Consider the following 112,780-nt stretch of genomic DNA (forward strand, 5'->3'; position numbering starts at 1 on the left):
GATCAATTCCTGCAGCGCCTGGTTCATCGGTTCAGCATTGCCGATCCGCGCGAACCGCGCAACGCGCCAGCGCGCACCCTGGTGACGCGCCAGCGCGCGCCTGAGACGCGGAAGCGCGCACCTGAGAGAATTAGGCAAGAGCATGAGAGCTTTCGGCGCGCGAAGCCGGCCGGTTCACGTCATCTCTAGGTCACCGAAAAGGAGACATGGATATGACGACACGGAGGAACGCGCTGGTGACCGGCGCCAACAAGGGCATCGGCCTAGAGACCGCGCGGCGACTGGGGGCGCTTGGGTTCAAAGTCTGGCTCGGCGCCAGGGATGCCAAGCGCGGCCAGGCCGCGGCGGAAGCGTTGCGCGGCGAAGGCTTCGACGTCGAGTGGCTCGAGCTCGACGTCGCCAGCGACGAGAGCGTGGCGGCCGCGGCCAAGACTGTCGCGGCGCAGACAGCCGGCCTCGACGTGCTGGTCAACAATGCCGGCGTCGCCCCCGGCTATGTCGACGCGCTCGGCCCGGACGGACGCTATGAGCGGCCGCCGAGCCGGGAAGGCGTCGCGGACATGAAAGCCACTTATGACGTCAACGTCTTCGGCCCGGTTCGCGTCACCCAGGCGTTCCTGCCGTTGCTCCTGGCATCGCCCGCTGCCCGCATCGTCATGCTGAGCAGCTATCTCGGGTCAATCGCACGCGCGGTTGGTGCTGGACTTGGCGAGAGCCAGTCACCGAATGTCATGGGCTATGGCAGCTCCAAGACGGCGCTCAATGCCATCACTGTGGCTTTCGCCAGGGAACTTGCGCCGCGCGGCATCATGGTGAACGCCGCCGCTCCCGGCTACACCGCGACGGATCTCAACGGGCACAGAGGTCGCCGTACGGTGCAGCAGGCGGCCGAGATCGTCGTGCGCCTCGCAACGCTCGATGCGGGCGGACCGACCGGCGGCTATTTCGATGAGAACGGTCCGCTGCCCTGGTGAATTATTTGGCGAGCTTGCTGGCCTCGCGCGCGAGCGCTTCGATCTCATCCCACTTGCCGGCCTTGATGAGATCGTCCGGAGCCACCCAGGAGCCGCCAACGCAAATGACGTTGGCCAGGCTCAAGTAATCGGCGGCGTTCTTGCCGGTGATGCCGCCGGTCGGGCAGAATTTCACGTCGGCGAGCGGCGAGGCAAAGGCTTTCAGCGAGGCGATGCCGCCGGACTGCTCGGCCGGGAAGAATTTCAGAAAGCGCAGGCCGGCTTCGCGCGCGACCATGATCTCGCCGGGCGTGATGGCGCCGGGCAAAAGCGGCACGGGGCTGTCCTTCGCCGCGTCCAGAAGCTGGCTGGTGATGCCGGGGCTGACGATGAATTTCGAGCCGGCGCGTGCCGCCTCGTCGAACTGCTTGGCATCGAGAATCGTGCCGGCGCCGACGATTGCGTCCTCGACCTCGGCCGCGACGCGGCGGATCGCCTCCAAGGCGTCGGCGGTGCGCAGCGTGATCTCGATCGCCGGCAGGCCGCCGCGCGAAAGCGCGCGGGCAAGCGGCACGGCGTCGGCCACGTTGGCGATCTTGAGCACCGGAATGACTGGCTGGCCGTTGAGGAGCGACAGGAGCTTTTCGGTCTTGCTGGTCATTGGCTTGTCTCTCCGTTCCGATCGATTTCAACCGATTAGCAGAAGGGGTACCCCAAGTCCACGAAGGCAGGCGTGTCGCGATGTCACGCAGTGGATCGCCGCGCCGGCCAGAATTTCCTCTGCCTTGAAACCGCTTTCAGCACGGTCTAGTGGCATGGGCATGACAACAGCCAAGGAAAATCAGCCAATCCGCGTCGCGGCGCTCTACAAATTCGCGCGGCTCGACGGGTACGAGGCCTTGCGCGCGCCACTCGCCGCCTTCTGCCGCGGGCGCGGCATTAAGGGCACGCTGCTTCTGGCGCATGAAGGTATCAACGGTACCGTCGCCGGCAGCGAGGAGGCGATTGCGGCGCTGATCGATCACCTTCAGACGATCGAAGGGCTTGCCGGCATCGAGGTCAAATACAGCGCCGCCGCCGACATGCCGTTCCACCGCATGAAGGTGCGGCTGAAGCGCGAGATCGTCACCATGGGCGTCGACAATCTCGACCCTGCGACCGGCGCCGGCACCTACGTCGCGCCGGCCGATTGGAATGCGCTGATCTCGGATACCGACACATTGGTCATCGACACGCGCAACGCCTACGAGGTGTCGATCGGCACCTTCAAGGGTGCGGTCGATCCGAAAACCGCCAGCTTCCGCGAGTTTCCGGTCTGGATCGAGCAGCACCGCGAGGAGCTCGAAGGCCGCAAGGTCGCGATGTTCTGCACGGGCGGCATACGCTGCGAGAAGGCGACGGCTTACGTGAAGTCGCTGGGCTTCAAGAACGTGTTCCATCTCCAGGGCGGCATCCTGAAATATCTCGAAGAAGTACCGGCCGACGAGAGCCTGTGGCAGGGTGAGTGCTTCGTTTTCGACGAGCGGGTGTCGGTGTCGCATGGGCTTGCCGAAGGCGGAGCCGAGCTCTGCCGCGCCTGCCGGCATCCGCTCACCGCCGAGGACCGGCTGTCGGCCAAATATGCGGTCGGCGTTTCATGCCCGCATTGCTTCGAAGCGCGCTCGGACGAGGACCGCGCCCGCTATGCCGAGCGCCATCGCCAGGTGGAGCTGGCGCAAATGCGGGGCAGCAAACGCCATATCGGAAGCTAAAACGCGACGGAATAACGATCGATCGCCCACAGCCATGTCCCGTCACTCTGCCGGCGGGCGACCTCAGCTGTAATGCTGCCATCGGGCAGTTTCGTCGAGGTGAGCGCCAGATCGCCCTTGACGAGGGCGGGGCGCTGCTCGCCGCGCTGGAATTTGCGACCCGTGGCGAAGCTTTGCTCGAAAAGCTCGCGGATCGCCTCGCGGCCGCGGATCCATTCGCCGGCACCGCTGTCGACCACCGCGTCCGGCTCGAAGAGCGCCAGCATCCCCTCGATATCGCCGGCCCATTGCCGTTCGATCAGCATGCGCTCGAGATCCTGGGGATCGCGCGCCGGTTCGCGGCTGGCTGCATCCGACATTCAAGTTGCTCCTTCGGGAATGCCTGTCGATCTTAGCCGAAGCGCCGGTTGCTTTCGACACATGGCTTCCGTTCCAATGCCGGCATCAGGCCAAAACAGTTCGCCCGTCATTGTAATGTCAGCGCGCGGGGCCTACGTCATGCCGGTCCGAAACCCCCGCCCGGGCGCATTCGGCCGGGCCAATTCTGGAGGCATTGATGATCGACCCCAAGAAGCTGCTCGACGACCTTCTCGGCTCGCAAATTCCTGGCACGGGATCGACCGTTCGCGACAAGGCGGGGCAAGCGGTGCAGATGGCGAAGGACAATCCGCTCGCCGCCGGCGCGCTGGCCGCCGTGCTGCTCGGCACAGGTACCGGGCGGCAGGTGACGGGAGCGGCCATCAAGCTCGGTGGTTTGGCCGCGATCGGCGGCCTCGCCTACAAGGCCTACCAGAACTACAAGAACGGCGCCGAGCCGGCGCAGAAGCCTGCGGCAGGCGAGCCGGAATTGCTGCCGCCGCCGGCCGACACAGCTTTCCATCCCTCGCAAGCGCCGCAGGGCGAGGCCGAATTCACGCTGACGCTTGTGCGGGCGATGATCTCGGCGGCCAAGGCGGACGGCCATGTCGACGATGAGGAGCGGCAGAAGATCGCCGACAAGCTCAAGCTTGCCGGCGTTGGCTCGGAGGCTGAAAAATTCCTGATGGAAGAGCTCGAACGGCCGCTCGACCTCGACACGCTGATCGCGGGCGCCAAGACCGACGCGCAGAAGCTCGAGCTCTACACCGCCTCGCGCCTGACCATCGATCCCGACACCCGCACCGAGCGCGGCTATCTCGACCTGCTCGCCGGCCGGCTCGGGCTGCCCGACGCGCTGGTCGACCATGTCGAGGCGACGGTTTCGGCAGCGAAGGCGCAGGCTGGAGCTTGAACCCGATGACAGCGGGACGAAAAGGCCGCGCCAAGGCGTTAACCTTTCGTTAACCGAGCAAGCGCATGATTCTAATCAGTCGGGCCGGCTTTCCTCCTCCCAAGCGCGGTTCAGATCAGGGCGGTCGCCAATGACCGCCCTTTTTGTCGGCCCCTCCGTTTTGCCGACCCTCCCTTTTTGTTGACAAGAGCTGCTTGCCACGATCTCCATCATTTGCGATGCCTCGTCCTGTTTCAGCAATGACCGGGGAGCGCGTCGATGACCGCCATCACAGAGAGAACCGCGATCGTCACCGGGGCCGGCACCGGCATCGGCAAGAGCGTTGCCACGACGCTGCTCAAGGCAGGCTGGAACACCGTGTTCTGCGGCCGTCGCAAGAAGGTGCTCGAGGAGGCGATCGCCGAGGCTGGCAAGACGGAAGCCAAGGCGCTTGCGGTTGCCTGCGACATCAGCAAAGCCGGCGAGGTCGAGGATATGTTCGAGACCGTAGTGGAGGCGTTCGGGCGCGTCGACCTGCTCTTCAACAATGCCGGCATGGGCTACAAGTCGACGCTGATCGACGAGATCCCGGTCGAGGTGTGGAACGATGTCGTGGGCGTCAACCTCACTGGCTCGTTCCTGTGCGCCCGCGCCGCCTTCGGCGCCATGCGCCGGCAAAAGCCGATGGGCGGCCGCATCATCAACAACGGCTCGGTATCGGCCTATGCACCGCGCCCGGGCTCCGTGCCCTATACGGCGACCAAGCACGCCATCACCGGCCTGACCAAGACGCTCGCGCTCGACGGCCGCCCTTATGACATCGCCTGCGGCCAGATCGACATCGGCAACGCGCTGACCGAGATGGCGCAGCCGATGACGGTCGGCGTGCCGCAGGCCAACGGCTCCATCGCCGCCGAAGCGGTGATGGACGTCCAGCGCGTCGCCGACGCGGTGCTCCACATGGCGAGCCTTCCGCTCGACGCCAATGTGCTGTTCATGACCGTCATGGCGACGAAGATGCCGTTTGTCGGGCGCGGGTGAGGGGCTGAAGCTTTACCTCTTCAAAAACGCCTCGATCCGCTCCAGCGCGCGCAGGATGTTCTCCTCGGAATTCGCGTAGGATAGCCGGATGTAGCCTTCGCCGAGCACGCCGAAGTCGGGACCGCCGATCAGCGCGACGCCGGCATCCTCAAGCAGCGCCGAGGCAAGCTTCTTCGCCTTCCAGCCGGTTTTCGACACATTGGGGAAGGCATAGAAGGCGCCCTTGGGCGTGATGCAGGAAATGCCCGGCAGAGCATTCAGGCCCTCGACCACGATCTTCCTGCGGTTGTCGAAAGCCCGCATCATCTTTTCGACGTCATCCTGCGGGCCGTCTATCGCCGCGATGCCGGCATATTGGCTCGGCGCGTTGACGCAGGACCAGCAGTTGACCGCCAGCTTGCGCACCTTGTCGTAGAGGTGAGCGCCCTTTTCGCCGTTCGGCCAGATCGACCAGCCCATGCGCCAGCCGGTCATCGCCCAGGTCTTCGACCAGCCGTTGAGCAGGATCAGCCGGTCGCGGATTTCCGGAAAATTGAGCAGCGAGCAGTGCGTCTCGCCGTCATAGGTCATGACGTCGTAGATTTCGTCGGACAGGATCGCGACCTCGGGGTGCTTCTCCAGGCCCTTGACGAGCTTTTCGATTTCCGCGCGAGGCGTCACACCGCCGGTCGGATTGGCGGGCGAGTTGAGGATCAGCAGCCTGGTCTTCGGCGTGATCAGCGCCAGCGTCTCTTCCGCCGAGAAGGCAAAGCCGTTCTCCTCGCGGATCGGCACGGGAATGGGCGCCGCGCCGGTGAACTCGATCATCGAGCGATAGATCGGAAAGCCGGGGTCGGGATAAAGGATCTCCGCGCCCGGTTCGCCGAACATCAGGATCGCGGCGAACATGGTCGGCTTGCCGCCGGGCAGGATCATTACGTTTTCGGGCGACACCTCGACGCCGGTGGTGGTCAGCGTGCGGCGCACCACCGCCTCGCGGGTGGCGAGCAGGCCGTTGGCCGGCGTGTAGCCATGATGGCCGTCGCGCAGCGCCTTGATCGCCGCCTCGACGATGTGTTGCGGCGTCTTGAAGTCGGGCTGGCCGATGCCGAGATTGATGATGTCGCGGCCCTGATGGGCAAGCGCGGTGGCTCGCGCGAGCACCGCAAACGCGTTTTCCTCGCCGAGACGGTCGAAGGCCGCGATCGTGTGGAGCATTTTTCCCGTCCCTGTGGTTCTTTCTGTGGGCGAGCGTTTTTGTGAGCGTCTCTTCCAAAATGTCAAACGGATTGGAGTTCCCGGTGTCGGAAAATATTGAGGCGTCGGAAAATCTCAAAGATTGGCGGCCGCGCCCGCGTCCGGAACGCAAGGTGCTCGAAGGCCGCACCGTCAGGCTCGAGCCGTTGAGCGCGGCAAAGCACGGCGGCGGGCTCTACGAGGCGTCCTCGGTGCCGGACGCCGGCGGCCGCTTCGCCTGGCTGCCCGACTACCCGCCGGAAACCCGTGCCGCTTTCCAGCCGTGGCTGGACAAGGTCGAGGCGAGCGAGGATCCGCTGTTCTTCGCCGTCATCGACAAGGCGAGCGGCAAGGTCGCCGGGCGCCAGACGCTGATGCGCATCGATGCCAATAACGGCGTCATCGAGATCGGCAACATCTATTGGGGGCCGCTGATCTCGCGCAAGCCGCAGGCTACCGAAGCGCAGTTCCTGTTCACGAAATATGCCTTCGACGAGCTCGGCTATCGCCGCTACGAATGGAAATGCAACAACCGCAACGAGCCGTCGAAGCGCGCGGCGGAACGTTTCGGCTTCAAGTTCGAAGGCATTTTCCGCCAGCATCTTGTGGTAAAGGGCGAAAACCGCGATACGGCATGGTATTCGATCATCGACAAGGAGTGGCCGGCGCTGCGCAAGGCCTATGAGGCCTGGCTCGATCCGGCGAATTTCGATGGCGAGGGCCGCCAGAAGCGGCGGCTCGAGGATTTCCGCGCCGAGTTCGGCGCGTAAACCATGATCCCGAAAAGGGGGAACCGGTTTTTGCTGCGCTGACCTCCGGTTCGGACAAGATCATGGTCAGTAAACAGGAGTTGCGCAATGGCGCACGATCATGCTTCACATGGGCACGTTCCGCATGGCCATAGCCACGGCGCCGGCCATGTGCACGGCTCGACCGACAAGAAGCGGGTGCTGATCGCGGCCTGCCTGACCGGCGGCTTCATGGTCGCCGAAGCGCTCGGCGGCCTCATCACCGGGTCGCTGGCGCTGCTTGCGGACGCCGGCCACATGCTGGCGGATTCGATCGCGCTCGGGCTCGCCTGGTATGCCTTCCATCTCGCCGGCCGGCCGGCCACGGGTCGTCTCACCTACGGCTTCGGCCGCGTGAAGACGCTGGTCGCCTACACCAACGGCATCGCCATTTTCGTTATCGCGCTGTGGATCGTCTACGAGGCCTGGGGACGGCTGATGCACCCGGCTCCGGTGCTGGGCGGACCGATGCTGGTGGTGGCGGTCACCGGCTTGCTGGTCAACATCGCCGCTTTCTTCGTGCTCAATGGCGGCGATCGCGGAAGCCTGAACATGCGCGGCGCCATACTGCATGTGCTTGGCGATTTGCTTGGCTCGGCGGCGGCAATAGCGGCGGCGGTCGTCATCCTCGCAACCGGCTGGACGCCGATCGATCCAATCCTCTCCGTGCTGGTGGCGCTGCTGATCCTGTCGACGGCGTGGTCGCTGATGCGCGAGGCCGCCCATGTGTTGCTCGAAGGTGTGCCGGCAAGCCTCGACCGCGACCTGATCGCCAAGGATATTGAAGCCACGGTCAAGGGGGTGCGCGAGGTGCATCACATGCATGTCTGGTCGCTGGACGGCACCAGCAACATGGCGACGCTGCACGCCTGCCTTAATGACGGCGTCGACCCGCATATGGCGGTGAGCGCCATCAAGAAGCGGCTTGCCGCCGAGCACGGCATCGACCATGCAACGGTGGAGCCCGAGTTCGGACTGTGCGCCGACAGCCATGACGAGCACGACCATCACCACGATCATGCGCATGACGCGCCTCGCGATCGCCGGCACTATCACTGAGCCGGCAATGAGCTTGAAGAGCCTCGGATCGAGGGACGGCGCCTGATGGATCGCGAGACGCGTAGCGCGGCGATCGCCGCGGCCTGTATACTACTGCTCTTCGGGCTCGCCGCCTATTTCCTGCCAACCATAATGCTGGCTGTCGGCAAGGTTTCGACAGTGCTCGCCGCCATCGTCGCCGCAATCTTCATGCTGGCGTTGTTCGTCGTCTTCTGGTTGCGCGGACGCAGCCAGCGCAAGAAAGGTCGCTGAAATGAGAATTCTGATCACCGGCGCCGCCGGCATGGTTGGCCGCAAACTGACCGCAAGGCTGGCCAAGGACGGTGTGCTGCGCGGGTGTAAAATCACGGCGATCGATTTGCACGATATCGTGGCGCCGCAGGCGCCGGCGCTCGCAGGCGTCGATGTCTCGATCCATACCGGCGACCTTTCCGCGCCCGGCGCGACGGCTAAGCTCGTCGCTTCCCATCCGGATGTGATCTTCCATCTGGCCGGCATCGTGTCCGGCGAGGCGGAAGCCAATTTCGACCTCGGCTACCGCGTCAATCTCGACGGCACGCGCGCGCTGTTCGACGCCGTGCGGCTGGCGGGCTTTGCGCCGCGCCTCGTCTTCACCTCGTCGATCGCCGTGTTCGGCGCGCCGTTCCCCGATGTCATCCCGGACGAGTTCCATCCGACGCCGCTCACTTCCTATGGCACGCAGAAGCTGATCAGCGAGGCACTGCTCGCCGACTACTCGCGGCGCGGCTTCTTCGACGGCATCGGCATCCGGCTGCCCACCATCTGCGTGCGGCCGGGCAAGCCGAACAAGGCGGCTTCGAGCTTCTTCTCCGGGATCATCCGCGAGCCGCTCAGCGGGCAAGAGGCGATCCTGCCGGTGCCGCGCTCGGTGCTGCACACGCATGCCAGCCCACGCTCGGCGGTGAATTTCCTGATCCATACGGCAGAGATCGACGGCGACAAGGTCGGGCCGCGCCGCAACCTCACAATGCCCGGTGTCGCCGTGACCGTCGGCGAGCAGATTGAGGCGCTGGAACGCATCGCCGGACCCGAGGTGGTGAAGCGGATCCGCGAACAGCCAGACGAAACGATCTGGGCGATCGTCAAAGGCTGGCCGACGCGGTTCGAGGCGCGCCGCTCGCGGGAACTGGGTTTTGTCGCCGAGAAGAATTTCGACGAGATCATCCGCGCTCATATCGAGGATGAGCTGGGCGGAAAGGTATATTGATATTCAGGTGATGCCGGCCTGCGAATGGCGGCTTCCTGCGCTTCCGGCCTTCGCCGGCCGAAGCCATTTTTGAGAGTGGCGTGGCAGTTAAGGCTACGGCCGGCGTAGGCCGGTTCTCGGAAACCACCATTCTCGGCTCGGCCTGACCTGAATCTCAACACACCTTGGCGAGCCAGCCTTAAAATCAGGCGCCGCCCGTCAGGCTGGCCGACAAAAGCAGCAGGCCGACCAGGAATATGAAGGCCGCGCCGCCGATCTCGACGATCGAATGGATACGGTTGCCGAGGCGTCCGTCGCCGGCGAAATAGACCGCCCAATTCTTCGCCGTCACCGCGAGCGTCGCGAGCGCCGAGACCGTGATCGCGGTGCCGATCGACATCGCCAGCACCGACAGCAGGCCACCCATCCAGAGCCCGTTGAGGAGCGCAAAGCTCAGCACGATCAGCGCGCCGGAGCAGGGGCGGATGCCAACGGCGGCCACCGCCGACCAGGCGGTCTTCCAGTCGAAGCGGTCGCCCGAAAGCAGCGCCGGGTCCGGAGCATGCGAATGGCCGCAGGTCTCGCAGACTTCTCCCGGACCATGGTCGTGATGATGATGCCCAGCGTGATCATGGTCGTGCGCCGCGTGGTCGTGATGATGGTGATCGTGCGCGCTGTGATCCTGTGTCTCGTGGCTGCGCGCATGCGAATGTGCCGCATGAGTATGCGTCGAATGCGAATGAGTGTGGGAATGGCTCGCGTGGGAATGCGCGCCAGCGTGCGAGTGCCCGCCATGCGAATGGCCGGCGTGCGCCGCCGACAGGCTGTAGGCGGGCGCCCTGCCGAGCCGACGCAGGATCGACGGACCGAGCTTGCGCCACAAAAGCCACGCGCCGAACAACGTGACCAGCACATAGCTCGAGATTTCCAGGAACCATGCAGCATCGGTCATCGACACGGCGGTGCCGCGCAGCACGAAATAGGCAAGCACCATGACGACGACCGCGGTGAAGCCCTGCAGCAGCGCGGAGACGAAGGACAGCATGATGCCGCGCTTCAGCGCCACTTCGTTGGCGACCATGTAGGACGAGATCACCGCCTTGCCGTGGCCGGGGCCGGCGGCGTGGAAGATGCCATAGGCGAAAGAAAGCCCGACCAGCAGCCAGAGCTTGCTGCCGTCCTGGCGCATCGCCTTCATGGCGGCGGCCAGCGAATGGTAGAATTCCTGCTGCCTCAGATTGATCCACATCAGGATATGGGCGAACGGGCCGGAGGTGCTGGGCGCCATGCCGTCATTGGTGCCGATGCCGAGCGAGCTCTGGGCATGGGCGACGCCGGGCAGATGGGTAAGCACCAGGGTGGCGACCAAAAGGCCGAGCGCCAAGCGCAGCGATGGTTTCATCACCGGTTATCCTTCTGGCGGGCAGGTCAGTTCGAGCTTGGTGGCGAAGATCTTGCTCATGTCAGTGCCCGTCGGATCGTTGAAGAACGCGTCCGTCAGGGTCTTCTGGTTTTCCTTGATCGCTTCGTCCGGATCGGGACGGATGACCTTCTTGGTGCAGTTCGAGGGCAGGCCTTCAACGGTGAGGTTGGCGTCGTCGGTGAAGTCGATCGCCGTATAGAAGGTCGGATCGTAAACGCCGATATCGATCTTGCCGGCCAGCTTGATCGGCGCCTTCGGCTGCGATTCGAACAGGATGATCAGCTGGTCGTTGTCGAAGTTGGCCATCAGATGCGGCGGCGGGACCATGGGCACGTCCTTGCCGTCCTGAGTGACGAGCTGGAAGTAGTTGAACTCGGCCAGCGAGGAATGGACGGTGTCGGCCACTTCCTTGAGCTCTTTGTCGTCAAGCTTCAGATCGGAGTTCTTGTCGAACTCCATCATCACAGTACTCGAAAAAAGATCGTCGAAGCGCCAAAGGTGGCGCAGCGCCGTCACACTTTGGTGATCCTCGCTGAGGATGACGTCGAGGCGGGCTTCGGCGAAGACGTGGGGATGCACCTCGGCCGGCTCGACCGCGGCAAATGTCAGCGCTGCGGCCGAAGCCAGCATGGTTGCTTGCCGTTTCAGGTGCATTCCGGGCCGCGATTCCATCAACTTTGGGAGTGGCCCCCGAGAGTTATCAGAAAGGGGGCGAAATTGGGACCGCGAGCCTCCCGGTCGGTCACGCTGCGTCGCGCGTCCTGAACCAGTGCACCAGGAAATCGACGAAGACGCGGACCTTGGCGGGCAGGTAGCGGCGGTGCGGATAGACAGCGAAGATGCCGCTGCCCGAGAGAATACGGTCGTCGAGCACCGTTACCAGCCGGCCGCTGGATAGATCGGGCGCGGCGATGAAATCCGGCAGGATGGTGAAGCCCAGGCCCGAGACGGCTGCGGCTCTCGCCGCCATCGGACTGTTCACCTCGATCGGACCCGAGACGGTGACGCTGACCGAATCCTCGCCGTCGCCCTTGAAGCGCCAGTTGGCTAAAGAGCGGCCATTGGTGTCGACGATGCAGGGCATGTTGGAAAGATCCTGCGGGCGCGTCGGCATGCCATGCTTTGCGATCAGCTCGGGCGACGCGCAAAGCTTGATCGAAAACGGCCCCAGGCGCCTGGCGATCAGCGAGGAGTTCTCCAGCCGCGAAATGCGCACGGCGACATCGAAGCCTTCCTCGACCAGATCGACGAAGCGGTCGTCGAGATGGATGTCGAGCACGATGTCTGGATGCTGCTTGGCGAAGTCGATCAATGACTGGCCGATCGGCGCGTCGGCGAAGGTGCGCGCCGCCGAAAGCTTGATCCGGCCGCGCACGTCGCCGGAGGATTCGCGCACTGCGTCGGCCAGGCTGTCGACCTCGCGCACGATTTCGGAGGCGCGCTGATAATAGGTGTGGCCGGCTTCGGTCAGCGAGAACTGCCTGGTGGTGCGGTTCAACAGCAGCGCGCCGAGCTCGTCCTCCAACTCGCGCACATATTTCGACAGCAGCGCCTTCGAGCGGCCGATCTTGCGCGCGGCGGCCGAGAAGCCTTCCGCCTCGACTACGTCGATGAAGGCGCGCATGCGGGTCAACGTATCCATGATCAGACCTTTCGTGCCGCGTCGAGAATCCTGCGGCCGAGGCGTATCAAAGCGACGTCGCTGCCGGAAGGGCCCAGCAGCGACAGGCCGAAGGGCGCGCCGTCGACAGAACCGAGCGGCAAGGTGATTTGCGGGAAACCCGACAGGCCGGCCAGGCACAACAGATGCAGCGCCCTTTCGCGATAGGCCTGGAACTGTTCCGGTGTGCTTGCGGCGAGCGGCGCTGCGCCTGGAACGGTCGGCAGAACGAGAAACCCGTTGTCGCCGAGCAGGGCGCCCAATTCGGCGCGGAAAGCGGATCGGCGTGCCGTCTCGGCGGCAACCGTGCCGGCATCGATCGTGCGGCCGAAGCCGAAACGCTCGTCGACGCCAGGGCCAAGGCCGTGGTTGCCCGCCGAGATCCAGCCGCCATGAACCTGCCAGGCCTCATAGGCCTGCAGCCGGCGAAAGCACCAGTACAGATCGTCCGGAAGAGAGGCGAAGGCGTATTCGGTCTCGGTCGGCACGCCGACGACGGTGGCGGCCAGTGTCTTCATGCGGTCATATTCGGCGGCCTCGGCCGGGCCGGCGACGAAGGCGTCCAGCCAGCGGATCGACAGCGGGCGGTTGAGCGGATGCTGATGCGGATCGCGTCCGAGCAAAAGTTTGCCGACCGCTTCGTAGGTCTCGATGTCGCCGGCGAACCAGCCGAAGGTGTCGAAGCTCGGCGCGAGCTTCATCGCGCCGTCGAGCGAGATGCGGCCGTGGCTGGTGCGCAGCCCGATCAGGCCGCAGAAGCTCGCCGGCGCGCGGATCGAGCCGCCGGTATCGGAGCCGATGGCGATGTCGGCAAGGCCGCCTGCGACTGCAGATGCCGATCCCGAGGAGGAGCCGCCGGTCACGCGGTTTGGAGCGGCCGCGTTCACCGGGAACGCGAAATGCGAATTCTGGCCGAACAGCGAGAAGGCAAGCTCGTCGGTCTGCGTCTTGCCGACGAATTGCGCGCCGGCATCGAGAATCACCTGCACGGCCTCGGCCGTCTGCGAGGCGGCGTGCGCCTCATCGAACTTGCGCGGGTTGCCGCAACCGGTGCGGTAGCCGGCGATGTCGTAAATGTCCTTGACCGCAAGGCGCAGGCCGGCAAGCGGGCCTATTTCCGCATTTGCCACAGGCATTTGGCGCAGATCGAGGAAGGCGTTGAGAGGGCCGTGAGTGCCTGGCATCGTTCGATTTCCGGATACGGTCCACAAACATTGTTCGATGCCGGAATTTTTACAACCGGCGCTTACGATTTTTATTGATTGTAAAACCCTTCGCTCTTATATCGCGCTTGCCCAAAGTCGCACGTGCCTGTGGGTGTCCGCCGATCCTCGAATGGTGAGGGCAATCGGTAAGGTAACTGGAGCCAACCCCTCCAGTCGGTCAGTGGCCAACCACAAGATCGAGGACACCTTGAAGCAACGACGGTGCGGGCCTTTCTGGTTCTCTTCCGGTCGTCCAAAGACCGGGGTTACTAAAGAGGCACACCTTCATTGCCGGCAGTGCGGATGGTCTCCCATCCAAGCCAAGGCAGACAAAGCGAACCGAGGCCGGGCAAGGCCAAGGTTCATCGCCGCGAGACGGCGGTTCATGGTTCCGGGGTCTCCACCGGCTGGTTCCATGGATTTTCGTCCCGCCTTTGTCCACCGCGTGTTCGCGAGGCCGACGGCCCGTGGCGCGCAGCCTTTGTGCACGCCGCAAGGCGTGATGGAGAGACCGCTATGGCTACTCAGCGCATCCTCGACTTCCTCGCCACCCGACGTCCGAACGGCCCGTGCCTGGTCGTCGACCTCGATGTCGTGCGAGACAATTTCCGCGCCTTCGAGAAGGCGTTGCCCGATTCCAGGATCTACTATGCGGTGAAAGCAAACCCGGCGCCGGAGATCCTGCGCCTGCTTGCTGCGATGGGCTCGTCCTTCGACACCGCATCCGTTGCCGAGGTTGAGATGGCGATGGACGCCGGCGCGCCGGCCGACCGCATTTCCTTCGGCAACACCATCAAGAAGGAGCGCGACATTGCGCGCGCCTATCAGCTCGGCATCCGCCTCTACGCGGTAGACTGCGTCGAAGAGGTCGAGAAGATCGCCCGCGCCGCCCCCGGCTCGCGCGTGTTCTGCCGCGTCCTCACCGACGGCGAGGGCGCCGAATGGCCGCTGTCGCGCAAGTTCGGCTGCGTGCCGGCGATGGCCGTCGACGTGCTGCGCCATGCCAAGGGCCTTGGCCTCGACGCCTATGGCGTGTCGTTCCATGTCGGCTCGCAGCAGACGGACCTCACGGCCTGGGACCGCGCGCTGGGCGACGCCAAGAAGGTGTTCGCGACGCTCGCCGAGGAAGGCATCGTCTTGAAGATGGTCAATATGGGCGGCGGCTTCCCGACCCGTTACCTGAAGGACGTGCCCGCGGCGCAGGCCTATGGCCAGGCCATCTTCTCGGCGCTGCGCAAGCATTTCGGCAACGCGCTGCCCGAGACGATCATCGAGCCGGGCCGCGGCATGGTCGGCAATGCCGGCGTCATCAAGTCGGAAGTCGTGCTGATCTCGAAGAAGGCCGACAACGACAATGTGCGCTGGGTGTTCCTCGACATCGGCAAGTTCGGCGGCCTCGCCGAGACCATGGACGAGGCGATCCGCTACCCGATCGTCACTCGCCATGACGGCTCGGAGAACGCGCCTTGCGTGCTCGCCGGCCCGACCTGCGATTCGGCCGACGTGCTGTACGAGAAGACGCCTTATCCGCTGCCCTTGTCGCTGACCATCGGCGACGAGGTGCTGATCGAAGGCACCGGCGCCTATACGACCACTTACTCGGCGGTCGCCTTCAACGGCTTCGAGCCTCTCCGATCCTACGTGATCTGACCGGTTCGCAAGGACCGCTCAGATCAACCCGAGTGGGTGCCTGTCATCCGCCCGGGCTCGCTTGTGGAACAGATCTCCGCTCGTGAAGGATCGCGGAAATGGACATTGCAGACTTCATCGTTGAGGGCGCCGCGCGCCGGGTAATCTCCCCCCTCGAGGGGGAGATGGCCGCGCAGCGGCCAGAGGGGGTCGGTCCGACCGGGCTCGGCCTGCTGCGGCAGATGGAGATTGGCGCTTCACGCGCGGCGACCCCCTCTGTCGCCTTCGGCGACATCTCCCCCTCGAGGGGGGAGATTGCCCGCGCTTATGTCATCCTCGCCGAAGGCGTGGGCGACGTGGAGGCGCGCGAAGCGTTGCTCGACCGTGCCATGGGGCCGAAGCGCAGGAAGAAGTCGTCCGAGAAGCTGCGGCGCGGCCGCCGGCCCTCGGAAGGCCTGGCCTTCGTCGCGCGCGATCCTTCGGGCGCGGTCGTCGGCACGGTCCGGCTGTGGGATGTGACGCTGGGCGAGAACGGCCCGGCCGCGCTCCTGCTCGGCCCGCTGGCGGTCGAGCCGTCGCTGAAGAGCGGCGGCATCGGCTCGGCGCTGATGCACCACGCGGTCGCCGAGGCCGCGCGGCTTGGCCATGGCGCGATCCTGCTCGTCGGCGATGCGCCCTACTACGGTCGGTTCGGCTTCTCCGCCCGCCGCACCGGCACGCTCGCCATGCCCGGCCCCTATGAGCGGCACCGGCTGCTGGCGCTGGAACTGAAGGATGGCGCGCTCGACGGCGCGAAGGGCACGATCAAGGCCGCCGGCCGCAAGGTCAAGGCGCTCGATTTCGTTTGATCATTGAAAGCCGATGCGGCGCCGTGTCGATGCGGCGCCGCATCGGTCTTGCAAGTGGTGATCTGTCAGCCGAGCAACTGGCTGAGCGCCATGGCGACCGTCATGTCGCCTTCGACCTTCAGCTTGCCGGCCATGAAGGCCATGGTCGGGTTGAGGTCGCCGGCAATCAGCGAGTCGAGGTCGTCGAGCGAAAGCTTGATCGTGCAGTCGGTCGGGGCATCGGCGGTCGAGACGGTCGCGCCGTCGATAACGATGACGCCGTCGCTGCCGGTGTCGAACTTGACCGAGTGCTCGAAGCCCGCGCTTGCCACGCGCGACTTGATCCGGTCGGCAATCTCCTGAACGCCCATGGCTGTTCTCCTCAATCGTTGCGTTTGACGCGCATCGGCTCACGGCCGCTGGGCGGGGCCGCGTCGCGCGGGAGCGCGGTCACGGTCACCAGCGCATATAGCTTCCGGTTGACGTTTACGTCAACGCGGTCGCCATGCGGCATGGTGGCAACCATGCGGCATGGCGGGCCACGTCGGCCCGAGGAAACCGCGGCCAGAAAGCCTCGGGCAGGCGATCAGTGCTGCTTGAAAGCCTTGGTCATTTCCTGGGCCGTCTCGCCGGCATTCTTGCGGCGGCGGATGGCGTTGTCGCGGATTTCGTCCTTGGACAGGAAGTTGACCTGGTCGATCAGCACGTCATGCACCAGCTCGACGCCAACGCGGGCGTTGACGGTGTCGCGGATCGCCTTGCGGAAAGCGTCGAGATCGATCGTCTCCTTCTTGGTGAAATCGATCTGCGGATTGGAATAGAGGTAGGAATAGACCTGGTCGGTGATCAGTGCCGGCGCCGGGATCGACAGTTTCTTTATCTGATCCGGTTCCACCGTGTAGACGAGCTTGGTGAGGAAATAGCCATCGATCCTGGCACCGCGGATGAGCGGCACCGAAATGATATCGGTCTTGACATAGTCGAGGCCGCCCAGCATCGGCTTCGGCGGCTCGCCGACGCCGCGCTCGCCCGCAGCCTGGAAGGAATAGAACACCGCACTGAGTGTGGCGGCGCAGATCCAAAGCGCTGCGGCGATGAACTTGATCACCGGATCCTTCCTTGCGCCATAGTCATCCCATTCAAGCCCGGGCGTATCCGAATTCGCCGGCCGAATAGGTGCCGTCGGTATCGGCGCGCTGGATGGCGTTCTTCAGCAGCGTGGCGACCTCGTTGACGGCATTGAGATGGGCAAGGATAGCCGCTTCGTTCTTCGCCAGCTTCTGCCGCAGCCGCGCCAGCCCCTCGCGATGCTGCTCGAGGAACTCGATCTCGTTGGCGCCCTTCAGGGCCCGGGTCAGTTCGTAGAGATAGCGGCTCTTGCGGGCATTGGAGGCCTTGAGGTCGTAACCGGTTCCGCTGCGGATACCCGCCGTCTCCTCGTCCACCGCTTCCTCGATGCGGCCGATGATGGCGGCGAGGTTGCCTGGCCGCGCGGACGCGGTCGGCGCTTCCGTGGCGGTGGTCCGTGCAGGCAGGTTGGAAAGGTCCGTTTGGTCGGCCATGTAAGTCCCTAGATCTTGGTGTCCGTTTTTATGGTTGTGTCGTCGCCGGTCATCGACCGCGCGACCTTGCGCTCAAGCTCCTCGACCAAGGAGGTCGAAAGCCTGGTCTGCCGGTCGATCTCGGCTTTCTCCGGTCCGCCCCCAACGGGCCCGACCGGCACCTTGTGCTTGCCGTCCAGATAATGGTCGGCAAGCATTGATTTCGCGATGCCGATACCGCCGTGCGCGGCCATCACATCGGCCACCTTTTCGGCAAGCTGCGACTTCCACATGTCGCCGGCCAGCCCCTTGCCGTAAACGCCTTCGGTGTCCTTGGGCATCATGTTCTGGATGAAGGTCGTCAGCACCATCGCCTCAAAGCGCTGGAATTTTTTCGACGGGTTCGCCGCCTCGGCTTTGTCGGCGGTGGCGCGCGACAGCACCGAGCCGGCATCGGCCGTGGCGGCCTGGTCGACAGAGAACGTGCCTGGGGCACCTCCTGCCCTTCTCGCGAGTGCTGCCCGCGCCGCCTCGACATCGGCCGGCTCCGCTGCGCGGGCGACGTCCATCACGATGTCGCTGGGGGGAGAGATAGCCAAGAAAGCGCTGCCTTTTGCCGGGTTTTGTGAGTTGCACAATGACTCAACAAGCTTGTGGCAGGCTTGCGGGAGGCGAAATGCAGATCGCAGTCCGACCTTGTCGTCAATGACCCCAGATCCCCTGGCAGTAGCCCGCTGCGTGGATATCGAAGGCGGAATTCCCACCCGCGGCCGAGCCACTACGAGCCGTGCCGATGCTATTCGTGGCCGCGCGGCTCCTTATCAGGAGCACTCAAGCCCTTTCCGCCGCTTCGGCATAGCTCAAATCTTATTTTAGAGCGTATTAATATTTTAACGGCGTTGCCTCGCCCAGGCTCGAATTGTGCCCTTTAGAAACCGCTCATTAACCCGCCCCGCTCACCCTAGAAAGCCAAATATCGGAGACGCAGATCGTGAAACGCGATGTCGCGCTGATCGCATTTCTGTTGTCGGTTGCCTGCCCATTTGCCGCCCAGGCCGGAACGACCATGGAAACCAGAGGCAAGGGGTTCGCACCGCCGGCCTTCTATTCGTTCTGCAGCCGCCAACCCGGCCTGTGCAGCACGGCCGGCGGAACAAAGGTCGTCACCTTGCGGTCTGGGCTCAGCGCGCAATTGAAGCAGGTGAACCGTTCGGTCAATTCACGCATTACCGAGCTCAGCGATCGAGCCGTTGTCGGCAAGGATGACGACTGGCGCGTGCCAACGGTGTCCGGCGACTGCGAAGATATTGCGATCCTGAAGAAACTCGAGCTGATGAAGCGCGGATGGCCGGCCTCGGCGCTACTGTTGACCGTGGCAAGCTATCACGGCGAGGGGCACACCGTATTGACGGTGCGCACCAATGAGGGCGACCTGGTGCTCGACAACCTCACCAACTCGGTCCGTGACTGGTCCAGCACGCCTTACAGCTATTTCGCCCGGCAGGCGCAGGGGAATGGCAGACGCTGGGAACGGATCGGGGCCGCCAAGCCGGTTGGCACGACGGCGACCGGCACCTGACGCCGCCCGGTTCGCCTCGCGGCGGATCCACTGCTACTCATGTCCCCGCTTCTGGGCAATGAGGTCCAGCCGCTCGCGGTCGGAGCGCTCGCGCTCGTCGCGCCGGCGGAGGTCCTTATAGGCGCGCTCGACCATATTGGTGCGTGCCGTCGCGGTGGCGATCAGCGCCGCCTCCTGCCGGGCGCTCTCAAGGTTCTGTTTCTGCCGGGCGAGCGCGTTGGCGATGCGGCGATGGTAAAGCTCCGGGAACAGGCCGGCCATCGAGCCACCGGCATCGAAATGCCCGACGAGTTCCCTCGCTTCCGATTCGGCCGCCACGGCCGCGGAGAGGAAGCCGGCATGACGGGTTTCGTGCAGCGCCTTCAATTGCTCCTGCACCTTGACCAGTTTCTTCAGCCGATCCTTGCGTGAGGTCATTGCGCTACCTCGCCAGCGTGAGATCGACGAAGCCGTCGACGAACAGCGACAGCAAGGTGCCGATGGCAAAGTAGAAGATGATCAGCCCGCCGGCGATGACGAAGGGCAGCGAGATGAAGTAGACCGGGATCTGCGGCGTCAGCTTGTTGACGAAGCCGATCGTCAGGTTGACCAGTATGGCGTAGGCGACGAAGGGACTGCCGAGCCGGATCACTAGAAAGAAGGCATCCGATACCGTGTCGGTGACGTCGACAAGGGCTGCCTGCGGATTGAAGAACACATTGACCGGAGCAACCGTGTAGGAGGCGACCAGCGCCCTGACGATCTCGTGGTCGAAGTCGAAGACGAAAAGCAGGAGCAGCGCCGAGAACGAGATGATTGCCGCAAGCGCCGCCTGAGGCTCCGGTTCCTCGATCGCCGGGCCGCCTGAGCCGCCATAGCCGATCATCATGGCGACGGCTGAACCCATGAAGCGCAGCGCTTCCATATAGAGCCTGGTCATGGCGCCGATCAGACCGCCGATCAGAAGCTCAGAGACGATCATCGGCGCAAGGATCTGCGGGCGCGGATCGACATAAGGGTAGATGCGGTCCCACAGGAAGGCCAGCAGGCCGCCGGTGGCGGCTACCGACACGAACAGGCGAACCTGCATCGGCACGCGGGTGCTCGACAGGCCGGGCATCAGCATGAAGCAGGCGCCGATGCGGCAGAAGGCGAGGAAGGCGGCGATGACGACGCCTTGCGAGAGCGCGTTCACGAGATCGTCCCAAGCACCTTGATCTCGACGCCCTTGGCGATCTCGACATGGGAGAGAACGGGGAGCGTCGTGAACAACCGCTCGATGATCATGCGCACATAGGGGCGCGCGTCGGGCGCGGTGACCAGCACGAAGCGCTCGCCGGCCTCGAGGTGCTTGCGGATCGCCTTGGTCGCGTCCTGGCCGAATTCCTCGAGCTGGCGCGGATCGATGTCGAACTCGCGCACCTCGCCCTTGGCGTCGCGCTTGAGGCTCTGGTGGAAGGCAAGGTCCCAGCGGTTGCCGAGGCGCAGCACCTTGAGCATGCCGCCCTCGGAAAGGTCGCCGCAGATCTGCTGCGCCATGCGGATGCGGACATGCTCGACGATCTGCTCGGTGCGGCGCACATGCGGCGCGATCTCGGCGATGGCCTCGATGATCAAATGCAGGTTGCGGATCGAGACGCGCTCGGCAAGCAGAAGCTTCAGCACCGCCTGCAGGCCGGGATAGGAGATGTGCGAGGTGCAGATCTCGTCGGCGAGCTTGCGGTATTCGGGATCCAGCCGCTCGAGCAGCGCCTTCATGTCCTTGTAGGAAAGAAGCTGCGGCAGGTTGTTGCGGATGACCTCGGAGAGGTGGGTGAGCAGCACCGACATGTTGTCGGCAAAAGTGTAGTTCTCGCGCTTCAAATCCTCGGCGAAGGTTTCCAGCACCGAATAGGCGCGCATGCCGAAGGCCGGCTCGCGGATCTCCTCGCCGGGGATGTCAGGCACGCCGCGCGTGCCGAGCAGCACCATGACCTCGCCGACGCGCATCTGGTATTCGGCGACGACGGTGCCGTGGACCTTGATCTGGTAGCTCTTCGGCGGAATGGCGAAGTCGTCGGCGACGCGCACCTCCGGCACCACGAAGCCGTATTGCTGGGCGAATTTCTTGCGCATCTTCGACATGCGGAACACCAGCTCCTGATGCGCGACCAGCAGCCGGGTCGAAAGCTGCTTGCCGATCAGAAGCTCGATCTCGGCGGTGGCCAAAGATGCCTTGACCGAATTCTTCTCCTCTTCGGCTTTGTTCGCCTTCTCCTGGTTCTTCAACGCCTCCGCGGCAGCCAACTCGCGATTTTGGCGCAGCGGGATGACGTAACCGAGGCCGGCCATGGCGCCGGCGAGCGCGAAGAACGGGAACAGCGGCAGGCCGGGCATCAGGCCGAGGATGACGAGCAGCGAGCCGGCGACATAGAGCGCGCGCGGATGTGCGCCGAGCTGGCCGAAAACCGCCTGGTTGGCCGAGCCGCGGGTGCCGCCCTTGGAGACCAGCATGCCGGCGGCGAGCGAGACGATGAGGGCCGGGATCTGGGTGACCAGGCCATCGCCGACCGACAGCTTGATGAAGACGTCGGCGGCCTGGCCGAGGCCCATGCCATGGCGCAGATAGCCGATGGCGATGCCGCCGACGATGTTGATGGCGGTGATGATGAGGCCGGCGATCGCATCGCCGCGCACGAATTTCGAGGCGCCGTCCATGGAGCCGAAGAAGGAGGATTCTTCCTCCAGCTCACGGCGGCGGAGCTGCGCCGTCTTCTCGTCGATCATACCGGCGGACAGGTCGGCGTCGATCGACATCTGCTTGCCGGGGATGGCGTCGAGGGTGAAGCGCGCTCCGACCTCGGCGATGCGGGTGGCGCCCTTGGTGATGACGATGAAGTTCACCACGATCAGGATCATGAAGACGATGAGGCCGATGACGAAGTCGCTCGACATCACCAGCTTCGAGAAGCCCGAGATGACATAGCCCGCGGCATGGGTGCCCTCGTTGCCGTGCGACAGGATCATGCGCGTGGTGGCGATGTTGAGCGAGAGCCGCAGCATGGTGGCGATCAGCAGCACGGTCGGGAAGGACGAGAAATCGAGCGGCCGCTGGATCCACAGCGCCACCATCAGGATCAGCACCGAGAGCGCGATCGAGAAGGCAAGGCCGATGTCGATGAGGAAGGCGGGGATCGGCAGGAACAGCACCGCCAGGATGACGACGATGCCGAGCGCGAAGAAGACGTCGCGGCCGTTCTTGGCCACCACGCCGGACGGGATTGTTTCGCTGATCGCCATGTCGTCCTCGAATCCAGATTTGCCCGGCGCAAAGGGCAGGCCCCCGACCGTAGCCGGCCAAGCTTGCGCGAAGGTGGGAGAGGGGCTACTGCCGAGTCCGGATGACGGCGCGACGCCGGAGGGCAGCAAAAGGTTGCCGGGATATCGCGAGGACAAGAGCATGCTGCTGATCATCGGCACTATACGCGTGCCGCCTGACAGGCTGGCCGACACCAGGCCGGCCATGGAGCGGATGATCTCGGCCAGCCGCGCCGAACCCGGCTGCCTCGAATATTCCTATGCGCAGGATGTGCTCGATCCCGGCTTGATCCATGTTTCCGAAATCTGGAGTGACCGTGCCGCGCTCGACGCGCACTTCAAGTCGGCGCATATCGCCGAATGGCGCGCGAGCTGGTCGGAACTCGGCATCGGGGATCGGAAGCTCACTCTCTACGAAGCGGGCGAGGGCACTGCGACATAGAGCTTGTTCTTACGCAATTCCGGACGGAAAACCGCTCACACTTTTCCTGGAATTGCTCTAACCGGTCGCGTCCGCCGTGGCGACGCCGACCAGCCAGCGGCGGACGGCGCGTTCCTCGGTCGCGGACAGTCCTGCAGTCAGCTCGCGTTCAAGCTTCTGCACCCGTTCCCGGCATTTCTTCAGCAAGGCGCGACCGCTGTCGCTGAGATCGAGGTGCTGGATGCGCCCGTGCACCGCATGCGGCTTGCGGACGAGAGAGCCTGCCCTTTCCAGATTGGCGACGATCACGCTCACCGTCTGCGGGGTGAGCACCGCAAGCCGGGCGAGGTCGGCGTTGGATATGCCGGGATAGGCCGACAGCATGGTCAGGGTCGCGAATTGCGGCTGCGTCACGCCGAATTCGCCCAGCGCGCGCTCGACTCGCAGCCTGTAGGCACCGGCCGCCTGGCGCAGCAAATAGCCGATATAGCCTTGCTCGCCGCGCTTGCCTTCGCCGGGCGCGGGAATTGCAGGGGAGGTTTTCCGCTTGCGCACGATGTCAGGGCTCTTATATGTTGTTCGAACACTGATATTATCGTAAAATGGAGCAGGAGACGATGGGCTATCGAATCTTTCTTGCCGGTGGTTCCGGCGCGATCGGTCGCCGCCTGATCCCACAACTGGTCGATGCCGGCCATCAGGTGGCAGCGACGACGCGCCAGCCTGCAAAGGCTGAAGGGCTCCGCGCGCTCGGCGCCGAGCCGGTGGTTGTCGACGTGTTCGATGCCGGTGGCTTGCGCACCGCGGTCGCGGCGGCAAAGCCCGAGATCGTCATCCATCAGCTCACCGACCTGCCGCCCGGACTCGACCCGGCCAGGATGGGCGAAGCGATCATCGGAAACGCCCGCATTCGCGATAAGGGTACCCGCAATCTGGTCGAGGCCGCGAAGTCGGCCGGCGCCAGGCGCCTGATCGCGCAAAGCATCGCCTGGGTCTATGCGCCTGGACCCGAGCCGCATGCCGAATCCGATCCGCTCGACAGCGGCGCAGAGGGCAGCCGCGGCATCAGCGTCGGTGGGGTGATCGCTCTCGAACGGCAAGTTCTCGAAGCCTCGCCCATGACAGGCATCGTGCTGCGCTATGGACGCCTCTATGGACCGGGCACCGGCACGGAGACCGCCGCCGATCCGGCGCTGCATGTCGATGCCGCGGCTTACGCCGCGCTGCTCGCCGTCGAGCGAGGATCACAGGGCGCGTTCAACGTCGCGGAGCCTAACGGTCATGTCACGACCGACAAAGCTGTCAGCGAGCTCGGTTGGCGCTCCGGCTTCCGTATGACGGTGTGAAACAGACGGAGGAATTTGCTGCTATCATCGAAGTCGCTTCGGCACGAAATCTTACCTTGCTCGGCGTCGCAGCGATTGGCTCGGCGCTGCTTGGCGCGGTGGTCGTGCAGGGCAACCGGGCAAACTCTGTCGCCGGTGGACCGGCGCATGTGCATATGGTGGGGGCGGGCGAAGGTGCGGCTGCGCGCCCCACCACCACGGTCAAGCCGCTGTCCTGTGAAAAACTGCCGAATGTTCCGGGGCATTCGATCACCACGGCGCTCGTCGAGTTTCCGCCGAATGCCCATACGCCGAGACATCGCCATCCCGGCGCGGTCACGGCCTTCGTGCTCAACGGCATGCTGCGCTCGCAGCTCGAGGGCGGACCCGTCGGCACGTTCGGCAAGGGACAGACCTGGTTCGAGCTGCCGGGCACGATCCATCTCTTCGCGGAGAATGCGAGCGCAACCGAGCCGGCCGAGCTGCTGGCGATCTTCGTCTCGGAAGACGGTTGCGGACCGCTGACCATCTTTGATCGATGAGCTTTCCGGCCTTCGCGCTGGCAGACAAACGACCTAACCATCGCTAATCGATGCAGCGCCAAAATGGCGCCACAAGCTGTCGGCATTGCGGTTGTCACGCAATGCCGCCGGGCGTATCAGGCACGGCAGCTTTCCATCCCTTCGCATATCCGGCGAGCCGCTCCGTTGCCTGCCAGAAACGATCCGCAAGTCTACGCCCGCCGGCTTCGCGCCGTGCTGATCAGTTCGATACCCGTGCTCGAAGCGCGGGGCATCGTCATCGTGCTGATGGCGGGCCTCGTCGGGATGATCGCGGGCGCGCTGGTCACCGGCATGAGCGAGTTGGTGCAAGGCCTGCACTTTCTGCTCTTCGACGTGCAGCCGGGCGGGCGGCTCTCGGCGATGTTTTCGCTGGCAAGTCCGGTGCAGGCGATGTTTCCGGCGATCGGCGGCCTTGTGCTCGGCCTTTCGGTCATCTGGCTGCGCAAGCGAAAATTCCGCACGCCTGTCGACCCGATCGAGGCCAATGCGCTTTATGGCGGGCGGATGTCGCTGACCGATACTTTCATCATCGTCGGCCAGACCATGATCTCCAGCGGCTTCGGCGCTTCGGTCGGCTTGGAAGCCGGCTATACGCAGATCGGCTCCGGCATCGCCTCGCGGCTGGCGCGCGCCTTCCGGCTGCGCCGCAACGACGTCCGCATCCTTGTCGGCTGCGGCGCCGCGGGCGCCATCGCGGCCGCCTTCGATGCGCCGCTGACCGGCGCCTTCTACGGCTTCGAGCTGGTCATCGGCATCTACTCGGTGGCCAATGTCGCGCCGGTCATGACGGCGGCGATTTCTGCCTCGCTGACCGCGGAGATGTTCGGCGGCGTGCCGTTTCCGCTGGAGCTTTCCGGCCTGCCGACGCTGACCGCCAGCCAGTACGTGCCGTTCCTGCTGCTGGGGCTGCTTGGCGGCGCCGCCTCGATCGCCATCATGAACCTGGTCAGTCTGATCGAGCGCGGTTTCGCGCGGCTGTCGATCGATGCTTCGGTCCGGCCGTTTATCGGCGGCATCCTCGTCGGGCTGCTCGGGCTGGTCACGCCGCAGGTTCTGTCGAGCGGCCATGGCGCGCTGCACCGAGAGTTCGCGATGAATTACGGGCTTGCCGTGGTGGCGAGCGTCTTCGTGATGAAGCTGGCGGCTTCGGCGATCTCGCTCGGGTCCGGCTTCCGCGGCGGCCTGTTCTTTGCCTCGCTGTTTCTGGGAGCACTTCTCGGCAAGGTCTTTGCCGGCGTCATGGCGATGGCCGCGCCGACGACGGGCATCGATCCGGCGGTCGCCGCCGTCGTCGGCATGACCTCGCTGGCCGTCGGCGTTGTCGGCGGTCCGCTGACCATGACTTTCCTGGCGCTGGAATCGACCCGCGATCTGACGCTCACCGGCGTGGTGCTGGCGGCTTCGATCATGTCGGCGATCCTTGTGCGCGAGACCTTCGGCTACTCCTTCTCGACCTGGCGCTTCCATCTGCGCGGCGAGACGATCCGCAGCGCCCACGACGTCGGCTGGATGCGCAGCCTCAATGTCGGCTCGATGATGCGCAAGGACGTCCGCACCATCGATGCCTCGACGACGCTTGCCGAGTTCCGCAAGGAAATCCCGCTCGGCTCCGCGCAGCGCGTCATTGCCGTCGAGCAGGGGCAGCATTACGTCGGCGTGTTGCTGGTTGCCGAACTGCACAGCGATCTCTCCGATGGCGAGACCCCGGTGCAGGCGCTTGCCCAGTTCAAGGATGCGGTGCTGGTGCCGTCGATGAATGTGCAATCCGCCGCAGAGACCTTCCAGCGCGCCGGCGCTGAAGAGCTGGCCGTCGTTGAAGATTTCGACGATCGCATCGTCCGCGGCCTGCTCACAGAAAGCCATCTGATGCGGCGCTACGCCGAGGAGCTCGACAAGGCGCGGCGGGATCTTTCGGGTGAGGGGTAGCGAGACCTCCCGCGCGTAGCTTGTCGATCCGCCACCGCGCTTTTCTCCTGCGGATACACCCCCAAGCTTGCAGCCTGGCCCAAATACCGGCGCGGGCCTGGCGCCACGCGCGGCTTGCCAACTGTACAGTGGTACTGTACAAAGTGTTAAGTGGAGGAGAACGGGATGCCCAAGGCTTCGAATAACAGCCAGGCTCCGGCGGCAAATAGTGCCAGCTCGGCTGCGACGCTTGCCCATCAGGTGCTGGGCGCGCGTCTCAAGAGCCTTCGCCTCGCCCGCCGGCTGTCATTGCGCGATCTTGCGGAGGCGACCGGGACGAGCGCCAGCTTCATCAGCCAGCTCGAACGCGGCCTGACCGGCGCAAGCACTGCCTCGCTCAACCAGATGGCCTCGGCGCTCGGCGTCAGCGTGGCAATGCTGTTCGAGGAAAGCACGGCCAAAAATCATCACGGCGCCCTTCGGCGCAGCGAGCGGCCAAGCCTTCCGCCCAGCGACGGCTGCCGCAAGATGCTGCTCTCGCGCCCGCCCCTGAGCGACATGGAAGTCTATGTCGGCGAGTTCGACATCGGCGGCTCGACCGGCTCCGCGCTTTACACGCATGGCGACGCCCACGAGATGCTCGTCGTCCTTCGCGGCATCGTCGAGGTCTCCCTCGGCGACGCACGCCATGTCCTCGAAGAGGGCGACAGCATCGAATACGCGACATCGACACCGCATCGCAGCGAGAACATCGGCAGCGGCCGGGCCGAGGTGATGTGGATCATCGCGCCGCCGACCTCGGCGCGCGCCGAGCTCGATCAATACAAGGCCTGGAAACCGCTCGCGGCCAGGTAGTCCGATTTAAACGCGGGCCTCAATGGGAGAGTTACAGTTATGTTGAAGTCGAAACTTGTGAGCCTTGGCGCCGCGCTGGCGCTCGGCGTTCTGACAACCGCCGCCTTCGCGCAGGACAAGCCTGTCGCGGGCGAGGTGAAGGAGGGCTCGCTGAAGGGCAAGACCCTGACGCTGGTCTCCTATGGCGGCATCTACCAGGACGGCCAGGCGGCGGCGCTGAAGGAATTCGTCGACAAGTCCGGCGTCAAGCTGCTCAATGACGGCCCGACCGAGATCGCCAAGCTGCAGGCCCAGGTCGAATCCGGCAATGTCACCTGGGACGTCGTCGATACCGCCGACCTGCCGCCCTACGTCTATTGCGGCAAGCTGTTCCAGAAGCTCGACCTTTCGAAGCTCGATATCTCGAAGATTCCCGAAGGCCAGGTCGGCGAGTGCTCGGTGCCGGCGATGAACTACGGCGTCGTGCTGATGTACAACAAGGAGAAGTACAAGGATAACCCGCCCAAGAGCTGGGCCGACTTCTTCGACACCGAAAAATTTCCGGGCGTGCGCGGACTCGACGGCTCGGGCGACCCGACCGGCGGCCTGCTCGAACAGGCCCTCAAAGCGGCGGGCGGCGACCCGAAGGCGATGGCGGCCGGCGATATCGACAAGGCCATCGACGTGATCCGCAAGCTCGGCCCCGACACGATCTACTGGAAGACGGGCGCGGAATCGCAGCAGCTTGCCGAATCCGGCGAAGCCGACATGCTGATGATGTGGACCGGCCGCGCCATGACGGCGGTCAAGAACGGCGCCAAATACGCCCCCGCCTGGCAGGACTGGCTGGTGGTGATGGACCAGATGACCATCCCCGTCGGCGTCAAGGATGCCGATGCCGCCTACGCGCTGCTCAACGCTTATCTCGGCAAGCAGTCGCAGGAGATCCTGGCGCAGCAGACTTCCTACACGCCGATCAACAACGACGCGCAGCCCAAGGTCGACGCATCCGTCGCCGCCTTCCTGACCAACACGCCCGAGCGTCAGAAGCAGGGCTACAAGCAGAACATCAAGTTCTGGGTCGAGAACTTCCCGCTGGCGCAGGAGAAGTGGTCCGCGCTGATGGCCGGCAACTGACCGGCTGACGGAGGCAAGGCCCGTGAGCGCGCTCGAACCGACGACGCCTGCTGCCGAGAAACGGGCAGGGTGGGCATGGCGGCCGTACGCGCTCACCCTGCCGGCGCTGGTCTTGCTCGCCGGGGTGATCGGCTATCCGCTGATCACCATCGTGCTGCGAAGCCTGTCGGAGCCGGAATGGGGCGTGCAGAACTACGCCTGGTTCTTCGGCGCGCCCGTCAACCTCGCGGTGCTGCAACGCACCTTCTCCATCTCGGCATGGGTGACGCTGGTCTGCATCGTCTGCGCTTATCCTTACGCCTATCTGATGACCGCGGTCGGACCGCGCGTCCGGCTCGTCCTGGTGCTCTGCGTTTTGATCCCGTTCTGGGTGAGCGGCGTGGTGCGCACCCTGTCCTGGGTGATCCTGCTTCAGGATTCAGGCGTCATCAATTCGCTGCTCCGGTCGGCCGGCTTCACCGGCATCCGGTTGATCCGCACCCAGACCGGCGTGGTGATCGGCATGGCGCAGGTGCTTTTGCCTTTCATGATCCTGCCGCTCTATTCGGTGATGAAGGGAATCGACCTCAGGCTGGTGCAGGCGGCGCGAAGCCTTGGCGCCCGGCCGTCACGCGCTTTCTTCACGGTCTATCTGCCGCTGTCGCTGCCGGGCGTCTATGCCGGCGCGATCATCGTCTTCATCCTGGCGCTGGGTTTCTACATCACGCCGGCGCTGCTCGGCGGGCCGCGCTCGACGATGCTCTCGACACTGGTGCAGACCCAAGTGCTCAGCCTGCTCCAATGGGGACGCGGCGGCGCGATGGGCGTGGTGCTGCTGGTCACGACCTTCCTGCTGCTCGCGCTGGCAGCGCCGGTGATGCGGTCGCGGCACCGGGAAGCGGGGCGGCGCTGATGGAAATGAAGCCGCTCACCCGCGTTATCCTCGGCCTCGTCTGCCTGCTGGTGGCGATATGGCTGGTGGCGCCGACGCTCGTCGTCGTGCCGATGTCGTTCAATGCCAACAAATCGCTCGCCTTTCCGCCGCACGGCTTTTCCTGGCAGTGGTACCACAATTTCGTCACCAATCCGGAATGGTCGACCAGCTTCCTCAACTCGCTGAAGGTCGCCTCGATCGTGGCGGTGCTGGCGACGGTGCTCGGCACGCTCGCCGCCTTCGGCCTCGACCGCATGAAGGCGCGGCCGGCTAACCTTTTGCGGATGCTGATGCTGACGCCGATGGTGGTGCCGGGCGTGGTTCTGGCCATCGGCATCTACGCCGTCTATCTCGACGCCCAGCTCGTCGGCACGCTGCCGGGGTTCGTGCTCGCCCACACCATCCTGGCGCTGCCCTTCGTGCTGATCGCGGTCTCGGCCAATCTCGAAGTGTTCGACAAGCGCCTGGAGACGGCGGCGGCCAGCCTCGGCGCCGGCGCGCTCACCACCTTCCGGACCGTCACGCTGCCGCTGATCCTGCCCGGCATCCTCTCCGGCCTGCTCTTCGCCTTCGCGACGTCCTTCGACGAGATCATCGTCTCGCTCTTCATCACCAATCCTTATCTCAAGACGCTGCCGGTGCAGATCTTCTCCTCGATCACGCGCGACGCCGACCCGACGGTCGCCGCCGTCGGCACTATCCTTTTGTGCGCCACCACGATCCTGATCGGCGGCGGCATGCTTCTTCTTGGCCGCGAGCGGAAGGGACGCTTATGAACCCAAGACCGGACAATCGCGGCGCGGCGATCGACCTCGAATCCGTCACCAAGGCCTATGGCACGTTCAAGGCGCTGGACGGCGTGTCGCTCAGGATCGAGCCCGGGGAGTTCATGACGCTGCTGGGGCCAAGCGGCTCGGGCAAGACGACGACGCTCAATGTGGTCGCCGGCTTCACGGACGTGACCAGCGGCAAGCTGCTGGTCGGGGGAAAAAGCGTCGTCGGCGTGCCGGCGCACAAGCGCAACATCGGCGTCGTCTTCCAGCATTACGCGCTGTTCCCGCATATGACGGTTGGCCGCAACGTCGCCTATCCGCTGACGCTTCGCGGCATTGACCAAGGGAAGCGGAAGGCGCGCATGGCCGAGGCGCTCGACATGGTCAAGATGGGCGACTTCGCGCATCGTTATCCGAGCGAATTGTCGGGCGGCCAGCAGCAGCGCGTGGCGCTGGCGCGGGCCATCGTCTTCGATCCGCCGCTGCTCTTGATGGACGAGCCGCTCGGCGCGCTCGACAAGAAGCTGCGCGAATGGCTGCAGCTCGAGATCAAGCGCATCCACCGTGAGCTCGGCACCACCTTCGTCTATGTCACGCACGACCAGGAAGAGGCGCTTGTCTTGTCTGATCGCATCGCCGTGTTCAACCGCGGGCGGATCGAGCAGGTCGGCACTGGCCGCCAACTCTATGACGAGCCGGCGACGCTGTTCGTCGGCCGCTTTATCGGCGACTCCACCGTGCTGCGCGGCGAGGCAAAAAGCGACGGCACCGGCACAGCGCTGAGCATCGCCGGCGAGACGGTCACAGCGCCGCGCCGGCTTGCGGGCGAGGCCAATCCCGTCATGCTGTTGCGGCCTGAAAAACTCACCATCCGCCGGCCCGGGCATGCGACAGCTGCCGGCGCCAACCGATTGTCGGGAACGATCGCCGAAGCGATCTATCTGGGCTCGGGCTCGAAATACGAGGTGAAGCTCGCCGATGGTTCGACCGCAATCGTGCGCTCGCCGCTGACCGGCGAGAGTTTCGGCCTCGGCGAAAAGGTGGAGCTCCGCTTCGATGGCGCCGACGCCAAGCTTCTGCCCGACGACAGCACCGCCGACACGACGCTCACCTGATCCTCTCTCACCTTGGAAATCATCCAATGCAAGTCAAGCGCAACGGCGATATCTCCTTCTGGTATGCGGATCTGGGCGCGGTTCCCGCGCAGCGTCCGCCTTTGCCCGGCGACATCGAAGCCGATGTCGCGATCGTCGGCGCCGGCTACACAGGGCTCTGGACCGCCTACTATCTAAAGAAGGCGAAACCCGCGCTTCGGATTGTGCTCCTCGAACGCGAGTTCGCCGGCTTCGGCGCGTCGGGGCGCAATGGCGGCTGGCTGTCGGGCGGCTTCGGCTGGTCTCGCGAAAAATATCTCAAGACCTCGACCCGGCAAGGCGTGACCGGCATGCAGAAGGCGATGGCCGGCTGCGTCGACGAAGTGATCCGGGTGGCAACCGAGGAAGGCATCGACGCCGACATCCGTCGCGTCGACAATCTGACGGTCGCCACCAATCCGGCGCAGCTGGAGCGCGTGCGCGAGGAGAGCGAGACGATCCGCTCCTGGGATGCCGATCCCGAGCGCATCGAGTTGCTCGACGCCACCGCGACGCGCGCGCGCATCAACATCAAAAATGTCATGGGCGGCTTCGTCATTCACGGCCAGGCGCGGGTGCAGCCGGCCAAGCTGGTGCGCGGGCTGGCGGCAGCGGTCGAGCGGCTCGGCGTGCCGATCTACGAAAAGACGACGGTGACGGCGATCGCCAAGGGCAGCGTGACCACCGACCGTGGCACGGTGCGGGCCGAAACCATCATTCGCGCGACGGAAGGGTTCACCGCCGGCATTCCGGGCGAAGAGCGAACCTGGCTGGCGCTCAACAGCGCGCAGATCGTCACCGAGCCTCTGTCGCCGGAGCTTTGGCGCGAGATCGGCTGGGAAGGGCATGAGCTGCTCGGCAATGCGGCGCATGCCTATTGCTACGCCCAGCGCACGCGCGAGGGGCGCATCACCATGGGTGGGCGCGGCGTGCCTTACCGCTACGGCTCGCGCACCGACGTCAACGGCCGGACGCAGCAGGCGACGATCGACCAGCTGCACACGATCCTGACGACGCTGTTGCCGCAGACGGCGGGATGCCGCATCGACCATGCCTGGTGCGGGGTGCTCGGCGTGCCGCGCGACTGGTGCACGACGGTCGGCCTCGATCCCAAGACGCGCATCGGCTGGGCCGGCGGCTATGTCGGGCTGGGCGTTTCGAGCTCCAACCTTTCGGGTCGCACGCTTGCCGATCTGATCCTCGGCAACGAGACGGATCTTACGCGACTGCCCTGGGTCAACCGCAAGGTGCGGCGCTGGGAGCCGGAACCCTTCCGCTGGCTCGGCGTCCATTCGATGTACCAGCTCTACCGCATCGCCGACCAACGCGAGGCGGCAGGGCTTCAGCACACCTCGAAGCTTGCCGCTCTGGCCGACGGCATCACAGGCCATTAGAGCGGTCCATCGTTCGCCGAACCGCTCCAACTATTTGTTTTCACGCAATTCCGGACGGAAAGCCGCTTCACACTTTTCCTGGAATTGCTCTGATCATGGAGACCACCAGCTTGATCGATCTTTCGACTTTCCACGACCTCGCCAAAGCCGATATCGGTGCGTTCTCGCCCAAGCCGACCTCCATTGAAGGCAATCAGGTCGAGGCCGCGCGCTCGTTCTTCCAGTCGCCCGACGGAACCGTCGATATCGGCATCTGGGAATGCACGCCCGGCCGCTTCACCGCCGACCGTTCCGGCTCTTCGGAAATCTGCCACATCATTTCCGGCCGCGCCGAGGTGAGCCGCGCCGACGGCGAGATGCGCGCGCTCGGACCGGGCGACCTTCTCGTGCTGCCGCAAGGGTGGAAGGGCGAATGGCTGATCCGGGAGACGACGCGCAAGCTCTACATGATCCAGAGCGCCGGCTGACCCCGAAAAGCCTTAATGCTCGATCGGCCCCTTGGGTGACACAAGGGCAGTGCCCGCAGACGTCGGGCGCTCGATCAGGCGGCGCACGCGCGGCGGGTTCTCGCCGCTGTGGAGAGCGCGGATGCGCTCGCCGACCACGGCATCGGCATGGGTGGCGCGCCGGTTGTGGCGGATGTACTCGACCCAGGTCGGCGTGTGGTAGTGCTCGATCCAGATGCCGGGGTTCTCGAGATCGCGCGCGAGCGTCCAGTTGCGGGCGCCGTCACGGCGGCGAATGCGGCCGCGCTCGGCCATGGTGGCGAGGAATTCCGGCACGTCCTCCTCGCGGATGATGTATTCGATCATGATGGCGATCGGGCCGCTGCGCGGCTTCAAGTCGAGTCCCAGCATCGGCTCCTTGAACCGGTTGAGCGGATCGAGGTTGAGCGTCTTCTGTTGCGGCAACGGCAGGAACAGGCCGATGGCGCCGCCCGCCAGCATGGCGACGGCAGCCGCCATCAACGCGGTCTCCGCGCCATGGGCGTCGGCGACCACGCCCCAGATCCAGCTGCCCAGCGCAATGCCGCCGAAGGTCGCCGTCTGGTAGATCGACAGCACGCGGCCGACGACCCAGCGTGGCGTCGACATCTGCACCGTCACGTTGAAATGCGAGAGCGCGATCACCCAGCAGGCGCCGCCGACGAGCAGGCCGGCCGATGTCTGCCAGGCATTGTGGCTGACGGCGGCGTTGAAGGCGCAGAGCGCGAAGCCGGCGAAGGCAGCGCGCACCATCGTCTCGCTGGAGAGCAATTGCCTCAGCCGCACGCTGATCAGCGCGCCGCCGACCGCGCCGATGCCGAAGGCGCCGAGCATGATGCCGTAGGTCAATGCGTCGCCCTTGACGACGTCGCGCGCCACCAGCGGCAGCAACGCCAGCACCGCGCCGGCGCTGAAGCCGAAGGCAAAACCCCGGACCAGCACCTTGGCGATGTTGGGTGACATGGCGACATAGCGCAGGCCGGCGCCCATCGCAGCACCCAGCGCCTCGCGCGGCAGCGTCGGCGCGGGCTGTTCGGGCTTCCAGCGGAACAAAACGACGATCAGTCCGATATAGCTGACGGCGTTGGCGGCAAAGGCTGCGGCGGCACCCGCGGCAGCGACGACGATGCCGCCGATCGCCGGGCCGACGCTGCGGGTGATGTTGAAGCCCATCGAGTTCAACGCGACCGCCGCCGGCACCTTGGCGCGCGGCACCATGTCGCCGACCGAGGCCTGCCATGACGGGCTGTTCAGCGCCGTGCCGCTGTCGATCAGGAAGGTGAATGCGAGCAGCGTCCACGGCGTCATCCAGCCGAACCAGGTGAACGCGGTGAGCAGCGCCGAGACGACCAGCATGAAGCTCTGCGCCACCAGCATGACCTTGCGGCGGTTGAAGCTGTCGGCGATGGCGCCGGCAATGAGCGCGAACAGCATGATCGGCAAGGTGGTCGATGCCTGGACCAGCGCCACTTGGTAGGAAGAAGTGGCGATCGTGGTCATCATCCAGGCGGCGCCGACCCCTTGGATCAGGCCGCCGAAATTCGACACAAGGCTCGCCGACCAGACGGCGCGGAAGATGCCGTGCCGGAACGGCGCCAGCGCCGGGACGCGTTCGCTTTCCGGCTCGTCGTCGATCATGGTCGCTGTCCCGCCTTCACCTGCTACTTCCACTCGCCAAGCCGGTCGTCGCGTCCCGGCTGTGCTGGCGACCCGTCAAGAATCGCGGTCCAACAACAGGAAGGCAAAGGCGAAAATGCGTCGGCGAAGCTTTAAGCCAAGCATCTTGCCGGTCTGGACCAATTTTTGATCATTTCGCGTCGCTGAACTCGGCATGCAATGCCTCGGTCAGGTTGCCCATCGTCTCGCTGCCCATATACAGTCTCAGCAACATTTCCATCCCGACAAGCCGCAGCCGGGATGGCTCCTGGCTTTTCGCCAAATCGATGAGGTCGTCCAGCTCGGACGCAGACCATTTCATGGCGTCGCGCAGGAAGCCGCCGCGCAGCAGCCCCTGGGTGCCGGCCGAAAAGGCGCCGGACATCTCGAAGCCGTTCTTTGCCGCATAAATATTTTCGCGCAGCAGATGGCGCTCGGCGACCTTCTTCAGCAGCCATTTGCTCGTCCGGTTGCGGTATTTGTGCCGCCTCGGCAGATGCATGGCGAAATCGATCAGCCGGTTTTCGAGGAATGGCACTCTGAGCTCGACCGAAGCGGCCATGCTGAGGCGGTCATGCCGGTGCAGCAGGTCCTGCAGATGCGAATAGAGATCGTAGAAGCAGCTTGCCAGGAAAGCGCGGTCGCTGTCCGGGCTGACGCCGTCGAGCCGGTCGAACAGCTTCGTCTGCAGAAAGTTCAGCTCGGGCGACAAGGCCCTCAACACGATATTGCGGTCCCAGGGCGAGCCGCGGCCGATCGAATTGCGGAACGGCGCCCGGCGAAGTTGGACGAATTTCCGTTCGCGCGCCGACTTGGAGCGGAACAGGTGCCGAAGCCACGGCGGACGCCACAATCGCATGGTCGATGCTTGCCATTTGTAGCCGCCGAACAGCTCGTCGGAACCCTCGCCGGTAAGCAGCACCTTGACGCCGTCGGCGCGGCATTGATCCGCGAGCGCCAGCAGGCCGGCAATACTGGCATGCCAGCCATCGCTCTCGAGATGCCAGACCGCGCGTGGCCAGAGCTCGAAGAACCGGTTCCGGTCGACCGGCACGCGGCGCAGGTCGACGCCGACATGGCGGCCGGTCCGCTCGGCGCTTTCCGCCTCGCTGCGGCCGAGCTTTGGATCGACCACATAGCCATGCATCTGCGGCCTGTAGCGCTTGGCGAGCGCGGTGATCAGACCGGAATCGACACCGCCGCTGCAGGCGGTGGCCAGGCTGGCATCGGCGATGCAGTGCAGCTCGACGCTTTCTTCGAGCAGCGCCTGAAGGGCGGCCAACTGCCCGGCGTCGGACGTCCTGTCGTTGACGATGCGCGATGTCTCCAGGACGTCGAGCACATGCCAGAAACGCCGCTTCTCGATGCCGCCATCGCTGATCTTCCAGAGGCCGGCGGGAGGCAGGCGCTCGACGCCTTCGAAGATGCTGTAGCTGGAATCGCGGCTCTGCCAGGCAAGGCGCAAGGTGATCTCGCGCGCGTCGACCCGGCGCGGAAAGTCCTGGCAGGCGAGGATCGCCTTGTCCTCGGAGGCGAACAGCAGCCGCTCGCCTGTGTCGGACACGGATATCGGCTTGATGCCAAGCCTGTCGCGGGCAAGCCACAACGCGCCGTCGCGTTGATCGAAATAAGCGAAGGCGAACATGCCGTCGAACAGCGGCACAGCCTTTTCCGCGCCCCAATGATGCAGAGCCAGGAGCACCACCTCGGTGTCGGAGACCGTGCGGAACTCAAGGCCTTCGGCTTCCAGCGACTTGCGCAGCGAGCGGTAATTGTAGACCTCGCCATTGTAGCAAAGGACGCCCTGGCCATCGGTTGTCAGCATCGGTTCTCGCGCGGCGGGCGACGGGTCGATGATGGCAAGCCGGCGGTGACCGAGCGCCAGCCTGGCGCTGTTCCAGCTGTCGTGATCGTCCGGACCGCGATGCGCCAGCGCCTGCATCATGCGGGCGATGTCGGAAAGATCGCCGGCGCCGATCGGATCGCGCTTTCGCCAGACGCCGGCTATCCCGCACATGACCCGCCGGCTGCTTTTGCCTGATCCATGGCTTCTCGAAGTCTGTCCGAAATGAAGGCGTCGCCGACGCCGCGCGACTCCCAATCTAATCGCAACGGGGCCGGCCGCAAGCGAACTCACTCCGAGGTAGTGGATCAGTTTGAAATTTCATCTCGATCACAATAAGCGGTTTCGTACTACAACTTCGTCCGCATCCATAAGACCCTACGCATCACGCCAGCTATGGCTGCTGGCATTGCTGACAAGCTTTGGGAAATCAGCGATATTGTTGCGCTGATTGAGGCTAAAGAGGCAGAGAAACCTCTGGTTCGCGGTCTGTGCAGAAAACGGAGGGAGAATTGAAGTACGAATGGGCGGACAATCCCCACTTGGTTCTTCCAATTACAGCCTGTTTCGTTGTGTTGGTGCCGAGTTTCGCAACCGTGTTTATCGCACTTCTGAGCATAGTTGTGCGGACCAATTTCTTCGGCCCGATAGACGAGCAAAACCTCCCTTGGAGCGAACGCCTTGGGCGACGTAACGCAAGACTATATGCTGACTTCTGGTCATCCCGGTTCCGGACGGCGCGCCGGGTCATGGCATATGGTGTTATCGGCTATCTTTGCGCATTCGGCGTGGCGCTTCTTATTGTAACCGCGTTTGGCCATCCGTCCTGAAATTCAAACTGACCAACTACCCACTCCGAGCCCCGCGACAGCGAGGCTTCAGAAGCCGTGTTCGATGCGTTCGAAGATAACGTTGGTGAAGGCCGAGATCTGGCTGCCGATGAACGGCCCGGTCAGCGCCACCACCAGCATGATGGCGACGATCTTGGGCACGAAGGTGAGCGTGATTTCCTGAATCTGGGTCAGCGCCTGGATGAGCGCGATGCCGATGCCGACCGCCATGGCCACAAGCACGACCGGCGCTGAGGCGGTAAGCACAGTCCACACCGCGTATTGGACGATATCGAGGGCGTCGGCCTCGTTCATGGGCAGACCCCTTGCGAAATATCGGCTAAAGCAGGTCGCGTGAAAAAGGATTCACGCGACCTGCTTTAGGCTTTTTGATTTTAAGCATGTCTTCGTCCCGAAACCGGACCCACTTTCGGGAGACCTGCTTAGGCGGCCGGCTTGATCGATACGCCCGCGCCGACGGGGACTTCGGTGCCGTCCTGAAGCACCGCTATCAGGCCGCTGCTGGCGAGTTTCACCGAAGCCACGGTCCCCGTGGTCTTGCCGTCGGCGGAGGTGATCGAGCGGCCGATCAGCGCGTCCGCCTGCGATAGCGCCGAGGACTGCATGATCTGGTCGAGCTTGCTGTTGGTCTGGACCGACTGCTCGACCTGCGAGAAGGTCGCGAGCTGCGCGACATACTGCGTCGAGTCCATCGGCTTGGTCGGATCCTGGTTCTTCATTTCGGCGATCAAAAGCTTCAGGAACGACTGATAGTCGACGGCGGTCTTCGAGGTCTGCTGGCTTGCCTGGTTGGCGCCAACCGGGATCGTCGTTGTCATGTCCACGGCCATCTTTATGCTCCTACAGCCAGCGCGCGTGGCGCTTCGGAAATGTCTTCATTGCTGTTGAGCGCCTGGCGCTCGAGCGGATACAGCGCGCGGATCGCCTTCAGCGCCTCGTAAATATGATCCTCGCCGACCATGCGGTCGATCTGCTTCAGCCCGCTGCAGATGTCCTGGTTGTCGAAGCTGGCGATCAGCATCGGCAGCGAGCGGCGGAACATGTCGCGGGCCTCGGAGGCGCCCGACGGGTTCATCAGCATGATCTGCACGATGAAGTAGAGTTGTCTCAGCGGCGTCGAGGCCTGGTCGGCCTGGATGACATGGCTTTCGAGCAGGAACTGGACGTCGTTCATCAGCTCGATCGAGACCTTGCGGTCGACGCGGATGACGGCGCCGTTGATGTAGATCTTCTCGTTCGGCTTCAGCGAGATCTTCAGCGTGTTGGTCATTGAATGCCGTCCCGGATGATCTGGGAGACCTCGATCAATCCTTCGAAATTGTTGGCGCGGCCCTGCCGGATGTCCTCCGTCTCGCGCAGCAGCCACAGGCCGATCGAGATCAGGTTGGCGCGCAGTTCCTTGGGCAGCGCATTGTCGCTGGAGCCGAGATCCTCGACGAAGGTGGTCCAGATGCGGTTGGTGAAGTGCAGCGCCTCGACCGCTTCCATCGTGTCCGGCCCGACGGCGGCCGCCGCGGACAACATGTCGATCGAGCGGGTGAGCAGCTGCCGCTCCCGGTCCTTGGCGTCGGCGACGGAGTCGGTCTGGATGTCGGCGTAGGAGAATTGATACATCGTCGGAGCTCTGGCGTTCCGGTGAAAAGTGTTCAGGTGAGATAGTTCAGCAGGCTGAGCTGCTGCAGGCGCGCGGTCAAGGCGAAGGACGTTTCGATATGCTGCGTCAGGTCGGCCACGCGGGTGGCGGCCTCCGTTGGGTCGACGCCCTCGAGATCGATGATGTGCTTCTCGAACAGATCAACCTGGGTCTTCATGCGGTCGCTGGCGTCGGACACACGCTTCTGGGCGAGGCCGGCTTCGGATCGTGCCTGGACGATGCCGCCGATGGCTTCGCCGACCAGCTTCTGCGCGCGGCTGACGATCGTATTCTGGCCTTGTTGGCTGATGTTGCCGGTGAAGAGGGTGCTGACCATGGCGGCTGCCATGGCGAGCTTGCGGATGCCCTGCTCGTTGGCGCTGACCGAGGTCTGCGTGGTCTCGCTCAACGAAATGCGGCTGGTGATCTGGTCGTCGGTGGCGCTCGACCAGTTGGTCTGCCAGCCGGCGCCCAGGAACTGCGGCTCGACCTTGGTGGTGATGAAGTCGTCCATCTGGGCGGCGGTGATGTTGGCGGCGGCCGGGGCGCTCTGGGCGAAGCCGAAGTAGCTGGTGAAGGCAGCGTCGAAGGCCGCCTTGGCGGGCGAGCCGGCGGCGCTGAAGTCGTCGATCGGCTTGACGTCGGTGTTGGTGCCGGCAAACAGATATTCGCCGTTGACGCTGGTGTTCAGGATACCCGTCATCTGCTGCAGCGCCGTGGCGCCGGCGGTCTGGGTGATTGTGGTTGAGGAATCGCCCGACACGGCGCTGGTCAGCGCCGTCAGAAGGTCCTGCGCGACATCGGAGAGCTGGCCAAGCGAATCCTGCGTCGAAGTCAGGCGCGCCGCGACCAGCGAGTTGGAATCGATGATCCCGTTCAGCCGGTCGAGATCGCGCTGGAAGGTGACGGCCTGGGTCGTGCGCCCGCCAAGCGCCAGGCCGACATCCGCGACCTTGCCGGTCTGGGATTCCGTCGTCGCCTTGACGAGCTCGGCCTGCATGCGCATCTGCTGATAGCGCAGGGCGTTGGAGATGGCGGCCGAGGAGACGGCTGTCGCTTTCATGGCTTATCCCACCGCGCTCAATAGGGCGTCCAGCATGTCGTCGACGGTCTTCATCATGCGCGCTGACGCCTGATAGGTGTGCTCGAGGTCGAGAAGCAGGGACATTTCCTGGTCGACATTGACGCCGGTGTCGTTCGACAACGCTTCGGCGGTGCGCGCGGCCAGCGCCTCCTTGGCGTCGGCGTTGGTCGACGCCTGCTGGCGCACGCCTTCGAACCAGCCGATGGCGCTGGCCGCGTAGTCCGAGACGCCGGAGCTGACCGTGATGCCGGCGGACGTATCGAAGGCCATCGGCTGATCCAGCCTGTTGCCATAGGCGATCAGCAGGTCCGAGTAGGAAGCCCCGCCGCCGGTGTTGGAAATATAGGCCGCGCCGTTGGCGCCGCCGTCGCGCAGGAGCGACGGGCTGCCGCCGGTGCTCGGGTCAAGGGCGGCGTTGACGCTGATCGAGCCGGCGAGGCCGTTGACCAGGGTGCCGGCAGCCGGAATGGCCGGCGCGCCGGACCAAGTGAAAAGGCCCGCTGCGTTGGGCTTAGACGGCGCGGTCTCGGCAAATGCCGTGATCAGGCCGCGCGCGATCTCGTCGAGCTGGCTTTGCATGGTCGCGGCGACGCCGTCGCGCAGCGTCAGCATGCCGGCGAGCTTGCCATCGGCGCCGGCGTTGTCGCCGGCGCCTGCCGAAAGCGGCACGTTGTCGATATAGATCGTGTTGCCGGGAGCGCCGGCGGTGTAGCCGGCCGAGGGCGTGAAAGTTACCGAGCGCGGCACCGTCTCGAACAGCGTCGTGCCGTCCTTGGTGGTGATGACCATATCGTTGTCGCCGCGCGTGAAGGTCGAGACCGGGACATATTCCGCGATCTTCTTCAAAATGGCGTCGCGCTGGTCGAGCGCGTCGGACACATCCGTGCCGGAGCGCGTGCCGGCGATGACGGCCTTGTTGGCGTCCTGGAACTGGCTGAGCAGCGAGTTGAGGTCGTCGACCGCGGTGGCGATCTGGCCATCGGTTTGGGTGCGGAAGTCCTGGATCGCCTTGGTGCCGTCGTTCAGCGATCTCACCACCTGCTTGGCCGCGTCGATGACGCTGGCGCCGAGATTCTGGTTCGACGGCGTGGTGGCGTAGAGCTGCAGCGCCTGCTGCAGATTGGCGATCGCCGTCGATGGAGACGATGCGTTGTCGACCCCGTTGACCGAGAGGTCGAGCTGATCCATGCCGCTGTAAAGCGCGCTCTGGCCGCTCCATGCCGACAGCGCGGAAAGGTTCTGCCGGAACAGAAGGTCATTGGCGGCGCGCTGGATCTCCACCGATCGTGCGCCGGGCGCCGTGCTGGTGACGACGGCGACGCGGCGGGCATAGTCCGGGTTGGAAGCGTCGGCCACATTGCGCGACACGACGCTGGTTTGCTTGGATGTGGCCAGGAGCGCCGACTGGGCGATGCTTAGTGCGGTGGAAAGCGACATGCGGATCTTTCACGGGCTGGCGCCCGATGGGTTTATCTCTTCAGGTTGACGAGGACGTCCATGAGGTCGGAACCGGTCTGGAAGACCTTGGAATTGGCGGTGTAGCTGCGCTGCGCCGCGATCATGTTGGTCAGTTCCTCGGCGATGTCGACGTTGGAATTCTCGAGCGCGCCCGAGACGACCGCGCCAAGTTTTCCTTCGTTGGCGAAGCCGATGCGAACGGCGCCGGAATCGGCGCTCTGCACATAGACGTTGCCCGGCATCGCGGTGAGGTTGTCGGGGCTCTGAACGTCGGCCAGCGGAATCTTGTAGACCGGTTTTGTGGAGCCGTCCTGGTACTGCGCGTAGATCACGCCGTCCTGCCCGATCTGGATCTTCTCGATGGTGCTTGGGGCATTGCCGTTCACGTCGGCGTCGGCAACGGTGTAGCCGGTGCCTAGCTGGGTCAGCTTGGAGAGATCGAGGTTGAGGGTCGAGCCGTTCGGCACCGCGAAGGAGACGCCCGTGGTCGCGCCGGTTAGCTTGCCGGTGGTGGTGTCGAAGGTCAGGTTGGCCGAACCCAATGCGCCGCCGGTGTAGGGGAAGGACGTGCCGGGGGTCGCCTTCGACTGGTCGAAGACCGACACCTGCCAGGTTCCGGCGCCGGTTTTGGTGAAATAGACGTCGAGCAGCACCTTGTTGCCGAGATTGTCATAGGCGACCAGCGAGGACTTCGAGGTGTATTGGGCCGCGGCGGTGTTGGTGGTGGGCAGGCTGCCGGCCGCGACCGGAGTGGCGCCCGATGGCAGATTGCCGGAGAAGGTGCCCTCGGTGCTGGGCGTCGCCGTCATCTCCTGGTCGGATATCTGCACCGGCACCAGGCCCTCAAAACCGTTAGCGGTGGCCGCGGGCACGCCATTGGCATAGCTGTAGGCCATCAGCTGGTAGCCGGCGGCGTTGACCAGCCTGCCCTCGGCGTCCGGAACGAAGGCGCCGGCGCGGGTGAGGTAGGGCGTGCCGCTCGGATCCTGCACGACGAAGAAGCCGTCGCCGTTGACGGCGAGGTCGGACACCGACGTGGTGTACTGCATGACGCCTTGCGAGCTGATGGCGGAGCGGATCGTCGTCGTCACGCCGCCAGAGTTATAGGCGCCTCCGGTGCCGGGCATGATCAGCGTCGAGAATTCGGCGGAGGAGCGCTTGTAGCCGGTGGTGTCGGAGTTGGCGATGTTGTCGGCAACCGTGGACAAGCGGTTGGCCTGCGCGTTCATACCGGAAACGCCGGTCCGCATCATTCCGTAGAGGCTCATCGATACATCTCCGCAGTGCCTGGGTAGAAGGCCACAAAACTAAGCTTCGTGTCTTGCGCGAGGCTGGTGCGGGATGAGCCCTCGGCGGCCATCAAAACACCAGCCGGTAGCCGAGGAACCTCTTGGAATCGATCGGGTCGTGACCGAGCTTCTCGCGCAGTTTCTTGCGCAGCTTCGAGATATGGCTCTCCACCACGTTCTCCTCGACCTCTTCGTCGAAGATGCCGTAGATGGCGTTGAAGACCTGCGTCTTGGTCACGCGCCGGCCGCGATTGCTGGCCAGATACTCCAGGATGCGCCGCTCGCGGCGCGGCAGCGGCAGCGGCTCGCCGTCGATCTCCGGATCGCGGCCGTCCATGAAGATGCGCATCGAGCCGACTTCGGTGTAGGCGGCCTCTTCATGGGCGCGGCGGCGGATGGCGGTGATGCGGGCGAGAATCTCGCGGATGTGCACGGGCTTGCGGACGACGTCGTCGACGCCGCTCTCGAAAAGCCGCAGCGTGTGTTCCAGCGAATGCTGCTCGCTGAGCGCGATCACCGGCGCGCCGGTGCGGTCGCGGATTTGGCGCGGCGAGATGGCGCCGTCGCGGCAGTCGCCGATGAGGAAGGCCCTGACCGATCTCAGATCGGTATCGGCGGCGGAGCTCACCCACTCGCCGAACTCTCCCGGCGCGAAGCCGGCAGTGGCGACGCCTTCGCGATCGAAAAGCGAGCTATAGCCTTCAGTTACGAGCTCGCGCTCATCAACGATCACGATCATCGGACCACCCCTCCGAATCAGCTCATTTGCCCCGTGCGGAAAGGGGTACCCGGCTCGGTGAATCCTGAAAAACCGTCATTTCTTGTAGCTATTTTCTTGGGAGTTTTTTTGGGAGCCGTAATAAAGGCGGTTGTGCAAACGTGTATTGGCGGCACCGGATCGGGGACGATACTGGAGTCGCCGGGACCCTCGACGGCGGCCAGGTTCGAAGTCGCTGCAGAAACAACTATTGATTGCAGAAAGCGGTGGCGTTCGGCGTCCATTTGCCGAAGCCGGTGGCGACCATGTTGGCGATGACGCGGCAGACATAGACCTTCTGCGCCGGGTCGTTGTTCGGGCCGGCATGATAGCGGGCGACAGCCATCGACCAGGTCATATGGCGGGCATGGAGGCTCACCAGGAAGCGCGCCGCGTAGTCGACGTTCCGGTGCGGATCGAGCATGTCCTCGACGCTGCGGAAATGATCGCCGTGATAGCGATGGTTGATCTGCATGCAGCCGAGGTCGATCAGCGTCTTACCCTGGCGACGGGCATTCTCGAATGTCGCCAACGCTTCGCCGCGGCTGCGCGGGAAGACAGCTTTTCCTTCTATATTCAAAGCGTTGGGCTGGAGGCTGCCCTTCTTTCCAGTCTCCGTCAGGCCGACCGCGTAGAGGATACCCGCCGGCACGCCGTAACGATCGGCGGCGCGCAGGATTTCCGGCTCGCAGGGATTGGCGGCGGCTTTGGCGACGCCGACAGCCAGGCTAGATATAGATATCGTCGCCAGCGCGCTCGCGAAGAGGCGAAGCAGCGCGGCCGAATTCCTGTGCGCCATTGCGGTCGTTCCTTCCCGATTGCCGATCGCCGCCGGCGCTGTTGCCGCCCGAATTCCCCGGTTGGAATGAAGGCTGGTCGCGGCCCGTCGACATCGGCAGCGCGCTGTTCGCATCGGCGCGGCTTGCCGAATGCACTGCTATCGAGGGTTGCAGGATGGTGACGTGGTCGACCTCGAAGCCAAGGCCGCGGAGCGACTTGACGATGGCGTCGCTGTCGGCGGTCAGCCGGCGGTATGCCTCATGCGTCTCCGGCTTCATCTCAATCGAAAGTTGCTCTCCCGAGAGCCTCAGGCTGGCGGTCACCATGCCGAGCTCCGAAGGGTGGAGCTCGATCTTCAGGACATGTGTCGGAACGGCAACAGAGTTGGCCGTTTGGGAGCTGACCGACGCGCTTGAAAAGGCCTGTTGAACGCCATTGTCCGAGGCGATCGCCTCAACCAGCCCCGATGTCGTCTGGCTGAGGGGATTTTGCGCCGGCGCCGGGAAGCTCTGCTGGCTGACGACATCCATGCGCCCGGCGGCGGAGGATGGCCTGGTCTGATTGATCGACGCGATGGACTGCGCCGTTTTCTGGGCGGCTGCCGGCCGCCAGCCGCGCGGCGTTGCGGCGTCGGTTTCGGTGCCTTGCGTTCCCGGCAGGATGTCATCCTTGCGGACCAATGCGTCCGCGGCCGGATCGGCGCTCACCGGTTTCTGTCCGAAATCGGGCCCGGATTTCTCCGTCGCTAGTCCCGCGCGACCGGATTGCGGCAACGGCTCGGAGGTTTCGGAAGCGTTGGCCAATGTGCGTCTGCCCTGGCGAATCGCCAGCTGCGAAGCGGTGGACCGGCCAAGGGGGGACTGGATCCCTGCCTCTCCCTCGGCGGTGGATCCGTCGCGACCGGCATTTGTCGACGTTGCGAAATGGCGGATGTCGCCCAACGCCATCAGCAAGGGCAAGCCATCCTGGAGCGGAGCGGCGTCGGGCGATTGCGCCGCCGCGTCGGCATCGTCCGCTGCTTTCGCATGACCGGTGTCGGCGCTGCTCTTGGTGGCTTTTCCGGCTGCCGGCTTTTGCGCGGCGGTCTTGTTCTGCCCATCCTGGTCAGCCTGTACCTTCGGCGAACCGGCGAGGGCACGCCGCATTGGATGAGCATCGGAGGACAGAGGCTCGGCCGAATGCTTGCCTTGGCGGGCCGGTTTTTCGGCGCCATGCACCATCTCGCCGAAATTCGAGCCTTTTTCCGTCCCGTCGGCGGCCTGCTCGCGGGACTGGGTGTGAGCGGAGCCGAGCCCCGGCAGGGCCTGACTGATGCTGGTCATTTGGCGCTGGTCATTTGGGCGCTGGTCATTTGGGAGCGGCTCCGAGCAATTGGTCAATCTGGTCGAGCTGGCGGCGCGCGTCGAGCATCGCGGCGTCGGTGGGATCGTGCGGGTCAAGACCCGAAGCCGCCGGCGCAGACGCAGGCAGCACCGGCGGCGTTTCGGGCGGCGCAGGAGCGGAGGCCGGAGCTTCGGCCGTGGACTGAGCCGTCGTTGGCGTGGCCTGCGGCATAGAAGCCGCGGCCGGCGCGTCCGCCGCCGGCTTGGGCGAGGCCGCGACAGCCGGCTGCTCGGACACCGCGCCTTCCACCGGCGGCAGGGCGTCGGCGTCAGCCAGGCCCGCGGGGTCGGTTTCGGCGGCGGGTTTCGCCGCATCGCTCTTTGCCGGATCCGCAGCCTCGGTCTCGTCCTTGGCGACCGCCGGCACAGGAGCGACAACCTCGCCGGCAACGGCTTGTGCCGCATCGAGCAAGGCGCGGTCGCCTTCCGAAAGCTTGCCGCGATCGATCTTGCCGAGCCTGGCGCGCACGTCGTCGATCGTGGCCGACGTCACGGTGGAGAGGCTCGAATAGAGCACGGCGCGCGGGTCGTCCTGATTGCCGTTGCCGTTGCGGCCCTGCTCGGCCCGCGCCGAGGCGAAGGCGGAAAGATCCGCCAGCCCGTCGATCGCGGCGCGGCGCGCGATGCGCAGGTAGATCACCTTCTCGCGCTCGGCATCCATCATCGACGTGATGTCGGCAAGCTTGTCCTGGCTGATCGACATATGGAGCGCAATGACACCGGAGACGAAGGAGTCGGCGAACTGGCTGGCATAGGGCGAATAGAGATAGCCGGCGACATACTGCGTCGAGGCGAGCGCGAAGCGAGCGGCGTCGCCTTGCGCCGCGGCGATGCCGACGGAGCGGCGAAGCGCTGCTTCCTCGACCAGCGTACCGGGGCTGAGCAGGCGCGCCTCATCCAGCAGGGTGAGCGCGGTTAAGGGTTCATCGGTCGCTAGCAGCGAACCCTTGACCAGCGCCAGGAAGGCGCCGAGGTCGGGAGGCACGCTCATCGGATCGATCGGTTTCAGGATTTCGATCGCGGCGGCCGGCCGGCCGTTCAGATAGGCGACGACCCCTTTGGCGATGGCAAGGCTCTGCGGGTCGGTCGTCGCGCGCGAAGCCGCTGCCTCGACGGTGACCGGGTTGCCGCCGCTCATGCCGTAGACGAGCAGAGCGCGGAAATTCTTCGGGTCCTTGAAATCCCCGGCATCGGCCGCGCGAAGCCTGGCATCGGCCATTTCCAGAAGCTTGGCCTGCATCGGCAGCGCCGCATGGTCGCCGCCGGCGATGCGGTCCTGAATGAGCTGCAGCGAACGCACCAGCTGATAGGGCTGCAAGCCGTCGTCCTGCGCGAAGGCCGCCCCGGGCGACCCCGCGGCAAGCAGGAGCAGCCCGACGGCGCGGCCGATGACGGTCCTGCCCCTCATCCGCCGGTCGCCATCAGGATCTCGATGCGGCGGTTTGCGGCCGCCAGCGGATCGGATCGGATCTTGGGCTGGCGGTCGGCGAAGCCGGCGACCTCGGTGATCCGGCTTTCGTCAACGCCGCCGCGCACCAGCATGTAGTAGGCGGAGTGGGCGCGGGCGGTGGACAGCCGCCAATTGTCGTAGGTGTCACTGCGGAACGGCCGCGCATCGGTATGGCCGCCGATGGTGATGGTGCCTTTCTTCTCGTTGATGATGTGGCCGATCTTCTCCATCGCCAGCACCAGCTCGCGGCGCGGCAGGGCCGAGCCGATCTCGAACATGCCGAAGTCGAGCTGGTCGGTGATCGAGATGACGACGCCCTTGTCGGTGGCCTCGACGGAGACGCCCGCCGCCAGCTTTTCGCCCGGCGTAAAGGCCTTGGCCAGTTCCTGCTTGATCTCGGCCGCGGCCTTGAGGGCGGCGCTGCTCGGGGTCTTTTCCTCCTTGTCGGAAGCTTGTTCCGGCTCGGCCTTTTCCATCCCCGCCTTAGCCGCTTCGGCCTTCGCGGTCCCCGGCTTCGCGGCGGCCTCGGCTTTTTCGGCGTCTGCCTTCTCACCTTCGGCCTTTTCGCCCTTGATCTCCTTGCCGTCGGCTTTCCCGATTTTCGTGTCGCCCGATCCGGCTGTCACCTTGGCACCGGGTTTTTCCGGCGTCGCCAACGGCTCGAGCGGCGCATCCAACTGCGGCGGCGCAGGCGGAACGGCCTTGACTTTCGGCACTTCGGTTTCGGCGACCTTTTCGCCGGGTTTGACCGGATCGCCTTCGATCTTCCTGCGCTCGGCGCTGGCTTCGGCGCCGGGCGTCGCCACCTGCTGCGACCAGAAATCCGGCGCGAAAGGATCGCGATAGGATTCGCCGCCGGAAGCGCCGGTCGCCGGACCGGCGTTCTGAACACCGCCTTCGCCCTTGGCGCTGACATTCTGCATCACGCCGGTATCGGTGGCGATCTCGGCAAGCACGGCGTAGGGATCGGCAAACAGGTGCTCGTCGGAAAGGTCGGACTTCTGCGAGGCTTCCTTGGTCTGCCTGCGGTCGGAGGAGCCGGCGCCGCCTTTGCCGTCCTCACCGGCCTTGCTGGCTCCATCCTGCGGATTGTCGGCGGTGAGACCAACCTTGCTCGGGCCGTCGCCGAGATCCTCCAGGCCCTTGCGGCTGGAGTTGCGGTCGATCAGCTCGACCGGGTTGAAGTAGCTGGCGACCGCCGCCTTGGTCTGCTCGTTGGCGGCGTTGATCAGCCACATGACGAGAAAGAAGCACATCATCGCGGTCATGAAGTCGGCAAAGGCGATCTTCCAGACGCCGCCATGATGGTCGTCGTCGTGACCGTCGTGATTGCGCTTGACGATGATGATCTCGTGCCGGGGCTCACCGTCGATGGCACTCATGACAGGACCTCCGAGAAGGAAGCCGACCATTCGGCGATACGCGTCTCGAACACCGTTTCATCGATGGTCACGGTCAGGTCGAAGCTCGGAGCTTCGGTGAAATCGAGATTGGCCGCGCGGAATCCAAGCGCGGCCTTCAGCGGCTCGAACAGCGACAGCGGCCCGCGCACGCCGATGCGCACGGCCTCACCGTCTGCGACCGCGGCGCTGATGGTTTGGGCAAGGGCTGCGAGCGAGCGCTTTTGCAGATCGTCGCTGACGATGCCGCCGATGATGCGGGCAACCGTCGTGGCGGTGAGATCGGCAACGCGCGCTTCCATGGCATCGATGCGCATCGCGACCGCCGCGCCGAGATCGCCGCCAAAGCTTTCCAGGAATGCTTTCGCCGCATCGTCATTGGCCCGGCGCTCGGCCTCGAGCGCCGCCTGATGGGCGGTCGTGAGCCGTGCCTCGAGCGCTGCTTCCGCATCGGCCACCGCCTCGGCGATCAAAGCGCCAATGTCGGCCTGCGGCGGCGATACCTCGGGCTTGCGCTCGACGTCGACGGCCACCGGCGCCTGGCCGGTGCGCGGGGTGCGCGAACCGAAATCAGGCAAGAGATCGAAAAGGGCTCCCGAAGCCATGACTTATGCCGCCGCTTCCGGGGCGGCGGCCCATTTGCGCAGGATCTGGGCGGTACGCTCCTCATTGAGGTCGACCATGCGCGCCAGCCGTTCCTGCGGCGCCGGCCTGAGCTTCTGACGCAGGTCGTCGAGCGGGGTGGACCCCGAGCGGGCATCCGGCAAGGCGCCGGCCGGCGTATCGGAGGCAATCGCGGCCACCGGCGCGTCAGGCGTCGGCAGCGAGCGCTGGACATCGTCGAAGCTGGGGCCGGCGACGGCCGCGGGCTTCGCCGACGCCGTCAGCGCGGCCGCCATCGGCCGCAGGCCGAAGAAGGCGACCAGGAACACGACGACGATGAAGGCGCCGGCATTGATCATTGTGCCGCTATATGTGCCGATCGAGGCGAGGATACCGGGCCGGTCGATCGGCTCGCCGTCGAGCCCGTCGATGAACTCGACCGCCGAAACGTCGATGACGTCGCCGCGCTTGTCGTCGAAGCCGGTCGCCGAGGCCACCATCTTCTGGATGTCGGCGACGCGCTTGGCGATCTGCTCGGGGGTGGCGTCCTTGCCGAGGATCGTCTTCAGCCGCTCCTGGTTGACGACGACGGCGATCGACATCTTGGTCACCGAATAGCCGTTGGAGACGGTGGCGATCTTCTTGGAGTTGATCTCGTAGTTGGTGATCTCTTCCTTGCGGTCGTTCTGCGAGGAGGACTGCGGCCCTTCGGTGCTGGTCGTCTGCGTCTCGGGCAGATTCTGCTCGACGCTGGTCGGCGTCGAGGCCTGTTTCTGGTTGCTGGCCTCATTGGTGCGCACCGACTGCACCGACCGCTCGACGCGGGATTCGGGATCGAAGATCGTCTCTTCGGTCTGGCGGGTGTCGGTGTTGACGTCGGCCTTGACGCTGGCGCGGAAATTGTCGGGGCCGAGGTAGGGGGTGAGCGCGCGGCGGATGTTGTCGCCGATCTGCGCCTCGACCGTCTGCTCGACGCCAAGCGTGCGGGCAGCGCTGGTGTTGGAGGTGTCGTCGCCGGCGGCGAGCAGGTTGCCGTTGGAATCGAGCACGGTGACCTTGTCGGCCGACAGGCCCGGAACCGCCGCCGCGACCAGGTGGCGGATCGACTGCGCGCTCTTCTCGGCATCGACGCCGGCATAGCGGATGACCACCGAAGCGGAAGGCTGCTGCTCGTCGCGGCGGAAATTGGCGCGCTCGGACATGACGATGTGGACGCGCGCCGCCTTGACGCCGGCAATCGACTGGATTGTGCGTGCGATCTCGCCTTCCAGCGCGCGCACGCGGGTGATCTGCTGCATGAAGGAGGTGAGGCCAAGCGAGCCGACATTGTCGAACAGCTCGTAGCCGGCGTTGGCGCTGGTCGGCAGTCCCTTCTCGGCAAGCAGCATGCGCGCCTGCGCGGTGGTGCCGGCCGGCACCAGCACCGACGTTCCGTCGGCACCGACGTCGAAGCCGATGCCGGCCTCGCCCAGCACCAGGCCGATCTGGTTCACGTCGCTGCGGTCGAGCCCGACATAGAGCGTCTCGTAGGCCGGACGGTTGAGATAGACAGAGGCGACGCCGATCACGGCCATGACCAGCGCGGCAATACCGCCCATGAGAGCGAGACGCCTGACGCCGAATCCCCGCAGGTTCGCGATGAGGCTCTGGATCTGTTCCGGCACGATTCAACCGCTCCCAGCATGACTGTCCGCCGGAAGATTAGACCGCGAAGCTTGTGCGAGGATGATAGTGCGTGCCGCCAAGCGCCACGCGGGACCCGGAAAGCGCGAAAGCAGCCATCCGACGCGCAAGAAAAAAGGCCGCGTTCAGACGCGGCCTTGCGAATGGAAGGGTTGTCTCGGCCGGATTATCAGCTCTTGAACAGGGCCAGGATCGACTGCGAGTTGCCGTTGGCGATCGACAGCGCCTGGATGCCGAGCTGCTGCTGCACCTGGAGGGCCTGCAGGCGGGTCGATTCCTTGTTCATGTCGGCGTCGACCAGCGCGCCGACGCCCTTGTCGATCGAGTCCGAGAGGTTGGAGAGGAAGCTCTTCTGGGTGTCGATGCGCGACTTGGCGGCGCCGAGATAGGCAGCGCCGGTGGCGAGCTTGGCGAGCGCGGTTTCAACACTGGCAAGCGCGGTGTCGATATTGGCGTCGGAGACAGCGGTGGTGCTCGGGTCGAAGAAGCCCGTGGCGAGCAGGCCGCCCACGATGCCGCCAGTGCCGGCGACGTCGAGAACCTGCGTGTCGGCAGACTTGACCGTGATGGTGTCGATGGAAACCGTCGTGCCGGTGCGGTTGTATGAAGCGACGATCTGCAGGTCGGAAGCGGTGGTGCCGTCGTTGCGCAGGAGATTGGAGCCTGCATAGCTGGCGTTGGTGACCGACGACTTGATCTGGTCCTGGATGGCCTTGATTTCGGTGGCGATCTTCTGCTGATTGTCCTGACTGGCGCCCCGGGCGGTGACCAGCTTGGTCTTGATCGCGTCGACCTGATCCTTGATTTGGGTGATGGCGGTGTAGGCGGTGTCGACCTTGCCGGCGCCGAGGCCGAGCGCGTCCTGGACGGCCGAGAGCGCCTGGTTGTCTGACCGCATCGAGGTGGCGATCGACCAGTAGGCGGCGTTGTCGGAAGCGGTGGCGACGCGGTAACCGGTCGAGATGCGGCCCTGTGTGGTTTCAAGCGCCTTGTTGGTGGCGTTGAGGCTCTGCAGCGCGGTCAGCGCGGCGGCGTTGGTCATGATGCTTGCCAAGATACACCCCTTCTCACAGCAGGCATGCCTCGCGCATGCCGGTCAACTCTCTGGCGGGGGCGTCATGCCTGTCGACCACCGGTCGGCCCGTCATAGCGATTGGTTAACCATAACTAGCGCGTCACGGTTAATGCCGCGTTAAAAGCGGGCCTTGAAACCGCGATGCGGTAGTATTTCTTAAGGGAAGAGGCGCGCCTCGGAGGGCGGTGGCGTCACAATGAAAATCGGGCCGCGCTGATGGCGCGGCCCGATCCGGATGCCTGAAGTTCGCTGGGTGATCAGCCGCGGAAGAGCGACAGGATCGACTGCGAGTTGCCGTTGGCGATCGACAGCGCCTGGATGCCGAGCTGCTGCTGGACCTGAAGGGCCTGCAGCCGGGTCGATTCCTTGTTCATGTCGGCGTCGACGAGGGAGCCGACGCCCTTGTCGATCGAGTCCGACAAGTTCGACAGGAAGCTCTTCTGGGTGTCGATGCGCGACTTGGCGGCACCGAGCGAGGCAGCGCCGGTGGACAGCTTGCCGAGCGCCGTTTCAACGGAGCCGAGCGCGGTGTCGATGGCGGTGTCGGCGACAGCGGTGGTGCTCGGGTCGAAGAAGGTCGCGGCAAGCAGGCCGCCGACGATACCGCCCGTGCCGGCGACGTCGAGGACCTGCGTGTCGGCCGACTTGACGTTGATCGTGTCGATGGTGACGGTCGCGCCGGTGCGGTTGTACGAAGCGACGATCTTCAGGTCGGAAGCCGCCGTGCCGTCATTCTGCAGCAGGTTCGAGCCGGCGAAGTTGGCGTTGGTGACCGACGACTTGATCTGCGCCTGGATGGCGTTGATTTCGGTCGCGATCTTCTGCTGGTCTTCCTTGCTGGCGCCGCGGGCGGTGACCAGCTTGGTCTTGATCAGGTCGACCTGGTCCTTGATGTCGTTGATGGCGGTGTAGGCGGTGTCGACCTTGCCGGCGCCGAGGCCGAGCGAGTCCTGGACGGCCGACAGCGCCTTGTTGTCGGACTTCATCGACGTGGCGATCGACCAGTAAGCGGCGTTGTCGCTGGCAGTGGCGACGCGGTAACCGGTGGAAATGCGGGACTGGGTGATCTCGAGCTGCTTGTTGGTGCTGTTCAAGCTCTGCAGCGCGGTCAGCGCAGCGGAATTGGTCATGATACTGGCCATGATACTCGTACCTTGTTTTTACACGGATTTTTTTGACATACCGGCTTGTCCGGTATGACGGTGCGGCATCATGCCAATGATCGCTGAGACCCGATCACCCGCCATCTGAGGCGGACTATGCGGGCAACTTCCTACCAAACGGCTAAACTGGACGGTTAATCGAAAATATATTGCGCGAAATTCGAGCGATGCATTTGCCGTGTCGCCGGCGAGGCGGTCAGGTAAAGGACCGCACCAGGCTGCCAACCAGAAGGTTCCAGCCGTCGATGAGCACGAAAAACAGGATCTTGAACGGCAGGGAGACCACCGTCGGTGGCAGCATCATCATGCCCATGGCCATGGTGACGGTGGCGACGATGAGGTCGATGACGAGGAACGGCAGCACGATCAGGAAGCCGATCTCGAAGCCGCGCCTGATCTCCGAGATCATGAAGGCGGGCACCAGGATGCGCAGATCGACGGCCTCGCGCGAAACGGTCTGGCCGCGCTCGCGGGCGAGATCGGCAAAGAGGTCGAAATCCTTGTCGCGCACATTGTGCAGCATGAAGCCGCGGAACGGATCCGAGATCTTCTCGAAGGCCTCGGCCTGGGTGATCTGGTTGTCCATCAGCGGCTTGACGCCGGTGTTCCAGGCTTGGTCGAAGGTCGGCGCCATGACATAGAAGGTCATGAACAGCGACAGCGAGATCAGGATCAGGTTGGCGGGCGTCGACTGCAGGCCGATGCCGGCGCGCAGGATCGAGAAGGCGATGACGAAGCGGGTGAAGCTCGTTACCATGATCAGCAGGCCCGGGGCCACCGAAAGCACGGTGAGCAGGCCGAACATCTGGATGAGGTAGCCGACCGTGGTGCCGTCGGCCTTGCCGATGCCGGCGAGATCGAGCTGCTGGGCCGCGGCGACAGAGGTGGTGACGACGATAAGCGCCGTGGCAATGAAAAGCTTTCTCATTCGAGCAGCATCGTCCTGATGAGAACCTGTTTGACGTGGCCGCCGCTGCGCAGCGCCGCGCGCTCGTCGAGATCGGCCTTGAGATGCTGGTAGCCGCTGGCGCCTTCGATCTGATGCATCTTCAGCGTGCGCACGAACGCCAAGAGGTCCTGATGGATCTGCTCGGCCATCTCCGGCGGCTGCGGCACGTCGTAGAGCAGCGATGCCTCCAGCCTTATCCAGATTTCGCTCGGCGAAGCGAGATTGGTGGTGATCGGCGCCAGCTGGACCACCGTCGGTCCGGCAGCGGGTTTGTCCGCGTCCGCGGGTTTCTCCGGGCTGCCGGCGTTCTCCGGCGCGGCAGGCACCGGCGCCGGTGCTTCGCCCTGCTTGAGATAGCCGCCGGAAACCCAGCCCAAGCCGATGGCGGCACCTGTCATGGCGAGAAGCATGGCGAGCTGGACCACCAGGGAAGGTCCCTTCTTGGGCTGAGCCTGCTCGACATTTGCCATGGACAGCGCTCTCCCGGCCTAGAAGGGAAGAACCTGGTCGAGGATCTGCTGGCCGTAGGCCGGCTGCTGGACCTCGCTCACACGGCCGCGGCCGCCATAGGAAATGCGCGCCTCGGCGATACGCTCGTAGGGGATCGTGTTCTCGGCGCCGATGTCGGAGGGACGCACCATGCCGGCGATCGTCAGCACCCGAAGCTCGTAGTTGACGCGCACCTCCTGAGAGCCGCTGATCATCAGATTGCCGTTGGGCAGAACCTCGGTGACGACGGCGGCGACATTGAGCTCGAGATTCTCCGAGCGCTTGATCTCGCCGTCGGCGTTGGTTTCGGTGCTGGAGCTCAGGCCCGCATCGCCCTTGCCGCTGGTGCTCTTGCCGTCCCATCCGAGCGTGACGTCGTAGCCCAGCTTGCGCGCGGCGGTGCGGCTGCGGTCGTTCTGGTTCTTGAAATTGGCCTTGTCGTTGAGCTTGATGTTGACGGTCAGGATGTCGCCTTCCTGCAGTGCTCGCGGATCGGTGAAGAGCCGGCTCTGGCGGTCGTCCCACAGCGAGAATTTCTTCACGGGCGCGGCCGGCGGCTCCGGATAGCTGTAGGGAGCCCCACCGCCATTGCCGATGCCGGAGCCGACCGGCGACAGCGCAGGCTCCCGGCCGACCTCCTTGAGATCGGTGCCGCAGCCGGACAGACCGACGCCTGCGACAAGGACGAGCAATTTCAACTTCATGACGGATCAACCCTTCGCGCCGCGCTGGCCATGATGCCGGTGAGCGCCGCCGCCGCCTTCTGGTCCATTTCGTTGAGAATGACGCCGGCCTTGCGCGAATCGAGCTTCATCAGGATGGCGGCCGCGAGCTCGGCATTGACCATCGCCAGGCGCTCGGCCGCGGCGTCAGGCTTCATGCCGGCATAGATCTTGACCACGCTGTCCTCGGCGCGCGCCAGGAACACTTCGCGGCGCTTCAGCCATTCTTCGTATTCGGTCCGCTTTGCCTCCAGAGCTTTCATGCGCTCGTCGATGCCGGTCTGGAGCTGCTTCAACTCCTCGGCCTGCAGGGCATAACGGCGGTCGCGCGCGGCGTCGGCGATGTTGGAGCAAAAACGCTGGATCTCGCTTTCGTCCGGCGCCTTCTCGCGCGTGAGCTGCGCCGGCTGAGCCGGCGCCTGTCCGCCGGGCAGCACCTGGCGCACTTCTTCCGCGCGGGCGGCGGCGCCCACCAGGGTAACGATCGCGGCAGCGGCGACGAGGCACATTGCAGGATGATGTCTCTGGCCAGGATGAAGTCTCGGGCGACGATGCGGTTTCGAAGAGAAAAGCTCGATCATCGGCGTGCCTATTGGAGAACCAGGTCGGCCTGCAAGGCGCCGGCCGACTTGATGCCTTGCAGGATGGCGATGATGCCGTCGGGCTTCACGCCGAGACGGTTGAGGCCGGAGACAAGCGTTTCGAGATCGGGACCGTCGAGTACGGCGACGCGCGCGTCGGGTCGCGTGGCCTCGATGGCGGTGAAGGGCTCGACCGCGGTCTGGCCTCTGGAAAAAGGCTCGGGCTGGACAACCTTCGGCGCTTCAGTGATGCGCACGGTGAGCGTGCCGTGGCTGATCGCCACGCGCGAGATCCTGACGTTGTTGCCGATGACGATGGTGCCGGTGCGCTCGTCGATGACGACGCGGGCCGGCGTATCCGACTCGACGACCAGATTCTCTATCTCGGCGTAGAAGCGCGCGGCGGAGACGTTCTTCGGCCGCCTGATCTGCACGGTGCGGGCGTCGCGCTCGGCCGCGACGCGCATGCCGAAGCGCTGCGAGGTGTAGTCGTTGACGGCGTCGGCGATGCGGATGGCGGTCGAGAAATCCGGATTGCGCAATTGCAGCGTCAGCACGCCCTGGTCGTCGAACTCGGCAGGCACCGGGCGCTCGACGATGGCGCCGTTCGGCACGCGGCCGGCTGTGGGCACGCCTTGGGTGAGCTCCTCGGCCTGGCCCTTGGCGGTGAAACCACCCACGATCACCGAGCCTTGCCCGACGGCGTAGATCTCGCCGTCCGCCGCCTTGAGCGGCGTCATCACCAGCGTGCCGCCGGCGAGCGAGGTGGCATCGCCCATCGAGGAGACGTCGATGTCGATGCGCGCGCCCGACTGGACGAAAGGCGGCATGTTGGCGGTGACGATGACGGCGGCGACGTTCTTGGCGCGCGCGCTGCCGCCCTCGGTGGCGATGCCGAGATTCTCGAGCATGGCGCGGATCGACTGTTCGGTGAAGGGCGAGTTGCGCAGGCTGTCGCCGGTTCCGGCCAGGCCGATGACCAGGCCGTAGCCGACGAGCTGGTTGTCGCGCGCGCTCTGCAGCTGGGCAATGTCCTTGATGCGCGCCGCGACCTGGCCCGGCGGCAGCGTGCTCGGTCCCGTCGAAACACGAAACATGCGCGTGGTGGTAGCGGGATCGTATTCAGGGTCATCGTAGACGCCGCCATTCTTCTGCGCAAGTTCGCGCTTGGCCTTGGGCGTGAGCCCATCGGCCAGTGCCGGCTGAAGGCTGATGGCGGCGCTCAGCAGAAGTGCGAAGGCGCGCATCACGATGCGCCGACCTTGATGGTGCCGTCGGCCATCACCGTACCGGAGATGATCTTGCCGCTGTCGATGTTGCGGATCTTGATCTGGTCGCCGGCGGCGCCCGGCTGCAAGGTGACGCCGGCGGCCGAAATGGTGAGCGCGCCGGCGGTGAAATAGACCTGAACGGAAGCTCCTTGTTCGACCAGCCAAGCCTCGCGAATGGCGGCTACCGGGATGTAGCGGCCGGGCAGCAGCGTGCGCTTGGCGACCTTGCCCTGCAGTTCCTCGGAGCGCGTCGCCATGCCGTCCGGCTTATGCTTGCCCGGCACAAGGGTCACCTGCTTCAGCGCGGCGAGCTCGATCGCCTCGCCGGGGTAGATGACCCGGTTGGGGATCAGCACGGCTTCGCCGACCGCTTGATTGGCGGCGATCTGATTGGCCGACTCGCCCTGAATCTGTTTGGCCGTCTCTTGCGCAAGCGCCGGCATGCCGACGGCCGCCAGCGCAAGGGCCAGCACGGCGCGGCGGAAAGCAGGGCAGGAGGCCGGCATAGCCATTATCCGTTACCTGATGTTCTTGGAGACCACCGAGGCCATGTCGTCGGCGGCCTGGATGACCTTGGAGTTCATTTCATAGGCGCGCTGCGCCGAGATCAGCTCGGTGATTTCCTTGACCGGATCGACGTTGGAGGATTCCAGATAGCCCTGCTCGATCGTGGCGAAGCCGGGATCGCCTGGAACGCCGACATTGGCAGGACCGGAAGCCGCCGTCTCCTGGAACAGATTGTCGCCGAGCGGCGCCAGGCCCGCTTCATTGGCGAAGTTGGCGATCTGGAGCTGGCCGAGAAGCTGCAGGTCGGTCTGGCCGTCGATGCGGGCAAAGACCTGGCCGGTCTTGTTGACGATGACCTCGACCGCGTCGGTCGGCACGGTGATCGCCGGAACGACGCTGGCGCCGTCGACGGTGACCAACTGCCCGGTGGCATTGGTGTTGAATGCGCCGGCGCGGGAGTAGAGCGTGCTGCCATCAGCGCCCTCGATCTGGAACCAGCCCCTGCCGGTCAGCGCCAGGTCGAAGCTGTTGCCGGTGCTGGTCAGTTCGCCCTGCGTGTGGACGTTGCGCACGGCCGTCGTCTTGACACCGAGCCCGATCGAGACGCCCTCGGGCACCAGCGAGGTGTTCGAGCGGTTGGGCACCCCTTGAGTGCGATCGACCTGATAGAGCAGGTCGGAGAATTCGGCCCGGGCGCGCTTGTAGCCGGTGGTGTTGATGTTGGCGATGTTGTTGGCGATGACTTCCAGATTGGTCTGCTGGGCGTTCATGCCGGTCGCGGCGATGGCAAGGGCTTTCATGACGCGGTCCTAGATATTCATGCGACTGATTTCGAGGTAGGCCGAGACGACCTTGTCGCGGATGGCGATGGTCGTCTGCAGGGCCTGCTGGGCGCTCAGCACCGCATCGACAACCTGCCGGGTGTCGGCATCGCCCTTGAGCGCCTGGATCGACATCTGCTCGGCGCCCTGCAGCGTGTTGACGGTCTTGGTCGCCGCGTGGCTGAGGACCTCGGCGAAGCTGCTGCCGACGCTTTCGCTCGCCTGCGTCCCGACACCGCCCTGAAGCAGGCCCGGCGAGCCGGCTTCCGCGCCGTCGATTGCCGGTTTGAACTGTAGTGCCCCGATACCGCCGATCATTGCTGGTTCCTCATCAGGTCGATGGTCATGGAAATCAGATCGCGAGCCTGCTTGATGACCTGCAGGTTGGCCTCGTACGAGCGGTTCGCCTCGCTCATGTCCGCCATTTCGACCAGCACGTTGACGTTGGGCATCTTGACGTAGCCTTTGTCGTCGGCGGCTTCGTTGCCGGGCTGGAACTCGATCGGGAAGTCGGACGGGTCGCGCGCGATCGAGCTCACCTCGACCAGCGAGCCGCCAGACGCGCGGTCGAGCTCGGATTGGAAGGTGATCGTCTTGCGGCGATAGGGGTCGGCGCCGGGCGTATTGCCCGTCGATTGCGCGTTGGCGAGGTTCTCCGACACCACGCGCAGGCGCTCCGACTGGGCGCCAAGGCCGGATGAAGCGACTTTGAGGGCTGCGGTCAGCGCGTCCATGATCAGCTCTTCACCACCATGGTCATCATCGAATGGAAGGCCTTGACGATCGCCGTGTTGAGCTCGAAGGAGCGGCGCACTTCGCCGGCTTTCATCAACTCGTCTTCGAGAACGACCGTGTTCTTCGACGGCATGATCGAGCCGGTTTGCTCCTCCGGCTTGACGTTGAAGCCGGCATTGGTCGCCTCCGCGCCGAGATGGCCGGCCTCGGTGGCCTTCAACGTCACCGCTGTGCGGTCGAGAACCTTTTCGAATGGCTCGACATCGTTTGCCGTGTAGCCCGGCGTGTTGGCGTTGGCGATGTTGGAAGCGATCGCCGACTGGCGCACGGCCAGCCATTGCGACTGCCGGGTGGCGAGGTCAAAGAGGTTGACGGGTTCCATGGGACTCTCCGGGCGAGTACGCACAAGACTAGGCCGCCAGTCTTGCGCGGACCTTGCGCGGGACGAGCCCGCGGTCCGCAAAGCGCCATCACCAGGGGCGCGCCGTCACCTGGAAAGCTCGAGCACCTTGTTGGCGTCCGTGACGATGACCCATTTGCCGCCGCGCTGCTCGATCGAGGCGACGCGACTGGAATCGGGCAGAACCGAGCCGCGCTGGACGATCCACAGGCCTGTATCGTCCTCGATCATGGCGCGGCCGTTGGCGACATGCACCATCTTGAATCCCGATACGGCGGGGAAGGGCTGCTCATCGGGCGCCGGCGCTGGGGCCGGGTCATCCTGTACCGTTCCGGTGGCAAGCAGGTCGATATCGGCATTGGGAACGTCCTTCGCCGTCAGCGGTCCGCTGCGTTCGGCTGCAACCCCGCCGCCCGTGCGACCGGAATTGCTGCCGCTGCCGCCGAATTTGATGGCCTGCACGCCGAACTGCTCCTGGTTGAAGAAAATGTACCAGGGAAACAGCGCGCAGATCAGCCCGAGCGTGATGCCGAGCGCCGCGATGACGAAATCGCTGCGCCGGTCCGCTTTCCTGTTGGCCAGGCGCGGGAATTCGGCTCGCGGCGGCTGCGGCCACTCCACCTTCTTCGGGAATAGGCCGTTGATGAGTGACTCGCGGCTGGCGTCGGCCTCCTCGGCGGCCTTGGCCTCTGCGATCATCTCGCGCAGCATGCGCTCGGTGTGCTGAAGATCAGTCTCCTTGGTCGCCATTCTGCTTCCCCTTGAGATGGCGGGCGAGATCGGCGAAAGGATCGGCCGACGCGCGGTCCTTCGGCGACTGCGTGAGCGCCTCGTAGATCAGCGGCACCTGGCGCACGGCGATGTCGAGCTCGGCATCGGCGCCGCCCTGATAGGCGCCGAGCAGGCGGATGTCGCGCGTGTCCTCGAAGCGCGCGATCATCGACTTCAGCCTGGTCACCAGCATGCGCTGCTCGGCGCTCCAGGCCTTATCGGCGAGACGCGAGATCGACGACAGCGGATTGACCGGCGGATAGCGGCCCTGCTCGGCGATCGCGCGGTCGAGCACGACATGGCCGTCGAGGATGCCGCGCACCGAATCGGCGACCGGATCGTTGTGGTCGTCGCCGTCGACCAGCACCGAGATGATGGCTGTGATCGAGCCCCTGCCTTTAACCCCGGGCCCCTCGGCGCCCGGTCCGGCCCTTTCGAGCAGCTTCGGCAGGTCGGTGAAGACCGATGCCGGGTAGCCGCGCGCGACCGGCGGCTCGCCGGTTCCCGTCGCCACCTCGCGCAGCGCGTGGGCGAAGCGGGTGATCGAATCCAGCACCAGGAGCACACGATGGCCCTGGTCGCGGAAATGCTCGGCCACGCACATGGCGGTGTCGGGCGCGCGCCGGCGCATCATGGCGCTCTCGTCGCTGGTGGCGACCACGGCAACGGTCTTTGTCATGCTGTCGGCGCCGATCGTGTCCTCGAGGAATTCGCGCACCTCGCGGCCGCGCTCGCCGATCAGCGCGACGACGACGGTGTCGAAGGCCTCGGCGCCGGCGAGCATGGCAAGCAGCGTCGACTTGCCGACGCCGGAGCCGGCGAAGATACCGAGCCGCTGGCCGAAGCAGAGCGGCGTGAAGATGTCGATCACCCGCACGCCGGTCAGGAAGCTCGTGCCGACCCGCTGACGCGACATGGCGCCAGGCGTCAGTGCGTGCGCGCTATCGGCGGCGTCGGGCCTGGCCAGCGGCGGGCCGCCGTCGATGACGCGGGTCAAGGCGTCTATCGCGCGTCCGCGCCAGGAAGCGTGCGGCGCGACTGCGAGCGGACCGCGCCGGAACACGGCGTCGCCGATGCCGGCGTCGGCGCTGCGCTCGAACGGCGCCACCACCACCTCGTCGCGGCCTATCCTGACGATCTCGCCGCGGCGCGTGCCGGCCTTGCCGCGCTGCTCGACGATGTCGCCGAGCCTGGCGATGTCGGAGAGGCCGCCGACCTTATAGTGGGTGGGCGAGACCTCGACGACGCGGCCGCCGCGGCTGAGCACATTTTCCGGATTGTCGAACCGCCGCCAGACGCGTTCGAGAGCGGCCAGCCGATCCGTCGGGCCGCCTTCGGCAAGCCTCTCTGGCGCGCGCAGCAGGGACGAGCCGGTCGCCATGCCGCTACTTCGAACCGAGCGTCTTGATGGCGTCGTCGGTGGAGGAAGCGCTCTGCCGGATCAGCGCCGCCGTGTTCTCGAAGGCGCGCTGCACCTGGATCAGCCGGGTCATCTCCAGCACCGGATTGACGTTGGACTCTTCCAGAAACCCTTGCGCGACGCCGACGTCGGAACGGTCGGTGACCGGTTCCGGGGCGCGCGCGGGCACGATGCCCGAATTGCCGTAGCGGACAAAATTGTCGCCGGGGTCGAAATCATAAAGGCCGATGGCGCCGACAAGCTGGTCGTTCTGCCTGAGCGAGCCGTCGGCGCCGGCCTTGGGCGGGCCGTTGCGCGGATCGAGCTGGATCGGCGCGCCGCCGCCGTCCAGCACCGGATAGCCTTCGATCGACATCAGCTCGCCGTTCTCGTTCATGGAGAAGCGGCCGTCGCGGGTCATCACCGTTCCTGCCGGCGTCTCGATGGCGAACCAGGCGTCGCCTTGTATGGCGAAGTCGAAAGGATTGCCGGTTTCGGTCAGCGAGCCGTGCGCGGTGGAAAGATAGGTCTTGCCGGAGGATGCGAAGGAGACCGACTTCGGCCCGGTGCCGGAGACCACGTCCTCGAATTTCACGCCGGTGGCGCGAAAGCCGATGGTCGAGGCGTTGGCGACATTGTCGGCGATGGTGTCGAGGCGCCGCTCGAGCGCAATCTGCGAGGAGAGGGCGACATAGAGACTGTCCTGCATGGTGTTCTCAGAATTTCAGCTTCTGCATGGCCATCATCAGATCGGTCGAGATACCGACCGTGGTCGGTTGTGCGAAGAGCACGCTGACCGACGTCACGGCACTGGAGGTTGGGTTGTTGATCTCCCACAGGCTGGTGAAGCGGGTCAGGAACTTGTTCAACTTGTCGGGGTCCTTGAAGTCGGCGATATCGAGCTTCTGCTCGAACGCCTGCGCCTGCTTGTCGATATCGGCGGAGGCGAAGGCGTCGGGCAGACCGAGCGCGGTGCGGACGACGCTCGAAAGTGCGGTGTCGGCGAGCACGTCATACCAGTTGGTGATATTTGGCGCCTTGCGCTGGAAATAGAGCGCCAGCCGCACGCCCTGATTGGTCTCGCCGGCATTCTCCTCCAGCGTCTGGCGCATGTATTTGTCGACGGCGCCTTGCTGGGCGGAGGGAAAGAGGGTGGCGGTCGAGCCATAGGCCGCGAAGTTGAAAGCCTTGACGAAGTCGGCGTAGCGCTTGTCGCTCAGCTTGTTGGCGAAGCTGTCGGAGTCGGACACGCCTTCCTTGAGCGCCTTGACCATGAAGGCCTTGGCATAGGCCATGTCCTCCAGCCCGTACGCCTTCATGGCATAGTTGAAGAGCCGTGTGTTGTTGACGAAATCGTCGATGGTTTTGACGTTGCCGATATTGGCCAAATAGTAGTCGGTCTCGCGCTTCACGACGGGCTGCGACTCGACCTGGTCGATCGCCTTGGGGATGTCCCTGGCGATGAGCTGGTAGCTCGTGTAGGTGTTCAACATATGCGCCTCCGGCCGAAGCTATCCAGGAATGATAGCGAAGCTCCCTTGTGCGAAGCTGAATCGGTTTCCCGCGTCGCGATTCAAGCCTCACACAAGGCACGAGGACTATCCCTGATCCACGACGTGACATGCGGAAGGACCTGTCGTGGGTATTCTGATCGGACTTGTGGTGACGCTTGGCTGCGTTCTTGGCGGCTTCATGGCCATGGGCGGCCATCTGCATGTGCTGATGCAGCCATGGGAAGCGGTGGTCATCTGCGGCGCCGCGCTCGGCACCTTCCTCGTGGCCAATCCGATGAAGACGGTTAAGGACACTGGCAAGGGCATTCTCGAAGCCTTCAAGCAGGCGGTGCCGAAGGAGCGCGACTATCTCGAAACGCTCGGCGTCCTGCACAGCCTGATGCGCGAATTGCGCTCGAAATCGCGCAGCGAGGTCGAGGCGCATATCGACAATCCGGAAGAGTCGGCGATTTTCCAAGCGTTCCCGACCGTCTTGAAGAACCACGATCTGACGCATTTCATCTGCGACTATTGCCGCATCATCATCATCGGCAATGCGCGCTCGCACGAGATCGAGGCGCTGATGGATGAAGAAATCCAGACGATCCGCACCGACAAGCTGAAGGCCTATCACGCGATGGTCGCGGTCGGCGACGGCCTGCCGGCGCTCGGCATCGTCGCCGCCGTGCTCGGCGTGGTGAAGGCGATGGGCGCGCTCGACCAGTCGCCGGAAATCCTCGGCGGCCTGATCGGCGCCGCACTCGTCGGAACCTTCCTCGGCATTTTCCTGTCCTATGCCGTGGTCGGTCCGGTCGCCACCAAGATCAAGACGGTGCGCGAGAAGAAGAACCGCCTCTACATCATCGTCAAGCAGACGCTGCTCGCTTACATGAACGGCGCCTTGCCGCAGGTCGCGATCGAGTTCGGCCGCAAGACCATTTCCTCCTATGAGCGCCCGACGATCGATGCCGTCGAGCAGAGCACGATGAATACAGGCACCGCCGAGAAGAAGGCGGCCTGAGCATGCAGAACGTCAGTCAGGGCCGCTTGCCGTCATGACCAGTCCGGGCAGTCCGTCGCAAACCCGGGCTTTGATCATCGAGCGTCTGGTCGGCGACAGCGGCGAGGCCGCGCAGGTGATCGGCGTCGGCCGCGGCATGGCCGAACGCTCGCTGCCGCTGCTGCAGAAGGCGCTTGCGAGTGAGCTCGGCGCGCCGGTCACGGTCGACCTGCAGGCCGTCGAAGTGGGCCGCGTTCCCGATGCGCGCATGCGCGCCGGCGAAACCTTCGCCATGACGATCGTTTCTTCGCCGACCTCGGCCGACGCCGTGACGCTCGTCATGGACGCGCCGGCGATCGCGGTCATGGTCTCGGCGCTGTTCGGCGGCGACCCGGACCAGCCGGTGGCGCCGATCCAGCGCGACCTGTCGCAGATCGAGACCGATGTCGCGACCACGGTCTTCCAGGAGGTCGCGGTGGCGCTGAACGGATCGGGCAGGCGTTCGCTCGACCTGCGTTTGCCGGTCCCCAGGGCGATGTCCGGCAACGAGGCAAAACGGCGCGTGCTGCGCGACGGGGCGGCGATCCGCATCGTCTACGGCATATCCACGCCGACCGACGCCGGGATGATCACGGTGATGATCCCGCAGCGCATCCTGCTGGCGACGCGCGGCGCCACCGCCCATCAAGGCGACGACGACGCGACGGAGTTCGACTGGCGGGCCCGGTTCTCGGAAGAAGTGATGCGCTCGGCCGTGCGGCTCGAGGCCACCATGCCACTCGCCCGGCTGACGCTTGGCGATCTCGCCGCCTTCCAGCCCGGCCAGGTGATCGAGTTCGAGGAAAACGCGCAGCTGCAGGCCAGGCTCAGCGCGCGCGACAAGACGCTTTTTGTCTGCGAGTTCGGCAAGCTCGGACAGAATTACACGGTTCGCATCCGGCATCCCCACGATGGCGGGCAGGATTTTATCGACGGATTGATGCCGGGCTGAGGCCGGGCTTGGGAATATTGGAGACGAGGCATGGCAAAGACCAAGGTGGAAGCCGAACCCGAAGCCGACCAGCCGGACGAGCAGCTCGACCGAGCCATCGAGGAACTGCGCGGCGTGCTGCGGGAAGAGGAACAAAGGCCGGACGCCGCCCTCCAGGCAGGAGCCAATTCCTCGATCATCATGACGATCCCGGTCGACGTGCAGATCATCCTCGGCAGCACCGAAATGCCGGTTTCGGAGCTGATGGCACTGCAGAAGGGCTCGACCGTGGCGCTTAACCGCCGCATCGGCGAGCCGGTCGACGTGGTGGTCAACGGCCGCAGGATTGCACGCGGCGAGATCACAGTGCTGGAGCACGATCCGTCGCGCTTCGGCATCAGGTTGACCGAGATCATCGCCGCGACGAAGAGCGCCTGAGCGTGGACGGCGAGAGCACTGACCGGCAGCGGAGCAAAGCATGATGACGTCATTGACGCTGACGCGCCCGCAAAAGGCCGCCGCGATCCTGGTGGCGATGGGCAAGCCCTCGGCCAGCCGGCTGCTCAAATTCTTCAAGCAGGAAGAGCTGAAGGCGCTGATCGAAGGCGCGCGGCTGCTGCGCACCATCCCGCAAGCCGATCTGGAGCGCATCGTCGCGGAATTCGAGGCCGAATTCACCGAAGGCGCCGGCCTGCTCGATTCGGCCGATCGGATGGACACGATCCTCAACGAATCGCTGTCGCCCGAGGAAATGAGCGCCATCATGGGGGAGAAGAAATTCGAGCCGACGCCGGAAGGGCTTCCGCCGATCTGGCCGGATCTCGAAAAGCTCGAGCCCGCGCGTCTTGGGACCTTCCTCGCCGGCGAACACCCGCAGACGTCCGCCATGGTGTTGTCGAAGCTTGCGCCGCAGACTGCCGCCAATGTGCTCTTGACGATGGAAAAGCCGATACGCAGCCAGATCATCAAGCGCATGGTGACGATGGCCAATATTCCGGATGCGGCGACCAGGATCGTCGAGAACCAGCTGCGCGCCAGCGTGCTTTCGCAAAAAGCGAGCAGGGACACGTCGGCCGGCCAGGAGCGCGTCGCCAGCGTGCTCAACGAAATGGCCAAGCCCGAGCTCGATGAGCTCATGCAGGATCTGGAAGAGGCCGGCACGCCCGACCTCGCCGGCGTCAAGTCGCGCCTCTTTGCCTTTGACGATCTTCCGCTGCTCACCCAGAAGGCGCGCGTGCTTCTGTTCGACGGATTGTCGACCGAGCTCGTCACGCTGGCGCTGCGCGGCGCGCCGGCGGCGCTCACCGAATCGGTGCTGTCGGCGATCGGCGCACGCTCACGCCGCATGATCGAATCCGAGCTCGGACAGGGATCGGAAGGCATTGCGCTCACCGACATCATGGCGGCACGCAAGACGGTCGCGGTGGCGACCATCCGTCTGTCGCGGCAAGGAGCATTCGAGCTTCCGGCGACGCAGACCGCCGCCGAAGCAGCCTGACGGCGGCAATACGGTCAGGGCACCATGGCTGAGGCGGTCGACAAGGATTCCAAAACCGAGGAAGCCACAGAAAAGAAGATCCGCGACACGATCGAACAGGGCAAGCTGCCCCATTCGCGCGAGACGGCCATCTTTGCCTCCTTCCTTGCCATACTGGTGTTCACCGTCTTCTACGCCAAGGACGCCATCGTCAACCTCGGCATGTTCCTCGCCATGTTCCTGGAGAAGCCCGAGGCGTGGCCGATGGACACCGAGACCGATGTCATCACGCTCTACCAGCAGGTCTTGATCGAGGTCGGCCGCGCCGTCGTCAGCCTGCTGGTGCTGCTGGTGGTTGCCGGCGTCGGGGCTTCGGTGTTTCAGAACATACCGCAAATTGTCGGCGAACGGATCAGGCCGCAACTGTCGCGCATTTCGATCGCCAAGGGCTGGAGCCGCTTGTTCGGCGTGCAAGGCTTCGTCGAATTCGGCAAGTCGCTGGCCAAGCTTGCGTTTGCCATCGCCGTGCTCACCTTCACGGTGTCGGAGGATCATCGCAGACTCCTTGCCGGCATGATCACCAACCCGATGTCGTTCGGCATGGTCATCCGCAGCATATTTGTCGACATCCTGGTGGCGATCGTCTTCGTCATGGGGCTGATTGCGGTCGCCGACATCGTCTGGTCGCGCTTCCACTGGCGGCGCGACCTGCGCATGACCAAGCAGGAAGTGAAGGACGAGATGAAGCAGTCGGAGGGCGATCCGATCGTCAAGTCGCGCCTGCGCTCGCTGGCGCGCGACCGTGCGCGGCGGCGCATGATGACGGCGGTGCCGCGCGCGACGCTCATCATTGCCAATCCGACGCACTATTCCATCGCGCTGAAATATGTCCGCGAGGAGGACTCCGCTCCGCTGGTGCTCGCCAAGGGCCAGGATCTGGTGGCGCTGAAAATTCGCGAGATCGCCAGGGAGCACAACATCCCGGTCTTCGAGGACGTGGCGCTTGCCCGCTCCATGTACAAGCAAGTTTCGGTTGATAGCGTGATCCCGTCGCAATTCTACCAGGCCGTCGCCGAGCTGGTGCGGATCGTCTACTCGAAGAAGGCCGAGCGAAAAGTAACCCAATGAACGGACGCCGCTTGTAATCCATGAACCGGCAACCACACGCCAATTCACGCGAGCAGATCGTCGCCAGCTCCATCCAGGACGTGGTCGGCGAGTTGCGCCTGATCGAGGTCGCCGACTACATCGCCTTCATCCGGCTGGAGCATTTCGCCTGCCTGTCGGACCTGGTGGACTCGGCCGCGGAACTTTACTTCCAGCCGGGCACGCTCAGGCTTGGCCATGGCGGCGAAGCGCATGTCGACTGGACGGGCCATCCGCGCATCGTGCTCGATCTCGAGCTTCGGCCGCGCGGCGTCACTGTCTACTTCCAACTGACGCTGACCGAGCAGGGGGCGTCCGTGGTCGTCAACTACGTGTCTTTCGAGAAGCCGGGCGAGACGCCGGAGCACAACACGGCCCTGCTCGAGGACGCGATCGAGCAGGCACGCATCCGCAAAACGGAGCCGCTCGCCTACCCCTGACGGCAATTTGGGAGTGACGCTTGGCCTGGGCGAATTACTCGATCAGGCCAAGACGCAGCGCCTTGGCGACCGCCTGGTTGCGGTTGACCGCGTTGAGCTTCTGCGTCGACTGGGTCAGGTACTGGTTGGCGGTGTGCACCGACAGTTTCAGGAGCTTTGCGATCTCCTCGCTGGTGTTGCCATTGGCGGTCAGCTTCAGACATTCGAGCTCGCGCTTGGAGATGGCGCGCGTCCTGCCTGTCTCGCCTGGACGGATGCGGGCGATCGCGGCGAACAGCGCAAAGCAGCGCGCGTGGATTTCGCAAAGCGTGTCGTCCGACAGCGTGATGTCCGGCCCCAGGAAGACCACCAGCCCGCACTGGCCGCGATCCGCATGCACCGGAAAGGCGATGCCATTGGTGCCTGGCGCCGGCGATGAGGCTGCCTCGGCCCATGTCAGGCTCTCCAGCGTCCGCCGCGAGCCGGCCATGTCGTCGTCGGCCCACCAGCGCGGCGTCGTCGAGATGCGGCTGTGGCGCACCATCTCCTCGCCGCTGGCGCCCGAGATGAATTTGGTCGTGACGGCGGTCGACGGATAGTCGGAATCGAAGCAGGCGACGAGGCGGGCGCGCTCCAGCGAAGGGCTGACGAAGAACAGCCCGAAGCTGGAAGCGTTGATGTCGACGGCAATCCAGCGGCATCGGCGCACGGCATCCGGGATGGTCACCGCGTGATGCGTCTCCGATCCGAGCGAGAAGGCGCCGAACGGATTGCGCTGATCGTTGAAAAGGGCGGCCGCGGCCTCCCTGACCTGTGCGTGCTTCAAATGATGCCGCTCCTGATCGCGGTCGCAATCGCCATCGCGCGGTTGCTGGCCGCGAATTTCTGGATGGCATGCGTGATGTAGCTGTTGACGGTGTTCGACGAGACACCAAGGATGAGTGCCACCTCGTCGGTGGTCTTGCCTTCAGACACCCAGAACAGGCATTCGCGCTCGCGGTCGGACAGCGGATCCTGCATCGATGCCTCGGCGATCAATTGCGGGATGCTGGACAGCGCGTAGCAGCATTTCAGCTGCGCCTTCATCAGGGCCGGAAGGTCGATCTTGTCGGGCTCGGCGGCGGAAAACAGCACGAACAGGCGCTGGCGGCCGACATTCAGCCTGAGCGAGTAGATTTCGGCATGGCCGAGCACGTCGAGCAGCCTTGCCTCCTCGCCGCTCAGCAGCGCGCCGGCGTCGGGCGCGTGGGCTGCGACCAGTGGTCTGGGACGTACGCCGGGAGCCGCCGTCAGCGGTCCCAGCGCAAGATTGGCAATCAGCCTTTTGCCGATCAGCTCGATGGCGTCGAAAATCCAGTTCGACGACACGATGCGCGCATCGTTGCGGTCCTGGTCGTGGACGATGGCGACCAGCATGTAGCTGTCGGCGCCGATGTCGGCGGCAAGCTGCATGAAGAAGCTGGTGAGATCGCCGCGGGACGCCAGGCGCGAGCCTGAAGCGTCGGGTTGGAGAAGCGCGGCGGGACTGCTCATCTTGATATTCTGGCCGGAATCGATCCCTGTGCCCGGTGCCGGCATCAGCCAGCGTCCGGACCCGAAACGCGTCACGTTGACGAAAACACACTCAAGGGCACGCACAGCGCCCAACCGAGCCGAATCCTTTTGGGGAACGCGAAGCCGTCCGCGTCTGGTGCCGGCCGAGCGCCGGAACAAGAGACCTTGGGTGGTTGCCGCGCCCCCCGTGGACCGGCTGATTCGGGTCTAATCTACCTGCAGATGAATCCGACATCAAACGCGATTTGACAAAATCGAATCCGGTGGACTCGCGTTGCGACTCAGAGGCCGCGTCTCGCATTACTCGGCGATGATTTCAGGGTTGAGTTGAGCCGATGATTTCGCGGTAAAGTCGTCAAAAAATACGCCTCCGGTTGCATCCGAGGGCGCATGTCATTTCCGGCCGGATGTGGCTTAAAGCGCGTCGCGCAGAACGGATTCAGGCGACGCGCTTTAAGTCTTTGTCTTGATGCATGTCGTTATCCCAAAACCGCTGCGCCTTTTGGGCGACATGCATCAGCGATCCTCGAATCCCGTCAGCACGCCGACGGCGTTGATGCCGATCTCCTCCACCGCGTAGCCGCCTTCCATGACGAACAGCGTCGGCAAGCCGAGCCTGGCAATGCGGCGGCCGATCTTGGGATAGTCCTCGCTCTTCAGCTTGAACTGACTGATCGGATCCTTCTCGAAGGTGTCGACGCCGAGCGACACCACGACGACGTCGGGTGCGTAGGCCGCAAGCTTGGCGCAGGCGTCCTCCAGCGATGCGTTCCAGCCGTCCCAGTCGGTGCCGAAGGGCATCGGATAGTTGATGTTGAAGCCTTCACCCTCGCCCTCGCCACGCTCGTCGGCATGGCCGAGGAAGAAGGGGTACTCGACCATCGGATCGCCATGCAGGTTGAGCACCTGGACGTCGCCGCGGCGGTAGAAGATCTCCTGCGTGCCGTTGCCGTGGTGGTAATCGACGTCGAGGATCGAGACGCGTTTGGCGCCCTGGTCGCGGAACCATTGCGCGACGACGGCGGCGTTGTTGATGAAGCAGTAGCCGCCCATGAAGGCGGCGCCGGCGTGATGGCCGGGCGGCCGGCAGAGCGCGAAGGCGGTCCGCTCGCCGCCCTTGACCAGGGCTGCGGCCGTCAGCGCGACGTCGTAGGATGATTTGATCGCCGCCCAGGTGCCTTCGACGAAGGTGGCGCCGGCATCGAAGGAATAATAGCCGAGCAGGGCGTCGATGCGCTTCGGCGGCACGTCGCCGCGCAGCCCGCGCGTCGGCCAGGTGAAGCCCATGGCCGTGCCCTTGAAGCCGGCGGCGACCCATTCCGGCCACACGGTCGGCAGGAAATCAATGTAGTGCGCCTCATGCACGCGCTTGGCGGCGGCAAGGTCGTGCTCGACCGGACCGATGATCGGCCCAAGCTTCTCGCTCTCCACCCTTGCCTTGACGAATTCGGCCCGCGACGGCTTCTCGAACCCAGGGACAATCGCCGACGTGACCAGTTCCATCTGCCCGGCATGACCGGCATGAAGCGGCGAATAGACAGTCTTCATAGGAATTCCCCAGGAGTGCGAAATCAGTTGGAAGTGTGAAATCAGTCGAGGTTCAGATGGGGGCTCACAAGAGCCAGCCACATGGCTTCCACATCGTCCTCGATGAGGTCGAATGTCTTGCGATCTCTCTTCAGCCCCACAAGCCTGCAGGCGTGTCCGACCTCCATCATCACCAAGCCCAACCGCTTGGCGGTCTTTTCTTCAAGGGCCGGGTTCACATGCTGCAACCAGGCTGCGTAGAGGGCGATGATCTGCTTGTCATATTCGTCCTGGATCGGCCTGAGGTCGGCGTTGCCGGATATGGCCTCGATCACCGGCATCAGCGTGGCGTTGTCCAGGTAGAGCCTGGATGTGTCGATGAAGAGCTTGCGCACTTCGCGCCGAAACTCGTCACGATTGGCTGGCCGGGGGACGTTGATGCGCTTCCGGATGATCTCAGGAAAAGACGACAGCCAGCGCCGGGCCAGATCCAGAAGAATGGCTTCCTTGTTGGGAAAGTATTGATAAACCGAACCGACAGACAAGCCCGCGCGTTGCGCGATGGCGAGCGTCGTCGGCGTTCTGGTTCCCTGCTCCCGCGTCAGGATCAGCGCCGCGTCGAGAATCCTGTCGACCACCTTGCTTGACCGTTTTTGCCGCGGCTGCTTGCGTGGTTCAAGCGCTATCCTGGTCTTACGGTCGAGACTGCGCTTCACTTTTCGGTCCCCTCGTTCCCCGCCCGGCCTCAACACAGACGCGGGGTGCTGTCCACTATACATTCCAAATTCCGGCTGTTGACAAACGCGAATAAACAGTCGCATTCTTTATCCACGCTGTCTTCAGAGATAACAAGGGGAATTTCGGAGACGCGCACCGGCATCATATTTTCCAAGACCCCACTCCAGTGGTGTGGCGGGTCGCTGGGCGGGCGTTGCCGGTTCTCGGTCAGTCATCAAAAGCGCGGAGTCGCGATGTCGGTCACGGGTGCGGGTCACAATGCGGATTTGATCGTCATCAACGGTCGTGTACTGACCATGGACGAGGACAATCCCGCCGCCGAGGCCGTTGCCGTCAAGGACGGCGCCATCGTCGCCATCGGCAGCCGCGCCGCTGTCGAACGGCTCAAGGGACCGGCAACAAAGGTCATCGACGCCAAGGGCGGCTCCGTCCTGCCTGGTTTCATCGAGGCCCACATGCATCTGTTTTCAGGTGCGGCCGAGCTTGCCCATTTGCAGCTGGCGGGCGTCCACGGCTTCGAAGCGCTGCAAAGCGCGATCCGCGACCACGCGCAGACGCGTCCCGATGCCAAGATGCTGGTCGGGCAGGGTGTCGACTACACCGTGCTCGGCAGCGAGCGGGTGACGCGTCACCATCTCGATGCGATCCTGCCGGACCGGCCTTTTGCTATGGCCGCTCCCGACCACCACACGATGTGGGCCAACACCATGGCCTTAGAGATGGCGGGGGTTTTGCAGGGACAACAGCTCGGCCCGGGCAACGAAATCGTCATGGGGGATGATGGCCTGGCCACCGGCGAATTGCGCGAGGGCGAAGCGTTCGGTCCGGTGCTCGACCTTGCCGGCGAAAGCCGTGTGCGGCTGGGGCTGGCGACCGGCGGTGAGCCGGACCCGACGCCGTCTGCGGAAGAACGTGCCGCCGATCGCGATATCATGCGGCGCGGACTTGCCTGGTGCGCGCGCCACGGCATCACCTCCGTCCAGAACATGGATGGCAACCTCTACCAGCTCGAACTGCTGGCCGAGATCGAGGCTGAGGAGGGGCTGGCTTGCCGCGTGCAGGTCCCGTTCCACTACAAGAATTTCATGACGCTCGACATGCTCGACAAGGCGTCAGCCATGGCCGAGCGCTACGACAGCGAATGGCTGTCGTCGGGCATCGTCAAGGTGTTCTATGACGGCGTGCTCGATTCTTGGACGGCTGTCATGATCGAGCCCTATGCCGACCGTCCGGACTGGATCGGGGAACCGCTTTTCACGCCGCAGCAGTTCATCGACCTTGCGGTCGCCGTCGACAAGCGCGGCCTGCAAATCGCGGTGCATTCGATCGGCGACGGCGCCGTGCGCGCCGTGCTCGATGGCTATGAGGCGGCCGAGAAGGCCAACGGCAGGCGCGACAGCCGGCATCGGGTCGAGCACATCGAGGTGATCACCGCTGCCGACGTGCCGCGCTTCCAGAATCTCGGCGTCATCGCCTCGATGCAGCCGCCGCATCCGCCGGGCGCCATGGGCTTTCCCTTGGAGCCGACGGTGTCGCGCATCGGCGCCCCACGCTGGCCGCTAAGCTATGCCTGGCGGACGCTGAAGAATGCCGGCGCGCGCATCGTCTTCGCCTCGGACTGGCCGGTATCGCCGATCGATCCGATCCTGGGCATTCAGGCGGCAGTGTTGCGCAAGCCGTGGGCAAAGACCGATCCGGACCAGAGCTTCTCGCTGCATGAAGCGATTGCCGGCTACACCGTCGAGGGGGCCTATGCCGAGTTCATGGAACATCGCAAGGGTAGGCTGAAGACCGGATACCTTGCCGATATCGTGGTTTTGTCGGCCGACATCGAGACGACCGCGCCGGAAGCACTGCATACGGTCCGGCCGGTGACGACGATTTGTGGTGGAAAGGTCACGTATCAAGCCTGACGGTGGCACAGGAATTGCTTTTTAGGTCCAGTCAAAGCTCCGCAGTTGCCAAGCCGATTGGCTTGTGGTGACAATCAAACAGGAACAAACCTGCCGCCAAGAGCAGGCTCTCTCAATGGGGTAATCGTGCCGGAACAACCGGATAAGAACGCGATCGAAGTTCGCGGTGTACGCAAGGTATTTGGAACCGGTGAAAATCAGGTAGCCGCTCTCGACACGGTTTCGGTGTCGATCCGCGAGAACGAGTTTTTCACCCTGCTCGGCCCGTCGGGATGTGGAAAGACGACGCTGCTGAGATTGATTGCCGGCTTCGATTTCCCAAGCGCCGGCGAAATCCTGCTGCACGGCCAGGACATCGCGCCGCTGCCGCCCTTCAAGCGCCCGGTCAACACGGTCTTCCAGAGCTATGCGCTGTTCCCGCATATGACGGTGGCCCAGAACATCGGCTTCGGGCTGGAAATGCTCGGCAAGCCGAAGACGGAGATCGAGGCGCGCGTCGCCCAGATGCTGAAGCTGGTCAAAATGGAGGCGCTCAAGGCGCGCCGCACCAGCCAGATCTCCGGCGGCCAGCAGCAGCGCGTCGCGCTCGCCCGCGCGCTGGCGCCGCAGCCGAAAGTGCTCTTGCTCGACGAGCCGCTCTCGGCGCTCGACTACAAGCTGCGCAAGGAAATGCAGATCGAGCTGAAGCGGCTGCAGCACGAGACGGGCATCACCTTCATCTTCGTGACCCACGACCAGGAAGAAGCGCTGACAATGTCGGACCGCATCGCGGTGATGTCGGCCGGCAAGATCCTGCAGGTCGGCACGCCCTGGGATATCTACGACAAGCCGGCGGAACGCTTCGTCGCCGACTTCATCGGCGAGACCAATTTCCTCACCGCGGCCATTACCGGCATGGGCAACGGCAAGGCGCGCGCGACGCTCAAATCCGGCACCACAATCGAGGCGACCGTGGCCGAAGGCTTCCAGCCGAAGGGCAATGCGACCGTGGTGGTGCGGCCGGAACATGCCAAGCTCAGCAACAGCAAGGGCGATCTTTCGGGGACGGTCGAGAACATCGTCTATTTCGGCACCGACACGCATATCCATGTCCGGCTGGACAGCGGCGAGGCCTTCACGGTGCGCCAGCAGAATACGCGCAGCGCCGGCTGCGGCTTCGAGCGCGGCGCCACGGTCGGCATCACGATCGGCAACGACGCGGCGCAGGTGCTGAGGGACTGATGGCCACCGCGGAACAAGTCGCCAAGGAAGCCGAACGGCAAGATATCCGCACGCGCTGGCTGTTGTCGGCGCCGGCGCTCATCATCATCTTTCTCGCGGCAACGGGCCCCTTGCTGATCGTGCTCGTCTATTCGTTCCTACTGCCGGGTCCCTATGGCGACGTGAAATGGCAATTCTCGCCGGAGGCCTGGGTGTCGGTGTTCATGGAACGCGATATCTTCGACGACACGCTTTCGCTCGCGGCCGCCCATGTCACGATCTTCTGGCGCTCCATCAAGCTGGCGATCGTGACCACGATCGCCACTTTGGCGCTTGGCTTTCCTACTGCCTATTTCATGGCGACGCGCAGCGAAAAGACGCGCGACATCTGGCTGTTCCTGATCACCATACCGTTCTGGACCAACCTTTTGATCCGCACGTTCGCCGTGCTGCAGATCATCCGCAACGAAGGCATCATCAACACGATCCTGCTCAAGCTCGGCATCATCTCCCAGCCGATCCAGATGCTTTTTACCGATACTGCGATACTGATCGGCATGGCCTATGTCTACCTGCCGCTGATGGTGCTGCCGATCTATGCCAGCATGGAAAAGCTCGACTTCCGGCTGGTCGAGGCTGGTTACGATCTCTACGCCAGCCGTTTCCAGGTGCTGAGGCGTATCATCTTCCCGCTGGTTAGGCCGGGTGTGATCGCCGGCTCGATCCTGGTCTTCATTCCTGCGATCGGCGCCTATGTCACGCCCAGCGTGCTCGGCGGCGGCAAGAACATGATGCTTTCCAACCTGATCGAGCTGCAGTTCGGGCAGGGCCGCAACTGGCCGCTCGGCTCGGCGCTGTCGATCGCCGTGATGATCATCGTCATGGTGGCGCTGCTTGCCTATGTGCGCAATGCCGGACGAGCGGAGACGCGGCATGGCTAATTTCTCCATCAAGCATCAGCCAGGCTTCACCGCGATCGCGGCGACCTGCTTCGTCGTTCTCTATTTGCCGATCGTCGTGCTGGTCATCTATGCGTTCAACGCCGCCACCTCGACCTCCGAATGGGGTGGCTTCTCGCTGAAATGGTTCCAGTCGGCGTGGCAGAACACGCAAGTCATCGACGCCACCTTGCTGTCCTTCCAGATCGGCTCCGTCGCCGCCGTGCTCGCGACCATCGCCGCCACAATGGCGGCGCTCGCGACGACGCGCACGGCGCCCTATCGGGGACTGACCTTCAAATATGCAGCAATCAACCAGCCGCTTATGGTGCCGGAGATCGTCACCGGCGTGGCGCTGCTGATCTTCTTCTCGCGCATCAAGATATTCACCGGCTATTCCGGCCTCGGTTATCTCATCGCGGCGCATACGGCATTCTGCATACCCTTCGCCTACCTGCCGATCCGGGCGCGGTTGGAGAACATGGACCTGACGTTGGAGCGCGCCGCCGCCGATCTCTACGCGACGCCCTGGCAAACCTTTCGCCGCATTACGCTGCCGCTGCTGTGGCCCGGCATTCTGGCCGGGCTGATGCTCGCTTTCGTCATCTCGCTCGATGATGTCGTCATCACCGAGTTCGTCAAGTCGGGCGGCCAGGATACGCTGCCCACCTACATGCTCGGTCAGATACGCCGAGGGATAACGCCTGAGATCAACGCGATATCGACCGCTTTCCTGCTGCTCTCGGTCGCCATCGTCACGTTGTTTTTCTTCATCAGCAGGAAACAAGACTGAACCGATAATGGGAGTTAAGACATGAACTGGAAGACAACAGCTACCGCCGTCGGGCTGGCGTTGCTCGCTTCGACAAGCTTGGCCTGCGCCGACGGCGTGCTGAACATCTACAATTGGGGCAACTACACCAGCCCCGACGTGATCAAGAAATTCGAGCAGAAATACAACGTCAAGGTGACCATCACCGATTACGATTCGAACGACACGGCGCTGGCCAAGGTCCGTCAGGGCGGCACCGGCTTCGATATCGCTGTGCCCTCGCAGACCTTCCTTCCGATCTGGATCAAGGAGGGCCTCTTGCTCGAGACCGACCCCGGCAAGATGGAGAACTTCAAGAACGTGGCGCCGGAATGGGCCAATCCGGAATTCGATCCGGGCCGCAAATATTCGGTACCGTGGGCCTGGGGCACGATCGGCGTCGTCGTCAACACCGATGCCTATAAGGGGCCGGCCGATTCATGGGGGATCATCTTCAACGCACCGGACGAGTTGAAGGGCAAGGTCAACGTCGTTCCCGAAATGAACGACGTGATCTTCGCAGCGATCAAATATCTCGGCGGCCAGCAATGCACCGACGACAAGGCGGTTCTCAAGAAGGTGCGCGACACGCTCGTTGCCGCCAAGCCGAACTGGATCGCCATGGAATACAACACCATCGAGAAGATGGGCGCAGGCGACTTCAAGGCGACCAGCGACTGGAACGGCTCGGCGCTGCGCCAGCGGCTGGCCAACCCGGCCATCCACTACAACTACCCTAAGGAAGGTTTTGGCCTGTGGAGCGACAATGTGGTCGTCCTCAAGGAAGCCAAGAATGTCGAGAACGCCAAACTGTTCCAGAATTTCATCATGGATCCGGAAAATGCCGCCGGCCTTTCGGCTTTCCACCGCTACGCCAACGCCATCACCGGTTCCGACAAATACATGCCGGCCGACATGAAGGACGCGCCGGAAGTGATCATTCCGGCTGACGCGAAGCCGCGTGGCGAGTTCCAGCGGATGTGCGCTCCGGAAGTGCAGGATATCTACACCAAGATTTGGACCGAACTGCAGAAGTAAAACGCGTCCCGACGGACCCGGCGGCACACGCTGCCGGGTCGCGTCCATGTCGTCGGGAAGTTCATCATGCAGTCATACCGCAACTCCGATCCGCGGCCGCCGATCATGCAGGGGTCGCCGCCGGCCATGGTGGTGCCAAAGCTCGACTGGGACCGGCCGCCCTGGAACCGCTGGGCATTCCAAAACATCCGTGAGGTCCTGCCGACCGTGGAGGTCTGGCGCGGCCATGGCCATCGCCGTCGTCTCGAGCGTGCCGAGGTCGATCTCGACGGCCTGGCGGTGGCGGATGGCGAAGGCCGCCCAACGACGCTCGCCGGACTGCTCGACGAGACCTATACCGACGGCTTCCTGGTGCTGAAGGACGGCAAGGTTGCCTATGAGCGCTACTTCAACGGCATGGACGAGCGCACGCCGCATCTGTCGCAGTCGATGGCGAAATCCGTCACCGGTTCTGTCTTCGGCATCCTGGTCGGGCGCGGCCTTATCGACCCGGCCAGATTGGTGACCGATTATCTCCCGGAGCTCGGCGAAACCGCCTGGGCCGACGCCACCGTGCAGCAAGTGCTCGACATGACGACGGGCGTGCGCTTCTCCGAGGAGTACACCGATCGCTATTCCGAAATCGGCCAGGTCGATGTCGCCAGCGGCTGGAAGCCGGTGCCGCCCGGCGGCGATCCCAACTTCCAGTGGCCGACGCATATGTTCGAGCTGATCCTGCGGCTGAAGGACAAGGTACGCGAGCATGGCGAGGCGTTCGAATACCGGTCGATCGAGACCGACGTGCTCGCCTTCATCATGGAGCGGGTGAGCGGCAAGCGCCTGGCGCAGTTGATCTCGGAAGAGCTGTGGCAAAAGCTCGGCGCCGACGAGAGCGCCTGCTTCACCGTCGACAGCGCCGGCTATGCGCTGGCCGAGGGCGGCTTCAACGCGACGCTGCGCGACTATGGCCGCTTCGGCCAACTGATCCTCGACAATGGCGGCGGCGTGATCCCGGCCGACTGGATCGAGGCGACGCGCACCGGCAGGCATGGGCCGAATTTCAGCCCGAGCCTGCCGGACGGCAGTTATCGCAACCAATTCTGGATCGAGGATTCGCGCTCGCGCTCGCTGATGTGCCGCGGCGTGTTCGGGCAGCTGATCCATATCAGCTGGGAGCACAGGATGGTCGTGGTGAAGCTTTCGACTTATCCCGATTTCACCAACAAAGCCTATTCGGTGGCGACGCTCAAGGCGGTGCACGCCATAGCGGCGGCGCTCGCCTGAGAACCTGAAATAAGCCCGGGAGAACATCGTGACCGGTAAGACCGCGTTCGAGACCAGATATGGCTTTGCCCGCAAGGACGTGCGGCTCGACAACTGGCGGCTGAGGCCGTTCAGTCAATGGTCATTCCAGAATGTCGGCGAGCTGGTGCCGAGCGTGCACGTCGCGGCCGCGTCCGGCGGCGAGGAGCAGGCGAAATCTCTCGACGGCTTGCTTGGGGAAAAGGTCACGCTGGGCGGCGGCGCGGAAACTGTCGAGGCCTTCCTCAAGCGCTCCGATACCGACGGGCTGACGATCCTGAAGGCCGGCAAGCTGGTCGGCGACTGGTCGGCGCCGCACATGCCGTTCGGAGCGCGGCACATCATCTTTTCGATCAGCAAGTCGGTGACGGCCATTCTCGCCGGCATTCTGGAAGGCGAGGGGGTGTTCGATCCTGAGGCGCCGGTAACGCGGTACATCCCCGAGGCCAAGGGGTCGGCCTATGGCGATGCCAGCGTGCGCAACGTGCTCGACATGACGGTCAGCCTGGATTTCGAGGAGGCCTATCTCGATCCGGAAAGCGCCTTCGCCCGCTATCGCCGCGCGACGCTGTGGAATCCCGGCGGCGGATCGGAAAGCCTTGCGACGTTCCTATTGACGATCCAGCGTCTGGCCGAGCCGCATGGCCAGACCTACCGCTACCGCTCGCCCAATTCGGATATGCTGGGCATCCTCGTTGAGCGGGCATCCGGCAAGCGCGTCAGCGACCTGCTCAGCGAAAAACTGTGGCTGCCGCTCGGCGCCGCGAGCGAGATGTCTGTTACCGTCGACATGGAAGGCACGGCGCGCACCGCCGGCGGCATGTCGGTGACGCCGCGCGACCTTGCCCGCATCGGCGAGATGATGCGCCAGGGCGGGGTGGCCAATGGCCACCGCATCGTGCCGGAGGCCTGGGTGCGCGATACGGTTGCCGCCGGCGGCAGCCATGAGGCCTGGCGGCGCGGCACCATGGCGTTCCTGTTCCCCAAGGGGCGCTACCGCAACAAATGGTACCAGATGGGTACGGCAAGCGACGCCTTCTGCGGCATCGGCATCCACGGGCAGTGGATTTACGTCAACCCGAAGGCCGAAGTCGTGATCGCCAAGATGTCGTCGCAGCCGGAGCCGGTGGATGATGTGCTCGACCTCGATATCGTGGCGTTTTTCGAGGCGCTGAGCGGGATGGTTTAGGGGCTTATCGAGCCGACTGTCTATGTCGGCGCTGCCCCTCATCCGCCTGCCGGCACCTTCTCCCCGTATAGTGACGGGGAGAAGGAGGATGGCCGCAACTCGGCGCTTTTCCTGCAGCGTTGGCGATTGCCGAAACCGGCGATGAGAGTGTCCCTCTCCTCGTCACTATACGGGGAGAGGATGCCGGCAGGCAGGTGAGGGGCGGCGCCAACGTTGGACCGGTTTCCTGTGGACCCCTCATCCAGTTGAAACCAACCCGGTTGGCGCAGCCGCCATCCCGGCCTATGGTCGCCGCTCTTTTCGACAGGGACCAGCATGGCGTCGGACATCAAGCGCATCGCAGCAATCATCGCGGCCGAGATCGGCTCGCGGCCGGAACAGGCGGCGGCGGCCATTGGGCTGCTCGACGAAGGTGCGACGGTGCCGTTCGTGGCGCGCTACCGCAAGGAAGTCACCGGGGGGCTCGACGACACGCAGTTGCGCGACCTTTCCGAGCGGCTCGCCTATCTGCGCGAGCTCGATGCGCGGCGCGACACGATCCTCGGTTCGATCCGCGAGCAGGGCAAGCTGACCGAAGAACTGGAGGCCAAGATTGCGGCGGCGGCCACCAAGGCCGAACTGGAAGACATTTATCTACCTTACAAGCCCAAGCGCCGCACCAAGGCGGAGATCGCCAGGGAGCGCGGGCTCGGTCCGCTGGCCGAGGCGATCCTTACCGACCGCTCGGCGACGCCCGCCGAGCTCGCGCTTGCCTATGTCACCGAAGAGGTGCCCGACGCCAAGGCGGCGCTCGAAGGCGCGCGCGACATCCTGTCGGAGCAGTTCGCCGAGAATGCCGACCTGGTCGGCAAGCTGCGCGCCTATATGAAGGAACGCGCCTTCCTGCGCGCTCACGTCGTCGACGGCAAGCAGGAGGCGGGCGCGAAATTCTCGGACTATTTCGACCATGCCGAGCGCTGGGCGGGCGTTCCCAGCCACCGCGCCTTGGCCATGCTGCGCGGCCGCAACGAAGAAGTGCTGTCGCTCGACATCGAGGTCGATGCCGACGACGCCTCGCCGGTGAAGCCGGTCGAGCGCATGATCGCCAATGCCTATGCCATCGGCGGCAATCTGCCGGGCGACAAATGGTTGATGGAGGTCGCCGGCTGGACTTGGCGGATCAAGCTGTCGCTGCACCTCACGCTCGACCTGATGCGCGACTTGCGCGAGCGGGCCGAGGAAGAGGCGATCCATGTCTTCGCGCGCAATCTCAAGGACCTGCTGCTTGCAGCGCCGGCCGGCTCGCGACCGACCATGGGCCTCGATCCGGGCATCCGCACCGGCGTCAAGGTGGCGGTGGTCGACGGCACCGGCAAGCTGGTGGCGACGACGACGGTCTATCCGTTTCCGCCGAGGAACGATGTGCGCGGCACGCAAGCCGAACTCGCCGCCCTCATCCGCCAGCACAAGGTCGAGCTGATCTCGATCGGCAACGGCACCGGCAGCCGCGAGACCGAGAAGCTGGTGGCCGACTTGCTGTCCAGCCTGCCTGCGGATGGCGGGTCGAAGCCGCTCAAGGTTATCGTCAGCGAGGCTGGCGCTTCGGTCTATTCGGCTTCGGCGACCGCAGCGGCGGAATTCCCCGGCCTGGATGTGTCGCTGCGCGGCGCGGTGTCGATCGCCAGGCGCTTGCAGGATCCGCTCGCCGAGCTGGTCAAGATCGAGCCGAAGTCGATCGGCGTCGGCCAGTACCAGCACGATGTCGACCAATACCGGCTCGGCCGCTCGCTGGAAGCGGTGGTTGAGGACGCGGTCAATGCCGTCGGCGTCGACCTCAACACGGCGTCGGCGCCGCTGCTGGCGCGGGTTTCTGGGCTGGGGCCGTCGCTCGCCGAAGCGATCGTCGCGCATCGCGATGCCGGCGGTCCCTTCGCCACACGCCGCGATCTGCTCAATGTGTCACGTCTCGGGCCGCGCGCGTTCGAGCAGTGCGCCGGCTTCCTGCGCATTCCGAATGGCGCGGAGCCGCTCGATGCTTCCTCAGTGCATCCGGAGGCCTATGGCGTGGCAAAAAGAATTGTCGCTGCCTGCGGGCGTGACGTGCGCTCGCTGATGGGCGACAGCGCGGCGCTCAAGGCGCTCGACCCGCGCGTCTTCGTCGACGAGCGTTTCGGCCTGCCGACGGTGCGCGACATCATCGCCGAGCTGGAAAAGCCCGGCCGCGATCCGCGTCCCGGCTTCAAGACGGCGACCTTCGCCGAGGGCGTCGACGACATCAAGGACCTGAAACCCGGCATGCTGCTCGAAGGCACCGTCACCAATGTCGCGGCCTTCGGCGCCTTCGTCGACATCGGCGTGCATCAGGACGGGCTGGTGCATGTCTCGCAACTGGCCGACCGCTTCATCAAGGACGCGCATGAGGTGGTGAAGGCCGGCGATGTGGTGAAGGTGCGGGTCGTCGACGTCGACATCAAGCGCAACCGCATCGGGCTTTCTATGCGCAAGGACGGCGATGGCGGAGCTTCGCGTGGCGGCCAGCGTGACGGTGGCGGCGGCAAGCCAGCGCCGCGCTCGCCGGCACCGCAGCGCCAGCCGGAAAGACCGGTGCAGGGCGCGTTTGGCGCGGCGCTCGCTGAGGCGATGAAGCGGAAGTAGCCTCGAATGGTTCCTTGCAATCGGTAGAGCGTTATCTACCATCCGTGTGTGGAGAGAGGCGCGATATGGCAAGTTTCGAGGAAGTGAGTGTCCACGAGTTGGGGCGTCTTTGGGACGATGGCATGGCGAGTGGCAGTTCGGTCGACGGAAACCAGGCTTTCGCCCGGATCAAAAGCAAGCTCGATGCGAAAGTTGTCGAAACGCAAGCCGCAATGACGCTGCGCTTACAGCCGGAAGCGATGAAGCGGAAGTAGCAGCTACCACGCCAGGATAGCAGGCTCCTTGCTGATCTGGCCCAGTAGCCAGTCGCGAAAACTGGCGACCGGCGGATGGCCGCGCTTGTCGTGCGGCACGACGAGATAATAGGCGCTGCGGCTCTGCATCGGGTTTCCGGGTGTGGGCACCAGCTGGCCGCGCTGCAATTCTCCGGCAATCAGGATTTCCGGCAGCAGCGCCACGCCGAGGCCCGCCATGCAGGCCTGCGCGACCGTGCCGAACTGCTCGAACTGCATGCCGGGACCGGTCGGCGCCTCGAGCCCCTGCTCTTCGAACCACTCGTTCCATGCGCCCGGGCGGGTTGCCATATGCAGCAGCGGCAGGCGGCTGATGTCGGCCGGCGTAGCGACGTCGCGGGTGGCGAGAAATTCCGGCGAAACCACCGGCATCACGGTTTCGCGCATCAGAAGCGTGCAGTCCGCGTCCGGCCAGTCGGGCATGCCGTGATGGATCGCGGCGTCGAGCCGCTCGCGGGCGAAGTCGAAGCGGCCGATACGGGTGGCGAAGTTGATGGTGACGTCGGGGTGACGGGCGACGAAATCCGGGATCAGCGGCATTAGCCAGCGCGTGCCGAAGGTCGGCAGGATGGCAAGGTTGAGGACGCCGCTATGCCGATTGCTCATCAATCCAAGCGCGGCATCGCGCAACTGGCCCAGCGCCGAGCGCACCGCCTCGGCGTAGATTTCTCCCGCCGTCGACAGCCGGACATTGCGGCTGTCGCGGTCGAACAATCGTCGGCCGAACTGTTCCTCCAACAGGCCGATCTGCCGGCTGACGGCCCCTTGTGTTAGAGCGAGCTCGCGCGCGGCGGCGGTGAAGGAGCCAAGGCGCGCCACCGCCTCGAAGGCGGCAAGGGCGCTGATGTTCGGCAAAAGGCGGCGCTGGACGTTCATGATCCATTACTAACCTTCATTGATCCGTGATGCAATTTTGTTTGATTTTTTCCATGTGGAGGCCGATAAGCCGGGCAATCCAAGATTTTGCCGGGAGCACACGGTCATGGCCGCCGAGAAGAACGCCTTCGTCTGGAACGATCCTTTCCTGATCGAGGATCAACTTTCCGAGGATGAGCGCATGGTGCGCGACGGCGCGGCGGCGTTCGCCGCCGACAAGCTCGCGCCCCGCATCGAGGAAGCCTATGCCGAGGAAAAGACCGATCCCTCGATCTTCCGCGAGATGGGCGAGGCTGGCCTGCTCGGCATTACCATTCCGGAGGAATATGGCGGGCTCGGCGCCGGCTACGTGACCTACGGCCTGGTCGCGCGCGAAGTCGAGCGCATCGATTCCGGTTACCGCTCGATGATGAGCGTGCAGTCGTCGCTGGTCATGTATCCGATCCACGCCTATGGCTCGGAGGAGCAGCGCAAGAAATACCTGCCGAAGCTCGGCTCCGGCGAATGGATCGGCTGCTTCGGCCTCACCGAGCCGGACGCCGGCTCCGACCCGGGCGGCATGAAGACGCGCGCCGAGAAGACGGCGAACGGCTACAGGCTTTCCGGCTCCAAGATGTGGATCTCCAACGCCCCGATCGCCGACGTCTTCGTCGTCTGGGCGAAGTCGGCAGCACACGACAACCAGATACGCGGTTTCGTGCTGGAAAAAGGCATGAAGGGGCTTTCGGCGCCGAAAATCGGAGGCAAGCTCAGCCTGCGCGCGTCGATCACCGGCGAGGTGGTGATGGAAGGCGTCGAAGTCGGCGAAGAGGCGCTGCTCCCCAACGTCTCGGGCCTGAAAGGACCGTTCGGCTGCCTCAACCGCGCGCGCTACGGTATTTCCTGGGGCGCCATGGGTGCCGCCGAGGATTGCTGGCACCGGGCGCGGCAATACGGCCTCGACCGCAAACAGTTCGGCAAGCCGCTCGCCGGCACGCAGCTCTTCCAGAAGAAGCTCGCCGACATGCAGACCGAGATCGCGCTCGGCCTGCAGGGTAGCTTGCGCGTCGGCCGGCTGATGGACGAGGGCAAGATGGCGCCGGAGATGATCTCGATCGTCAAGCGCAACAATTGCGGCAAGGCCCTCGACATCGCCCGCCAGGCGCGCGACATGCATGGCGGCAACGGCATCCAGATCGGCTACCACGTGATGCGCCACGCGCAGAACCTGGAGACGGTGAACACCTATGAGGGCACGCATGACGTGCATGCGCTGATCCTGGGACGGGCGCAGACGGGGATCCAGGCGTTTTTCTAAGCCGGCTAACCCATCCGCTTCGTCATCCTCTGGCGGAGCAGAAGCGAAGCAAGACTGGAGCCGCCGAGTTCCTTCGCGCCCCCCTCTGGCCTGCCGGCCATCTCCCCCTCAAGGGGGGAGATCAGATATTCGCCGGCTTTCGCCAATCTCCAGCGTTGCAGGAAGGCGCCGGCGACGAAGCTGCCAATCTCCCCCCTTGAGGGACCTTGAGGGGGAGATGTCCGGCAGGACAGAGGGGGGTGCTGTCCCGCCAGCGTTGGCCCTGTGCGGCTGCAACGCTTTGCCGTCAGGGAGCGGAGTGCTCTGTTTCGTGAAGCTATGATAGTTGCTTAAATTAGGTGCAGCGCAACATCTCTGCTTGGAGAATGCCCAGGACTTGTGTCAGGGTCTGGCGGTAAAACGCCATTCTCCGGGGCACCATGGCAATTCTGGCAGCCGTCCATCACTTGACCCACTATAAATACGACCGGCCGGTGGTGCTCGGTCCCCAGGTGATCAGGCTGCAGCCGGCGCCGCATTCGCGCACCAAAGTGCTCAGCCACTCGCTGAAGGTCGAGCCGAAGGACCACTTCGTCAACCTGCAGCAGGACCCTTACGGCAACTTCCTTGCCCGCTTCGTCTTCCCGGAGCCGGTAACGGAACTCAAGATCGAGGTCGATCTCGTCGCCGACATGACGGTCTACAACCCGTTCGACTTCTTCGTCGAGGAGGCGGCCGAAAACTTCCCGTTCGACTATCCGGAAGAGATTAGAGAGGACCTCGCCATCTACCGGACGCCGGAGGCGGCGGGGCCGTTGCTGTCGAAATTCTTGCAAAGCATCGACCGTAGCCCGAAGAACACCGTCAATTTCCTCGTCGACCTCAATGCTCGGCTGCAGCGCGAGATCGCCTATATCGTGCGCATGGAGACCGGCGTCTTCTCGCCGGAGGAGACGCTGGCCGCGGCCAAGGGATCGTGTCGCGATTCAAGCTGGCTGCTGGTGCAGATCCTGCGCAACCTCGGCATCGCCGCGCGCTTCGTGTCCGGCTACCTGATCCAGCTCAAGCCCGATCTGGTTTCGCTGGACGGACCGGCTGGAACCTCGGTCGATTTCACCGACCTGCACGCCTGGTGCGAGGTCTATATTCCGGGCGCCGGCTGGATCGGCTTCGATCCGACTTCCGGCCTGCTCACGGGCGAAAGCCATGTGCCGCTGGCGGCGACGCCGCATTACCGCAATGCCGCGCCGATCTCGGGCATGGCGAGCTTCGCCAATGTCGATTTCGACTTCGACATGCGGGTCGACCGTATCGCCGAGCATCCGCGCATCACCAAGCCGTTCTCCGACGAAAGCTGGCAGGCGCTCGACGCGCTGGGCAACAGGGTCGATGCCGCGCTGAACGAAGGCGATGTGCGCCTCACCATGGGCGGCGAGCCGACCTTCGTCTCGATCGACGATTTCGAGTCCGCGGAATGGAACACGGCCGCCGTCGGTCCGACCAAGCGCGACAAGGCGGACCAGCTCATCCGCAGGCTGCGCGAGCGCTTCGCGCCAGGCGGCTTCCTGCATTACGGCCAGGGCAAATGGTATCCGGGCGAGAGCCTGCCGCGCTGGACCTTCTCGCTCTACTGGCGCACCGACGGCGAGCCGGTATGGAGTGACCCTTCGCTGATCGCCCGCGAAAAGAGCGAGGGAGATATCGGCCCGCAGCAGGCCGAAAGCCTGCTCAAGGCGATCGCCGGCGAGCTTGGCATCGAGAAATCGATGGTCGGCGAGGCCTATGAGGATCCGGCCGAATGGCTGCTCAAGGAGGGCAAGCTGCCGGACAATGTCGATCCGTCGAATTCCAAGCTGGAGGATCCGGAAGAACGCAGCCGCATGGCGCGCGTGTTCGAGCGCGGCCTGACCAAGCCATCCGGCTACGTGCTGCCGGTCCAGCGCTGGAACAGCCAGGCCGCGGGGCAACGCTGGCGTTCGGAGAAATGGAACACCCGGCGCGGCCGGCTGTTCCTGGTGCCAGGCGATTCACCGGTCGGCTACCGCCTGCCGCTTGGCACGCTGCCTTACGTGCCGCCGGCGCAATTCCCCTACATCGTGCCGGTCGATCCGTCGGTGCCGCGCGGGCCGCTGCCGGCGCGCGAGGCCATCTTGCCAGAAGCGCCAGCAGGCGGCGCCGATGAAACGGCGCGGCAGCAGACGGAAGCCTCCTTCACGGCGGCCACCGCGCAGCAGGACCGTGTCGAGCAGCAGCTCACCGAAATCGGCGGCGCGGTGCGTACCGCGCTCACCGTCGAGCCTCGCGACGGGCGTCTCTGCGTGTTCATGCCGCCGGTCGAGGCGCTGGAAGACTATCTCGAACTGGTGGCGGCGGCCGAGAATGCGGCGAAGGCGATCGGCCTGCCGGTGCATATCGAGGGCTACAGCCCGCCGCACGATCCGCGCCTCAACGTCATCCGTGTGGCGCCCGATCCCGGCGTCATCGAGGTGAATATCCACCCGGCGGCCAACTGGCGGGAATGCGTCGCCACGACGACCGCGATCTACGAGGAAGCGCGGCAGTCGCGGCTCGGCACCGACAAGTTCATGATCGATGGCCGCCACACCGGGACCGGCGGCGGCAACCATGTCGTGGTGGGCGGCGCGACGCCCAACGACAGCCCGTTCCTGCGCCGGCCGGACCTGTTGAAAAGCCTGGTGCTAGAATGGCAGCGGCATCCCTCGCTCTCCTACCTGTTCTCGGGCCTGTTCATCGGCCCGACCAGCCAGGCGCCGCGCTTCGACGAGGCGCGGCACGATTCGCTCTATGAGCTGGAGATTGCGCTGGCGCAGGTGCCGCATCCCGACAAGGGCGAGGCGCCGTTGCCGTGGCTGGTCGACCGGCTGTTCCGCAATCTCTTGACCGACGTGACCGGCAACACGCATCGCTCGGAAATCTGCATCGACAAATTGTTCTCGCCTGACGGCCCGACCGGCAGGCTTGGCCTGGTCGAATTCCGCGGCTTCGAGATGCCGCCCAATGCGCGCATGTCGCTGGCCCAGCAGTTGCTGGTTCGCGCGATCATCGCACGCGCGTGGAAGAGCCCGCTCGACGGCCGTTTCGTGCGCTGGGGCACTTCGCTGCACGACCGTTTCATGCTGCCGCACTATGTCTGGGCGGATTTCCTCGACGTGCTGGAGGATTTGAAGCTCAACGGCTTCGACTTCCGCCCCGAATGGTTCGCCGCCCAGCTCGAATTCCGTTTTCCGTTCTGCGGCGAGGTTCAGCATGCCGGCGTCAAGCTGGAATTGAGACAGGCGCTGGAGCCCTGGCACGTGATGGGCGAGCAGGGTGCCATTGGCGGCACTGTCCGTTTTGTGGACTCCTCGGTCGAGCGGCTGCAGGTGCGAACCGAAGGCCTCAATCCTGAGCGCCACGCCATCGTCTGCAACGGCCGTATCGTGCCGATGAAGGTGACCGACAACCGCGAGGTCGCGGTGGCGGGCGTGCGCTTCAAGGCCTGGCAGCCGGCGTCGGGCCTGCATCCGGCCCTGCCGGTCAACACGCCGCTGGTCTTCGACATCTACGACCGCTGGTCGGGCCGCTCTATCGGCGGCTGCGTCTACCATGTCGCACATCCGGGCGGCCGCAACTACGATACCTTCCCCGTCAACGGCAACGAGGCCGAGGCGCGGCGGCTGGCCCGCTTCGAGCCGCGCGGTCATACGCCCGGCGGCTATGTGCTCACCGCCGAAGAAGCTTCTGAAGACTTTCCCATGACCCTTGACCTGAGACGCCCGGCGAGACTCTGATCGACCATGGCAAAGGGGAATCAGAAACGGGCGGGCGGCAGGCCGCGGACGCGGAGCCTGCTGAGGCTCTATCGGCCGATCGACGGCGTCGTCGACGAGATGGTCGACGCCACAGGCAATCCCCGCCCTGCCTGGCGGTCCTTCATCGAAGCGCTGGACGAACTGGGGGCGGAAACGCTCGGACAGCGTTTTATCCGCGCCGACCAATATCTGCGCGACGCCGGCGTCTATTACCGCGTTTATGACAAGGCCGGCGCCAACGAGCGCGAATGGCCGCTGGCGCATGTCCCGCTGCTGATCGACGAAAAGGAATGGGCCGAGATCAGCGCCGGCCTCATCCAGCGCGCCGACCTGTTCGAGGCGATCCTCGCCGATCTCTACGGACCGAACCGGCTGATCGAGAAAGGCATCCTCCCGGCAGGGCTGATCGCGGCCAGCCCGGAATATCTGCGCCCGGTCGTCGGCGTCCGTCCGGCCAGCGGTCATTTCCTGCATATGGTCGCCTTCGAGCTTGGCCGCGGACCGGATGGCCGCTGGTGGGTGCTGGGGGACCGCACGCAGGCGCCGTCGGGCGCCGGCTTCGCGCTGGAAAACCGCGTCGCCACCACACGCGCTCTGTCCGACATCTATGGCGAGCTGCATGTGCACCGGCTTGCCGGCTTCTTCCGCCGCTTCCGCGACGCGCTGAACGGCATGGCGAAGGATTCCGGCGGCCGTGTCGCCATCCTGACGCCCGGGCCGCTCAACGAGACCTATTACGAGCATGCCTATATCGCGCGCTATCTCGGCATCATGCTGCTCGAGGGCGAGGACCTGACGGTGTCCGGCGGCCGGCTGATGGTGCGCACCGTTTCGGGGCTGATGCCGATCGGCGTGCTGTGGCGGCGCCTCGATGCCGCCTTCGCCGATCCGCTCGAGCTCAGGCCGGACTCGCAGATCGGCACGCCGGGGCTGGTCGAGGCAATCCGTCGCGGCACGATCTCGGCCGTCAATGCGTTGGGTTCAGGCCTGATGGAAACCCGAGCGCTGCTTTCCTTCCTGCCGAGGATCGCGCGCGAGTTGCAGCGCGAAGAGCTCAAACTGCCGAGCATCGCCACCTGGTGGTGCGGGCAGGAGATCGAGCGCGACCATGTGCTGGCCAATATCGACCGCCTGGTGGTTGGCCCGGCGCTGTCGACACGGCTCGCTTTCGAGGACGACGGCGCAACGCAGCTCGGTTCGGCGCTTTCGGCAGGGGAACAGGCGGCGCTGATCGCGCGGATCGAAGCCGACGGCGCCGGCTTTGTCGGCCAGGAAGCGGTGACGCTCTCGACGACGCCGGTCTTTGTCGGCGGTGTGCTGGAGCCTCGGCCTGCCAGCCTGCGCGTCTACCTGGCGCGAACACAAGAAGGCTGGACCGTCATGCCCGGCGGCTTTGCCCGCGTCGGCTTCTCGCTCGACCCGACGGCGATCGCCATGCAGCGCGGCGGCCAGGCGGCGGATGTCTGGGTGGTCAGCGACAGGCCTGTCGAACGCGAGACGCTGCTGCCGCAGGAGACTGACGGCTTCACCCGCACCATGCCCGGCAGCCTGCCGAGCCGCGCGGCGGAGAACCTGACCTGGCTCGGCCGCTATATCGAGCGCTCGGAAGACACGGTACGCATCCTGCGCGCCTATCATGTACGGCTGGCGGAGACCTCCGACCCCGAGATGCCGCTGCTTGCCGACATCAGGGACTATCTCGAACCGTTCGGCATCGAGGTCGAGCCGGCGATCCCGCTCGGGCTGATCAGCACGCTGGACAGCGCCGTCTACAGCGCCGGCCAGATCCGCGACCGCTTCTCGCCGGACGGCTGGCTGGCGCTGAAGGACCTGTCGAAGACCATCCATCAGTTCGCCGAGACCGTGGCGCCCGGCGACGACGCGACGCGGGCGATGACCGTGATGCTGCGCAAGCTTGCTGGCTTTTCCGGCCTGCTGCACGAGAACATGTACCGCTTCACCGGCTGGCGCTTCCTGGAGATCGGCCGCCGGCTGGAGCGCGGCATCCAGATCGCCCGCACGCTGGCACGGCTGACCGGAAACGGCGCGCCGGACGGCGCACTCGACATGATGCTGGAGATCGGCGACAGCGTGATGACCCACCGCCGGCAATATCCGGTGCAGGCCGGGCGGCGCACGGTGATCGACCTTCTGGCGCTCGATCCGCTCAACCCGCGCTCCATCCTGTTCCAGCTCGAGCGGTTGAAGGCCGAGATCGGCATGCTGCCACCCGTCGGAGGCGAGGGACACATGTCGCCCGCGGCGAAAGAAATCCTGCAGCTCAACACGGCAATCGCGGTGATGGAGCCCCACGACATGACCGTGAAGGTGCTCGACGAACTCGCCAACCAGATCGGCGATCTCTACAGCAGCCTCGCCAAGGGCTATTTCGGGTAGGCGGCAATGCTCTACGACATCAGGCTCCATCTGCACTACGATTACGCGGCCGCAGCCGGCGGCGGCCGGCATCAGGTGCGCGTCTTGCCGCAGACGGTTCCCGGCGTGCAGAGGGTTATCGCCGCCTCGTTGTCCTTCGCGCCGACGCCGGCCGAGCGGGCGGATTTTTCCGATTTCTTCGGCAACAACGTCACCGCGATCGCCTTTCGCGACGCGCATGAGGAGCTCGACATCAGGATGAGCGCGCGGGTGTCGGTCTCGCGGCCGGAGCCGGGGCTGGACGTCTCGCCCGACATTCACGGCTTGAGGGCGGAACTCGATGCAGTGCGTTCGCTATCGCCTGCCGCGCCGCATCATTTCCTCGCCGCCAGCGATCACGCCGGCATCGACGCAGCGATCAGCGCCTATGCGCGGGAGAGCCTTGCAGGTTCGACCGTCGCCACAGCGGCCGATCTCTGCAACCGCATCCACCGCGATTTTGCCTATGACGGCGAGGCGACCACCGTGCAGACACGGGCCAGCGACGCCTTCGCGCTGAAACGCGGGGTCTGCCAGGATTTTTCCCACATCATGATAGCCGGGCTGCGCGGGCTGGGTATCCCCGCCGGATATGTCAGCGGCTTCCTGCGCACCATTCCGCCGAAAGGCAAACCGCGGCTCGAAGGGGCGGATGCCATGCATGCCTGGGTCAAGGCCTGGTGCGGCCGCGACGCCGGCTGGCAGGAATTCGACCCGACCAACGGCATGCGGGCGAGCAACGACCATATCACCGTCGGGTACGGCCGCGACTATTCCGACGTGGCGCCGATCGTCGGCGTGCTGAAAACCACCGGCGGCCAGGTCGGTGAGCAGGCCGTCGATGTCATTCCGGTCGCTGCCTGAAAGCTGCGTGGTTGGCATCGGTCGCGATCCGGGCTGCGCCATCGACGGGCTGGGGGCGCGCTTTGGGAACGGTGGAACCAGCTGCCTGTTGCGCCGCTTATCTACGGACCAGTTCCGTGGAGCCATCATGCTGCAACGAGCACAATCGTCCTCCGGCCGCCCGACGGGTGGGGAGGAAATGCAAAGGAACGGGGCGCAAGGTTTCGCCGATCGCGCCTCGCTCAGCTATGTCAGCGACGCCGATCCCGGCATTCGCCGATTGAGAAAAGGAAAGGGATTTTCCTACCTCGGCCCGAACGGGAACCCGGTGAACGCGGCGACGCTCGCCCGCGTCAAGGCGATCGTCATTCCGCCGGCGTGGACGGACGTATGGATTTCGCCCGATCCGAACGGCCATATCCAGGCGACCGGCCGGGATCAGCGCGGACGCAAGCAATACCGCTATCACCGGCAGTGGACCGAAGAGCGGGACGGTGTCAAATATTCCAGTCTCGTTGCTTTTGCCGAGGCGTTGCCCGATCTCCGGCGCCAGATCGATGCTGACCTGCGCCGGCATGGCCTGTCGCTGGAACGTGTGGTCGCCTCGGTGGTCTGGTTGCTCGACAACACCATGATCCGCATCGGCAATGCCGCCTATGCCCGCGACAACAAGAGTTTCGGTTTGACCACTTTGCGCGACCGCCATGTCGAAATCACCGGCTCCAGCCTGCGGTTCGCCTTCAAGGGCAAATCCGGCAAGGAATGGAAGCTGAGGCTGGTCGACCGCCGCGTAGCCAAAATCGTGCGCGGCGCCCAGGACCTGCCCGGCCAGAAATTGTTCCAATATCTCGACGAAGGCGGCGATCGGCGACCGCTGCGGTCGGAGGACGTCAACCGCTACATCCGCGAGGCGTCCGGCTCGGAGTTCAGCTCCAAGCACTTCCGTACCTGGGGCGGCACCATCCATGCGGCAGCGCTGTTTGCGCAGGCAGAGCTTCCAGAGAGCGTGACCCAGCGAAAGCGGGTGATGAACGGCATCGTCGACAAGGTTGCCGAACGGCTCGGCAACACGCGAGCCGTCTGCCGCCAGTGCTATATCCATCCACTCGTCTTCGAGGCGTGGTCCGAAGGGAAGCTGCTCGACGAAATGGCGGAAGCCAACAAGCGAAAGCGTCTTATACCGGGCCTCGACGAGGAGGAGACGCTGGTGCTCAGATGGCTCAAGGCGCGCGGAGCCTGACGAATGGCAGGCGGACAAGGTAAGCCCGTGATCGCCCTACAAATTTTTTTATCGACGTCGTGTCGGGAAGGGTCCTACTGTCTCGTCCTTTGATACGGAAAGGACGCACCATGCTCTATGCCATCCTCTGCTACGCCTCCGAAGACGTCGTGTGCTCCTGGAGCAAGGAACAGGACGACGAGGTGATGGCAAAGCTCCTCAACGTACAGGACAAATACGCCAAGGCGGGTCGGCTGGGGCCTGTGGCGCGTCTCCTGCCGACCACCGCCGCGACGACACTCCGCAAGGTCAAGGGCGAGTCTATGGTGCTCGACGGGCCGTTCGCAGAGACCAAGGAGCAGTTCCTCGGCTTCTACACGCTCGAATGCCAAGACTTGGATGAGGCCGTCGAGTTCGCCCGCGAGCTCTCCGAGGTCAATCCGAGTGGCGGTTCCTACGAGATCCGACCGGTTTCGGTCTTCAATCCCACAAAGGTTGCCGTATGACAGAGCTTGCCTGGATAAGCACCGCGATCAGCAACGCCCGTCCGCAGGCGATGGGCGCGCTGCTGCGCTATTTCCGCGACCTCGACGCCGCGGAAGAAGCTTTCCAGGATGCATGTCTCAGGGCACTGAAGAACTGGCCGAAAAACGGTCCGCCGCGCGATCCGGCGGCATGGCTGATCTTCGTCGGCCGCAACAGCGGCATCGACGCGGTGCGCAAGCGCGCCAAGCAGGCGCCGATGCCGGAAGAGGACCAGATTTCCGATCTCGAGGATGCCGAAGGCGATATGGCCGAGCGGCTGGACGGCGCGCATTATCGCGACGACATATTGCGGCTCTTGTTCATATGCTGCCATCCGGACCTGCCGGCGACGCAGCAGATCGCGGTGGCGCTGCGCATCGTCTCCGGCCTCACAGTCAAGCAGATCGCGCGCGCCTTCCTCGTCGGCGAGAGCGCCATGGAGCAGCGCATCACCCGCGCCAAGGCGCGCATAGCCGACGCCGGCGTGCCGTTCGAGACGCCCGGCGCTGTCGAGCGTTCCGAGCGGCTCGCGGCGGTTGCCGCCATGGTCTATCTCATCTTCAACGAGGGCTACTCGACCAATGGCGGCGAGGCGCCGGTCCGCGCGCCGCTCTGCGAGGAGGCGATCCGGCTCGCCAGGCTGCTGCTCAGGCTGTTTCAGCAGGAACCGGAGATCATGGGACTGACCGCGCTGCTGCTTCTCCAGCATGCGCGCGCGCCGGCGCGCTTCGACGAAAATGGCGAGATCGTGCTGCTCGAAGACCAGGACCGGTCGCTCTGGAGCCGCAAGATGATCGACGAGGGCCTGGCCCTGGTCGACAAGGCGCTGCGCCACCGCAAGCCCGGCCCTTACCAGGTGCAGGCGGCGATCGCAGCGCTGCATGCGCGGGCGGCAACGCCCGAGGATACCGACTGGACCGAGATCGACCTGCTCTACGGCCTGCTCGAGCAGATGCAGCCGTCGCCGGTGGTGACGCTCAACCGCGCCGTCGCGGTGAGCAAGGTGCGCGGCCCGGAAGCGGCTTTAGCCATGATCGAGCCTTTGGAGGACAGGCTGTCCGGCTATTTCCATTTCTTCGGGCTGAGGGGTGGTTTGCTGATGCAACTCGACCGCAATGAGGAAGCGCGCGTCGCCTTCGACCGCGCCATAGCTCTAGCAAATACCGCCGCAGAGGCGGCGCATATCCGCATGCATATCGACCGGCTGATCAAGGAAAGCGCTGAGAAGTCCTCCATCCAGAAGGCGCGCTGATAGCGAGTAGCGGTTTCTGGCCCAATTTAGCGCACCGGCCTTGGACCATGCCGGGGTGGCGGTTTTTTCCTGAAACGAGTAATGCCACGCCATCAAAGGCGCCCGGACGTGCCCAAGGGCACGGCAAGGCACGGCGCAAGGCTTCGACGCTCGCCATATCCAGGCGGGATTTGAAAGGGACCAAAATGACGATAGCGAAGGAAACGGCCTCAATTCTGGAGAAACTGGGCGTTGCCAAGGATGCGCTTTCCGGCGGCGACCTCATCGTGCGCAGCCCGGTGACGGGCGAGCAGATCGCGGCGCTGAAGTCGATTTCGGCGGCTGATGCCGGCAAGGCCATCGATGCCGCGCACAAGGCCTTCCAGGCCTGGCGGCTGGTGCCGGGGCCGAAGCGCGGCGAGCTGGTGCGCCTGCTCGGCGAGGAACTGCGCGCGCATAAGGCCGAGCTTGGCCGGCTGGTGTCGATCGAGGTCGGCAAGATCCCGTCCGAGGGCCTCGGCGAAGTGCAGGAGATGATCGACATCTGCGATTTCGCGGTCGGCCTTTCCCGCCAGCTCTACGGCCTGACCATCGCCACCGAACGTCCCGGACATCGCATGATGGAGACCTGGCATCCGCTCGGCGTCGTCGGCGTAATTTCGGCCTTCAACTTCCCGGTCGCTGTGTGGTCGTGGAACGCGGCACTTGCACTCGTCTGCGGCGACGCGGTGGTGTGGAAGCCGTCGGAAAAGACGCCGCTGACAGCACTTGCCTGCGAGGCGATCTTCAAGCGCGCCGCCAAGCGTTTCGGCGCCGACGCGCCGGAAGGCCTGCTGCAGGTGCTGATCGGCGACCGCGCCGCCGGCGAGGTGCTGGTCGACCATCCGAAGGTGCCGCTGGTTTCGGCCACCGGCTCGACCCGCATGGGCCGAGAGGTCGGTCCGCGGCTGGCGAAGCGCTTCGCTCGCGCGGTGCTGGAGCTCGGCGGCAACAATGCCGGCATCGTCTGCCCGACCGCCGATCTCGATATGGCGCTGCGGGCCATCGCCTTCGGCGCCATGGGCACGGCCGGGCAGCGCTGCACGACTCTGCGGCGCCTGTTCGTGCATGAGAGTGTTTATGACGCGCTGCTGCCGCGCCTGAAGAAGGCATACCAGAGTGTCTCGGTCGGCAATCCGCTGGAGACGTCGGCGCTGGTCGGCCCGCTGATCGACAAGGCCGCTTTCGACAACATGCAGAAAGCGCTCAAGGAGGCGCAAGCGCATGGCGGCAAGGTCACCGGCGGCGCGCGGTTCGAGAATGGCCACGCGGAAGCCTACTATGTGCATCCGGCGCTGGTCGAGATGCCTAGCCAAGTTTCGCCGGTGACGGAGGAGACCTTCGCACCGATCCTCTATGTGATGAAGTACTCCGATTTCGACGAGGCGCTCGACCTGCACAATGCGGTCGGCGCCGGCCTGTCGTCGTCGATCTTCACGCGTGACCTGCAGGAATCGGAGCGCTTCCTCGGCGTCGACGGCTCGGATTGCGGCATCGCCAACGTCAATATCGGCACCTCGGGTGCCGAGATCGGCGGCGCGTTCGGCGGCGAGAAGGAGACCGGCGGCGGCCGCGAGAGCGGCTCGGACGCGTGGAAGGCTTATATGCGCCGGGCCACCAATACGGTGAACTTCTCCAAGGCGCTGCCCTTGGCGCAAGGCGTGTCGTTCGACATCGACTGAAGACGGCAAACGCGGTCTGGGGCGGTCAGCCTCGCTATGATGCTGACCTCGCTCCGGCTTGCCGGAAGACCGCGTTCTGCATGCAAGCGGCGAAGGCCGCGTCGATGATGGCGAGCTTGACCGCCTGCGCCGTCACATACTCGCCGTAGAATTCGTTCGAGATCCACATCACGGAATGCCCACGCTGGCCGAGCCAGCCGACGCTGCCGAGCATCTCGGCGTCGCGCAATTTGCGCGCCAGGTGGGTGCGCAACAGCTTCAGCCACCTGGCGAAATCGCCGATCGAGAGGATACCGGTCGGGATATGCTCCTGGCCGACGTTCTCGAGTTCGACGCTGGCCATCAGCCAGTCCATGACGACGCCGCCATTGTTGAGCCAGGTGAACAGCGAGAAAGTCCGTTTCGGCTCGCGCACCGGCACGGACGAGACCAGCCCGTCCGCGATCCGCGGCTGCAGCTGCGCAAGCATTTGCGGCCGTGCCTGGAATGTCGCCAGCCGGTTCGCGCCATCGAGATCGTCAAGCGTCTTGAGATGCATGACAACCCAACCTGTCAGCTCCGCCAATGCCGCGGCCGTTGGTTGCAACGGGCGAATGCGGCCGTCGTCACTGCCAGGCGCATCGACGATGAAATTGTAGTGCTGCATTTCCTTGATGAAGGCGTGGGTTGTGTTGCGGCTGGCCACCGAATGCTGAAGGGTGACGTCGACGAAACGCGCGGCCGTCAGCTCCTTTCGATAGTCGCTGGGGTCCCTGCGGAAATGCAGGGCAAGACCGATATGGGCCATCAGCCAGCGCTGCTGGGTGGCAAAGACCGACGACGCCCTCGGGTTCCCTTCATAGGCCCGCAACATCGCCCGCGCCTGCGCCTGGATGCAAGCACGCAGCGCAGGATGGCCGGTAATGTCTTCGAAGTTCAGCGCCATCCCCCCAGAATCCGCGCCAGATATCGCAATGCCCGGATCTGGATAGCAGTTTCGGCCGGCGCCCGCCAGCGCAACCGCCGGTTTTTACCGGTTGGGCCTGAGTTGCAAACGGGCGGTGCTCAGTTTTCGCTGCCGGGGGGAAAACAGGCCTCGAAGGCCGCATCGACGATAGCGAGCTTGGCTGCCTGGACAGCCATGTATTCGTCGAAGAACTGCCGCGAAACCCACATGACGGAATGCCCGCGCTGGCCGACCCAGCCGATACTGCCAAGGGCTTCGGCATCGTGGAGCTTGCGCGCCAAATGCGTACGCGAGAGCTTCAGCCAATGCGCGAATTCGCTGATCGAAATGACGCTGGTCGGTATCTTGTCGAGGTCGGCGTCCTCCGGATCGATGCCCGACATCAGCCAGTCCATGACGATGCCGCCATTGTTCAGCCAGATAAACAGCGAGAAGGTTTGTTCGGGTTCCCGCACCGGATCGGATGCGAGCAGTCCGTCGCAGATCAACGGCTGCAGCTTCGCCAGCATATCGGGTCGCTCGAGGAACGTTGCCAGCCGGTTCCCGCCGTCGATGCGATCGAGCGTTCTCAAATGAGCATGGATCCAGCTGGTGAAGGTCTCAATGGTGGCCGCGCTGACCCGCAAGGGGTGGGCGCGGCCGTCGCCACTCTTCGAAACATATTCGGCGATGTTGTAATGCAGCATTTCCTTGACAAACGCCTCGGCGGTGTTGCGGCTGGCCACTGAATTGCGGCGCACGGCCTCGATGAAACGCGCCACCGTCATTTCGGTGCGGCGGTCATTGGGGTCTCGCCTGAAATGAAGGGCAAGCCCGACATGGCCGAGCAGCCAACGCTGCTGGGTGGCAAAGACGGCGGCAAGGCGCGGGCTGGTTTCGTAGACATGAATGAGCGCGCGCGACTGTTCCTGAACATGACGAAGCGCTGCCGGATGACTGGCGATCTCTTCGGCACTCAGCGGCATTTCCTGCGGCACTCCATTCGATTCCAAGCAACGGCAAATGAAGATTCCCAGCCTACGACGGTTGTGTCCAGTTGCCTATTGGAACAACAGCAGACGTTTTGCCGCGTTCCTCGCTAACCCCTTGCATCGGTTCGGAAAACCCGTTCCAACAGTAGTCAGGCCCGCGGCCCGCTCGACACGTGCCTTTCGCCGCGCGGGTGAGCGGGCGTTCAAGCATGGCCCTTGCAACCCGCGAGCGACGACCTATCGTGGTGGATCGAGGTCCTTCGGCCGAGGCCGCCGAGTGAAACAATGCCGAGAACGATCCGAACGCTGACCGCCAGCGAGGTGGAAATGCTCGTCGACTGGGCGGCGGGGGAGGGCTGGAATCCAGGCCTTGGCGATGCCGTCGCTTTTCGGGCGGCCGATCCGGAAGGCTTTGTCGGCGCTTTCGACGACGGCGAAATGGTGGCCGGCGTTTCGGCCGTCGCCTATGGCGCGGGTTTTGGCTTCATCGGCCTTTACATCTGCCGGCCCGATCGGCGGGGCGAAGGCCACGGCAGGGCGGTCTGGGACGCCGGCATGGCCCGGCTCGGCAACCGCATCATCGGTCTCGACGGCGTAGCCGAGCAGCGGGCCAACTACCGCCGCAAGGGCTTCGTGCCCGCCTATGAGACCGTCCGCTACAGCGGGCGCGCCGTCGGGCTGGCTGGCGCCAGCGACGTCCTGCCCGTGACGACCGCCCGCACAGCCGAGATCCTGGCTTACGACCGCCGATGCTTCCCGGCGCCGCGCGAGGCCTTCCTGCGGGAATGGCTGCAGCCGCCCCAGACAGCGCTGGTGTCCGCCGGTCCGGCCGGCATTGCTGGCTATGGGGTGGCGCGCCGGTGCCGGGAGGGTTTCAAGATTGGGCCGCTGTTCGCGGAGGACATGAACATAGCCCTGGCGTTGGTGGCGGGATTGGCGGGCAAGACAGAAGACGAAGCGCTGCATATCGACGTGCCGGCCACCCAGGTCGAGTTCACCGCAATGCTTCAAGCGGCCGGCATGGTTCCAGGCTTCACCACGACCCGCATGTACAAGGGCGGCAAGCCCGGCAATGCGCCGTCGAAGGTTTTCGGCATCACGACGCTGGAACTGGGGTGATCGTCGGCCGCAGGGCCAAACCTCTTGGGATCATTGTTTATCCGAAGTGGTCCATGCGACATCTCTGCCGGACATGGTTGGCATGTGTTCGCGGCGACGTTTCGTGGAGGTTATCGAATGGCTGGCAGGACGGTCCTGATCGCGGGCGGCGCCGGAGGGATGGGTTTCGCGACCGGACTTCGCCTCGCGGCAGACGGCGAGCGGATCGCGCTCGCCGATCTTCCCGGCTCGAAACTCAATGACGCCGTGGCAAGGATTGCTGCGACCGGCGCGAAGGCGATCGGCTTGCCGCTCGACATCCGCTCGGCAGCCGCCTGCCGGGAAGCGGTGGACAAAGCCCGCGAGTGGGGAGGCAGCCTGGACATTCTCGTGAACGCCGCAGGCGTCTGGCTGGAGGGGGCGGCAAGCGAGGTCCGCGAAGAGCAATGGGACCTGGTGCTCGACGTCAATCTGAAAGGCGCATTCTTCCTGATCTCGGCCGCCATTCCGCATCTGTCGGCGGCGCAAGGCGTCGTCATCAACATCGCGTCCGACGCCGGCATCGTCGGCAACAACGGCGCAGCGGTCTATTGCGCCTCCAAAGGCGGGCTGGTGCTTTTGACCAAGGCTCTCGCGCTGGAGCTTGCGCCGCACGGCATCAGGGTCAACGCCGTCTGTCCCGGCGACACGGCGACGCCGATGATCGAGTATCAGGCGAAGACCTATGGCGGAAATGACCCGGACGGTTACAAGCGGAAGCTTCTGGGGCACTACCCGCAAGGGGAAAGAGCTCGCTTCATCACCGTGGAAGAGATCGCTTCCTTCATTCGCTACCTTTGCCAGCCTGGCGCGGCGCCGATCACCGGAGCGGCGCTTCCGATCGATTTCGGCGTCAGCGCCGGATACTGAATTGCGGCGTCGGCTTCATCGCCTGGAGGGTCCATGACCGTGTTCCGCAAATCCCGTAAGGCGCTGGTGACCGGCGTGGGCGCCGCCGACGGCATCGGCGTCGCGGTCGCGCGTGCGCTTGGCGAAGCCGGTCTTTCGGTCGCCATCACCGCTTCGTCGCAACGCGTCGAGCAACGCGCCGAAGAGTTGCGGGCCGACGGGCTCGACGTTCGTGCGGTCGTGGCCGACCTGACGCGCGCGGCGGATGTCGAGCGGCTATGCTCGGAGGTCGGCGCGATCGATATCCTCGTCAACAATGCCGGAATGGGCACGGTGGCCGAGCCGGCGCTGCAGCGGCGATTTCTCGATCTCAGCGAAAGCGACTGGGACCGGGGCATCGATGTCAGCTTGAAGACCGCGTTCTTGAGCACACGCGGATTTCTGGCCGGCATGGTTCAGCGCGGCCATGGACGCGTGGTGAACATGGCTTCGGTCACCGGACCCTACGTCTCCAATGAAGGCGAGGCCGCCTATTCCGCCGCCAAGGCGGGCATGGTCGGTCTCACCCACGCGCTTGCCCTCGAGGTCGGCCGCAGCGGCGTCACGGTCAATGCCGTGGCGCCGGGCTGGATCGCCACCGGCGCTTCGACGCCGGAAGAGCTCGTCGCCGCGCAAAACACGCCGCTTGGCCGCGCCGGCACACCTGAGGAAGTCGCCGCTGCCGTCAAGTTCCTGGCGTCCGACGGCGCCAGCTACGTCAACGGCGCCGTTCTCGTCGTTGACGGCGGCAACATCCTGCAGGAGCGCAAGGGCTGAGCGCGAAGGTCGAGCCCTCGGCCGCCATCGACGGTTATTTGCTCGTGTTCGCTATCGCGTCCGGCACCACCACCAGCTTGCCGACGAAGTCCTTGGCCATGAAGTCCGTCTGGGCGTGGTGGAAGTCCGACAATTTGTACACGCCGCCGACCAGCGGCCTGATCTTCTTTTCCTCGATGTAACGCACGATGCGGCGGAAATCCGCCCGCGTCCCTTGGCTCGAGCCGTGCAGCTGCAGCTGCTTGAGGTACATGGTGCGGAGATCGAGCTGCACCACCGGTCCGGCGATGGCGCCCGCCGTGGTGTAGCGGCCTTCGGGCCTGAGGATCCGCAGCAGGTCGTTGAAGATCGCGCCGCCGACGAGGTCGGCGACGACGTCGATGGGTTGGCCAGCGGTCGCCTCGGCTACGGCGGCCGGCAGATCGGCCACGCCGCGCGTGATCACCTTTTCGGCGCCGATGTCGAGCACGGCCTGCTCCTTGCCCTTGCCGACGATGGCATAGGGAATGGCGCCGCGCGCCCGTGCCAACTGGACAATGCCGGAGCCGACGCCGCCGGAGGCGCCCGTGACCAGCACCCGCTCGCCGGCTTTCAAGCCCGCGCGCTCCAGCATCTGCTCGCCGGTGAGATAGGCACAGCAGAAGGTGGCGAGTTCGACATCGCTCAAGTCGGTGTCGACGACATGCGCGTTGTCGGCCGGCAGCGCCTGGTATTCGGCATAACCGCCATCGCGGCCGTGGCCCATATAGTCGATGTCGGCAAGCGAATCGTCGTCGCGGTTGTAGATGGAGAAGTCGACCATGACACGTTCGCCGATGCGGTCGGCCGAAACGCCGTCACCGACGGCGACGATGGTGCCGACCGTGTCGGTGCCCTGAATGCGCGGGAAGGTCAGCGTGTTGCCCTGCCGGCGCCAGGTCGACACCGCGGCCGCGTCCTCCTCCGTGCCATAGGCGCCCTGGCGAACCCACACGTCGGTGTTGTTCATGCCGCAGGCGGTGACCTTGACCAGCACTTCGCCGGCAGCCGGCGAGGGCACCTTCACATCGGTGCGGTAGACGAGTTTTTCCAGGCCGCCATGGCCGGTGAGCTGCACGGCGGCCATCGTGGCGGGGACGGTGGAATGGGACTTCATAGATGTTACTTCCAACTGTGCAGGTTGGCGCTGCCCCTCACCCTTACCCTCTCCCCGTGAAGAACGGGGAGAGGGGGACGCCGGCGCTGGAGCTTGTCCCTTCTCCCCGTTTTTTACGGGGAGAAGGTGCCGGCAGGCGGATGAGGGGCAGCGCCAAGTGTCGAAATCAGAGAGCTGAGAGCACACTGTTCACGGCATCGGCGGTCTTGGCGACGATCGTGTCGGCCTCCTCGCGCGTCAGGCAGAGCGGCGGCGCGAAGCCGAGGATATCGCCCTGCGGCATGGCGCGGCCGATGACGCCGCTCGCCGCGAGGGCCGTGGCGATCTGCGGGCCGACCTTCAGCGCCGGATCGAAGAAGACGCGGTCGTCGCGATCCTTCACGAACTCGACCGCAGCCAGCATGCCGTCGCCGCGCACCTCGCCGACATTTCTGTGGCTGCCGACGGCCTTGGCGAGCTCGGCGCGGAAATAGGCGCCGGTCTCGCCGGCGTTCCTCACCAGGTCCATCTCGTCGATCAGCTCGAGATTGGCGACGCCCGCGGCAACGCAGATCGGATGCGCCGAATAGGTCCAGCCATGACCGAGCGAGCCGAGCTTGTCGGAACCCTTGACCAGCACCTGCCAGACCTTGTCGGAGACGATGACGCCGGAGAGCGGCGCATAGGCCGAGGTCAGGCCCTTGGCGATGGTGATCAGGTCCGGCTTGATGCCGTAATGGTCGGAGCCGAACATGGTGCCGAGGCGGCCGAAGCCGGTCACCACCTCGTCGGCGACCAAGAGCACGTCGTATTTGTTCAGCACCGCCTGGATCTTCTGCCAATAGCCGGCCGGCGGCGGCACGATGCCGCCGGTGCCGAGGATCGGCTCGCCGATGAAGGCCGCGACCGTGTCCGGGCCTTCGGCGAGGATCATCTCCTCGAGCTTGTCGGCGCAATATTGCGAGAACTGCTCCTCGCTCATCGAGCGGTCGGCGCGGCGGAAGTAATAGGGCGCCTCGGTGTGCGTGATCGGCGCGCGCGGCAGGTCGAAGGCGTTGTGAAACAGCTCGAGCCCGGTGAGCGATCCCGTCATCACGCCCGAGCCGTGATAGCCGCGCCAGCGCGAGATGATCTTCTTCTTCTCCGGCCGTCCCAGAACGTTGTTGTAATACCAGATCAGCTTGATGTTGGTCTCGTTGGCGTCGGAGCCGGAGAGGCCGAAATAGACCCTCGACATGCCCTTCGGCGCGCGGTCGATGATCATCTTGGCGAGCGTGATCGAGGCCTCGGTGCCGTGGCCGACATAAGCATGGTAGTAAGCGAGGTTCTTCGCCTGTTCGGCAATCGCATCGGCGACCTTCTGGCGGCCATAGCCGACATTGACGCAATAGAGGCCGGCGAAAGCATCGATGCTCTTCTTACCGGTGTTGTCCCAGACGGTGACGCCTTCGCCGCCGGCCATGATGCGGGCCGGCGATTCACCACGCGCATGCGTGCCCATATGCGTCGAGGGATGGAAGAAGTGGTCGCGGTCCCAGGCCGAAAGTTCGTTGGATTGTTCGAGCATCTTTTTGACTCCTTAAGAATGATCGCCTTGGCGCGGTCCAAAGGTGTGTCGAGATTCAGGTTAGGCCGAGCCGAAAATGGTGGCTTCCGAGAACCGGAGCGGAGCGTACTGAAGTACGTGAGCACCGGAAGCACAGGAAGCCGCCGTTTGCAGGCCGGCATCACCCGAATATCGGCACACCTTAGGCGACGTCCAGGCAGAGATATTTCAGATCGGTGAAGGCTTCGAGGCCATGACGCGAGCCTTCGCGGCCGATGCCGGATTGCTTGACGCCGCCGAACGGGATCGGCGCGCCGGTGATCTTCACCCGGTTGATCGCAACCATGCCGTAGTCCAGCATGCGGCCCATGCGGGCCTGGCGGGCGCCGTTTTCGGTCACGACATAGGCGACGAGGCCATATTCGGTGGCGTTGGCGCGGGCGACGACTTCCGCCTCGTCCTCGAAGGGCGTCACGGCAGCGACCGGACCGAAGGTTTCCTCATGCATGATCAGCGCTTCGTCCGTCACATCGACGAGCAGCGTCGGCTGGTAGAACAGCGGCCCGGCCGCGTGGCGCTTGCCGCCGGTCGGGCAGCGTGCGCCACGTGTCAGCGCGTCGGCTACCTGCTCTTCCACCTTCTTTACCGCACGCTCATGCATCAGCGGCCCGATGTCGGCGTCGCCGGAAAGCCCGTTGCCGGTGCGCAACCGCTCGATGCGGCGGGCGAAGGCGGCGCAGAACCGCTCATAGATCGGACGCTGCACATAGATGCGGTTGGCGGCCAGGCAGTCCTGGCCGGAGGTGGCGAATTTGGCATCGAGCGCGATCGTGACAGCCTTGTCGATATCGGCGTCGTCGAAGACGATCAGCGGCGCGTGGCCGCCGAGCTCCATGACCAGCCGCTTCATGGTCGGCGCGCTCTGCGCGGCTATCAGCCTGCCGACCTCGGTCGAGCCGGTGAAGCTCATGGCGCGCACGCGGGCATCAGCACACATCGCGCCGACAATGGTTCGCGCATCGCCGGTGACGACGTTGAAGACGCCGGCCGGCAGCCCGGCGCGCTCGCCGAGCTCGGCCAGCGCCAGCGCCGACAAAGGCGTTTCCGAGGATGGATGTGCCACCACCGTGCAGCCGGCGGCGAGCGCCGCTGCCGCTTTGCGGGTGAGCATGGCCGAAGGAAAGTTCCAGGGCGTGACGACGCCGACGACGCCGAGCGGCTCGCGGCGCACCGTCATCTCGGCATTGGGCAGATGGCTGGTGACGCTCTCGGCGTTGATGCGCTTTGCTTCCTCGGCATACCACTCGACGAAAGAGGCGGCGTAGTCGATCTCACCGAGCGATTCCTTGAGCGGCTTGCCTTGTTCCAGCGTCATCAGCAGCGCCAGATCGTCCTTGGCAGCGATGATCAGATCGAACCATTTTCGCAAAATCCTGCAGCGCTCCTGCGGCAGGGCCGAGCGCCAGGCCGGCAGGGCGCGCGCTGCGGCGTCGACAGCTTCCGTCGTCTGCCCCGCGTCGAGCGCAGCGACGAAGGCCACGGTGGCGCCGGTGGCGGGGTCGGTAACCTCGAAGCTCGCGGCCGAGCGGCCGGCCGTCCAGTGGCCGCCGACATAGCCGAGATCGCGCAGCAGCCGGCGATCGGCAAGACGGTCGAGTGCTTCGTGGCGGTGCGGGCGTGCAAAATGCGCGGACATCGATATCTCCCGGTGTCGAGGCGATACGGAGAGACTAGCCGCGCGACTGAGACAGAGAGGCTGTTTCGGCAGCCGCTTGTAGAGAGATTGTCTCTATTCGGAGGCAGGGCAGGACGATCTCTCTAGCTTGCCGTCCGGCGGGTGCCGCCAAACCGTGAGTCTCCTCAACCTCGCCCTTGGGCGAAGCAGGAACGCAGCTCCGTCGCGAAGACCCAAGGATCCATGCCGTGACCCCGGCCGAAGTACGCAGCGGGAGCAGAATTCTGCACCGTTGGCACCGTTCCGATGTAACGGAATGGATCCTCGGGTCTGCGCTGCGTCGCGACGCTCCTTGCTCCGCCCGTGGATGACGATGGCCGTTTTTCATTGTCCCGGCAGCAGGTCGGCCACCGGCAGCGCCGTCTCCTCCTTCACCGTCTTGGTAACGATGTAGGTGAAGTAACGGTCGATGCCGATCTCGCGTTCCAACAGGGCGTCGACGAGCCGTTGATAGGCGTCGATGTCGCGAGCCATCACCTTCAGCATGTAATCGACGCCGCCGCCGACCGACCAGCAGGCGACGATCTCCGGGATGTCGCGGACGACACGCTCGAAGCGGTCGAAGTCGGCCTGGCGGTGGCTGGCTAAGGTCACCTCCATCAGCACGGTCGCCACCGGCGCGATCGCACGCATGGCGATCGCGGCGTGGTAGCCGGAAACGATGCCGGCCTTCTCCAGCTTGCGCAGCCGCATCCAGCAAGGGGTCGGCGACAGACCGACCTTCTCGGCCAGCGCCAGCTTGGTGATGCGGCCATCTCGCTGGATGGCGTCCAGGATCTTGAGGTCGATCGGGTCGAGTTTCGCTGCCGCCATGCCGGCTCCGTTTTTTGCTCGGGACACCATGACGATGCATTATTTCGATTGTCAATTGCACTGATTTCGATCTCTAATAAGTCATGACATTATGGCAGCCAGATCCAGCGCTGATCCGACGACCGGCCTACCTCTCGCTGGCCGATCAATTCGCCCGCGCGATCCATGACGGACGGCTCGCCAATGGCGTGCGGCTGCCGACGCACCGCCGCCTTGCGGACGACCTGAAACTTTCGGTGCAGACGGTCAGCCGCGCCTATGAGGAACTGATCCGCCGCGGCCTGATTTCCGGCGAGGTCGGGCGCGGCAGCTTCGTGCAGACGCAGCGTCGCGAGCCGGAGCCGCCCTACCTCCCGGAACGGCTGGGCGAGGTCATCGACCTCTCCATCCTGAAGCCGGTCTGCGAGCCGATGCATCTGGAGAGATTGAAGCAGGCGCTGGGCTGGCTGGCCGAAAACCTGCCGTCGAGCTCGGCTCTGTCGTTCCGGCCGAACATGGTGTTCCCGCGCCACCGCGCGGTGGCGGTCGAGTGGCTGAAGCTCTGCGGCCTGGAAGCCTCGCCGCAGAATATCTGCCTCACCAACGGCGCCACGGCCGGCATGACGGTGGCGCTGATGAGCGTGGCGCCGCCCGGCTCGACCGTCGCCACCGAGGCGATCGGCCACCACACGCTGGTGCCGCTTGCCCGCTATCTAGGCTTCAACCTCGAAGGCCTGCCGATCGACGACAACGGCCTGATCCCTGAGGCGTTGGACGAAGCCTGCCGACTCTCGGATATCCGCGCCGTCTTCGTCCAGCCCTCGGTAATCAACCCGACGGCCACCTTGATGGATGCCACCCGGCGCGAGCAGATCGCGGCGGTCGCGCGCAAGCACGACATCGCCATCATCGAGAACGATGTGCTTGGGCCTCTCGTCGAAGGCCGTCCTCCGGCCGTCGCCGCCTTCGCGCCCGAGCGAACCCTCTACGTCACTTCCTTCACCAAGATCGTCGTGCCGGGCCTGCGCATCGGCTATCTCGCGGTGCCGGACCGCTACGTCGCGGCCGTCGCCAACCGCCATCTCGTCTCGAACTGGATGGCGACACCGATGGTGGCGGAGATCGCGACGCGCTGGGTGAAGGACGGCACGGCGATCGAGCTGGTCAACTGGCAGCGCGGCGCGCTGAGACGACGTCAGGAGATCGCCGCGGAAGTGCTGACGGGTGTCGATTATCGCGTGCATCGTGATGGGCTGCATCTGTGGCTCGAGTTGCCGGGCGATCGCGCCGAGGAGAGCTTCGTCGCGCAGGCGCGCCTGCGGGGGGTGGCGATCGCGCCGGGCACTTCGTTCCGTATCGCCGAGACGCCCTGGCGTCCCGCCGTGCGCATCTCGCTCGGATCGACCACCGAGGGGGAACTGCGCGCGGGCTTGAGCGTTGTCGCCAAGCTCCTGCTTGGCGACCCGGAACATCTCCTGCTCGCCATCTGATGCACAACGGGAGCGCAAATTGCCCCGAAATTGTGCCGCAGCGGAAATATTGTCATGATATTATTTTCATAATTGACATGATTTCTGCTGTTCCGCATCGTTAAGGGCATAGGCTTCTCCAGAACGGGGAAATGGATTGCCCGCGCCCATCATCAAGGTCGACGCCATCACGAAGAGCTTTGGCACCTTCAAGGTGCTGGACGGCCTGTCGATGCAGGTCATGCCGCGCGAGAAGCTCGCGCTGATCGGTCCCTCCGGTTCCGGCAAGACGACGATCCTGCGCATCCTGATGACGCTGGAACGTATTGACGGCGGCCACATCCAGATCGATGGCGAGCAGCTCTATCACATGGAGCGCAACGGCCAGCTGCTGCCGGCCGACGAGCGGCACCTGGCGAAGATGCGCCAGAAGATCGGCATGGTCTTCCAACTGTTCAACCTATTCCCGCACAAGAGCGTCATCGACAACGTCACGCTGGCGCCGATGCTGACCAAGGGTGTTTCGCGCACCGCCGCCGAGAAGCGGGCGATGGAGCTGCTCGACATGGTCGGCATGGCCGACAAGGCCAGGAGCATGCCGGCTCAGCTCTCCGGCGGCCAGAAGCAGCGCGTGGCGATAGCCAGGGCGCTCGCCCTGCAGCCGAGGATCATGCTGTTCGACGAGGTGACGTCGGCGCTCGATCCGGAACTGGTCGAGGAGGTGCTGAACGTGCTGTGGCGGCTCTGCTCCGAGACCGACATGACCATGCTGCTCGTCACCCACGAGATGGGCTTTGCCCATGACTTCGCCGACCGGGTGCTGTTCTTCGACCGCGGCAAGATCGTCGAGGAAGGCAAGCCCGACGAGATTTTCCGTCATCCCAAGCAGGAGCGCACTCAAAGCTTCCTGAAGAAGATCATCGCGGCCGGACATCGCGTCTGACCGCAATGCAAACGGGCGACGAAGTCGTCCCGGGCAACGAGCCGCCCTCGGGGTCCAAACGCCCAAGTGGGCAAACCAAGAAGATAGAAACAAGGAGTTGGGAACGATGAAGAAACTTGGCATTCTGGCTGGCGTCGCCGGCCTCGCGGTGAGCGCAATGCTGCTCGCCTCCGGTGCGCGTTCAGCAGACGACGCAAAGCTCGAGCAGCTCAAGCAGCAAGGCTTCGCCCGCGTCGCCATTGCCAATGAGCCGCCCTACACGGCGGTGGCCGCCGACGGCAAGGTCTCGGGCGCGGCGCCCGACGTGGCGCGCGAGATCTTCAAGCGCCTCGGCGTCAACGACATCGTCGCCTCCATCTCCGAATATGGCGCCATGATCCCCGGCCTGCAGGCCGGCCGCTTCGACGTCGTCACCGCCGGCCTGTTCATGAAGCCGGAGCGCTGCGCGGCGGTCGCCTATTCCGAGCCTGTGCTTTGCGATGCGGAGGCGATGCTGGTGAAGAAGGGCAATCCGAAAGGCTTCAAGAGCTATGAGGATATCGCCAAGGATACTTCCGCCACCGTCGGCGCGCCGGGTGGCGGCACCGAGGAGAAGCTGGCGCTCAATGCCGGCGTGCCGCGCGATCGCGTCATCGTCGTGCCGGATGGCCAGAGCGGCCTGAAGATGGTGCAGGACGGCCGTATCGACGCCTATTCGCTTCCCGTTCTCTCGATCAACGACCTGATCAAGAAGGCCAACGATCCGAACTTGGAAGTGATCGCGCCGGTGCAGGGCGCCCCGGTCTATTGCGATGGCGCCGCCTTCAAGAAGGGCGACGAAGCGCTGCGCGATGCCTATGACGTCGAACTCGCCAAGATGAAGAAGTCCGGCGAATTCGCCAAGATCATCGAGCCCTACGGCTTCTCGGCCAAGGCAGCGATGTCGACGACGCGCGAGAAGCTCTGCGCGGCGAAGTAGGCGCGACTTTTCCTTCTCCCCGTTCACGGGGAGAAGGTGGCCCGAAGGGCCGGATGAGGGGCGGCGCCACGCTTCCATAAGTTCGCGCTGCCCCTCATCTGCCTGCCCATCCTACGCAGCAGCTGCGCTGCAGCTACGGAGGGCGAGCCGGCATCTTCTCCCCGTGAACGGGGAGAAGCGACCAGGAATGCAAACGTTGGAACCCAGATGACCCAGTGGTCCGGCTATCTCGACCTGATATTGCAGGGAGCGCTTGTCACCATCGAGCTGACGCTGATGGGGTCGGTGCTCGCGCTCGTCATGGCCTTCCTCGCCGGCATGGGCCGCGTGTCGCGTTTCTTTGTCGTGCGGGCGCTGGCCACCGCCTATATCGAGTTCTTCCGCGGCACCTCGATCTTCGTGCAGCTGTTCTGGGCCTATTTCGTGCTGCCCTTTGCCGGCCTGTCGCTGACGCCCTTGCAGGCCGGTGTGTTGGCGCTGGGTTTGAATGTCGGCGCCTATGCCGCGGAAGTGGTGCGCGGCGCCATCCTGTCGATCGGCCGCGAGCAATACGAGGCCTGCACGGCGCTCAATCTCGGCCGCTGGCAAGGCATGCGCCACGTCATCCTGCCGCAAGCGCTGCTGGTCATGCTGCCGACCTTCGGCAACAACGCGATCGAGCTGCTGAAGGCGACGTCGGTCGTGTCGCTGATCTCGCTCGCCGACCTCACCTTCCAGGCACAAGTGGTGCGCTCGCAGACCGGCAGCACACTGATGCCCTTCGTTTCCGTTCTCGTCATCTATTTCGCGCTCGCCCTGATCCTCTCATGGGGCGTGCGCTCGCTTGAGCGGCGCATGGCGCAGGGTGTCGACGGAGTGCGCATCTGATGGAATGGGCCCTCTGATGGAATGGGATTGGAACTTCGTCCGCGAGATCATGCCGACCCTGATCCAGGGCGTGAAGATCACCATCCTGGCGACGGTGCTCGGCTCGGTGCTGGCGGCGATCGTCGGTCTGGCCATAGCGCTGGCGCGGCGTTCGCCGAACCGAGCCGTGGCGCGCAGCGTCGGCTGGTTCGCCGAATTCATCCGCGGCACGCCGCTGCTGGTGCAGCTCTATTTCATCTTCTACGTGCTGCCCGATATCGGCATCCTTTTGCCGCCGCTGGTGGCAGGCGTCATCGGGCTCGGCCTGCACTACGGCACCTATACGGCGGAAGTCTACCGCGCCGGCATCGACAACGTTCCGCGCGGCCAGTGGGAGGCGGCCAAGGCCTGCAATCTCGGCGGCCGCCACACCTGGACGCATGTCATCCTGCCGCAGGCGATCCCGCCGATGATCCCGGCTCTGGCCAACTATTTCATCGCCATGTTCAAGGAGACGCCGCTGCTGTCGGCGATCACCGTGCTGGAGCTGATGAACCAGGCCAAGAGCGTCGCCAACACCTACTATCGCTACATCGAGCCGATGACGCTGGTCGGCGCCTTCTTCCTCGTCATCAGCCTCTGCTCCGTCGTACTCTTGCGCTGGCTGGAGCACCGCTACGGCAGGATCGAAAGATGAAAGTCATGAAACAATTGCCCGAAATCCGGCTGGCGCCGGGCCGGCCCGCCCTCGACGCGCGTCCACTCGAAAAACGCGTCGGCCTGATCGCTTTAGCCACCGACCATACCAGCGAGGTCGACTTCCGCCGAATGGTGGCGAGCGAGCGGATCGGCGTCTATGTCGCGCGCATTCCCTATGCCAACCCGACGACGCCGGAGAACCTGCGCAAGATGCAGCCATCGTTGACGGCGGGCGCTGCGCTCATCCTGCCGGACGAGCCGCTCGATGCCGTCTGTTATTCCTGCACCTCGGCCTCGGTGGTGATCGGCGATGCCGAGATCGAGGCCGCGATCCAGGCGGCCAAACCGAATGTTCCCGTGGTCACGCCACCCATGGCCGGCG

At 64.7% G+C, this 112,780-nt stretch carries 114 protein-coding genes and 1 pseudogene (2 of these 115 cut by a window edge); 56 read left to right on the plus strand and 59 right to left on the minus strand.

The genetic code is table 11. From position 1 onward, the window contains the following. A protein-coding gene (locus ABID26_RS06500) for an AraC family transcriptional regulator (RefSeq protein ID WP_354414564.1) crosses the window boundary here: on the minus strand, positions 1-27 show its beginning. It extends 867 nt beyond the left edge of the window; only the first 27 of its 894 coding nucleotides appear in the window; the start codon lies at positions 25-27; its stop codon lies off the left edge, out of view. Positions 28-212: 185 nt separating this feature from the next. Here ABID26_RS06500 and ABID26_RS06505 point away from each other — a divergent pair, with 185 nt between their 5' ends. Next, on the plus strand, positions 213-974 hold the full coding sequence (locus tag ABID26_RS06505) for an SDR family oxidoreductase (RefSeq protein ID WP_354414566.1): 762 nt from the start codon (positions 213-215) through the stop codon (positions 972-974). 1 nt (position 975) lies between these two features. Here the strand turns inward: ABID26_RS06505 and ABID26_RS06510 are convergent, their stop codons facing one another. Continuing rightward, positions 976-1,614: a 2-dehydro-3-deoxy-phosphogluconate aldolase gene (locus tag ABID26_RS06510; protein ID WP_354414568.1), complete on the minus strand. Its 639-nt coding sequence runs from the start codon at positions 1,612-1,614 to the stop codon at positions 976-978. Positions 1,615-1,774: 160 nt separating this feature from the next. On the opposite strand from ABID26_RS06510, the gene trhO reads away from it, so the two are divergent. Then, positions 1,775-2,704 (plus strand): oxygen-dependent tRNA uridine(34) hydroxylase TrhO, encoded by a 930-nt coding sequence (gene trhO, locus ABID26_RS06515; RefSeq protein ID WP_354415033.1) that lies wholly within the window; start codon positions 1,775-1,777, stop codon positions 2,702-2,704. On the opposite strand, the gene ABID26_RS06520 is transcribed toward trhO, so the two are convergent. Then, entirely contained in the window at positions 2,701-3,063 is a 363-nt protein-coding gene (locus tag ABID26_RS06520) for a YybH family protein (RefSeq protein ID WP_354414570.1), read from the minus strand. The two genes, trhO and ABID26_RS06520, sit on opposite strands and share 4 nt — an antisense overlap. 197 nt (positions 3,064-3,260) lie before the next feature. Between ABID26_RS06520 and ABID26_RS06525 the strand changes: the two genes are divergently transcribed. Together ABID26_RS06525 and ABID26_RS06530 are read left to right on the plus strand one after the other, a co-directional pair. Further along, positions 3,261-3,974, plus strand: a complete 714-nt coding sequence (locus ABID26_RS06525; protein WP_354414572.1) for a tellurite resistance TerB family protein — start codon at positions 3,261-3,263, stop codon at positions 3,972-3,974. A gap of 258 nt (positions 3,975-4,232) precedes the next feature. After that, positions 4,233-4,994, plus strand: a complete 762-nt coding sequence (locus tag ABID26_RS06530) for an SDR family oxidoreductase (protein ID WP_292339105.1) — start codon at positions 4,233-4,235, stop codon at positions 4,992-4,994. 12 nt (positions 4,995-5,006) lie between these two features. Here ABID26_RS06530 and ABID26_RS06535 read toward each other — a convergent pair whose 3' ends face one another. Continuing rightward, on the minus strand, positions 5,007-6,191 hold the full coding sequence (locus tag ABID26_RS06535; protein WP_354414575.1) for a pyridoxal phosphate-dependent aminotransferase: 1,185 nt from the start codon (positions 6,189-6,191) through the stop codon (positions 5,007-5,009). A gap of 59 nt (positions 6,192-6,250) precedes the next feature. Here ABID26_RS06535 and ABID26_RS06540 point away from each other — a divergent pair, with 59 nt between their 5' ends. From ABID26_RS06540 to denD, 4 genes are all read left to right on the plus strand, one after another. Beyond that, positions 6,251-6,979, plus strand: coding sequence for a GNAT family N-acetyltransferase (locus ABID26_RS06540; RefSeq protein ID WP_354414578.1), 729 nt, complete (start codon positions 6,251-6,253; stop codon positions 6,977-6,979). 87 nt (positions 6,980-7,066) lie between these two features. Next, entirely contained in the window at positions 7,067-8,056 is a 990-nt protein-coding gene (locus ABID26_RS06545; protein ID WP_354414579.1) for a cation diffusion facilitator family transporter, read from the plus strand. 45 nt (positions 8,057-8,101) lie between these two features. Beyond that, positions 8,102-8,308 (plus strand): hypothetical protein, encoded by a 207-nt coding sequence (locus ABID26_RS06550; protein WP_126098065.1) that lies wholly within the window; start codon positions 8,102-8,104, stop codon positions 8,306-8,308. A 1-nt stretch (position 8,309) separates the two neighbouring features. After that, positions 8,310-9,284: a D-erythronate dehydrogenase gene (gene denD, locus ABID26_RS06555; RefSeq protein ID WP_354414582.1), complete on the plus strand. Its 975-nt coding sequence runs from the start codon at positions 8,310-8,312 to the stop codon at positions 9,282-9,284. A 184-nt stretch (positions 9,285-9,468) separates the two neighbouring features. On the opposite strand, the gene ABID26_RS06560 is transcribed toward denD, so the two are convergent. From ABID26_RS06560 to ABID26_RS06575, 4 genes are all read right to left on the minus strand, one after another. Further along, the gene (locus tag ABID26_RS06560) at positions 9,469-10,665 is read right to left on the minus strand and encodes a nickel/cobalt transporter (protein WP_354414584.1); all 1,197 of its coding nucleotides are present in this window, start codon (positions 10,663-10,665) and stop codon (positions 9,469-9,471) included. A 6-nt stretch (positions 10,666-10,671) separates the two neighbouring features. Beyond that, positions 10,672-11,340: a DUF1007 family protein gene (locus ABID26_RS06565; protein ID WP_354414587.1), complete on the minus strand. Its 669-nt coding sequence runs from the start codon at positions 11,338-11,340 to the stop codon at positions 10,672-10,674. A gap of 88 nt (positions 11,341-11,428) precedes the next feature. Next, a complete protein-coding gene (locus ABID26_RS06570; protein WP_126098069.1) occupies positions 11,429-12,328 on the minus strand; it encodes a LysR family transcriptional regulator in 900 nt (299 codons plus the stop codon). A gap of 2 nt (positions 12,329-12,330) precedes the next feature. Further along, positions 12,331-13,530, minus strand: a complete 1,200-nt coding sequence (locus ABID26_RS06575) for an amidase (RefSeq protein ID WP_292339111.1) — start codon at positions 13,528-13,530, stop codon at positions 12,331-12,333. A gap of 537 nt (positions 13,531-14,067) precedes the next feature. On the opposite strand from ABID26_RS06575, the gene odc2 reads away from it, so the two are divergent. Both odc2 and ABID26_RS06585 read left to right on the plus strand, forming a co-directional pair. After that, on the plus strand, positions 14,068-15,201 hold the full coding sequence (gene odc2, locus ABID26_RS06580) for an ornithine/lysine decarboxylase (protein WP_292300682.1): 1,134 nt from the start codon (positions 14,068-14,070) through the stop codon (positions 15,199-15,201). A gap of 221 nt (positions 15,202-15,422) precedes the next feature. Then, positions 15,423-16,028 (plus strand): GNAT family N-acetyltransferase, encoded by a 606-nt coding sequence (locus ABID26_RS06585; protein WP_292342842.1) that lies wholly within the window; start codon positions 15,423-15,425, stop codon positions 16,026-16,028. A gap of 65 nt (positions 16,029-16,093) precedes the next feature. Here ABID26_RS06585 and ABID26_RS06590 read toward each other — a convergent pair whose 3' ends face one another. From ABID26_RS06590 to ABID26_RS06605, 4 genes are all read right to left on the minus strand, one after another. Further along, positions 16,094-16,378 (minus strand): SCP2 sterol-binding domain-containing protein, encoded by a 285-nt coding sequence (locus ABID26_RS06590; RefSeq protein WP_292302697.1) that lies wholly within the window; start codon positions 16,376-16,378, stop codon positions 16,094-16,096. Positions 16,379-16,593: 215 nt separating this feature from the next. Then, positions 16,594-17,115 carry a hypothetical protein gene (locus tag ABID26_RS06595; protein ID WP_292302698.1) on the minus strand — a complete coding sequence of 174 codons (522 nt, stop codon included), beginning with the start codon at positions 17,113-17,115 and terminating at the stop codon, positions 16,594-16,596. Between the two features lie 31 nt (positions 17,116-17,146). After that, positions 17,147-17,569, minus strand: coding sequence for a hypothetical protein (locus ABID26_RS06600; protein WP_059184443.1), 423 nt, complete (start codon positions 17,567-17,569; stop codon positions 17,147-17,149). A gap of 8 nt (positions 17,570-17,577) precedes the next feature. After that, complete coding sequence (locus ABID26_RS06605) at positions 17,578-18,147, minus strand: rod-binding protein (protein WP_292302699.1); 570 nt, start codon at positions 18,145-18,147, stop codon at positions 17,578-17,580. A gap of 392 nt (positions 18,148-18,539) precedes the next feature. Here ABID26_RS06605 and ABID26_RS06610 point away from each other — a divergent pair, with 392 nt between their 5' ends. Continuing rightward, positions 18,540-19,127: a transglutaminase-like cysteine peptidase gene (locus tag ABID26_RS06610; protein WP_292302700.1), complete on the plus strand. Its 588-nt coding sequence runs from the start codon at positions 18,540-18,542 to the stop codon at positions 19,125-19,127. A gap of 33 nt (positions 19,128-19,160) precedes the next feature. Here the strand turns inward: ABID26_RS06610 and ABID26_RS06615 are convergent, their stop codons facing one another. Genes ABID26_RS06615 through flhA form a run of 3 tightly spaced genes read right to left on the minus strand, consistent with a single transcriptional unit; the run spans position 19,161 to position 22,385 of the window. Continuing rightward, the gene (locus tag ABID26_RS06615) at positions 19,161-19,544 is read right to left on the minus strand and encodes a hypothetical protein (RefSeq protein WP_292302701.1); all 384 of its coding nucleotides are present in this window, start codon (positions 19,542-19,544) and stop codon (positions 19,161-19,163) included. 4 nt (positions 19,545-19,548) lie between these two features. Beyond that, on the minus strand, positions 19,549-20,301 hold the full coding sequence (fliR, locus tag ABID26_RS06620; RefSeq protein ID WP_292302702.1) for a flagellar biosynthetic protein FliR: 753 nt from the start codon (positions 20,299-20,301) through the stop codon (positions 19,549-19,551). Beyond that, on the minus strand, positions 20,298-22,385 hold the full coding sequence (gene flhA / locus ABID26_RS06625; protein ID WP_126098078.1) for a flagellar biosynthesis protein FlhA: 2,088 nt from the start codon (positions 22,383-22,385) through the stop codon (positions 20,298-20,300). Before flhA ends, fliR begins: the two co-directional genes overlap by 4 nt. A 160-nt stretch (positions 22,386-22,545) precedes the next feature. Between flhA and ABID26_RS06630 the strand changes: the two genes are divergently transcribed. Then, positions 22,546-22,845 carry a putative quinol monooxygenase gene (locus ABID26_RS06630; protein ID WP_126098079.1) on the plus strand — a complete coding sequence of 100 codons (300 nt, stop codon included), beginning with the start codon at positions 22,546-22,548 and terminating at the stop codon, positions 22,843-22,845. 57 nt (positions 22,846-22,902) lie between these two features. Here ABID26_RS06630 and ABID26_RS06635 read toward each other — a convergent pair whose 3' ends face one another. After that, positions 22,903-23,379 carry a MarR family winged helix-turn-helix transcriptional regulator gene (locus ABID26_RS06635; protein WP_126098080.1) on the minus strand — a complete coding sequence of 159 codons (477 nt, stop codon included), beginning with the start codon at positions 23,377-23,379 and terminating at the stop codon, positions 22,903-22,905. Between the two features lie 62 nt (positions 23,380-23,441). Here ABID26_RS06635 and ABID26_RS06640 point away from each other — a divergent pair, with 62 nt between their 5' ends. The 10 genes from ABID26_RS06640 to ABID26_RS06685 all read left to right on the plus strand — a co-directional run bounded on the left by ABID26_RS06640 (position 23,442) and on the right by ABID26_RS06685 (position 33,268). After that, complete coding sequence (locus tag ABID26_RS06640) at positions 23,442-24,170, plus strand: NAD-dependent epimerase/dehydratase family protein (protein WP_126098081.1); 729 nt, start codon at positions 23,442-23,444, stop codon at positions 24,168-24,170. Positions 24,171-24,226: 56 nt separating this feature from the next. Next, entirely contained in the window at positions 24,227-24,691 is a 465-nt protein-coding gene (locus tag ABID26_RS06645) for a cupin domain-containing protein (RefSeq protein WP_210211915.1), read from the plus strand. Positions 24,692-24,856: 165 nt separating this feature from the next. Continuing rightward, the gene (locus ABID26_RS06650) at positions 24,857-26,638 is read left to right on the plus strand and encodes a chloride channel protein (RefSeq protein ID WP_126098082.1); all 1,782 of its coding nucleotides are present in this window, start codon (positions 24,857-24,859) and stop codon (positions 26,636-26,638) included. 165 nt (positions 26,639-26,803) lie between these two features. After that, positions 26,804-27,472 carry a helix-turn-helix domain-containing protein gene (locus ABID26_RS06655; protein ID WP_126098083.1) on the plus strand — a complete coding sequence of 223 codons (669 nt, stop codon included), beginning with the start codon at positions 26,804-26,806 and terminating at the stop codon, positions 27,470-27,472. Between the two features lie 39 nt (positions 27,473-27,511). Then, positions 27,512-28,588, plus strand: a complete 1,077-nt coding sequence (locus tag ABID26_RS06660) for an extracellular solute-binding protein (protein ID WP_354414601.1) — start codon at positions 27,512-27,514, stop codon at positions 28,586-28,588. Between the two features lie 22 nt (positions 28,589-28,610). Further along, on the plus strand, positions 28,611-29,480 hold the full coding sequence (locus ABID26_RS06665; protein WP_126098085.1) for an ABC transporter permease: 870 nt from the start codon (positions 28,611-28,613) through the stop codon (positions 29,478-29,480). Continuing rightward, positions 29,480-30,277, plus strand: a complete 798-nt coding sequence (locus ABID26_RS06670; RefSeq protein ID WP_126098086.1) for an ABC transporter permease — start codon at positions 29,480-29,482, stop codon at positions 30,275-30,277. The genes ABID26_RS06665 and ABID26_RS06670 overlap by 1 nt, the downstream gene beginning before the upstream one ends. Further along, entirely contained in the window at positions 30,274-31,389 is a 1,116-nt protein-coding gene (locus ABID26_RS06675; RefSeq protein WP_126098087.1) for an ABC transporter ATP-binding protein, read from the plus strand. Before ABID26_RS06670 ends, ABID26_RS06675 begins: the two co-directional genes overlap by 4 nt. A 26-nt stretch (positions 31,390-31,415) precedes the next feature. Then, a complete protein-coding gene (locus ABID26_RS06680; protein ID WP_126098088.1) occupies positions 31,416-32,801 on the plus strand; it encodes an NAD(P)/FAD-dependent oxidoreductase in 1,386 nt (461 codons plus the stop codon). A 95-nt stretch (positions 32,802-32,896) separates the two neighbouring features. Next, positions 32,897-33,268 (plus strand): cupin domain-containing protein, encoded by a 372-nt coding sequence (locus ABID26_RS06685; protein ID WP_126098089.1) that lies wholly within the window; start codon positions 32,897-32,899, stop codon positions 33,266-33,268. A gap of 12 nt (positions 33,269-33,280) precedes the next feature. Here ABID26_RS06685 and ABID26_RS06690 read toward each other — a convergent pair whose 3' ends face one another. Further along, positions 33,281-34,924 carry an MFS transporter gene (locus tag ABID26_RS06690; RefSeq protein ID WP_126098090.1) on the minus strand — a complete coding sequence of 548 codons (1,644 nt, stop codon included), beginning with the start codon at positions 34,922-34,924 and terminating at the stop codon, positions 33,281-33,283. A 169-nt stretch (positions 34,925-35,093) separates the two neighbouring features. Further along, positions 35,094-36,959: an asparagine synthase (glutamine-hydrolyzing) gene (gene asnB / locus ABID26_RS06695; protein WP_126098091.1), complete on the minus strand. Its 1,866-nt coding sequence runs from the start codon at positions 36,957-36,959 to the stop codon at positions 35,094-35,096. 174 nt (positions 36,960-37,133) lie between these two features. Between asnB and ABID26_RS06700 the strand changes: the two are divergent. Together ABID26_RS06700 and ABID26_RS06705 are read left to right on the plus strand one after the other, a co-directional pair. After that, positions 37,134-37,301 (plus strand): annotated as a pseudogene (locus ABID26_RS06700) (IS1 family transposase); the annotation flags it as partial. Beyond that, a complete protein-coding gene (locus ABID26_RS06705; protein ID WP_126098092.1) occupies positions 37,298-37,615 on the plus strand; it encodes a hypothetical protein in 318 nt (105 codons plus the stop codon). The pseudogene ABID26_RS06700 and the gene ABID26_RS06705, both read left to right, overlap by 4 nt. Before the next feature lie 48 nt (positions 37,616-37,663). On the opposite strand, the gene fliQ is transcribed toward ABID26_RS06705, so the two are convergent. The 30 genes from fliQ to ABID26_RS06855 all read right to left on the minus strand — a co-directional run bounded on the left by fliQ (position 37,664) and on the right by ABID26_RS06855 (position 63,531). After that, the gene (gene fliQ, locus ABID26_RS06710) at positions 37,664-37,930 is read right to left on the minus strand and encodes a flagellar biosynthesis protein FliQ (RefSeq protein ID WP_027165133.1); all 267 of its coding nucleotides are present in this window, start codon (positions 37,928-37,930) and stop codon (positions 37,664-37,666) included. Positions 37,931-38,058: 128 nt separating this feature from the next. Then, positions 38,059-38,466, minus strand: a complete 408-nt coding sequence (gene flgD / locus ABID26_RS06715; protein WP_126098093.1) for a flagellar hook assembly protein FlgD — start codon at positions 38,464-38,466, stop codon at positions 38,059-38,061. Positions 38,467-38,468: 2 nt separating this feature from the next. Beyond that, positions 38,469-38,906 carry a flagellar biosynthesis repressor FlbT gene (flbT, locus tag ABID26_RS06720; protein ID WP_126098094.1) on the minus strand — a complete coding sequence of 146 codons (438 nt, stop codon included), beginning with the start codon at positions 38,904-38,906 and terminating at the stop codon, positions 38,469-38,471. Beyond that, the gene (gene flaF, locus ABID26_RS06725) at positions 38,903-39,250 is read right to left on the minus strand and encodes a flagellar biosynthesis regulator FlaF (protein ID WP_126098095.1); all 348 of its coding nucleotides are present in this window, start codon (positions 39,248-39,250) and stop codon (positions 38,903-38,905) included. The genes flbT and flaF overlap by 4 nt, the downstream gene beginning before the upstream one ends. A gap of 32 nt (positions 39,251-39,282) precedes the next feature. After that, positions 39,283-40,332, minus strand: a complete 1,050-nt coding sequence (locus ABID26_RS06730; protein WP_354414615.1) for a flagellar hook-associated family protein — start codon at positions 40,330-40,332, stop codon at positions 39,283-39,285. 3 nt (positions 40,333-40,335) lie between these two features. After that, positions 40,336-41,790, minus strand: a complete 1,455-nt coding sequence (gene flgK / locus ABID26_RS06735; RefSeq protein ID WP_354414618.1) for a flagellar hook-associated protein FlgK — start codon at positions 41,788-41,790, stop codon at positions 40,336-40,338. A gap of 32 nt (positions 41,791-41,822) precedes the next feature. Next, on the minus strand, positions 41,823-43,079 hold the full coding sequence (locus tag ABID26_RS06740) for a flagellar hook protein FlgE (RefSeq protein ID WP_354414620.1): 1,257 nt from the start codon (positions 43,077-43,079) through the stop codon (positions 41,823-41,825). Positions 43,080-43,170: 91 nt separating this feature from the next. Next, a complete protein-coding gene (locus tag ABID26_RS06745) occupies positions 43,171-43,839 on the minus strand; it encodes a response regulator transcription factor (protein ID WP_126092181.1) in 669 nt (222 codons plus the stop codon). A 226-nt stretch (positions 43,840-44,065) separates the two neighbouring features. Next, complete coding sequence (locus ABID26_RS06750; RefSeq protein ID WP_126098100.1) at positions 44,066-44,656, minus strand: transglycosylase SLT domain-containing protein; 591 nt, start codon at positions 44,654-44,656, stop codon at positions 44,066-44,068. Next, on the minus strand, positions 44,586-45,959 hold the full coding sequence (gene fliK / locus ABID26_RS06755) for a flagellar hook-length control protein FliK (RefSeq protein ID WP_354414623.1): 1,374 nt from the start codon (positions 45,957-45,959) through the stop codon (positions 44,586-44,588). The genes ABID26_RS06750 and fliK overlap by 71 nt, the downstream gene beginning before the upstream one ends. A 25-nt stretch (positions 45,960-45,984) precedes the next feature. Then, a complete protein-coding gene (locus tag ABID26_RS06760; RefSeq protein ID WP_354414624.1) occupies positions 45,985-47,427 on the minus strand; it encodes a chemotaxis protein MotC in 1,443 nt (480 codons plus the stop codon). Next, positions 47,424-48,851, minus strand: a complete 1,428-nt coding sequence (locus tag ABID26_RS06765; RefSeq protein ID WP_292302716.1) for a MotB family protein — start codon at positions 48,849-48,851, stop codon at positions 47,424-47,426. Before ABID26_RS06765 ends, ABID26_RS06760 begins: the two co-directional genes overlap by 4 nt. Next, complete coding sequence (locus ABID26_RS06770; protein WP_292302717.1) at positions 48,848-49,474, minus strand: hypothetical protein; 627 nt, start codon at positions 49,472-49,474, stop codon at positions 48,848-48,850. Before ABID26_RS06770 ends, ABID26_RS06765 begins: the two co-directional genes overlap by 4 nt. Before the next feature lie 3 nt (positions 49,475-49,477). After that, positions 49,478-51,136 (minus strand): flagellar basal-body MS-ring/collar protein FliF, encoded by a 1,659-nt coding sequence (gene fliF, locus ABID26_RS06775; protein WP_292371364.1) that lies wholly within the window; start codon positions 51,134-51,136, stop codon positions 49,478-49,480. 188 nt (positions 51,137-51,324) lie between these two features. After that, entirely contained in the window at positions 51,325-52,209 is an 885-nt protein-coding gene (locus ABID26_RS06780) for a flagellin N-terminal helical domain-containing protein (RefSeq protein ID WP_292302719.1), read from the minus strand. A gap of 278 nt (positions 52,210-52,487) precedes the next feature. Continuing rightward, complete coding sequence (locus ABID26_RS06785; protein WP_126098107.1) at positions 52,488-53,372, minus strand: flagellin N-terminal helical domain-containing protein; 885 nt, start codon at positions 53,370-53,372, stop codon at positions 52,488-52,490. 217 nt (positions 53,373-53,589) lie between these two features. Next, complete coding sequence (gene fliP, locus ABID26_RS06790; RefSeq protein ID WP_292302720.1) at positions 53,590-54,321, minus strand: flagellar type III secretion system pore protein FliP; 732 nt, start codon at positions 54,319-54,321, stop codon at positions 53,590-53,592. After that, positions 54,318-54,812 carry a flagellar basal body-associated FliL family protein gene (locus ABID26_RS06795; RefSeq protein WP_126098109.1) on the minus strand — a complete coding sequence of 165 codons (495 nt, stop codon included), beginning with the start codon at positions 54,810-54,812 and terminating at the stop codon, positions 54,318-54,320. Before ABID26_RS06795 ends, fliP begins: the two co-directional genes overlap by 4 nt. Before the next feature lie 18 nt (positions 54,813-54,830). Continuing rightward, positions 54,831-55,535, minus strand: a complete 705-nt coding sequence (gene flgH, locus ABID26_RS06800) for a flagellar basal body L-ring protein FlgH (RefSeq protein ID WP_292302721.1) — start codon at positions 55,533-55,535, stop codon at positions 54,831-54,833. Further along, complete coding sequence (locus tag ABID26_RS06805; protein WP_292302722.1) at positions 55,532-56,062, minus strand: MotE family protein; 531 nt, start codon at positions 56,060-56,062, stop codon at positions 55,532-55,534. The genes flgH and ABID26_RS06805 overlap by 4 nt, the downstream gene beginning before the upstream one ends. Before the next feature lie 80 nt (positions 56,063-56,142). Beyond that, on the minus strand, positions 56,143-57,384 hold the full coding sequence (locus ABID26_RS06810) for a flagellar basal body P-ring protein FlgI (protein WP_435528550.1): 1,242 nt from the start codon (positions 57,382-57,384) through the stop codon (positions 56,143-56,145). After that, positions 57,381-57,917: a flagellar basal body P-ring formation chaperone FlgA gene (flgA, locus tag ABID26_RS06815; RefSeq protein WP_292302723.1), complete on the minus strand. Its 537-nt coding sequence runs from the start codon at positions 57,915-57,917 to the stop codon at positions 57,381-57,383. Before flgA ends, ABID26_RS06810 begins: the two co-directional genes overlap by 4 nt. 6 nt (positions 57,918-57,923) lie before the next feature. Further along, positions 57,924-58,712, minus strand: a complete 789-nt coding sequence (gene flgG / locus ABID26_RS06820; RefSeq protein WP_292110665.1) for a flagellar basal-body rod protein FlgG — start codon at positions 58,710-58,712, stop codon at positions 57,924-57,926. 9 nt (positions 58,713-58,721) lie between these two features. Beyond that, a complete protein-coding gene (locus ABID26_RS06825; protein ID WP_292302724.1) occupies positions 58,722-59,051 on the minus strand; it encodes a flagellar hook-basal body complex protein FliE in 330 nt (109 codons plus the stop codon). After that, positions 59,048-59,467: a flagellar basal body rod protein FlgC gene (gene flgC, locus ABID26_RS06830; protein WP_059184407.1), complete on the minus strand. Its 420-nt coding sequence runs from the start codon at positions 59,465-59,467 to the stop codon at positions 59,048-59,050. The genes ABID26_RS06825 and flgC overlap by 4 nt, the downstream gene beginning before the upstream one ends. 2 nt (positions 59,468-59,469) lie before the next feature. Continuing rightward, the gene (gene flgB / locus ABID26_RS06835; RefSeq protein WP_126098117.1) at positions 59,470-59,850 is read right to left on the minus strand and encodes a flagellar basal body rod protein FlgB; all 381 of its coding nucleotides are present in this window, start codon (positions 59,848-59,850) and stop codon (positions 59,470-59,472) included. Between the two features lie 105 nt (positions 59,851-59,955). Then, a complete protein-coding gene (locus tag ABID26_RS06840; RefSeq protein WP_292302725.1) occupies positions 59,956-60,618 on the minus strand; it encodes a hypothetical protein in 663 nt (220 codons plus the stop codon). Then, positions 60,599-62,020 (minus strand): flagellar protein export ATPase FliI, encoded by a 1,422-nt coding sequence (gene fliI / locus ABID26_RS06845; protein WP_292342711.1) that lies wholly within the window; start codon positions 62,018-62,020, stop codon positions 60,599-60,601. Before fliI ends, ABID26_RS06840 begins: the two co-directional genes overlap by 20 nt. A gap of 4 nt (positions 62,021-62,024) precedes the next feature. Next, positions 62,025-62,747: a flagellar basal-body rod protein FlgF gene (gene flgF, locus ABID26_RS06850; RefSeq protein WP_292303333.1), complete on the minus strand. Its 723-nt coding sequence runs from the start codon at positions 62,745-62,747 to the stop codon at positions 62,025-62,027. A gap of 7 nt (positions 62,748-62,754) precedes the next feature. Next, positions 62,755-63,531: a DUF1217 domain-containing protein gene (locus ABID26_RS06855; RefSeq protein ID WP_292303331.1), complete on the minus strand. Its 777-nt coding sequence runs from the start codon at positions 63,529-63,531 to the stop codon at positions 62,755-62,757. Between the two features lie 145 nt (positions 63,532-63,676). On the opposite strand from ABID26_RS06855, the gene motA reads away from it, so the two are divergent. From motA to ABID26_RS06885, 6 genes are read left to right on the plus strand one after another with little or no spacing between them, the layout of a single operon-like run. Then, on the plus strand, positions 63,677-64,552 hold the full coding sequence (gene motA / locus ABID26_RS06860; RefSeq protein ID WP_126087864.1) for a flagellar motor stator protein MotA: 876 nt from the start codon (positions 63,677-63,679) through the stop codon (positions 64,550-64,552). Between the two features lie 34 nt (positions 64,553-64,586). Beyond that, positions 64,587-65,522, plus strand: coding sequence for a FliM/FliN family flagellar motor switch protein (locus tag ABID26_RS06865; protein ID WP_354414635.1), 936 nt, complete (start codon positions 64,587-64,589; stop codon positions 65,520-65,522). Between the two features lie 30 nt (positions 65,523-65,552). Then, positions 65,553-65,939 carry a flagellar motor switch protein FliN gene (gene fliN / locus ABID26_RS06870; RefSeq protein WP_126098123.1) on the plus strand — a complete coding sequence of 129 codons (387 nt, stop codon included), beginning with the start codon at positions 65,553-65,555 and terminating at the stop codon, positions 65,937-65,939. A gap of 40 nt (positions 65,940-65,979) precedes the next feature. Continuing rightward, positions 65,980-66,999, plus strand: coding sequence for a flagellar motor switch protein FliG (locus ABID26_RS06875; RefSeq protein WP_292342709.1), 1,020 nt, complete (start codon positions 65,980-65,982; stop codon positions 66,997-66,999). Between the two features lie 24 nt (positions 67,000-67,023). Continuing rightward, on the plus strand, positions 67,024-68,106 hold the full coding sequence (gene flhB, locus ABID26_RS06880) for a flagellar biosynthesis protein FlhB (RefSeq protein WP_292342708.1): 1,083 nt from the start codon (positions 67,024-67,026) through the stop codon (positions 68,104-68,106). 20 nt (positions 68,107-68,126) lie between these two features. Next, positions 68,127-68,564, plus strand: coding sequence for a hypothetical protein (locus tag ABID26_RS06885; protein ID WP_292342707.1), 438 nt, complete (start codon positions 68,127-68,129; stop codon positions 68,562-68,564). A 34-nt stretch (positions 68,565-68,598) separates the two neighbouring features. Here ABID26_RS06885 and ABID26_RS06890 read toward each other — a convergent pair whose 3' ends face one another. The 4 genes from ABID26_RS06890 to ABID26_RS06905 form a co-directional block, all read right to left on the minus strand. Beyond that, positions 68,599-69,369 (minus strand): helix-turn-helix transcriptional regulator, encoded by a 771-nt coding sequence (locus ABID26_RS06890; RefSeq protein ID WP_292342706.1) that lies wholly within the window; start codon positions 69,367-69,369, stop codon positions 68,599-68,601. After that, on the minus strand, positions 69,366-70,076 hold the full coding sequence (locus ABID26_RS06895; protein WP_126098128.1) for a helix-turn-helix transcriptional regulator: 711 nt from the start codon (positions 70,074-70,076) through the stop codon (positions 69,366-69,368). Before ABID26_RS06895 ends, ABID26_RS06890 begins: the two co-directional genes overlap by 4 nt. 537 nt (positions 70,077-70,613) lie before the next feature. After that, positions 70,614-71,645: a histone deacetylase family protein gene (locus ABID26_RS06900; RefSeq protein WP_126098129.1), complete on the minus strand. Its 1,032-nt coding sequence runs from the start codon at positions 71,643-71,645 to the stop codon at positions 70,614-70,616. 41 nt (positions 71,646-71,686) lie between these two features. Beyond that, positions 71,687-72,340 (minus strand): TetR/AcrR family transcriptional regulator, encoded by a 654-nt coding sequence (locus ABID26_RS06905; protein WP_126098130.1) that lies wholly within the window; start codon positions 72,338-72,340, stop codon positions 71,687-71,689. 255 nt (positions 72,341-72,595) lie between these two features. On the opposite strand from ABID26_RS06905, the gene ABID26_RS06910 reads away from it, so the two are divergent. From ABID26_RS06910 to ABID26_RS06950, 9 genes are all read left to right on the plus strand, one after another. Further along, positions 72,596-74,275: an amidohydrolase gene (locus tag ABID26_RS06910; protein WP_292342705.1), complete on the plus strand. Its 1,680-nt coding sequence runs from the start codon at positions 72,596-72,598 to the stop codon at positions 74,273-74,275. 126 nt (positions 74,276-74,401) lie between these two features. Beyond that, entirely contained in the window at positions 74,402-75,496 is a 1,095-nt protein-coding gene (locus ABID26_RS06915; protein ID WP_292303329.1) for an ABC transporter ATP-binding protein, read from the plus strand. Next, positions 75,496-76,416, plus strand: coding sequence for an ABC transporter permease (locus tag ABID26_RS06920; RefSeq protein ID WP_126098133.1), 921 nt, complete (start codon positions 75,496-75,498; stop codon positions 76,414-76,416). Before ABID26_RS06915 ends, ABID26_RS06920 begins: the two co-directional genes overlap by 1 nt. Further along, positions 76,409-77,206 (plus strand): ABC transporter permease, encoded by a 798-nt coding sequence (locus ABID26_RS06925; protein WP_126098134.1) that lies wholly within the window; start codon positions 76,409-76,411, stop codon positions 77,204-77,206. Before ABID26_RS06920 ends, ABID26_RS06925 begins: the two co-directional genes overlap by 8 nt. A gap of 21 nt (positions 77,207-77,227) precedes the next feature. Continuing rightward, positions 77,228-78,262: an ABC transporter substrate-binding protein gene (locus ABID26_RS06930; protein ID WP_292303328.1), complete on the plus strand. Its 1,035-nt coding sequence runs from the start codon at positions 77,228-77,230 to the stop codon at positions 78,260-78,262. Positions 78,263-78,328: 66 nt separating this feature from the next. After that, a complete protein-coding gene (locus tag ABID26_RS06935; protein WP_292303327.1) occupies positions 78,329-79,525 on the plus strand; it encodes a serine hydrolase domain-containing protein in 1,197 nt (398 codons plus the stop codon). 28 nt (positions 79,526-79,553) lie between these two features. Next, complete coding sequence (locus ABID26_RS06940; protein ID WP_292303326.1) at positions 79,554-80,732, plus strand: serine hydrolase domain-containing protein; 1,179 nt, start codon at positions 79,554-79,556, stop codon at positions 80,730-80,732. A 315-nt stretch (positions 80,733-81,047) separates the two neighbouring features. After that, positions 81,048-83,366: a Tex family protein gene (locus tag ABID26_RS06945; protein WP_354414645.1), complete on the plus strand. Its 2,319-nt coding sequence runs from the start codon at positions 81,048-81,050 to the stop codon at positions 83,364-83,366. Between the two features lie 65 nt (positions 83,367-83,431). After that, complete coding sequence (locus ABID26_RS06950) at positions 83,432-83,620, plus strand: hypothetical protein (protein WP_354414648.1); 189 nt, start codon at positions 83,432-83,434, stop codon at positions 83,618-83,620. Between the two features lie 3 nt (positions 83,621-83,623). On the opposite strand, the gene ABID26_RS06955 is transcribed toward ABID26_RS06950, so the two are convergent. Beyond that, positions 83,624-84,535 carry a LysR family transcriptional regulator gene (locus tag ABID26_RS06955; protein ID WP_354414650.1) on the minus strand — a complete coding sequence of 304 codons (912 nt, stop codon included), beginning with the start codon at positions 84,533-84,535 and terminating at the stop codon, positions 83,624-83,626. 106 nt (positions 84,536-84,641) lie between these two features. Between ABID26_RS06955 and ABID26_RS06960 the strand changes: the two genes are divergently transcribed. The 8 genes from ABID26_RS06960 to amaB all read left to right on the plus strand — a co-directional run bounded on the left by ABID26_RS06960 (position 84,642) and on the right by amaB (position 97,577). Beyond that, entirely contained in the window at positions 84,642-85,832 is a 1,191-nt protein-coding gene (locus ABID26_RS06960) for an acyl-CoA dehydrogenase (RefSeq protein ID WP_292339153.1), read from the plus strand. Between the two features lie 419 nt (positions 85,833-86,251). Next, on the plus strand, positions 86,252-89,602 hold the full coding sequence (locus ABID26_RS06965; RefSeq protein ID WP_292342702.1) for a transglutaminase family protein: 3,351 nt from the start codon (positions 86,252-86,254) through the stop codon (positions 89,600-89,602). Between the two features lie 6 nt (positions 89,603-89,608). Then, positions 89,609-92,020, plus strand: a complete 2,412-nt coding sequence (locus tag ABID26_RS06970; RefSeq protein ID WP_292303929.1) for a circularly permuted type 2 ATP-grasp protein — start codon at positions 89,609-89,611, stop codon at positions 92,018-92,020. A 6-nt stretch (positions 92,021-92,026) separates the two neighbouring features. After that, complete coding sequence (locus tag ABID26_RS06975; protein WP_126098144.1) at positions 92,027-92,902, plus strand: transglutaminase family protein; 876 nt, start codon at positions 92,027-92,029, stop codon at positions 92,900-92,902. Between the two features lie 127 nt (positions 92,903-93,029). Continuing rightward, a complete protein-coding gene (locus ABID26_RS06980) occupies positions 93,030-94,121 on the plus strand; it encodes a DNA topoisomerase IB (protein ID WP_126098145.1) in 1,092 nt (363 codons plus the stop codon). Between the two features lie 110 nt (positions 94,122-94,231). Next, positions 94,232-94,606, plus strand: coding sequence for a YciI family protein (locus ABID26_RS06985; RefSeq protein ID WP_126098146.1), 375 nt, complete (start codon positions 94,232-94,234; stop codon positions 94,604-94,606). Then, the gene (locus tag ABID26_RS06990) at positions 94,603-95,877 is read left to right on the plus strand and encodes an RNA polymerase sigma factor (protein ID WP_126098147.1); all 1,275 of its coding nucleotides are present in this window, start codon (positions 94,603-94,605) and stop codon (positions 95,875-95,877) included. The genes ABID26_RS06985 and ABID26_RS06990 overlap by 4 nt, the downstream gene beginning before the upstream one ends. A gap of 185 nt (positions 95,878-96,062) precedes the next feature. After that, positions 96,063-97,577, plus strand: a complete 1,515-nt coding sequence (gene amaB / locus ABID26_RS06995; RefSeq protein ID WP_292303934.1) for an L-piperidine-6-carboxylate dehydrogenase — start codon at positions 96,063-96,065, stop codon at positions 97,575-97,577. A gap of 34 nt (positions 97,578-97,611) precedes the next feature. On the opposite strand, the gene ABID26_RS07000 is transcribed toward amaB, so the two are convergent. Both ABID26_RS07000 and ABID26_RS07005 read right to left on the minus strand, forming a co-directional pair. After that, on the minus strand, positions 97,612-98,502 hold the full coding sequence (locus ABID26_RS07000; protein WP_292303936.1) for a hypothetical protein: 891 nt from the start codon (positions 98,500-98,502) through the stop codon (positions 97,612-97,614). A 119-nt stretch (positions 98,503-98,621) separates the two neighbouring features. Beyond that, entirely contained in the window at positions 98,622-99,488 is an 867-nt protein-coding gene (locus tag ABID26_RS07005; protein ID WP_292303938.1) for a hypothetical protein, read from the minus strand. A gap of 291 nt (positions 99,489-99,779) precedes the next feature. Between ABID26_RS07005 and ABID26_RS07010 the strand changes: the two genes are divergently transcribed. From ABID26_RS07010 to ABID26_RS07020, 3 genes are all read left to right on the plus strand, one after another. After that, positions 99,780-100,613, plus strand: a complete 834-nt coding sequence (locus tag ABID26_RS07010) for a GNAT family N-acetyltransferase (RefSeq protein WP_292303940.1) — start codon at positions 99,780-99,782, stop codon at positions 100,611-100,613. Positions 100,614-100,730: 117 nt separating this feature from the next. Next, positions 100,731-101,501, plus strand: coding sequence for an SDR family NAD(P)-dependent oxidoreductase (locus tag ABID26_RS07015; RefSeq protein ID WP_292303942.1), 771 nt, complete (start codon positions 100,731-100,733; stop codon positions 101,499-101,501). A 33-nt stretch (positions 101,502-101,534) separates the two neighbouring features. After that, entirely contained in the window at positions 101,535-102,296 is a 762-nt protein-coding gene (locus ABID26_RS07020) for an SDR family NAD(P)-dependent oxidoreductase (protein ID WP_292342693.1), read from the plus strand. Between the two features lie 34 nt (positions 102,297-102,330). On the opposite strand, the gene ABID26_RS07025 is transcribed toward ABID26_RS07020, so the two are convergent. The 4 genes from ABID26_RS07025 to ABID26_RS07040 form a co-directional block, all read right to left on the minus strand. Further along, positions 102,331-103,431, minus strand: a complete 1,101-nt coding sequence (locus ABID26_RS07025; RefSeq protein ID WP_292303946.1) for an alcohol dehydrogenase family protein — start codon at positions 103,429-103,431, stop codon at positions 102,331-102,333. Between the two features lie 166 nt (positions 103,432-103,597). Beyond that, positions 103,598-104,977: an aspartate aminotransferase family protein gene (locus ABID26_RS07030; RefSeq protein WP_292303023.1), complete on the minus strand. Its 1,380-nt coding sequence runs from the start codon at positions 104,975-104,977 to the stop codon at positions 103,598-103,600. A gap of 181 nt (positions 104,978-105,158) precedes the next feature. Further along, on the minus strand, positions 105,159-106,652 hold the full coding sequence (locus ABID26_RS07035) for an NAD-dependent succinate-semialdehyde dehydrogenase (RefSeq protein ID WP_292303024.1): 1,494 nt from the start codon (positions 106,650-106,652) through the stop codon (positions 105,159-105,161). A gap of 363 nt (positions 106,653-107,015) precedes the next feature. Further along, entirely contained in the window at positions 107,016-107,504 is a 489-nt protein-coding gene (locus ABID26_RS07040) for an Lrp/AsnC family transcriptional regulator (protein WP_126098157.1), read from the minus strand. Positions 107,505-107,587: 83 nt separating this feature from the next. Here ABID26_RS07040 and ehuR point away from each other — a divergent pair, with 83 nt between their 5' ends. The 6 genes from ehuR to eutA all read left to right on the plus strand — a co-directional run. After that, positions 107,588-108,973, plus strand: coding sequence for a MocR-like ectoine utilization transcription factor EhuR (gene ehuR, locus ABID26_RS07045; protein ID WP_126098158.1), 1,386 nt, complete (start codon positions 107,588-107,590; stop codon positions 108,971-108,973). Positions 108,974-109,109: 136 nt separating this feature from the next. Then, complete coding sequence (gene ehuA / locus ABID26_RS07050) at positions 109,110-109,895, plus strand: ectoine/hydroxyectoine ABC transporter ATP-binding protein EhuA (protein ID WP_126098159.1); 786 nt, start codon at positions 109,110-109,112, stop codon at positions 109,893-109,895. Positions 109,896-110,001: 106 nt separating this feature from the next. Continuing rightward, positions 110,002-110,853 carry an ectoine/hydroxyectoine ABC transporter substrate-binding protein EhuB gene (ehuB, locus tag ABID26_RS07055; protein ID WP_192254875.1) on the plus strand — a complete coding sequence of 284 codons (852 nt, stop codon included), beginning with the start codon at positions 110,002-110,004 and terminating at the stop codon, positions 110,851-110,853. 207 nt (positions 110,854-111,060) lie between these two features. Then, on the plus strand, positions 111,061-111,720 hold the full coding sequence (gene ehuC / locus ABID26_RS07060) for an ectoine/hydroxyectoine ABC transporter permease subunit EhuC (protein WP_292303025.1): 660 nt from the start codon (positions 111,061-111,063) through the stop codon (positions 111,718-111,720). A gap of 16 nt (positions 111,721-111,736) precedes the next feature. After that, positions 111,737-112,396, plus strand: coding sequence for an ectoine/hydroxyectoine ABC transporter permease subunit EhuD (ehuD, locus tag ABID26_RS07065; protein WP_292303046.1), 660 nt, complete (start codon positions 111,737-111,739; stop codon positions 112,394-112,396). Positions 112,397-112,401: 5 nt separating this feature from the next. Further along, on the plus strand, positions 112,402-112,780 hold the 5' end (the start) of the coding sequence (gene eutA / locus ABID26_RS07070) for an ectoine utilization protein EutA (protein WP_126102554.1). The gene runs 398 nt beyond the window's last position; only the first 379 of its 777 coding nucleotides appear in the window; the start codon lies at positions 112,402-112,404; its stop codon lies off the right edge, out of view.

It is taken from the genome of Mesorhizobium shonense (assembly GCF_040545255.1).
Classification (GTDB): Bacteria; Pseudomonadota; Alphaproteobacteria; order Rhizobiales; family Rhizobiaceae; genus Mesorhizobium; species Mesorhizobium shonense.

Coding starts and splice junctions, on each gene's coding strand:
- ABID26_RS06505 (WP_354414566.1), top strand. CDS start 213: ATGACGACACGGAGGAACGCGCTGGTGACCGGCGCCAACAAGGGCATC.
- ABID26_RS06510 (WP_354414568.1), bottom strand. CDS start 1,614: ATGACCAGCAAGACCGAAAAGCTCCTGTCGCTCCTCAACGGCCAGCCA.
- trhO (WP_354415033.1), top strand. CDS start 1,775: ATGACAACAGCCAAGGAAAATCAGCCAATCCGCGTCGCGGCGCTCTAC.
- ABID26_RS06520 (WP_354414570.1), bottom strand. CDS start 3,063: ATGTCGGATGCAGCCAGCCGCGAACCGGCGCGCGATCCCCAGGATCTC.
- ABID26_RS06525 (WP_354414572.1), top strand. CDS start 3,261: ATGATCGACCCCAAGAAGCTGCTCGACGACCTTCTCGGCTCGCAAATT.
- ABID26_RS06530 (WP_292339105.1), top strand. CDS start 4,233: ATGACCGCCATCACAGAGAGAACCGCGATCGTCACCGGGGCCGGCACC.
- ABID26_RS06535 (WP_354414575.1), bottom strand. CDS start 6,191: ATGCTCCACACGATCGCGGCCTTCGACCGTCTCGGCGAGGAAAACGCG.
- ABID26_RS06540 (WP_354414578.1), top strand. CDS start 6,251: ATGTCAAACGGATTGGAGTTCCCGGTGTCGGAAAATATTGAGGCGTCG.
- ABID26_RS06545 (WP_354414579.1), top strand. CDS start 7,067: ATGGCGCACGATCATGCTTCACATGGGCACGTTCCGCATGGCCATAGC.
- ABID26_RS06550 (WP_126098065.1), top strand. CDS start 8,102: ATGGATCGCGAGACGCGTAGCGCGGCGATCGCCGCGGCCTGTATACTA.
- denD (WP_354414582.1), top strand. CDS start 8,310: ATGAGAATTCTGATCACCGGCGCCGCCGGCATGGTTGGCCGCAAACTG.
- ABID26_RS06560 (WP_354414584.1), bottom strand. CDS start 10,665: ATGAAACCATCGCTGCGCTTGGCGCTCGGCCTTTTGGTCGCCACCCTG.
- ABID26_RS06565 (WP_354414587.1), bottom strand. CDS start 11,340: ATGCACCTGAAACGGCAAGCAACCATGCTGGCTTCGGCCGCAGCGCTG.
- ABID26_RS06570 (WP_126098069.1), bottom strand. CDS start 12,328: ATGGATACGTTGACCCGCATGCGCGCCTTCATCGACGTAGTCGAGGCG.
- ABID26_RS06575 (WP_292339111.1), bottom strand. CDS start 13,530: ATGCCAGGCACTCACGGCCCTCTCAACGCCTTCCTCGATCTGCGCCAA.
- odc2 (WP_292300682.1), top strand. CDS start 14,068: ATGGCTACTCAGCGCATCCTCGACTTCCTCGCCACCCGACGTCCGAAC.
- ABID26_RS06585 (WP_292342842.1), top strand. CDS start 15,423: ATGGAGATTGGCGCTTCACGCGCGGCGACCCCCTCTGTCGCCTTCGGC.
- ABID26_RS06590 (WP_292302697.1), bottom strand. CDS start 16,378: ATGGGCGTTCAGGAGATTGCCGACCGGATCAAGTCGCGCGTGGCAAGC.
- ABID26_RS06600 (WP_059184443.1), bottom strand. CDS start 17,569: ATGGCCGACCAAACGGACCTTTCCAACCTGCCTGCACGGACCACCGCC.
- ABID26_RS06615 (WP_292302701.1), bottom strand. CDS start 19,544: ATGACCTCACGCAAGGATCGGCTGAAGAAACTGGTCAAGGTGCAGGAG.
- flhA (WP_126098078.1), bottom strand. CDS start 22,385: ATGGCGATCAGCGAAACAATCCCGTCCGGCGTGGTGGCCAAGAACGGC.
- ABID26_RS06630 (WP_126098079.1), top strand. CDS start 22,546: ATGCTGCTGATCATCGGCACTATACGCGTGCCGCCTGACAGGCTGGCC.
- ABID26_RS06640 (WP_126098081.1), top strand. CDS start 23,442: ATGGGCTATCGAATCTTTCTTGCCGGTGGTTCCGGCGCGATCGGTCGC.
- ABID26_RS06655 (WP_126098083.1), top strand. CDS start 26,804: ATGCCCAAGGCTTCGAATAACAGCCAGGCTCCGGCGGCAAATAGTGCC.
- ABID26_RS06660 (WP_354414601.1), top strand. CDS start 27,512: ATGTTGAAGTCGAAACTTGTGAGCCTTGGCGCCGCGCTGGCGCTCGGC.
- ABID26_RS06670 (WP_126098086.1), top strand. CDS start 29,480: ATGGAAATGAAGCCGCTCACCCGCGTTATCCTCGGCCTCGTCTGCCTG.
- ABID26_RS06675 (WP_126098087.1), top strand. CDS start 30,274: ATGAACCCAAGACCGGACAATCGCGGCGCGGCGATCGACCTCGAATCC.
- ABID26_RS06680 (WP_126098088.1), top strand. CDS start 31,416: ATGCAAGTCAAGCGCAACGGCGATATCTCCTTCTGGTATGCGGATCTG.
- ABID26_RS06685 (WP_126098089.1), top strand. CDS start 32,897: ATGGAGACCACCAGCTTGATCGATCTTTCGACTTTCCACGACCTCGCC.
- ABID26_RS06690 (WP_126098090.1), bottom strand. CDS start 34,924: ATGATCGACGACGAGCCGGAAAGCGAACGCGTCCCGGCGCTGGCGCCG.
- asnB (WP_126098091.1), bottom strand. CDS start 36,959: ATGTGCGGGATAGCCGGCGTCTGGCGAAAGCGCGATCCGATCGGCGCC.
- fliQ (WP_027165133.1), bottom strand. CDS start 37,930: ATGAACGAGGCCGACGCCCTCGATATCGTCCAATACGCGGTGTGGACT.
- flgD (WP_126098093.1), bottom strand. CDS start 38,466: ATGGCCGTGGACATGACAACGACGATCCCGGTTGGCGCCAACCAGGCA.
- flbT (WP_126098094.1), bottom strand. CDS start 38,906: ATGACCAACACGCTGAAGATCTCGCTGAAGCCGAACGAGAAGATCTAC.
- flaF (WP_126098095.1), bottom strand. CDS start 39,250: ATGTATCAATTCTCCTACGCCGACATCCAGACCGACTCCGTCGCCGAC.
- ABID26_RS06730 (WP_354414615.1), bottom strand. CDS start 40,332: ATGAAAGCGACAGCCGTCTCCTCGGCCGCCATCTCCAACGCCCTGCGC.
- flgK (WP_354414618.1), bottom strand. CDS start 41,790: ATGTCGCTTTCCACCGCACTAAGCATCGCCCAGTCGGCGCTCCTGGCC.
- ABID26_RS06740 (WP_354414620.1), bottom strand. CDS start 43,079: ATGAGCCTCTACGGAATGATGCGGACCGGCGTTTCCGGTATGAACGCG.
- ABID26_RS06745 (WP_126092181.1), bottom strand. CDS start 43,839: ATGATCGTGATCGTTGATGAGCGCGAGCTCGTAACTGAAGGCTATAGC.
- ABID26_RS06750 (WP_126098100.1), bottom strand. CDS start 44,656: ATGGCGCACAGGAATTCGGCCGCGCTGCTTCGCCTCTTCGCGAGCGCG.
- fliK (WP_354414623.1), bottom strand. CDS start 45,959: ATGACCAGCATCAGTCAGGCCCTGCCGGGGCTCGGCTCCGCTCACACC.
- ABID26_RS06760 (WP_354414624.1), bottom strand. CDS start 47,427: ATGAGGGGCAGGACCGTCATCGGCCGCGCCGTCGGGCTGCTCCTGCTT.
- ABID26_RS06765 (WP_292302716.1), bottom strand. CDS start 48,851: ATGAGTGCCATCGACGGTGAGCCCCGGCACGAGATCATCATCGTCAAG.
- ABID26_RS06770 (WP_292302717.1), bottom strand. CDS start 49,474: ATGGCTTCGGGAGCCCTTTTCGATCTCTTGCCTGATTTCGGTTCGCGC.
- ABID26_RS06785 (WP_126098107.1), bottom strand. CDS start 53,372: ATGGCCAGTATCATGACCAATTCCGCTGCGCTGACCGCGCTGCAGAGC.
- fliP (WP_292302720.1), bottom strand. CDS start 54,321: ATGAGAAAGCTTTTCATTGCCACGGCGCTTATCGTCGTCACCACCTCT.
- ABID26_RS06795 (WP_126098109.1), bottom strand. CDS start 54,812: ATGGCAAATGTCGAGCAGGCTCAGCCCAAGAAGGGACCTTCCCTGGTG.
- flgH (WP_292302721.1), bottom strand. CDS start 55,535: ATGAAGTTGAAATTGCTCGTCCTTGTCGCAGGCGTCGGTCTGTCCGGC.
- ABID26_RS06805 (WP_292302722.1), bottom strand. CDS start 56,062: ATGTGCCTCGTCGCCGCTGCCGCGATCGTTACCCTGGTGGGCGCCGCC.
- flgA (WP_292302723.1), bottom strand. CDS start 57,917: ATGGCTATGCCGGCCTCCTGCCCTGCTTTCCGCCGCGCCGTGCTGGCC.
- flgG (WP_292110665.1), bottom strand. CDS start 58,712: ATGAAAGCCCTTGCCATCGCCGCGACCGGCATGAACGCCCAGCAGACC.
- ABID26_RS06825 (WP_292302724.1), bottom strand. CDS start 59,051: ATGATCGGCGGTATCGGGGCACTACAGTTCAAACCGGCAATCGACGGC.
- flgC (WP_059184407.1), bottom strand. CDS start 59,467: ATGGACGCGCTGACCGCAGCCCTCAAAGTCGCTTCATCCGGCCTTGGC.
- flgB (WP_126098117.1), bottom strand. CDS start 59,850: ATGGAACCCGTCAACCTCTTTGACCTCGCCACCCGGCAGTCGCAATGG.
- ABID26_RS06840 (WP_292302725.1), bottom strand. CDS start 60,618: ATGGCGACCAAGGAGACTGATCTTCAGCACACCGAGCGCATGCTGCGC.
- fliI (WP_292342711.1), bottom strand. CDS start 62,020: ATGGCGACCGGCTCGTCCCTGCTGCGCGCGCCAGAGAGGCTTGCCGAA.
- flgF (WP_292303333.1), bottom strand. CDS start 62,747: ATGCAGGACAGTCTCTATGTCGCCCTCTCCTCGCAGATTGCGCTCGAG.
- ABID26_RS06855 (WP_292303331.1), bottom strand. CDS start 63,531: ATGTTGAACACCTACACGAGCTACCAGCTCATCGCCAGGGACATCCCC.
- ABID26_RS06865 (WP_354414635.1), top strand. CDS start 64,587: ATGACCAGTCCGGGCAGTCCGTCGCAAACCCGGGCTTTGATCATCGAG.
- fliN (WP_126098123.1), top strand. CDS start 65,553: ATGGCAAAGACCAAGGTGGAAGCCGAACCCGAAGCCGACCAGCCGGAC.
- ABID26_RS06875 (WP_292342709.1), top strand. CDS start 65,980: ATGATGACGTCATTGACGCTGACGCGCCCGCAAAAGGCCGCCGCGATC.
- flhB (WP_292342708.1), top strand. CDS start 67,024: ATGGCTGAGGCGGTCGACAAGGATTCCAAAACCGAGGAAGCCACAGAA.
- ABID26_RS06885 (WP_292342707.1), top strand. CDS start 68,127: ATGAACCGGCAACCACACGCCAATTCACGCGAGCAGATCGTCGCCAGC.
- ABID26_RS06895 (WP_126098128.1), bottom strand. CDS start 70,076: ATGAGCAGTCCCGCCGCGCTTCTCCAACCCGACGCTTCAGGCTCGCGC.
- ABID26_RS06900 (WP_126098129.1), bottom strand. CDS start 71,645: ATGAAGACTGTCTATTCGCCGCTTCATGCCGGTCATGCCGGGCAGATG.
- ABID26_RS06910 (WP_292342705.1), top strand. CDS start 72,596: ATGTCGGTCACGGGTGCGGGTCACAATGCGGATTTGATCGTCATCAAC.
- ABID26_RS06920 (WP_126098133.1), top strand. CDS start 75,496: ATGGCCACCGCGGAACAAGTCGCCAAGGAAGCCGAACGGCAAGATATC.
- ABID26_RS06925 (WP_126098134.1), top strand. CDS start 76,409: ATGGCTAATTTCTCCATCAAGCATCAGCCAGGCTTCACCGCGATCGCG.
- ABID26_RS06930 (WP_292303328.1), top strand. CDS start 77,228: ATGAACTGGAAGACAACAGCTACCGCCGTCGGGCTGGCGTTGCTCGCT.
- ABID26_RS06935 (WP_292303327.1), top strand. CDS start 78,329: ATGCAGTCATACCGCAACTCCGATCCGCGGCCGCCGATCATGCAGGGG.
- ABID26_RS06945 (WP_354414645.1), top strand. CDS start 81,048: ATGGCGTCGGACATCAAGCGCATCGCAGCAATCATCGCGGCCGAGATC.
- ABID26_RS06950 (WP_354414648.1), top strand. CDS start 83,432: ATGGCAAGTTTCGAGGAAGTGAGTGTCCACGAGTTGGGGCGTCTTTGG.
- ABID26_RS06955 (WP_354414650.1), bottom strand. CDS start 84,535: ATGAACGTCCAGCGCCGCCTTTTGCCGAACATCAGCGCCCTTGCCGCC.
- ABID26_RS06960 (WP_292339153.1), top strand. CDS start 84,642: ATGGCCGCCGAGAAGAACGCCTTCGTCTGGAACGATCCTTTCCTGATC.
- ABID26_RS06965 (WP_292342702.1), top strand. CDS start 86,252: ATGGCAATTCTGGCAGCCGTCCATCACTTGACCCACTATAAATACGAC.
- ABID26_RS06970 (WP_292303929.1), top strand. CDS start 89,609: ATGGCAAAGGGGAATCAGAAACGGGCGGGCGGCAGGCCGCGGACGCGG.
- ABID26_RS06975 (WP_126098144.1), top strand. CDS start 92,027: ATGCTCTACGACATCAGGCTCCATCTGCACTACGATTACGCGGCCGCA.
- ABID26_RS06980 (WP_126098145.1), top strand. CDS start 93,030: ATGCTGCAACGAGCACAATCGTCCTCCGGCCGCCCGACGGGTGGGGAG.
- ABID26_RS06985 (WP_126098146.1), top strand. CDS start 94,232: ATGCTCTATGCCATCCTCTGCTACGCCTCCGAAGACGTCGTGTGCTCC.
- ABID26_RS06990 (WP_126098147.1), top strand. CDS start 94,603: ATGACAGAGCTTGCCTGGATAAGCACCGCGATCAGCAACGCCCGTCCG.
- amaB (WP_292303934.1), top strand. CDS start 96,063: ATGACGATAGCGAAGGAAACGGCCTCAATTCTGGAGAAACTGGGCGTT.
- ABID26_RS07000 (WP_292303936.1), bottom strand. CDS start 98,502: ATGGCGCTGAACTTCGAAGACATTACCGGCCATCCTGCGCTGCGTGCT.
- ABID26_RS07005 (WP_292303938.1), bottom strand. CDS start 99,488: ATGCCGCTGAGTGCCGAAGAGATCGCCAGTCATCCGGCAGCGCTTCGT.
- ABID26_RS07010 (WP_292303940.1), top strand. CDS start 99,780: ATGCCGAGAACGATCCGAACGCTGACCGCCAGCGAGGTGGAAATGCTC.
- ABID26_RS07015 (WP_292303942.1), top strand. CDS start 100,731: ATGGCTGGCAGGACGGTCCTGATCGCGGGCGGCGCCGGAGGGATGGGT.
- ABID26_RS07020 (WP_292342693.1), top strand. CDS start 101,535: ATGACCGTGTTCCGCAAATCCCGTAAGGCGCTGGTGACCGGCGTGGGC.
- ABID26_RS07025 (WP_292303946.1), bottom strand. CDS start 103,431: ATGAAGTCCCATTCCACCGTCCCCGCCACGATGGCCGCCGTGCAGCTC.
- ABID26_RS07030 (WP_292303023.1), bottom strand. CDS start 104,977: ATGCTCGAACAATCCAACGAACTTTCGGCCTGGGACCGCGACCACTTC.
- ABID26_RS07035 (WP_292303024.1), bottom strand. CDS start 106,652: ATGTCCGCGCATTTTGCACGCCCGCACCGCCACGAAGCACTCGACCGT.
- ABID26_RS07040 (WP_126098157.1), bottom strand. CDS start 107,504: ATGGCGGCAGCGAAACTCGACCCGATCGACCTCAAGATCCTGGACGCC.
- ehuR (WP_126098158.1), top strand. CDS start 107,588: ATGACATTATGGCAGCCAGATCCAGCGCTGATCCGACGACCGGCCTAC.
- ehuB (WP_192254875.1), top strand. CDS start 110,002: ATGAAGAAACTTGGCATTCTGGCTGGCGTCGCCGGCCTCGCGGTGAGC.
- ehuC (WP_292303025.1), top strand. CDS start 111,061: ATGACCCAGTGGTCCGGCTATCTCGACCTGATATTGCAGGGAGCGCTT.
- ehuD (WP_292303046.1), top strand. CDS start 111,737: ATGGAATGGGATTGGAACTTCGTCCGCGAGATCATGCCGACCCTGATC.